Source organism: Bradyrhizobium sp. USDA 336 (assembly GCF_044908355.1).
Classification (GTDB): domain Bacteria; phylum Pseudomonadota; class Alphaproteobacteria; order Rhizobiales; family Xanthobacteraceae; genus Bradyrhizobium; species Bradyrhizobium yuanmingense.
Genome location: NZ_JBIYDC010000002.1, coordinates 4,288,995 through 4,403,043, shown reverse-complemented (window position 1 = coordinate 4,403,043; position 114,049 = coordinate 4,288,995). Strand labels below are relative to the sequence as shown.

Here is a 114,049-nt window from a genome sequence, read left to right as displayed (position 1 = left end):
TTCTCGAGATGCACTATTTCGATCCGGTGTGATCCGGATCGCTGCCGCGAACATCATTCGACCAGCACAGGGGGAAGAGAAGTCATGACGTCCAAAGGTATCTCTATCGTAGTTGCGCGTTGCCTGTCGTCACTTGAACGGCTCTTCAGGCTGGATCGCGGTGTGCCCCAAGGCAAGGTCCGATGGGTGGTGGACGGACTTGCCGGGGCGCTCGCGCTCGGTGTCGTCGCCGCCACGCCGGCCGCTGCGCAGGAGAAGCCGGGCGCGTTGGGGCTGGGTATTTTCACGTTCACATCGGGTCCTGCCGCAGCCTACGGCATGCCGGGCAAGAACGCGGCCGACCTCATGATCGATGAGATCAATGCAAAGGGCGGCATCGGTGGCGTGCCGGTCAGTGCGACCTACGTCGACGAGGCGCAGGGCGCGCAAGGCGTGATCGCAGAGTATCGGCGGCTCGCCGGAGACGCGAAGAACCAGGTCATGGTCGCCGCCCTGTCGAGCGCGAACTGCCTGGCGCTGGCGCCGCTCGCCGAACAGCTCGAGGTCCCCACTGTCGGCTGGAACTGCGATACCCATCAGCTGCTGATGGACGGCAAGAGCAAATTTCTGTTCCGGCCCAACGGCAATACCGTGCCCGAATTCATCGCCTACGCGATCTACCTGCTGGACCGCAAGCCCGACGTGAAGACGGTGGCGATCATCAACCCGGACTACGCGTTCGGCCATGATGCGGCAAAGATCTTCACCGCGGCGTTGAAGGCCCTGAAGCCTGACGTCGAGATCGTCGCCGAGCTCTATCCGAAACTCGGCTCGCCGAACTACCAGACCGAAATCTCGCGCCTTGCGACGGCGCGCCCGGACGTGGTCTTCTCAAATCTTTGGGGGGCCGACCTCGAGAACTTCGTTCGCCAGGCCGCGCCGCGTGGAATCTTCACCTCCAGTCAGGTCATCCTGGCGCTCGGCGAGACCGTGCTGCAACGCGTGCCGTTGCCGGACGGCGTGATCGTCGGTGTTCTCGGTGATGGCTGGTGGATGTCGCCGGACGCCAAGAAGAAGCCGGAGACGGTGAAGTTTGCCGAGGCCTACAAGGCGCGCTTCGGCGAGTATCCGGTGTTCCCGTCGATCAAGATGGCCAACGCGCTGATCTACGTGAAGGGAGCCTACGATGCGGCGATGCAGAAGAACGGCGGCAAATGGCCGACGCGTGCCGAGCTCGCCGCCGCCATGAAGGGCAGCAAGGTCGAGACCTTGACCGGCATGGCGCAGACGCGCGCCGACAATGACGGCCTCGTCGACCAGATCGTCGGCGTCACAGCCAAGACCCCGGCGCAGCAGTTTCCCGTCATCGGCGACATGGCCCGCTACAAGGGCGACAGCCTGATGCCGCAGGCCGGCCAGGATCCGCTCGCCTGGATTGCGACGCTCAAGCCCGAATTCGCAAAGAGCCTGCCGAAGCCCGGCAGTTACAAATAGACCGGGATGATGTTCACGTGAGGGCGTAGGCCGATGTTGAATGCAATAATCCCCCTGCTGCTGGACAGTCTGGCGAACGCCGCGTTGATCTTCTTCGCGGCGGTCGGCCTGACGCTGGTGTTCAGCGTGCTGCGCGTCCTCAACGTCGCCCATGGCAGCCTGTATTCGATTGGTGGCTATGTCGCGGCCTCGATCTGCCTGTTCATCGCGAGCCGGCAGCTCAACCCGTATTTGTCGTTCCTGGCGCTCCTGTTCAGCGCTGTGTGCGTGGCGGCGATATTCGGTCCGCTGATCGAACGCGGCTTGGTTCGCTGGACCTATGGCAAATCGGAAGCCGTGCAGATCCTGATCACGTTCGGACTGTTCCTCATCCTGGAGGACCTTCAGCGCGTGATCTTCGGCGTCCAGTCCTTCTATGAGGACGCGCCGATGCGATTGCTCGGCACCACAAGCATCGGTGGCGTCGTCTATCTCAACTACCAGATCCTCCTGATCGCCATGGCGCTCCTCGTCGTCATCGGCCTGCGGCTCCTGATCAATCACACCCGGCTGGGGCGTCTGATCACGGCTGTCGTCACCGACCGCGAGATGGCGCAGTCGATCGGCATCGACACCAACCGGATCTTCATCCTGGCGTTTTCGCTTGGCGTATTCCTCGCCGCATTGGGCGGCGCGCTGGCAACGCCGACGTCAGGGATCGCGCCAGGTCTCGGCGCCGACACCATGGTGCTCGCCTTTGCGGTCGCTGCGATTGGCGGTCTCGGGCAGATCGAGGGAGCCGCCTTGGCTTCGCTGATCGTCGGGCTGGCGCGCGTGCTCGCGATCTATCTGGTGCCGTCGCTGGATGCTGTCGCGCCCTATGCGGCCATGCTTGTCGTTCTTCTGATCCGCCCCTATGGCCTGTTCGGATCAGTGACGGCGCGGAGGATATGATGCCAACGATCATTGCCGCTGCGGCGGTCGTCGTCATTGCGCTTTTGCCCGTGGCCGCGCCCTGGCTTCAATTCGTCCTGACGCTTGCGATCGCCAAGGGCTTTGCGGCGCTCGGTGTCGCCGTGCTGCTCCGCGCCGGGCTGATCTCGATCGGCCATGCGATGTTCTTTGCCGCGAGTGCCTATGCAGTCGCGTTCCTGGCGCGTGCCGGGGTCAACGATCTTGGGCTGCTGCTGATCCTCTCGGTGCTGGGCGGGGCGCTCATCGGCGCCATCGCCGGATCGTTTCTCGTCCGCTATCGCGCGATCTTCTTCGCGATGTTGAATCTTGCGGTCGCCATGGTGTTCTACGCGCTCTGCGCCAAGCTCTATGGTGTCACCGGCGGGACCGACGGCATGCCGGTGCCGGTTCCGGCCGCGTTCGGCGTCGTGCTTGGCGAGCCGGCCTTCAAGAGCGTGCTGTTCTATCTCAGTCTCGGGCTGATGGTGCTCGTCGGCCTGGCCGTGCAGCGCTACCTGAACAGCCCGCTCGGTCACGCGCTCTCGGCCGTCCATACCAACGAGATCCGGCTCGAATATCTCGGCATCCCGGTCTGGGCGATCCTGCTGATCGCCTATGTCGTCTCGGCGGCGCTCGCCGGGCTTGGCGGTGCGATCGCCAGCTTTGCGATCGGTCGCGTGGTCCCGGATTTCGCGTTCTGGACCGCATCCGGCCACCTCGTGCTGATCGCCGTGCTCGGCGGCATCGGTGGCGTGCCGGGCGCGTTCATCGGTGCCCTGTTCCTGGAACTGCTGCACAGCGCCGCGGTCACTGTTACCGATTCCTGGAATTTGATCGTGGGCATGACACTGATCATCGTGATCATGTTCATGCCGCAAGGGGTCTATGGATTGTTCGCGCGCAAGGAGGCGACGAGCCTATGACGCCTCCCATCCTGGAAGCAAAAGGCCTCCACGTCGCATTCAACGGCGTCAAGGCCGCCGACGATGTCAGCATCGCGATCCATGACGGCGAGTTCCTCGCGATCATCGGTCCGAACGGGTCTGGCAAGACGACGCTGCTCAACATCTGCACGGGCTACATCCGCCCGAGGTCGGGCAGCGTGCTGCTCGACGGCGACGACATCACCCATCTGTCGCCGCGCGCCATCGCGCGCCGTGGTGTCGCCCGCTCATTCCAGATCCCGCAACTCTTCTCCGCACAGCGTGTGATCGACAACATGATGCTGGCGCTGGCGGCAACCGATGGTCTGTGGAGCGCGGTGCAGCCGCTCGAAACCGCGAGCCGGCGCCAGGAGGCGAGGGCCTTGCTCGACCTCGTCGGGCTCGCCGACGATGCCGACCGGGTCAGCAGCACGCTTCCCGAAGGGCATCGCAAGCTGCTGGATATCGCGGTTGCGCTGGCCCTGAAGCCTCGGTTGCTGCTGCTCGACGAGCCGACCAGCGGGGTGAGCGCCCTCGAACGCTTCCCGCTGATGGAGGCACTGATGGCGGCGCTGCGCCAGCGCCGCATCACGGCGTTGTTCGTGGAGCACGACATGGACGTGGTCGCGCGTTACGCGAGCCGAGTCCTGGTGTGGAACGCCGGCAACATCATGGCCGAGGGACGGCCCGACGAGGTGTTCAGCAACGCGCAAGTGCGCCAACGAGTCGTAGGGGTGGCCTGATGCTGAGGCTCGACAAGGTCAGCGTCTCGATCGAGGGCGTCCGCGTGCTGCGCGCCGTGAGTTGCGAAATCATCGCGCGCAAGTCGACGGTGTTGATCGGGCGCAACGGCGCCGGCAAAACCACGACCCTGCGCGCAATCATGGGCCTCATCGCGATGGACGAAGGCTCTGTTCGGCTCGATGCCGAAGATCTCGGCAACAGGCCTGCCCACACCCGCGCCCGCGCCGGGATTGGCTATGCGCCGGAGGACCGCCGTCTGATTCCGGAGCTGAGCGTGGAGGAGAACATCCGCCTCCCGGCCCTGGCGCTGAAGCTCGACCGTGCCGAGGTCGTGCGAAGGCTCGACGAGATCTATCAGCTGTTGCCCGAATTGCATGTGATGCGGTTCCGGCCGGCCGGCGGCGTGTCCGGAGGGCAGGGCAAGATGGTCGCGCTGGGGCGCGCACTGACGGTAGCACGCAAGGTTCTGCTGCTCGACGAGCCGTTTCAAGGTCTGGCGCCGGCCCTCGCACTCGACTATGCGCGGACGCTTGACGAATTGCGCAAGCATCGGCCGGAACTCGCCATGCTGATTACGGAATCGTCGCCTGCGCTGCTCGACCGGATCGCAGACAGGACGCTGCAGATCGAGCGCGGCGAAATCCTGACCACATCGATCAAGGATAGGGAATTCCATGTTGCTGCAATTTGAACGCCTCGCCAATGACCGGACCGACCGCATTGCCGTCGAGATCGGGTCCCTTGTCATCGCGGGCTGGGCGGGCAGGGATGCGGCGGCGATCGAACATCATGTCGAGGAGCTCGCCGCGCTCGGCATTCCGCGTCCCTCCACCACACCGCTCTACTATCGTGTCGCTGCGCAAACATTGACCCAGGACAGCCGCCTGACCGTCCTTGGGCCCGACAGTTCCGGCGAGGTCGAGCCTGTCGTTGTCGCCATGGCTGATGGGCTCTGGGTCGGCATCGGCTCCGACCATACCGACCGCAAGGCCGAAGCGTCCGGCATCGCCCTTTCGAAGCAGCTGTGCGGCAAGCCGGTCGGCTCACAGCTCTGGTCTTATGCAGATGTCGCGGGGCATTGGGATGAACTGGTCCTTCGCTCGTGGGCGACGATCGACCGGGAACGGGTGCTCTACCAGGACAGCCCGGTCTCCTCGCTCCGAACGCCGCGCGATCTGATTCGTCGCTACGCCGGCACGGACATACTACCAGCCGGCACGCTGATGTTCTGCGGAACGCCGGGCGCGATCGGCGGCATTCGGCCGGGGACGCGTTTTGAGATGGAGCTGAAGGACCCGGTCCTGAACCGGTCCCTGATCCATGGCTACGACATCGACGTCCTGCCGGTCGTCTCCTGATCTTTCTGCCCGGCGCGTGTCATGACAGCAACTAAGGATCCATCGCACCCTTCGGCCGTCGCACGGCTGGAGGCGGCACTTGCGCGGATCCATTCGCCGGAAGCGAACAACGTCTTCACGGCCGTGTTTGCGGATAGCGCCCGCTGGGAGGCCGAAGCTGCGGATCGTCGCGCCGCTGCCGGAGCGCTCCGTGGTCCGCTCGATGGTCGCATCGTTTCGATAAAAGCGCTGTTCGACGTCGCCGGCACCGTCACGAGCTCGGGCTCGGCTGTCCTGCGCGGCCGGCCACCGGCCGTCGAAGATGCCGAGGTCGTCAAGCGGTTGCGCGCTGCGGGTGCCATCGTCATCGGCAAGACGCAGATGACGGAGTTCGCTTTCTCCGCGTTGGGTACGAACCCACACGACGGGATGCCGGCCAATCCGCGGGACCGCACCCGCATTCCGGGAGGCTCCTCAGCGGGCGCTGTCGTGTCCGCAATTGGCGGCATGGCGGACATCGCCATCGGCAGCGATACCGGCGGTTCGATCCGAATCCCCGCCTCACTGTCGGGTGCGGTCGGATTCAAGCCGACCAGCGGTTTCGTGCCGACCGCCGGCGCGTTCTCGCTGTCGTCGAGTCTCGACACGATCGGTCCGGTCGCCGCGAACGTCGAGGACTGTTTCGTGGCCGATCAGGTGCTTTCAGGTGAAGTCGCGCCGTCGCGGCTGCGGCCAGCATCCTCCGGCACGTTCCGCCTTGTCGTTGCCCGCGGGCGCTTGTTCGATCGATGCGAACCCGAGGTGCTCGCCGCGTTCGAGAACGCCATGGAGCGGCTTCGATCAGGCGGCTTGCAGATCGGGGATGGATCCATTGAGGCTGCGCTCGATGACGTCGCCCAGATAGACAAGATCGGCACCTTCCCGTCGATCGAGGTCGGCGCGACGCTGCGCAGTTTGGGGCTCTCGGTGCTGGATGGGGTCGATCCTCGAACGCGCGTCCGCATTGAGGCTGGCGCTGGCATTCTCGCCACGGACTATGTGCGCATGGTGCGGCTGCGGCAGGATGCGATCCGATTCTTCGAACAGTCCTTCGGCAACAACGAGGCGTTCGTCCTGCCGACGACGCCCATCCGAGCGCCGCTTCTTGCGTCCGTCGCGGAGCATGCGGCATTCCATGAGCTCAATGGCCTCGTCCTGCGCAATCCGCGCGTCGCCAACCTGCTCGACTGCCCGTCGATTTCGCTGCCGTTGCCGCTCGAAGGTCTTCCCGTGGGTTTGATGTTGATTGGCCGCAGGAATGCCGACCGGCGGTTGCTGGAGATCGCAGCCAGTGTAGAAGCGCTGCTGCGAGGACATTTGCATGCTGCATAGCCCTTTCGCGCGAAAGGCCGCCAAATCCACGATCACGCGGAGAAGCTGTGGCGAGGCCGCCTGTGAAGCTGTAGCTTGCCGATTGCCAATGTATGTCCATGGGGACAGAAACGAGACGTTTCTGGTGCGGTGGACTGACGAACGACAACGGAAATCTGGCAATCCGCTGATTTTTTCTGGTGGGCCCGGCAGGACTCGAACCTGCAACCAGACCGTTATGAGCGGCCGGCTCTAACCATTGAGCTACAGGCCCCGCCGCGAGGCGGCCGCAGGTAGCGCGGCCGGCAACGGTGCGCGGTTCGTTTACAGGGCCTGAGGCGGGGGTGCAATGCTGGCGCTGGTGGATGGGAACGCCGGCACGGCATCATTGATAAATTTCGAATAACCGAAATTAGCGATGATGCCGGTATAAACCTGTTTTGCCCGACGAAGCAAACCGCGTTTTCGCAGGTTTTTTCGACGTGGGCGGTAACCCATTGAAATCACTGGCCTCGTCTACTGTGCATGGGGTTGTTTTTGCAATTTGTTTGAGGGGGCCTGTTGGCCCCCTCGAACATGGTGCGGCTGCGCTCTGCGGCACGGCCGCTGCCTAGTCCACCGAGACCCCGGCGAACTCGACCACCTTGCGCCACTTCTCGGTCTCGTCCGCGACCAGCTTGCCGAACTCGGCGGGCGCCATCGGCTTGGGCAGGCCGCCGACGTCCTTGAGCTTTGCCACTAGCTTCGGGTCCTTCAGCGCTTCGCCGACGGCCTTGTTGAGGATCTCGATCACTTCCGGCGGCGTGCCCTTCGGCGCGGAGATGCCGTAGAAGCCGACCGATTCGAAGCCCGGCACGGTCTCGGCGATCGCGGGCACGTCGGGCACGCTCGGCCAGCGCTGCGGCGAGGTCACGCCGAGCGCGCGGACATTGCCGCCCTTCACCTGCTCCATCGCCGAGGGCAAATTGTCGAAGATCAGCTGCACCTTGTTGGAGATGATGTCAGGGAACGCGACGGCCGAGCCGCGATAGGGCACGTGCACCATGTCGCACTTCGTCATCACCTTGAACAGCTCCGCCGACATGTGCACCGAGGTGCCGTTGCCGGAGGAGGCATAGGTGATCTTGCCGGGATTGGCCTTGCAATAGTCGATGAACTCCTGAACCGACTTCGGCGGAAACGCGTTGGAGACGACCAGCATGTTGGTGAGCTGCATGATGCTCGCGACCGGGGTGGTGTCGCGCAAAAAGTCGAACGGCAGCTTCTTGTAGAGCGAGGTCGAGATCGCGTTGTTGGGCGCGACGAACAGCAGCGTGTAGCCGTCCGGCGGGGCGTTGATCGCCGCGGCCGCGGCGATGTTGCCGCCGGAGCCGGTGCGGTTCTCGACGATGAATTGCTGGCCGAGCCGCTCCGACAGCCACTGCGCCATGATCCGCGCCACGATGTCGACTGGGCCGCCGGGGGAAAAGCCGATCAGCCAGTGTACGGGACGATCGGGATAGGCTGCGGCGGCGGGAGGGGTGGCGCTGAAAAGACCCAACAGGACTGCGAGTCCGAAAACACCGTGACGCAAAATTCGCAACATGACACCTCCCATTGTTCTATTGTCGTTGCGCGGCATGCTTTCATAAAAACCGGCGGCTGCCTACATCGCCGCAAGTCGGTGTTGACGCAGGCCCGTCAGGGACAACCATGAGATTCGCGATGATCCTTCTCGGTGCGGCGCTGCTCGCCAGCCCCGCCGCCGCCCAGACCGGAGGCACGGCCATTCCGACCGCGACGATCAGCCTGGGAACCGCGACATCCGGCGGCGGCTTCCCGCTCTATGGCAACGCCTTCGCGGAGCTGATGAACGCGGCCGATCCGCAAATCACGATCGTCCCGCGCAACACCAAGGGCAGCAGCGAGAACATCCCGCTTCTAGAGAAGGGTGAGCTCGATCTCGCGCTGGTCGCGGGCGAGCCGGCCTATGAAGCCTTCGCCGGCATCGGCCGTGCGAAGGTAGCGCTGAAGATCCTCACCGCGATCTATTCCAACCCCGGCATGTTCGTGGTGCGCGCCGACAGCCCGTACACGACCATCCGCGATCTCGTCGGTCAGCCCGTTGCGTTCGGTGCCAGGGGCTCCGGCCTGCCGATCCTGGCGCGCTATGTGCTCGATGGTCTCGGCCTGAAGCAGGACGAGGACTTCAAGGCTGTTTATCTCGACCGCGCCGGCGACGGCCCCGCGATGGTCGAGGACGGCCGCGTCGCAGCGCTCTGGGGCGCCGGCATCGGCTGGCCCGGCTTTGCCGCGGTCGCCGCGAGCGCGTCGGGCGCGCGCTTCATCGCGCCCAGCGCGGACGAGATCGCGCGCATCCGCGCCAAGCATGCGTTTCTCAAGCCGCTGACCGTGCCGGCCGGCTCCTACCCGAAGCAGACCGAGCCGATCCCCTCGCTCGGTTCCTGGAGCTTCATCCTCACGCGCGAGGATCTGCCTGACGACGTCGCCTACCGCCTCGCCAAGACGCTGCACGGTATCGAAGCGACGTTCTGCAGGAAGCTCGCCCAGGCCTGCGAGACCAAAGCCGCGAACACGGTCGCGGCCGCGCCGAGGCCGGAGCTGATTCATCCGGGCGTGCTGAAGTATTTCCGCGAGATCGGGGTGGTGAGATAGCGAGTGGCGAATTGCGAATAGCGAATGGAAGCTTCCATTCGCTACTCCCTATTCGCCACTCGCCAATCTCACTTCTTCACCAGCGGGCAGGCCGGGTCCGGCGGGCCGAACGCCTTGTCGCCGGAAATCGTCGTGAGGATCTTGTAATAGTCCCACGGATATTTGCTCTCCTCCGGCGTCTTCACCTGCACCAGCCAGAGGTCGTGCACCATCAGATTGTCTTCGCGAAGCTTGCCGTTGCGGGCGAAGAAATCCTCGATCGGCTTCTCGCGCATCTTGGCTGCCACTTTCAGCGGATCGTCGCTGCCGGTCTCCTGGATGGCGTTGAGATAGTGCATCACGCTGGAATAGACGCCGGCCTGCCACATCGACGGCATCCGGTTCATCTTGGCGAAATAGCGCTTCGACCATTCGCGCGTCTTGTCGTCCATGTCCCAGTAGAACGAGGTGGTCAGCAGCAGGCCTTGCGCCGCCTGCAGGCCGATGCCGTGGATGTCGGTGATCAGCGCCAGCAGCGCCGCCATCTGCTGGCCGCCCTTGAACACGCCGAACTCGGCGCCGGTCTTGATCTCGTTCATGTTGTTGGGGGGACCGGCGGCAATGCCGATGATCTTGGCCTTGGAGGCCTGCGCCTGCAGCACGAAGGAGGAGAGATCGGGTGTTGCCAGCGGCGGCCGCACCGAGCCCAGCACCTTGCCGCCATTGGCGGTGACGACGGCGGAAGCGTCGCGCTCCAGCGAATGGCCGAAGGCGTAATCGTCGGTGATGAAGAACCAGCTGTCGCCGCCGCGCTTGACCACCGCATCCGCAGTGCCGACCGCGAGCGCGCGGGTGTCGAACACCCATTGGATGGCGTAAGGCGAGCAGAACTTGCCGTGGAAGTCCGCGGTGCCGGTGGAGTGGGTGATGAACAGCCGCTTCTTCTCGTTGGCGATGGTCTGCACCGCGAGCCCGACCGCCGAGACGGGCACGTCCACGATCAGATCGACCTGCTCGACGTCGAACCAGCGCCGCGCCAGCGAAGCGCCGATGTCCGCCTTGAGCTGGTGGTCGCCGATCACGACGCTGATCGGCTTGCCGAGCACCTTGCCGCCGAAATCGTCGATCGCCATCTGCGCCGCGGTCACCGAGCCCTGGCCGGTCGGCGCCGAGGCCGGGCCGTTCATGTCGGTGAGCACGCCGATCTTGACGACGTCGTCGGAAACCTGCGCCGACGCCGCGCCGGACAGCAGGGTCGCCAGCAAGGCGGCCGCGACCGGCACTCCAAATCTGATTGGGTTCACGTTTCTCCTCCCTGATCCGGCTCATTGGCCGGTGTTGCTTGTCCGGGTATGGCCCGGTCGAATTGGTTTCTTTTGCAACTATTAGGGGGCTGGCGTCAATGTCAGGCTGCGAAGCGGATCTGTCCTGCGGGGGAGGGATCGTAGCCGGTCAGCTCCTCCGCGCGCTGGCGCAGCCGCCGCTCGTTCAGGAAGCGGAGCAAGGCCTGCATGGCGGGGCGGAAATAGCTGCGCTGCCGCATCGCGAGGTCGAGATTCTCCCAGACCAGCGGCACGAAATCGAGACCGGCCGAGCGCGCCGCGGAGCGCGTCGCGATGCCGCAATCGGCCTGGCCGGCGCGAACCAGCTCGGCCAGATCCGGGCCGGTCAGCGCCGGCGGCTCGATCCGGCGCAAGTCCCGCATCGAGGCGCCGGCGCGCCTGAGCAGCACGTCGAGCAGCATCTGCGCGCCCGTGCCCTGTTGCCGCATCGCCATCCGGGCCCCGGCTGCGAGCACGTCGGTCAGGCTGTGCAGGTGCTTGGGATTGCCGTGCGGCAGCAGGAGACCCTCTTCGCGGCGCACGAACGCGATCAGCACCGCATCATGCAGGTCTGGCGTGGTCCGCAGCGCTTCGATGCTGGCATCGCTGGCGACATTGTCGCCGGCGTCGAGCGCGTGGAAGTGCACCGCCGCAGCCATCACCTCATTGCGCTGCAAGCGCTCGAGCCCGCGCGCGCTGCCCTCGTTCATCGATCCGAGCCCCGAGCCGGACTCGCGCAGGCTCCAATCGAGCAGTTCGTCGTGGCTGCCGCCGACGACCGGCGGCGGCTCGGCGATCAACATGCCGGCCGGGCGCGCAAGGCCCGACAGGACCCAAAGGTCGAGCTCGTGCCGTGGGAACAGCCATTTTCCCGTCACCTTGCTGCAGGGGATCGCACCGGTGGTGACGAGTTCGTAAAGCTTGCGTTCGCCGAGCCGAAGGTAGTCGGCGGCTTCGCTGGTGGTCAGGAATTCCATCCTGCATTCCTATGCAAATTCTTGCTTCTTTTTGACGTCCGACGCAGGTGGAATTCTGCATTTCAGATATTTGTCGCGGGGAACCATGCCCGATCATCTCGCTGCTTTGCAACACGTCACGACGCGCGATCTCTGCTTTGGTGAACGATCCTAGAGAGATCGCGCGGGCGGTGCGCCGCGATGAAGTTGCCGAAATTTCCCGGCCGGCAGCGCAAAACGCGTCACGAGTGCGGCGCAATCGATCATCATCATGACGGCGTCAAACCTGAGGGAACCCGATCATGGGCCGCCTGTCCGTTGCACTTGCGCTTCTCTGCGGCCTTGCCGCAGGCGTTGCGGCGTCGGCCGCGGAGGAACGCAGCATCGTCCTCGCTTCGACGACGGCGACTCAGGAATCCGGGCTGCTCGACTATCTGCTATCGATCTTCCGCGACAAGACCGGCATCGACGTCACCGTGATCGCGCGGCGCGCCGACGAAGTGCTCGATGGTGCGCGGCGGGGCGAGGTCGACGTCGTGCTGATGCACGCGCGGCCTCAGGAGGAGAAGTTCGTCGCCGACGGCTTTGGCGTGAAGCGCTACGACGTGATGTACAGCGACTATGTGCTGATCGGGCCGAAGAGCGATCCCGCGGGCGTGAAGGGCAAGGACATCGCGACGGCGCTGAAGGCGATCGAAGCCAAGGGCGCGCCGTTCGTGACGCGTGGCGATCGGTCGGGCACTCATGCCGCGGAGCTCGCGCTTTGGATCGTCGCCGGCATCGACATTGCCGGCGCCAAGGGCGCCTGGTATCGCGAGGCCGGCCCCGGCATGGCCGCATCGCTCGGGGCCGCGCGCGCCGCCAATGCCTATGTGCTTGCGGATCGCGGCAGCTGGATCGCGTTCAGCGATCGCGGCGATCTCGACATCGTCGTCGAAGGCGACCGGCGGCTGCTCAACCAATATGGCGTGATGCTGGTGAATCCTGCGAAGTTCCCGAACGTGAAGAAGGACCTCGCGCAGACTTTCGTCGACTGGCTGACGTCGCCGGAGGGGCAGACGGCGATCGCCGGCTACAAGGTGGACGGACAGCAATTGTTCTTCCCCAATTCGGATAGGTCGGGCGGCTGAGGGTTGAGGCCGGCACCGCCGGCGGTTGCCAAACCGGACGATGCATGGTCCTCATGGCGCATGACCCAGCGCCTGCCGCCTTCGCTCACGCCGCTCGACACCGCGCTCGCCGCGCTGCTGCGGGGCGTTGATCCCGTCGCGCCGGTGGAGTTGCCGCTGGCGGACGCAATCGGCTGCATCGCGGCGGGTGCGCCGCTGCTTGCCGCCTATCCTTCGCGGGACGTTGCGGCCGTCGACGGTTGGGCGCTATCTGCCAACGATCTCGTCGGGGCGTCCGCTTACTCGCCTGTGCCGCTGGCAATGGCCCCCTTATGGGTCGAGGCGGGTGAGGCGATGCCGGCGGGATGCGACTGCGTGCTCGATGTCGACGCCGTGGAGACGTCGGGGCCGCTTGCCCAGGTGCTTGCGGAGGGCGCGCCGGGGCAGGGTGTCAGGCGTGCAGGCCGCGACATCGCCGCGCGCAGGGCCGTGGGGGACGCCGGCCATCCCATCCGTGCGGCGGACCTGTTGCTGGCGCGTGTGGCGGGCGTGGAGAAACTCGCCGTAAGGCGGCCGCGGCTGCGCATCGTCAATGTGCCGGGTGGAACGGTTACAGCGCAGACGATTGCCGGGATCGCGCACACAGCGGGATTGGATGTGGAAACGCATCAAGCGCATGCACGCGATAAAGCGTCGATCGCCGATGCGCTAGATGCGTCCTCCTGCGATGTCCTGCTGACCATCGGCGGTAGCGGCGTCGGCCGCCAGGACGCCGCCATCGCCGCCCTCGCCGGGCGCGGCGAGGTGATGGCGCACGGCCTTGCGCTGCAGCCGGGGCGCACCGCTGCGGTCGGACGGCTGGGGCGGGTTCCCGTCGTCGCCTTGCCCGGCTCGCCCGATCATGCGCTTGCAGCTTGGCTTGCACTCGTGCTGCCGCTCGTCGACGGTTTGTCGGCGCGCCGGCCGCGTCGAAAAGTGTCGCTGCCGCTTGCGCGAAAAATCGCCTCCAGCGTCGGCATCACCGAGATCGCTTTGCTGGCTGAGGAACATCGCGCCTGGATGCCGCTTGCCGTGGGCGAATGGTCGCTTCAGGCCATCGCCCGTGCGGACGCATGGCTGCTCATCTCCGCCAGCGACGAGGGATTTGCGGCAGGTACATCGATCGATGCGTATCTGATGCGGGCGTGATAAGGGGTCTGGCATGACGATGATCCCGAAATCACCGGACCGCAGCGCGCTCGAGCAGGAGCAGTTCCTCAAGATCCTCTCGCGCGAGGAGGCCTTGGCGCGCTTCGAGGCGGCCTTGTTCCCGCGCGCGCTTCGCACCGAAATGCGGAAGCTCGCAGCCGGGCTGGGCGCGGCCCTTGCCGAAGATGTCACGGCGCCGATCGACGTGCCGCCGTTCGACCGCTCCAATGTCGACGGCTTTGCCGTGCGCTCCGCCGACCTCGCGGCGGCCGGGGAGGGCGCGCCCGTGCGCCTCGCGCTGAATGGCGAGACCGTTCATTGCGGGACCGCGCCGACCCTGCAGGTGGCGGCTGGAACCGCAACGGCGATCGCCACCGGAGGTCCGTTGCCGCGCGGCGCCGATGCCGTGGTCATGGTCGAGCACACCCAGCCGGCCGGCCAGGATGCGATCGATGTCCGTCGCGCCGTGTCGCCGGGGCAATTTGTCTCGTATGCCGGGTCCGACATTGCGCGCGGCGAGGCGCTGCTGCGCGCCGGCACCATCATCGGCTCGCGCGAGATCGGCATGCTGGCGGCTTGCGGCATCGCCGAGGTGGGTGTCGCGCGCAGGCCGCGGGTTGCCGTGATCTCCACCGGCGATGAGCTGGTTCAGCCCGGCGAGGTGCTCGGGCCCGCCGAGATCTACGATACCAATGGCGCCATCGTCGCGGCCGCGATCGACGAAAACGGTGGCGAGGCCGTCTTCCTCGGCGCTGTTCCGGACGACGAAGCCAGGCTCGAAGCCGCCATGCGCAACGCGCTTGCGGAAGCCGACATGCTGGTGCTCTCGGGCGGCACGTCGAAAGGCGCGGGCGATCTCTCTCATCGCATTATCAGCCGGCTCGGCGCACCCGGCATCATCGCCCATGGCGTCGCGCTCAAGCCCGGCAAGCCGTTGTGTCTTGCGGTGTGCGACGGCAAGCCCGTCGTGATCCTGCCGGGCTTTCCGACCTCGGCGATGTTCACCTTCCACGACATGATCGTGCCGGTGCTGCGCAGGATGGCCGGATTGCCGCCGCGCTCCGATGCCAAGGTGATCGCAACGGTGCCGGTGCGCATCGCCTCCGAGCTCGGCCGCACCGAATTCGTCATGGTCTCGCTGGTTGAGGGCCGGGAGGGCCTCATCGCCTATCCCTCCGGCAAGGGGTCTGGTGCGATCACGTCCTTTGCTCAGGCGGACGGCTTTCTGCGCATCGACGCACTTGCCGACCAGATGCCGGCCGGCACCGAAACCGAGGTGACGCTGTTCACGCCGCATGTGCGCGTGCCGGATCTCGTCATCGTCGGCAGCCATTGCACCGGCCTCGATCTCGTCACGGCACAGCTGGCGCATGCCGGCCTGACCGTACGCTCGATCGCGGTCGGCAGCCTCGGAGGATTGGCGGCGGCAAAGCGTGGCGAATGCGATCTCGCGCCGATCCATCTGTTCGACGACCGCAGCGAGACCTACAACACGTCCTATCTCGTCGAGGGAGTCGAGCTGGTCGCCGGCTGGCGGCGAATGCAGGGCATCGTCTTCCGCAAGGACGACAGACGTTTCGAAGGTCTTGGTGCAAAGGACGCCGTTGCGGCGGCGCTCGCTGATCCCGCCTGCATCATGGTCAACCGCAACCAGGGCGCCGGCACCCGCATCCTGATCGACCGGCTGCTCGGCGGCGCGCGGCCGGAAGGCTACTGGAACCAGCCGCGTTCGCACAATGCGGTCGCGGCGGCCGTCGCGCAGCACCGGGCCGATTGGGGCATGACCATTGCGCCGGTCGCCCACGCCGTCGGCCTCGGTTTCATTCCGCTGGCCGAAGAGCACTACGATTTCGCGCTGGTGAGTGCGCGAAAGCAACGATCGGCAGTGCAGGCTTTTCTCGACGCACTCGGCTCGAACGAGGTACGCGCGTCGCTCGCGCGAGCGGGCTTCCGGCCCGCATAGACGAGGGACCACGACGCGGCGTTCGACCCAGGAGAGGTCTACGGCTACGATGCCTTGTCGGTACGGCTGGCCGCCTGAGCGGCCTGCTCTCGCTTGCGCTCACGATCCTCGGCCTCGGCAAGCGCGCGCCGCGCGGCGGGCGGCAGCGGCTTTGGATCCGGCGGCACCTCGACGATGTCAGGCTTGCTCAGCTGCCTCGTGCGATCGATCGTCTCGGAGAGATCGAAGACGAAATCGACGAATTCGAAGATCGTATTCAAGAGAGGGGCGGCCATGGCTTCGTCCGGGGAATGTCCAGACCTGTGGTCGCTCCCGTTTCAGGTCCGGTTCACGACGTCATGAACTTGGCGGGGCGCCGAAGCGACCAAGGAACATGAGCCAGGTCATGACTGCATCGACGCCCCTCAATTTCCGCAAGATCGCTGCTCTCGTCGCGGCGGCCGGCACGCTGTTCTGGCTCTACACCTTCCATTACATCGCGAATGTCCCGCCCGGGGACGGCAGCGGCTTTCAATGGCTCGCGGTGTTTCCGCTGGGCATGGTCTTCGGGGCGTTCTTCCTGCCGGCCTGGGTGCTGGTTGCGATCGGCCGTTTGCCGCGCTTCACCACTGCCGTCGGCATTTGCGGCCTGATCGCCTTCGCGATCATCTGGGCGCAGCTCCTCAACGAGTTTCCGAAATCATAGAGCCGCTAGGACGCGTCATCCAGCGCCGCCAGCCGCTCGGCCTCGGTAATGTCCTCGACCGTGTTGGCATTGAAGAACGGATCGAGCGGCTCGTTCGGCCAAGTCACCGTTGCGAGCGGATAGCGCGCGGTCCAGCGGTCGATCTTGCGGAGGTCTTCGTCCACAAGCGCGTGGCGCAGCTCCTCGCGCAAGGCGACGCGCCACAGGCCGATCACCGGATGCGACTGCTCGCCTGAGGCTGCGACCGCAAGCTGCGCATTCTCACGCGCGCGCGCCTCATGCAGCTGCGCGACGAGGTCGCGCGGCAGGAACGGGCAATCGCCGGCGGCGCTGAGCACCCATTCGATCTGCGGCCGGTTCGCCGCGGCCCAGTCGAGCGCCGCGAGGATGCCGGCCAGGGGACCGGGGAAGCCGGGCACGTCGTCGGCGACGACCTGCAGGCTGAACGCGGCAAAGCGGGCGGGATCGCCGTTGGCGTTGAGGATCAGTCCGCTGCACTGGGGCGCAAGGCGCGCGATCACGCGTTCCAGAATGGTGCGGCCGCCGATGGTGCGCATCGGCTTGTCGCCGCCGCCCATGCGCCGCGCGAGCCCACCGGCGAGCAGCACGCCGAGAGTCGGCGGAACACGCGCCGCGGAAATGTCAGTCGTCACCGCCTTCACCCTTGCGCTTGTGCTTGGCCGATTCCTCCTCGACATAAGCGAGGTTCTGGTCGTAGACGATACGCTCTTCGCCTGCGAGCACGATGAAGCGTTTGCCCCGGGTGCGTCCGACCAGCGTCAGGCCGACCTGCCTTGCGAGATCGACACCCCAGGCGGTGAAGCCGGAGCGCGACACCAGGATCGGAATGCCCATGCGCACCGTCTTGATCACCATCTCCGAGGTGAGGCGCCCCGTGGTGTAGAGGATCTTGTCGGACGCGTCGACGCCGTGGCGGTACATCCAGCCCGCGATCTTGTCGACGGCGTTGTGGCGGCCGACATCCTCGGTGTAGCAGAGCGGGGTGCCTTCCTTGCACAGCACACAGCCGTGGATCGCGCCGGCCTCCAGATAAAGCGAGGGCATGGTGTTGATGGTCTGCGTCATCTGGTAGAGCCAGGAGGTGCGCAGCTCCGCCTTGGGCAGCGCGACGCTCTCGACCGCCTCCAAGAGGTCGCCGAAGGCGGTGCCCTGCGCGCAGCCGGAGGTCTGCGTGCGCTTCTTCAGCTTGGCTTCGAAATTGGTGTGGTGTGAGGTGCGCACGACGACCACCTGGAGGTCGTCGTCGTACTCGACCTCGGTGACCACGTCGTTATATTTCAGCATGTTCTGGTTCAGCAGATAGCCGAGCGCCAGATATTCCGGATAGTCGCCGATCGTCATCATGGTGACGATCTCCTGCGCGTTCAGATAGAGCGTCAGCGGCCGCTCCATCGGCACCTTGATCTCGACCCTGGCGCCGGTCTGGTCGGTGCCGGTCACGCTCTGGGTCAGGCGCGGGTCGTCCGGATTGGGGACGATCAGGGGCACCGGGGCTTTGTCGATCTTCATCATGGCGGCGAGGTTAGCATGACATTCGGGTCAAGCCGATATAAGCATGGCGGGGAGAGAGCGAAATGCCGCCTTGTCGTCATTGCGAGCGCAGCGAAGCAATCCAGGATCTTTCCGCAGCGGCAGTCTGGATTGCTTCGCTCCGCTCGCAATGACGGGGAGGGGATGGTGGTTCCATCGGCGAGCGCTGGTTGCTGGAAAAGAGAGCTGGAATGAAAGTCATCGGCCTTGCAGGCTGGAGCGGTGCGGGCAAGACCACGCTGTTGACGCGGCTGATCCCGCATTTCCACGCGCAGGGCCTGCGCGTCTCCGTGATCAAGCATGCGCATCACCAGTTCGACGTCGACGTGCCCGGCAAGGATTCCTGGCGCCATCGCGAGGCCGGCGCGGCGGAGGTTCTGGTGGCCTCGTCGAAACGCTGGGCGCTGATGCATGAGCTGCGCGGGGCGGCGGAGCCGCGGCTGCCGGAGCTGCTCGACAAGCTCTCTGCGGTCGATCTCGTCGTGGTCGAGGGATTCAAGCGCGAGCCGCACCGCAAGATCGAGGTGCATCGTGCCGCCAACTGCAAGCCGCTGCTGTTTCCGGACGATGCCGGAATTGCCGGGATTGCGACCGACGTCGCGATTGACACGAGGCTCCCGACTGTCCATCTCGACGATATCGAAGGCGCCGCGGCATTGATGCTACGGGCGGCGATGCCGGTCGAGGAAGCGGTAGCAAGAAGCGCCGCGACACGCTGACGAGGCACCATGGCGCAACTGTCGGACGATTGCTTTGCCTTTGGCGGCCCGATGATGTCGGTCGACGAAGCCGTCGACCTCATCACGACGCGCGTCAACGCCATCGTCGATCTCGAGACGGTGGCGCTGGTCGATGCCGACGGGCGCGTGCTCGCGCGCGATGTGGCCGCGCCTTTGCCGCTGCCGCCGTTCACCAACTCCGCCGTTGACGGTTACGCCGTGCGCAATGCCGACCTACCGGCAAGCGCAGAGCAGGCCTTCCCGCTTGACGGCCGCATCCAGGCCGGCGGCCTTGCGCAAGCGCCGATCAAGCCCGGCCACACCGCGCGCATTTTCACCGGCGCCCCGATGCCGCCGGATGCGGAGACCGTCTTCATGCAGGAGGACGTCCGCATCGATGCTTCAGGCAGGATCGTGCTGCCGCCGGGGCTGAAGCCCGGCGCAAATGTGCGGCCTGCAGGCGAGGACATTCCCCAAGGTCAGGTCGCGCTGCGCGCCGGCCAGCGCCTGCGGCCGCAGCACGTCGCCCTTGCCGCCGCGTTCGGCCTGGCGAAGCTCGACGTCGTCAGGCGCATCCGTGTCGCCGTGTTTTCGACCGGCGACGAGCTCGCCTCGCCCGGCGAGCCGCGCGCCGCCTCGCAATTGTTCGATTCCAATCGCTTCATGCTGATGGCGATGCTGCGGCGGCTCGGCTGCGAGGTCAGCGATCTCGGCATTCTGCGCGATGAGCGAGCGTCGCTGGCGTGCGGCCTGAAGCAGGTCGCAGGCGACCATGACCTGATCCTCACCACTGGAGGCGTCTCGACCGGCGAGGAGGATCACGTCAAGGCGGCGGTGGAGAGCATCGGCTCGCTGGTGCTGTGGCGGATGGCGATCAAGCCCGGTCGTCCCGTGGCGATGGGCATCATCGACGGCACACCGCTGATCGGACTGCCCGGCAATCCCGTCGCGAGCTTCGTGACATTCGTCCACGTGGTGCGCCCGACGGTGTTGGCGCTGGCGGGCGCCTTGCCGGAGCCGCTCTTGGCGATCCCGCTGCGCGCGGCGTTCACCTACAAGAAGAAGTCCGGCCGGCGTGAATATGTGCGCGCCTCGCTGCGGCGCGCGCAGGACGGCGGGCTCGAGGCGATCAAGTTCCCGCGCGAAGGGGCAGGGCTCCTATCCTCGCTGGTCGAGACCGATGGCCTCGTCGAACTCGGCGAGGACATCACGAATGTCGAGCCGGGGCAGGACGTCGGCTTCCTGCCCTATGCCAGCCTTATCTGACGCCTCCTGCCGTTGACGCAGCCGCTCCGCCTCGCCATGGTGCGGCCATGACCAGGACGACACTCGATCTCACCGGGCTGAAATGCCCGTTGCCGGCCCTCAAGACGCGCAAGGCGCTCAAGCCGCTCAAGGCAGGCGACCAGCTCGAAGTTCACTGCACCGATCCACTCTCGGTGATCGATATTCCCAATCTAATCCGCGAGACCGGCGACAAGGTCGAGATCACCGAGCGCAACGAGGCGCGCATCGTGTTCCTGGTCGAAAAGAGCGACGCCCCGTAGAACGGGGAATGTTCACGGCGGCGGCCTTTGCGCTCCCGCCGCGCCTCAAGCGAAGTCGATAGGACTTCGCTATCGCAGCATGAGACGCCTTTATTGATCTCCCGGCCAATTCGGGCTTGGCTCGGCCTTGCTCAAGAACGCAGGGCCGTGCTGGGCTCCGTTGAGCCGTGCAGCGTAACCACTTCCGCCAGCGTGATAATTTTCTTGGCATCTGGCATGCCAAGGGATAGAAGTGGAGTCCTGATAAGGACGAGATCGAGACGAAGCGATGAGCCACGAGGACGTGCACAAGGTCCGCTCCTTCGAGCATCCCGGTGAGGGACGCCGACGCGCCAAGGCGACTCCCAAGGGGCGGCAGGTCGATCCCACGGCCGCGCACGAGATCGAGCTGTTGCTCGGCGACAGGCCGCGACGACGCGATCTGTTGATCGAATATCTGCACCTGATCCAGGACAAGTATCACCAGATCTCGGCGGCGCATCTGGCCGCGCTCGCCGACGAGATGAAGCTCGCCTTCGCCGAGGTGTTCGAGACGGCGACCTTCTACGCGCATTTCGACGTGGTGAAGGAAGGCGAGCCCGACATTCCCCCGCTGACGATCCGCGTCTGCGATTCGCTCACCTGCGCGATGCTTGGCGGCGAGAACCTGCTCGAAGATCTGCAGAGCGCGTCAGGTCCCGGCATCCGCGTCGTGCGCGCGCCCTGCGTTGGCCGCTGCGACACAGCGCCGGCCGCCGAGGTCGGGCACAATTTCGTCGACCATGCGACCCTCGCCGATGTGATGGCGGCGGCAAAGGCCGGCGATACTCATACGCATCTGCCCAAATATACCGAGTATGATGCCTACGTCGCCGGTGGCGGCTACAAGCTGCTCAATCGTCTGCGCTCCGGCGAATTGTCGAAGGACGATCTCCTGAAGGCGCTCGACGACGCTTCGCTGCGCGGCCTTGGCGGCGCCGGCTTCCCCACCGGGCGCAAATGGCGCGCCGTGCTCGGCGAGCCCGGACCGCGGCTGATGGCGATCAACGGCGACGAGGGTGAGCCCGGCACGTTCAAGGACCGCTATTACCTCGAAACCGATCCGCATCGCTTCATCGAGGGTATGTTGATCGGCGCCCACGTGGTGCAGGCGAGCGACGTCTACATCTATCTGCGCGACGAATATCCGGCCTCGCGCGAGATCCTCCAGCGCGAGATCGCAAAGCTTCCGCCGGGCGGCCCGACGCTGCACCTGCGCCGCGGCGCCGGCGCTTACATCTGCGGCGAGGAATCCTCGCTGCTGGAGAGCATCGAGGGCAAGCGCGGCCTGCCCCGGCACAAGCCGCCTTACCCGTTCCAGGTTGGCCTGTTCGGCCTGCCGACGCTGATCAACAATATCGAGACGCTGTGGTGGGTGCGCGACATCGTCGAGAAGGGCGCCGATTGGTGGAAGGGCCATGGCCGCCACGAGCGTCACGGCCTGCGCAGCTTCTCGGTCTCGGGCCGCGTCAAGAATCCCGGCATGAAGCTCGCGCCCGCGGGCATCACCGTGCGCGAGCTGATCGAGGAATATTGCGGCGGCATGGCCGACGGCCACCAGTTCTACGCCTATCTGCCGGGCGGTGCGTCTGGCGGCATTTTGCCTGCAGCGATGGACGACATCCCGCTCGATTTCGGCACGCTGGAGAAATACGGCTGCTTCATCGGCTCGGCTGCGATCGTGATCCTGTCGCACAAGGACAGCGTGCGGTCGGCCGCACTGAACCTGATGAAGTTCTTCGAGGACGAGAGCTGCGGCCAGTGCACGCCGTGCCGCGTCGGCACCCAGAAGGCGGCGCTGCTGATGCAAAGGCCGGTCTGGAACCGTGCCTTGCTGGAAGAATTGAGCCAGGCGATGCGCGATGCCTCGATCTGCGGGCTCGGACAGGCGGCATCGAATCCGCTGTCTTCCGTGATCAAATATTTCCCTGACGAGTTCAAGGAAGCGGCCGAATGACCAAGATTACGTTCGAACTCGATGGCAAGCAGGTCGAGGCCAAGCCCGGCGAGACGATCTGGCAGGTCGCAAAGCGGCAGGGCCGCGACATTCCGCACCTCTGCTATTCGCCGGCGCCGGACTATCGCCCCGACGGCAATTGCCGCGCCTGCATGGTCGAGATCGAGGGCGAGCGCGTGCTCGCCGCGTCCTGCAAGCGCACGCCGTCGGTCGGCATGAAGGTGAAGACCGAGAGCGCTCGCGCGACTGCTGCGCAGAAGATGGTGATGGAGCTGCTGGTCGCAGACCAGCCGGCGCGCGAAACCAGCCACGATCCGAAGTCGAAATTCTGGCACTGGGCCGAGACCACTGGCGTCACCGAGAGCCGCTTTCCCGCCGCCGAGCGCTGGGCCACTGATGCCAGCCATCCGGCGATGCGCGTCAATCTCGATGCCTGCATCCAGTGCGGCCTGTGCGTGCGCGCCTGCCGTGAGGTCCAGGTCAACGACGTCATCGGCATGGCCTATCGCAATGCCGGCGCCAAGATCGTGTTCGACTTCGACGACCCCATGGGCGAGTCGACCTGCGTTGCCTGCGGCGAATGCGTGCAGGCCTGCCCGACCGGCGCCTTGATGCCGGCCGTGATGCTCGACGCCAAGCAGACCCGCGTCACCTATGCCGACAAGAAAGTGGATTCGCTCTGCCCGTTCTGCGGCGTCGGCTGCCAGGTCACCTATGAGGTCAAGGACGAGAAGGTGATCTATGCGGAAGGCCGCGACGGCCCCGCCAATCACAATCGCCTCTGTGTGAAGGGGCGCTTCGGCTTCGACTACATCCACCATCCGCATCGCCTAACGAAGCCGCTGGTGCGGCTGCCGAACGCGAAGAAGGACGCCAACGACCAGGTCGATCCGGCGAATCCGTTCACGCATTTCCGCGAGGCGAGCTGGGAGGAAGCGCTCGACATCGCCGCCAAGGGCCTCGTCAAGATCCGCGACGAGAAGGGCGTGAAAGCGCTGGCCGGCTTCGGTTCGGCCAAGGGCTCGAACGAAGAGGCCTATCTGTTCCAGAAGCTGGTGCGCACCGGCTTCGGCTCCAACAACGTCGACCACTGCACGCGTCTTTGTCACGCTTCGTCGGTGGCGGCGCTGTTCGAAGGCCTCAGCTCGGGCGCGGTGTCGGCACCGTTCTCTGCTGCCATGGACGCCGAGGTCATCATCGTGATCGGCGCCAATCCGACGGTGAACCATCCGGTTGCGGCGACGTTCATCAAGAACGCGGTCAAGCAGAACGGCGCAAAACTGTTCGTGATGGATCCGCGCCGGCAGTCGCTGTCGCGGCATGCGACCAAGCATCTGCAGTTCAAGCCGGGGTCCGACGTCGCGATGCTGAACGCGATGATCAACACGATCATCACCGAAGGCCTGACCGACGACCAGTACATCGCCGGCTACACCGAGGGTTTTGAGGACCTCAAGGAGAAGATCAAGGAGTTCACGCCGGAGAAGATGGAGCCGATCTGCGGCGTCCCGGCGCAGATCTTGCGCGAGGTGGCGCGCACCTATGCGCGCGCGAAATCGTCGATCATCTTCTGGGGTATGGGCATCAGCCAGCACGTCCATGGCACCGACAATGCACGCTGCCTGATTGCGCTCGCGCTGATCACCGGTCAGGTCGGCCGTCCCGGCACCGGCCTGCATCCGCTGCGCGGCCAGAACAACGTGCAGGGCGCTTCCGATGCCGGCCTGATCCCGATGTTCCTGCCGGACTACCAGCCGGTGGGGCGCGATGATTTGCGCGGCAGCTTCGAAAAGCTCTGGCAGCAGGATCTCGATCCCGTCCGCGGCCTGACCGTGGTCGAGATCATGAACGCGATCCATGCGGGCGAGATCAAGGGCATGTATATCGAGGGCGAGAATCCCGCAATGTCCGATCCCGATTTGCAGCACGCGCGCCAGGCGCTTGCAATGCTAGATCATCTCGTGGTGCAGGACCTCTTCGTCACGGAGACTGCTTTCCATGCCGACGTGATCCTGCCGGCCTCGGCCTTCGCCGAGAAGGACGGCTCCTTCACCAACACCGATCGCCGCGTGCAGCTGGCGCGTCAGGTGATCAAGCCGCCCGGCGATGCGCGCCAGGATCTCTGGATCATCCAGGAGATCGGCAAGCGCATGGGCTTGCCGTGGAACTATGCCGGACCCGGCGACGTCTTCACCGAGATGGCAGAGCTGATGCCGTCGCTGAAGAACATCACCTGGGAGCGGCTGGTGCGCGAAGGCGCGGTGACCTATCCGGTCGACGATCCGAACAAGCCCGGCAACGAGATCATCTTCACCACGGGCTTCCCGACTGCGAGCGGCCGCGGCAAGATCGTGCCGGCCAAGGTCATCCCGCCGGACGAGATTCCCGACGACGAATATCCGATGGTGCTCTCGACCGGCCGCGTGCTGGAGCACTGGCACACCGGCTCGATGACGCGCCGCGCCCAGGTGCTCGACCAGATCGAGCCCGAGGCGGTCGCGTTCATGTCGCCAAAGGACATGCGCAACAAGAAGCTGGTGCCCGGCGATTTCATTCGCCTGGAGACCCGCCGCGGCGCCGTCGAGGTCAAGGTCCGCTCCGACCGCGACGTGCCGGAGAACATGGTGTTCATGCCGTTCTGCTACGCCGAGGCGGCGGCGAACCTGCTCACCAACCCGGCGCTGGACCCGTTCGGCAAGATCCCGGAGTTCAAGTTCTGCGCAGCGCGGGCCGAGCGCGCCGAGATGCGGGACGCCGCGGAATAAGGGGATGCCTCGTCATCGCGCACGAGGCTTGCCACAAAACGGGTGTCATTCCCCGCGACGGCGGGGAATCCAGTACACCGCGGCCTTTCGGTTCAATCGCAGACGTCGCGGAATACTGGATCGCCCGGTCAAGCCGGGCGATGACAGCTATTGCGGTGCTAGGTTGTCCCACACAGTCGATGCTTCGTTGCTTCGCTCCTCGCAATGACGGTGGTAAATACCGTCCATGTCCAAAGTCACCCCCGCCACACGCGCACTCGCGGCCGCCGGTGTTGCCTTCACCGTTCACACCTATGACTATGATCCCGACGCCGAGAGCATCGGGCTCCAGGCGGCGGCCGCGCTCGGCGAGGACCCGGCGCGCGTCCTGAAGACGCTGATGGCGCTGGTCGACGGCAAGCCGGTCTGCGTGGTCGTGCCGTCCGACCAGGAAGTCTCGATGAAGAAGCTGGCGGCGGCGGCGAGCGGCAAGTCGGCGCAGATGATGAAGCCGCCCGAGGCCGAGCGCGTCACCGGCTACAAGGTCGGCGGCATCAGCCCGTTCGGGCAGCGCAAGCCTGTGCGCACCGTGATCGAGCAGAGCGCGCTTGCGCATGATCTCGTCTATCTCAACGGTGGCCAGCGCGGCTTGCAGGTGCGGATGAAGCCCACCGGCGTGCGGGATGTTCTGAAGGCGGTCGTGGCGGATGTGCTGGCTTGAAGGCGATGGGGGCGCGATCATGAGGTGGCCACTGTTGCTGTGGCTTCAGGTCCTGCTCTGCCTGCCGGCCGAGGCGCATCAGATCAACCTCGTGACGGCGCGCGTGGCGCTGGCCGGCGATCGCACGGTGAGCGTCGAACTGGGACTGAAGGGCAGCGATGTCGATCGCCTGGTCGGTTCGCGGATCTATGATGCGCGCCAGGACGCGGTCGATCCCGCCGCAGTCGAAGCGGCCAGGGCCACGATCCTCGACTATCTCGACAAGCACCTGGTTGTGACGGGCGGCGGCACGGCTTGCCCGCGCCCCAACGCCGCGATCCTGCCCGATGGTGACGGGGTGATCTATCGCACCAGTTTCGCTTGCGCGAACGCGCCCGGCGACATCGTCTATCGTTCCACGGTGCTGACCGAGCGGGACAAGACCGCGCGCCAGGTGGCGCTGATCGCGCAAGGAAAGTCCGAGGCGCAGGCCTTGCTCGATGCCACCACGACGACGGTCACGCTCTCCACCGCGCCGCCGTCGCTGTGGACGACGATGCAGCGCTATGTCGTCACCGGAATCGAGCACATCTTCCTCGGCTACGATCACATCGCATTTCTGGTTGCAGTCGTTTTGTGGGCGCGCAGGCTCGTTCCCGTCATCAAGATCGTCACCGCCTTCACCATCGCCCATTCGTTGACGTTGTCGCTGGCGGCGTTGAACATCCTGGTCATCCCGAGCCGCATCGTGGAGCCCGCGATTGCGGCTTCGATCGTGTTCGTCGCGGTCGAGAACTTCTTTTCGCGCGACGTCGACCGGCGCTGGCGTGTGGCTTTTCTGTTCGGCCTGATCCACGGCTTCGGCTTCGCCGGCGTGCTTCGCGAGATCGGCCTGCCGTCCGATGCGATCGTTCCAGCGCTGGCCGCCTTCAATGTCGGCGTCGAGATCGGGCAGATCGCGATCGTCGCGCTGATGTTGCCGGCGCTCGGCTTGTTGGACAGGCTGACCGCGGTCGGCCGGGAGGAGCCGGCGCGGGCGGCGGGGCTGGTGTACGCCATGTCCGGCGGGATCGGTCTTCTCGGCGGATATTGGCTCCTGATACGTGTGTTCGAGGCGTGATCGCGTCGGCGATCGGCTTATTGCTTCTGCAACAATTTCAGCCGGCAGCGCAGCGCCTCGCGAATATGCGCGCGAGCGAGCTGCTCGGCCTTGTCGCCGTCGCGCGCGGCGATGGCTGCAATGATCGCCTGATGCTCGCCATGGCTCGTCCTGGGGCGGCCAGTGACCGTGAACGTGGTCGGGCCGAGCAGGGCGATCCAGTCCTGCAATTCCCGCGAGGCGTTGTCGAGATAGCGGTTGCGCGCCGCGCGGCAGATGGTCTCGTGGAAGCCACGGTTGAGCCTTGCCATTTCGGCGGCATCGTTCGCCTCGACGAAGGCCTGCTCGATATCGCGGAGCGCGTCGATCTCCGGCGGAGAAGCGTGCTCGGCGGCAAGGCGCGCGGCGGCGCCTTCCATGATCTCACGCATGGCGTAGAGCTCGAGCACCTCGGAGATGTCGAGATTGCGGACGATCAGCCCGCGGCCGCCGGCAGGCGCGACGAAGCCGCGCGCGGCGAGCCGGCCCAGCGCTTCCCGCACCGGCGTGCGACTGACCTTCAGCCGCCGGGCGACCTCTTCCTCACGCAGCCGGTCGCCGGCGCGGTAGCTGCCGGCCTGGAGCGCCTCGCACAGCGAGCGGAACACGGCTTCGCCGAGCGCAACGCCGCCGCCGCGTGCGATCGTTCCACTTGAGCCTGCCGGACGCCTGGCCATTATCCCTCGACGCGCATCCTGCCATGCAGAGACGCCGCTTGCACCATCAATGTATATCTTTGTATACAAAAGTGCGCAATGGCGGATTGAGGCCGATTGCGGGAAAAATGTCTCCAACTTCGCCGCACCGGGCAGACGGGATGAGCACCAAATACGACGTGCTGGTGATTGGCGGCGGCAATGCAGCCCTGTGCGCGGCGATCAGCGCGCGGCGCGGCGGAGCGTCAGTGCTGGTGCTCGAGGCCGCACCAAAATTCTACCGCGGCGGCAACACCCGCCACACCCGCAACATGCGCTGCGCCCATGACGCGGCGACCGAAATCCTCACCGGACCCTATACCGAGCAGGAGTTCTGGGAGGACCTGCTGCGCGTCACCGGCGGGCAAACCGACGAAGTGCTGGCGCGCCATATGATCCGCGAATCCAAGAACATTCTGAACTGGATCGTGGAGCAGGGCGTGCGTTGGCAGCCTTCGCTCGGCGGCACGCTCAGCCTCGGCCGCACCAATTCCTTTTTCCTCGGCGGCGGCCGGGCCATGCTGAACGCGCTGTATCTGACCGCCGAGCGGCTCGGCGTCGCCGTCGAATACGACGCCGAGGTGACCGATCTCGCGATCGAGAACGGCATGTTCCTCGCCGCGCGCCTGAAGCGGCCGATCGAGGGCGAGACCGAAATCCGTGCTACCTCGCTGGTTGCGGCGGCCGGCGGGTTCGAGGCCAACATCGAATGGCTGAAGCAATATTGGGGCGAGGCCGCCGACAACTTCCTGATCCGCGGCACGCCGTATAATCGCGGCTCCATCCTGAAGATGCTGCTCGACAAGGGCGTGCAGGAGGTCGGCGATCCCACCCAATGTCATGCGGTCGCGATCGATGCCCGCGCGCCGAAATTCGACGGCGGCATCATCACGCGACACGACTCCGTCGTGTTCGGCATCGTCGTCAACAAGCACGCCCAGCGCTTCTACGACGAGGGCGAGGACATCTGGCCGAAGCGCTACGCGATCTGGGGCCGGCTGGTCGCGGCGCAGCCCGACCAGATCGCCTACATCATCTTCGATTCCACCGTCGTGACCAGCTTCATGCCGACGCTGTTTCCGCCGATCGCGGGGCAGACGATTGCGGAGCTCGCCGGCAAGCTCGCGCTCGATCCGGTCGCGCTGGAAAAGACCATGACCGAGTTCAACGCCGCGGTGCGGCCCGGGACCTTCGACCACACCATTCTGGATGATTGCGTGACGGAGGGCATCACGCCGCCCAAAACGCATTGGGCGCGCCGGATCGAGACGCCGCCTTTTCTCGCCTATCCGGTGCGGCCCGGCATCACCTTCACCTATCTCGGCACGCGCGTGAACAAGGAGGCGCGAATGCTGATGAAGGACGGCAAGCCGTCCGCCAACATGTTCGCGGCCGGCGAGATCATGGCCGGCAATGTGCTCGGCAAGGGTTATGCGGCCGGCATGGGCATGACCATCGGCAGCGTTTTCGGGCGGATCGCAGGACGGGAAGCGGCGAAACATGCACGGAACTAGAATTTTGGACGAAGCCGACCGTCTGATGACGGTCTGCAATTCCTGCCGCTATTGCGAGGGCCTGTGCGCGGTGTTTCCGGCCATGGAGATGCGCCGCGCCTTCTCGGACGGCGATCTCAACTACCTCGCCAATCTCTGCCATTCCTGCGGCGCCTGCTATGTCGACTGCCAGTTCTCGCCGCCGCACGAATTCAACGTCAACGTCCCGAAGACGCTGGCGGTTGCGCGCGCGGAGTCCTATGCGGCCTATGCCTGGCCGCGGGCGCTCTCCGGCACATTTGCGCGCAACGGCCTCGTCATCAGCATCACCGCCGCGCTCAGCATGGCTGCCTTCATCCTCGGCTTTGTGGCCGTGAACGACCGCAGCGTGCTGTTCGGCGTGTATACCGGCCCCGGCGCCTTCTACAAGCTGATGCCGCATAATGTCATGGTAGCGGTGTTCGGCGCTGCCTTTCTCTATGCCATGCTCGCCCTCGTCATGAGCGTGCGCGCCTTCTGGCGCGACATCGGCACACCGATCGGCGGCCGCGCGGACCGCCGCTCGATCTTTCAGGCGATCCGCGACGCCGGCGAGCTGCGCTATCTCGATGGCGGCGGCGTCGGCTGCTACAACGAGGACGACAAGCCGACCGACCGGCGCAAGCTCTATCACCACCTGACCTTCTACGGCTTCCTGCTATGCTTCGCAGCGACCTCGGTCGCAACGCTCTATCATTATCTGCTCGGCCGCGAGGCGCCCTATCCGTGGTGGGACCTGCCGGTGGTGCTCGGCACGCTCGGCGGCATCGGCCTGATCGTCGGGCCGATCGGCCTGTTCGCCGCCAGGCTGCGGCGCGATCCCGCGCTGCTCGACGAGTTCAGCTACGGCATGGATGTCGGCTTCATCGCCATGCTGTTCCTGACCGGGCTCACCGGAATGCTGCTGTTGGTGCTGCGCGAGACGAGCGCGATGGGGCCGCTGCTCGCGCTGCATCTCGGTGCCGTGTTCGCATTGTTCATCACCATGCCCTACGGCAAGTTCGTGCACGGCCTTTATCGCTTCGCCGCGCTGGTGCGCTATGCGCAGGAGCGGCGGACGGCGGCGTGACCCGCGCGCCGCCCGTCTCGCAACCTCTCACGCCACCTCGCGCTCCGGCGGGGATCCCTGCTCGCGGGCCATCGTCGTGGCCGTGACATAGTCGGTCTTGCCGGTGCCGAGCAACGGCACCTTGTCGACCACCATGATCGCCGCGGGCACGGTCAGCTCGGAGGCGCCGATCGCCTTGGCCTGGGCCTGCATCGCACTGCGCTCGGCGTTCTTCTCGGTCGTCAGCAGCACGATGCGCTCGCCCTTGCGCTGGTCGGGGATCGACACGGCGACGGATGCCGCCTGCGGCCATAGCGACGCCGCGATGGCTTCGACTGCCGACAGCGAGACCATTTCGCCCGCGATCTTGGCAAAGCGCTTGGCGCGGCCCTTGATGGTGATGAAGCCGGCCGCGTCGATCGAGACGATATCGCCGGTGTCGTGCCAGCCGTCGGGGAGCGTTTCGAGCACGCCGGGATTTTCGGCCCTGAGGTAGCCGAGCATCACGTTCGGGCCGCGCACCGAGAGGCGTCCGCCTTCCTCGATGCCGGGGACCGGATCGAGGCGGCTTTCCATCAGCGGGGACAGGCGTCCGACGGTGCCGGGGCGGTTGGCCATCGGCGTGTTCATCGCCAGCACCGGCGCCGTCTCGGTGACGCCATAGCCTTCGAGGATGCGAATGCCGTAGCGCTCCATGAAGACCTGCCGCGTGCGGTCCTTGACCGCCTCGGCACCGGCGATGACGAGGCGCAGGGTGCGGAAGTCGTAAGCGTGCGCCGAGCGCGCATAGCCGGTCAGGAACGTATCCGTGCCGAACAGGATAGTAGCGCCGGTCTGGTAGATCAGCTCGGGCACGATCCGGTAGTGCAGCGGCGAGGGATACATGTAGATCGGAATGCCCGCCAGCATCGGCATCATCATTCCGCCCGTGAGTCCAAACGAGTGGAACACCGGCAGCACGTTGAACACCTTGTCATTGGCATTGGCGTCGACCCGCGCCAGCGCCTGCGCCGCGTTGGCGAGGATGTTGCGATGGGACAGCACCACGCCCTTCGGCGTGCCTTCCGAACCCGAGGTGAACAGCACGACGGCGGGATCGTTGGCCTGGCGGGGCACGCGCGGCATGGTGCCGGCGAGCAGGCCCTTGATCTTGTCGGCGAGGCCGATCGAGGCGCGGACGTCCTCGAGATAGACGACGCGCGCTTCCGCCGCGATCGCGGTCATCAGCTTGTCGAGCTTGCCTTTCTCGATGAAGGCCTTCGAGGTCAGCACGGTCCTGACCTGCGCGGCCTTCATCGCGGCGAGCACGTTGACCGGCCCGGCCGAGAAGTTGAGCATCGCCGGCACCCGGCCGCTGTTCTGCAGCGCCATGAAGACGACGGCAACGCCCGCGGAGTTCGGCAGCAGCACGCCGACATTCTCGCCGATTGCGGTGCCGTTCTCGAGCTTACGGCTCAGGACCTGCGCGCCGAGGATCAGCTTGCGATAGGTCAGCTTGGTGCCGAGCGCGTCCTCGATGATGACCTTGCCGGTGTCGCGGTCGCGATAGGCGTGTCCGAGTGCCTCGAACAGCGTGTGATCGAGCATGGCGTTCTTGACGAGGGCGTCGATCATGACGTCCTGCAGCGCGGCGCCGGCGGCGTTGCGGCGGGCCTTGCCCTTGAGCGTTTCGTCAACCGGAAGCTTGACCGGCGGCAGGATCGTCACGGTCACGCGCGGAAACCAGGACCGCTTGATCTGGCTGGAGTTGAGATAGCTGAGATAGGAGCGCTGCGCGCCTTCGATCCGGACCGGCACGACCACGGCGTCGGCCTTGTCCGCGATCATCGCGGTGCCGTCATACACCTTCATCAGCGAGCCGGAGACGGTGATGCGTCCCTCAGGGAAGATCACGACAGGCTCGCCCGCCGCCACCAGCTTGATCAGGTCGCGCGCAGCCAGCGGCTTGGTCGGGTCCATGGTGTAGTGCTTGACGGCGCGCAGGAACGGCTTGGCCCACCACGCCTTGGCGATGCCAGTGTCCACCGCAAAGCTCGCGTCGATCGGCAGCACGGCGTGCAACAGCGGGCCGTCGATCAGGCTGACATGGTTCGGCGCGATCAGCATGCGCGTGCCCGGAGGTGGCAGGTTTTCCAGCCCGCGCACCTCGGTCCGGAACAGGGCACGGAACAGAAGCCCGCCGGCATCGCGCACGCCTTCCTTGCCCCACTTGGTCAGCACGAACCACACCGCGCCGAAGCTGGCGAGCCCGAGGCCGAAGAAGATCCAGCCGATATGCAGACCTGCCGCCTGCAACAGCGCGACGAACAGCGAGCCGACCACCATGAAGGCAGCCTGCAGCACGTTGCCGGCGGCGATGATGCGGGCGCGCTCGGAAGGTTGCGACCAGGCCTGGACCGCGGCAAAGGACGGCACGACGAACAGGCCGCCGCCGAAGGCGAAGGCGACGAAGTCGGCCAGCATGCGCAGGCCACCGAACGAAGTCGCGAAGCCGAGCGCGGTGATGTCTTGCCCCTTGGTGGTCACGCCGATGGCGAAGGCGAGATCGAGCCCGGCAAAGCCCATGATGATGGCGCCGATCGGCACCAGCGCGAGGTTCGGGCGGACATGGCTGAGGCTGGCGGCAAACAGCGAGCCGATCGCGATGCCGATCGCGAAGATGGCAAGGCACAGCGTCACGACGCCCTCGGTGCCGCCGACCACCTCCTTGATCAGCGCCGGCAGCAGCGACAGCACGATGGCGCCGACTAGCCAGAACCAGGAAACGATCACGGTGCCGTCCCACAGGCGATGGTCGGCACGAAGCGTCCTGAGCAGGCTCACCGTCGAGGTCCAGGGATTGGCATCGACACGCAGGTCGGGAGCGGAGGGTGTTGTTTGCGGAATGCGGGCGGCGAAAGCCCAGGACAACAGCGCAAGCGCCACCACGGCGGAGGCGACCCAGCCCATATGTGCCGAGCCAGCCACGAACTGGCCGCCGGCGACCGTGCCGAGCAGGATCGCCATGAAGGTTGCGCCTTCGACCAGCGCGTTGCCGGTCGCGAGCTCGCCGAGCTCGAGCTGGTCCGGCAGCATCGCATATTTCACCGGGCCGAACAGCGCGGCGATGGTGCCGAACAGCGCGAGCGCTGCGAACAGCAGCGGCACCGAATGCAGAAAGAAGCCGGCAGCGGCGAAGCAAGCTGCAAAGATCTCGACGAATTTGAGCCGCCTTGCGACGACGGATTTGACGTACTTGTCGGCGAGCTGGCCGCCGAGCCCGGACAGGATGAAGTAGGGGAAGATGAAGACGGCGCCTGCCACCGTCACCAGGGCATCGCCGTGACTCGTCGCTGCGCTGTAAAGCAGGATGATGACGAGCGCGTTCTTGAGCACGTTGTCATTGAGCGCCGAGAAGAATTGCGCCCAGAACAGCGGCGCGAAGCGGCGTGACGACATCAATTCCCTGATCATGACTGGTCCTGTTTTGGCAAGGCAGACTGAGGTTGTTACGTTGTCTGTGAAACGTCACGACCGGAAGCATAGGGCGAACGATTGCGCGGCAACCAAGTTGCTGGCCTGCTCTGTCCCCTCGGTTCCTCCGATCCTGTTGGTCTCCAATCGGCATCGTTAGGTTCGCAAATATCCGGTCGAGGCCGGGCGGAGCGGCCTCGCTCGCCCGGATATGGCGCCGGGCGATGAAGGAAAGACTGACCCGCATCGTCGAAATCCGCCGGATCGGCCACGCCCGTCCGGACATGGTTAAGTCCATCCTTGCAGCCGGCGCTTGCATTCGAGCCGACCCGCGTGCACGTGCCTCAGGTGAGATGGGCGAGGTGGCGAAACGGCGAGAAGCGGCCGAGCAGGCTGAACCGGCGCTGCTCCTGACGCGCACGGGCACGATTGGTCCGCCACAGCCGGAAGGTCGCCCGGCGCTCGGCGAGCACACCTGCGACGTCGCAGGCATTGGCGATGCGATTGATCGGCGCCATGGCCAGCCGCAGCAGGGCCCGGCCAAAGCCGGCGACAAGGGCGGCGGCGTCATCGACGAAGGTGGTGGCGATCTCGACAGCAAGGGTTTGCATTTTCCAGGTCTCCAGGTTAAATTGAACAATGTTCACATGAGTAGCTTGAAAATGAACAATGTTCAAGAAGAATCGCGGCGCGATCAGAGAAAATTTCGCCGCCGGCTCCATATCGTCGAGATCGCCCGCGGCATCATCTCAGCTAAGGGGTTGAGATCATTGAAGGTTCGGGATGTTGCCGAGGCTGCCGGCTGCTCGGTCGGCAGCGTCTATAACGAGTTTGGCGACTTCGACGGGGTCATTCTGACGGTGAACCGGGAAACGGTTCAGGCGCTCACGGCCCGGCTCCGTGCTGTTCCTGCCGAGGATCCGGTCCGCCAGCTCTATGGGCTCGCCGAGACTTATCTCGACTTCTTCGCCGCGCACGCCAATTTGCTGCGCTCCCTGTTCGAGCATCGGATGGAGGACGATCGCCCCTATCCGGACGACATCCTCCAGATGGTGATGGATGCGTTCGCGCTGATGCATCCGCCCCTGGTGCGGCTATTGCCGGATGCGGACGACGTGAAGATCGCACTGCTGTCACGCACGCTGTTTTCCGCCGTGCATGGCATCATCTCGCTCGGCCTCGAGGAGCGCATGGTGGCCGTGCCGCCGCAGATGCTGCGCCAGCAGATCGAACAATTCGTCGACACCCATCTCGCAGGACTTGGAATTCTGCCCCTGAGGTGACGATGCCATCACCCTCGTGCAGCGACCGCTTCGCGCGGGCGTGGCGCAACGACGACAACGTCCGATCGCCCGTTCTCGACTTGAACGCGGTTGCGGCCCTTTTCCTTGGCGCGGTAACAGGCGGCATCCGCGCGCCGCATCGCATCCTCGAGCGTGATGTTGCCGTCTGCGATGCAGGCGACGCCGATGCTGGCGGTCACGGCAAAGCAACGGTCGTCCCAGGCGAAATTGAACAGCTCCAGCGACCGGCGCAGACGCTCGGCGATGTCGACGGCATCGAAGGGCGAGCATCGCGGCAGGATCAGGCCGAATTCGTCGCCGCCGAGCCGGGCCACCAGATCATGCGCATGCCGGTCCTGCTGCAGCAGGCGCGAGACCTGGCAGAGCAGGCGGTCGCCGGCGAGGTGGCCGCAACTGTCGTTGACGCTCTTGAATTGGTCGAGGTCGAGCAGGATGAGGGCGAGCGCACCCGCCGCGGCATTGTCCAGCTCGGCTTGCAGGCGCGCCTCGAAGGCGCGGCGGTTGGAGAGGCCGGTCAACCAATCATGCGATGCCTGCCAGGCCAGGCGCTCCTTCTCGGCATGCAAGGCGTCTTCGAAGGTCTGCCGTTGCCGCACCAGGCGCCGCGTATGCCAGATCAGGAGCAGGATCAGCGCCGCAGCCGTGATGATGTTGATGCCCGTCAGCGTCAGCTTGATCGCCCGGGATCCTTCGCCGAGGACGGTGGAGAATTGCTTGGCATGCACCGTGAACTGGGCATTGAGCTCCGATAGCCGCGACGACAGGAATTGCAGGCGGTCATCGTCCTGAATGGGACCTTTCTTCAGCTCGGATCGAATGACCTCGCCGAACACGCTGAGCTCCAGCAGCATGGGATCGGTGGCGGCCCATTCCCTGATTGCGTCCTGGAGGAAGCTGACGCGATTGAAATAGCGAAACAGCCAGATCAGTCCCGGGACGTCATCGGGATGGTTGCCGCCTTGCAGAAAGCCGACGCGGGCGGCCTCGACGTCGACCGGATCGCGTTCCAGCGCCCAGCGTGCGAACTCGTCGCCGATGGGGACGGCGAGTGAAGCCTGATATTGCGCGAACTGGCTCGGTTCGCCCGAATGCAGATAGAGATTGAGGAAGTAGACCGCGTTCTTCTGCGAGCGCGACCAGAGTGCTTCGCCGGCGACATAGGCGCGGACCGACGACATCACCTCGAGACTGAATCCGGCGATCGCCGCCTGCAGCACGACGACCATCACGAAAGGCGAGACGAGCTTGATGACGTGAAGGAGGTTGCCGCCCTCCGCCGACGCCGCTGTTCTGCGAAACACACCAGTCCCCAAGTCGATCGACGCGCCCTAGAGGGCGTTGCGCCTGCAACGCAAAGTAGACGAGATGGTTGCTTAACTCGACCTGAAACGCGCGAGGGATTGTGACGGAGGGTGAAGGTAATGTGACGTGGATGCGCGCAGATCGTTTCAAATGCCGCGAAATCGGAGCTGATGCGATATCGCGAACCAATGCCTCATCATTGCGAGCGCAGCGAAGCAGTCCAGCCTGCCTCCGCGGCATCATTCTGGATTGCTTCGTCGCAAGAGCTCCTCGCAATGACGACGTAGCGGCGGACGGGCGCTACGCACTCTCCGTGGACGTGTGTCCTACACCAGCACCGGCTTGCGCACGCGACCGGCGTCGCCGAACACGCGCAGATAACGCTCGATTTCCGAGGGCAGGCCGGTCGCCTTCTCCGGATTGTCGGAGAGCTTGACGGCCGGACGGCCGTCGACCGATGAGACCTTGCAGACCAGCGAGATCGGATCGAGGCTGATTGAGCCGTCCGGCGTGCAGCCGACGAAATCGTTGGTGAGGTTGGTGCCCCAGCCAAAGGAGAGCCGCACGCGCCCTGCGAAGTGGCGATAGGTGTCCTCGATCGAGCCGACGTCCATCGCGTCGGAGAAGACGAGCAGCTTGTCCTTGGGGTTGCGACCCTGCTTCTGCCACCAGGCGATGATCTCCTCGCCGGCCTGGATCGGTGGCGCGCTGTCGGGGCGGAAGCCGGTCCAATCGGCGACCCATTCCGGTGCATCGCGGAGGAAGGTCCTGGTACCGAAGGCGTCGGGCAGCGCGATCAGGAGGTTGCCGCCGTAAGTCTGACGCCACTGGTCGAGAATGCGGTAGGGCGCCCAGCGCAATTCCTCGTCGTCCCTGGCGAGCGCGGCGGCCACCATCGGCAGCTCATGCGCGTTGGTGCCGATGGCTTCGAGATCGTTGTCCATCGCGAGCAGCACGTTGGAGGTGCCGATGAAGGAGGGGCCGAGGCCTTCCTTCACCGCCTCGACGCACCAGCGCTGCCAGAGGAAGCCGTGGCGGCGACGCGTGCCGAAGTCGGAGAGCCGTAGGTTCTCGAGCCGGCGCAGCCGTTCGACCTTGGTCCACAACTTGGCCTTGGCGCGGGCGTAGAGCACGTCGAGCTCGAAGCGGCCGCGGCCCTTCATGGCCGCACGCGAACGCAGCTCGTTAAGGATCGCAAGTGCCGGAATCTCCCACATCGTGGTGTGGGTCCAGGGCCCGTGGAAATGCAGCTCGTACTGGCCCTCGACCTTGCGCAGCTCGTATTCGGGAAGGCGGAATTCCGCCAGCCAGCGGATGAAATCCGCCGAGAACATATGGGTCTTGCCGTAGAAGGTGTTGCCGGCCAGCCAGATCAGCTCTTTCTTGGTGAAGCGGATGGTGCGGGCATGGTCGAGCTGGGCGCGCAGCTCGCCCTCGTCGATGATCTCGGCAAGCCGCACATGGCGCGAGCGGTTGATGACCGAGAAGGTCACCTTCTGATCCGGGTAATCCTCCCGAATCATCTGCAACATCAATAGTTTGTAGAAGTCGGTATCGAGCAGGCTGCGGATGATGGGATCCAGCCGCCAGCTGTGATTGTAGGTCCGGTTCGCAATGTCAGTCACTGTCATGGGGGGATTTTAGCGCGGCTCCCCCTGCGCAACCAGTGGGTTTGGGAAGGGCAGTCTTGCGGAGCGCGGCGCCTGATATCAGGGCATGACAACGGCAGGTCAGAACGTGGCGGCCGTCGCCGCAACGGCCTCGAGCTGGCTTCTGACCCAGCGGTGGGCCGGGTCCTTCTGGTAGCGCTGGTGCCAGACCATGAACATCGGCAGCTCGGCCAGGGTCTTCGTGCGGGACGCCAGCGGGATCGGTGTTTGCGCAAAGCCGCGCATTACGTCGGACGCGAGCAGGCTCGGCATGCTCGCCAGCATCTGTGAGCCGCGCAGGAACGACGGCACGCCGGAGAAGCTCGGCACGGAGATCGCGATGTCGCGGTGGAGCCCGTTCGCTGCCAGCCGGCGGTCGAAGTCGAGCCGCTCATTGTCGGTATAGACCACGGTGATGTGACGCGCCGCGAGATAAGCGCTGCGGCTGGCAGGCGCGGCGCGCGCTTTGGGATCGTAGTAGCAGACGTAGTGATCCCTCAGCAGCCGCTTCTGCACGATGTCGACGCCGGACGGCGGCAGCGGCGTGATCAGGAGGTCGCAGCGGTTTTCGCGCAGCATCGCGGGCGAGGGCGATTGCGAGGGGATCACGCGCAAACTCAGGCTCTTCACTTGTGCGGCGACGTGATCGAAGAACCGCGGCAGCAGCAGGTCGCGCTGGAAGTCGTTGGCCGCGATCGTCAGCGACAGCTGGGCCTCCTCCGGCGCGAAGCTGACGCCGCCGGCAAAGCTGCGCATCTCGTCGATCAGCGCGCGTGCCTTGCCGGCCAGTGCCTGCGCATGGGCCGTCGCAACGATGCCACGGCCGGACTTGGCGAACAGCGGATCGCCGGCAATGCGTCGCAGCTTTTTCAGGGCGTGGCTGACGGCCGATTGCGTCAGGCCGAGCCGCGTCGCTGCCGCCGTCACCGAGCCTTCCTCCAGCACCGCCAGGAACAGCTCGAGGGCATGGCCGTCGAGGGCCAAATGATCGATTTCCTTCATGCAATTCATTATAATTCATCTATTTATCTTGAGAATAGGCTGGCTCATGCTCTCCCGATAAGCCGCCCGACCCCGGGCTCCCAGGGAGAGACAACGCCGATGAATGCCCAGGCGCCAGCCTTGCGGGATCCCCGCCTCAATCGTCCCGAGCCCTTGACGCCGCCGCTCGGCGACGGCGGCTTCTTCCAGCGCGACCGCGCGATCCATCCGCCGGCGCATGCGCCTGGCTACAAGTCCTCGGTGCTGCGCTCGCCGCGCCAGTCGCTGCTGTCCTTGGAGAACTCGATCTCGGAGATCACGGGGCCAGTGTTCGGCCACAACGATCTCGGCCCGCTCGACAATGATTTGATCCGCAACTACGCCAAGGACGGCGATCCCGTCGGCGAGCGCATCATCGTCCATGGCCGCGTGCTGGACGAGACCGGCCGGGGCATTCCGAACACGCTGGTCGAGTTCTGGCAGGCCAATGCCGGTGGCCGCTACCGGCACAAGAAAGACACCTATCTGGCGCCGATCGATCCGAATTTCGGCGGCTGCGGCCGCGCGCTCACCGACGACACCGGCTACTATTACTTCCGCACCGTGAAGCCCGGCCCCTATCCCTGGCGCAACTACGTCAACAGCTGGCGCCCCGCCCACATCCACTTCTCGGTGTTCGGCTCGGGCTTTGCGCAGCGGCTGATCACGCAGATGTATTTCGAAGGCGATCCGTTGATCCCGGTCTGCCCGATCCTGACGACGATCCCGGACAAGGACGCGCTCGACCGCCTCGTGGCGCCGCTCGACCTCAACGCCTCGACGCCGTTCGACTCGCTCGCCTACCGCTTCGACATCGTGCTGCGCGGCCAGCGCTCCACTTACTTCGAAAATCGCACCGCGGGGAACTAACGCCCATGCCGCAACCGCTCAACTATCTCAAGGAAACCGCCTCGCAGACCGCCGGGCCCTACGTCCATATCGGCCTGATCCCGGCCATGGCCGGCTTCGACATCTTCGAGACGAATTTTTCCAACGTGCTGGTGACGCCGAACACCAAAGGCGAGCGCATCACGCTGGAGGGCAAGGTGCTCGACGGCACCGGCACGCCGCTGCGCGACGTGCTGCTGGAGATCTGGCAGGCCAATGCGGCCGGCCGCTACAACCATCCTGCGGATCGCTCCGCCGGCGCGCTGGAGGACGAGTTTCGCGGCTGGGGCCGCGCCGGCTCCGACTTCGACAGCGGCCTCGTCACCTTCGAGACCATCAAGCCGGGCGCGATCACCGACAGGACGGGGCGCAAATGCGCGCCGCACGTCAACGTCTGGATCGTCGCGCGCGGCATCAATATCGGCCTCAACACGCGGCTCTATTTCTCGGACGAAGAGGCGGCCAACGCCGCCGATCCCGTGCTCAAGCTGATCGAGCAGCCGGCCCGGCGCGCGACGCTGATCGCAAAGCGCACCGAGCGCGCCGGCAAGGTCGTGTATTCCTTCACGATCAATCTGCAGGGGCCGGAGGAGACGGTGTTCTTCGACGTGTGAGGTGTCGGGCCGCCGTCCTTCGATCATTCCACCCGGTCGTCGCGCCTGATCGTTCCGCGCGCGAGGAATTGCGGTGGCTGCCGCATTTCGCGCGATACAGTTCGATCGGGTGGATCGCGCCCCACTTTTGGTTTCAACTCCACCAGATCGATGAATATGTCCGCCTGCCGGCGCAGGTCGTCGGCGATCATGGGCGGCTGAGTGGAGAGTGTGGAGACGACGGTCACGCGGACGCCGCGGCGTTGCAAGGCTTCGACCAGCGAACGGAAGTCCCCATCGCCCGAGCACAACACGATCTGATCGACGTGCTGGGCAAGCTCCATCGCGCTTACGGCAAGGTCCACATCCATGCTGCCCTTCACCTTGCGGCGGCCGGTAGCGGAGTCGACGAACTCCTTGGCGAGTTTGGTGACGACGGTGAAGCCGTTGTAGTCGAGCCAATCGATCAAGGGGCGGATCGACGAATATTCCTGATCCTCGATGATCGTCGTGTAGTAGAAGGCCCGTAACAGCGTAGCTCGGCTTTGAAATTCACTGAGCAGGCGTCTGTAGTCGATCTCGAAGCCGAGCGCCTTAGCGGTGGCATGGAAATTGGAGCCGTCGATAAAGAGCGCGCTCTTCCCAAGCGAAGACATTATGCACAACTCCCAGGTTCGGCACGAAAGCCGACCGTCCAGCCGAAATGGCGCGGCGTATCGGCGGGAAATACTTGAGCGCGCCGATGGCTTGCTGAAAAAGCGGCGCAGACGACCGGACAGGGTTGGCCGCCTTGCGCCGAGGTTAGGGAGGTTCCATGCCACCAGCGCCAGGGCGCCGAATGCTGTGACGCTAGGGCGAGGGCGTGCCCCGCTCAATTGTACGGAGGTAAGGCGCCTCTATCCAAAGGATGGGGCGCCATATACGAAGGTAAGTGGCAACGAGAGACATCGCGGTTCTGCGCGGCGCGTCGATCAGACATGCCCCGGTCCTTTGTCCGGTGCCTCAGCCTTCGCCGCCATGGAGCCGCGCGCGAAACGCGCGTGGCGATACCCCCGTGGCGGCGGCGTAGACTCGGCTGAAATAGGCGGGGTCCTCGAAGCCGAGGGCGTAGGCGATCGTCGAGACCGGCAGGTTGGTGTAGACGAGGTTGCGCCGCGCCTCCCGGATCAGTCGGTTGAGGATCAGATGCGAGGCGGTGTCGCCGGTCGCCGCCCGCGTGATCCGGTTGAGATGCGTCGGCGTCACCGACAGCGCCTCGGCATAGTCGGCGACGCTCCAGCGCTCCAGATGATGCTGCTCCAGCAGCGCCTCGAAGCGGCGGAACAACCCGCTTTCCGCGGTGCCGTTGCCGCCGCTCTCGCCCGTGAGCGCGCGGGCCACGAGCCCGATCATGGCCGACGATAAGGCGCGCAGCACATGCGCACGGCCGAAGTCGCGCGCGGCGTGCTCGGCGAAGATCTGCTTCATCGTGGCGCGGATCTGCGGCGTGCCGCGCACCACCGCCGACCGCGACAGCGCTCCGCGCAGGCCCTCGGCGGCGAGCAGCGCTTCATCGAGAATCTCCGCGGCGATGGTCAACACCCACCCTTGCGTATCGGGCACGAAGCGGAAGCCGTGGACGTGGCCGACCGGCACGTTGACGACCTGCATTGGCCTCAGCGGCACGACGCGCCCGTCGAGCGTCGCCTCGCCGCCGCCGCGCTCGATCAGCAGCACCTGGTGCAGCCGGGCATGGCGGTGCACGGCCAGCGTCCAGTCGTGCAGCACCGAACGCGAGGCGATCGTCTCGCAATGCACGACATCGGGCAGATCGCCGGACTCGCCGAACAGATTGTAGACCCGGATGGCCGGGGCGGGGGCCGCGCTTTTCATGTTCGAATAGTACAAGACAAAGGCGAAACCCTCCATCGGTCTGAGGCTTAACGTATGCAAAAAAATGCCGACGGAGGACGCAAAAATGAAAGTTCAGGTCTGTATCATCGGCGGGGGGCCGTCCGGGCTGTTGCTGTCCCAGCTCCTGCACCTCAAGGGCATCGACACCATCGTGCTGGAGAAATACAGCCGCGACCACGTGCTGGCCCGGATCCGCGCCGGCGTGCTCGAGCACGGCTTTGCGAAGCTGATGCGCGAGGCGCAATGCGGCAAGCGGATGGACCGCGAGGGCGAGATCCACAACGGGTTCGAGATCGCCCATGACGGCGTGCTCTCCCACATCGACCTGCACAAGCATTCCGGCGGCAATTCGGTCCTGGTCTACGGCCAGACCGAGCTGACGCGCGACCTCTACGAGGCGCGCGACCGGGTCGGCGGCAAGGTCGTGCACAATGCCGAGGACGTCACGCCGCACGATCTGACGTCGGATCGGCCCTATGTGACGTATCGCTCGAACGGGCAGACGCTCCGCGTCGATTGCGACTACATCGTCGGCGCCGACGGCTTCCACGGCGTCAGCCGCAAGTCGATCCCGAAGGACGTGCTGCGCGAATATGAGAAGGTCTATCCGTTCGGCTGGCTCGGCGTGCTGTCGCGCACGAAGCCGGTATCGCCCGAGCTGATCTACGTGAAGCACGAGCGCGGCTTTGCGCTGTGCTCGCTGCGCTCGCAGGTGCTGAGCCGCTACTACATCCAGGTGCCTTTGACCGACAAGGTGGAGGACTGGAGCGACGACGCGTTCTGGGCCGAGCTGAAGCGCCGCCTGCCGGACGAGGTCGCCGGCCGCCTGATCACGGGTCCGTCGATCGAAAAGAGCATCGCGCCCTTGCGCAGCTTCGTCGCCGAGCCGATGAGCTATGGCCGCCTGTTCCTCGCCGGCGATGCCGCGCACATCGTGCCGCCGACCGGCGCGCGCGGATTGAACAGCGCCGCATCGGACATCTACTATCTCTATCACGCGCTGCTCGCGCATTATCAGAGCGGCGACGATGCCGGTCTCAAGGGCTATTCCGCCAAGGCGCTCGCGCGAATCTGGAAGGCGCAACGCTTCTCCTGGTGGATGACGATGATGCTGCACCGCTTCCCCGACCGGATCGAATATGAGGATCGGCTGCAGCAGACGGAGCTCGACTACCTGCTCTCGTCCGAGACGGCGCAGCGGCTGCTCGCGGAGAATTATACGGGGCTGCCGTTTTAGGCGATCATCACTCTCACCCTCCCCTGGAGGGCCCCTCCAGGGGAGGGTAAGAGGTTGCTACTTTCCTTCCAGCGTATTGACCGGAATCCAGTCCGGCGGCGGCGGAGTCTGCGTCAGCACTTTCGCACGCTTGGCGAACCGGGCTGACGCAGGATCGATCTTCGCGACGCCCTCGAACGCATCGGCCGCCTTGGCAAACTCCCGTGCCCGCCAGCACGCCAGCCCTTCCGCATAGGCTGCGGCGACCTTCGCCTGCTCGGCGCTTTCCGCGCCGGTTTCCGCCAGCGGCTCGAACACCCTGATCGCCTCGCCGCGGCCCTGCACCCTGATCGCATCGAGCTCGCGCCAGGCGAAGCTATCGCCAGTCTGCGCCATCGTGGTTTCGGACACCATGATCGCGGTGCCGTAGTATTTGTTGGCGCCTTCGAGCCGCGAGGCGACGTTCACGGTGTCGCTCATCACGGTGTAGTTGAAGCGGCGGCGCGAGCCGATATTGCCGACCACGGCTTCGCCACTGTTGAGCCCGATACGGTGCGACAGGCCGTGACCGGCGAAGGCGGGATGGCCTTCATTGAGCTCGGCCAGCGTTTCGTGGCACTTCAGCGCAGCACGCACCGCATTGCGCGCATGGGCGGGATCGTCGGCCGGGGCACCGAACATGGCGACGATGGAATCGCCGATATATTTGTCGACGTAACCGCCATGGCCTTCGATGATGTCGGTCATGGCGGACAGATATTCGTTCATGAGCGTCACCAGCTCGACCGGCGTCATCGCCTCGGCGATCGACGAGAAACCGCTGAGGTCGGAGAAGAACATGGTGACATTGCGCATCTCGCCGCCGAGCGCCGGCATCTTGCCGGAGGCGACCATGGTCTCGATCACCTCGGGCGCGAGGTAAAAGGCAAAGCTCTTGCGCAGGAAGCGCTCGTCGCGGTCGGCCAGCACGAAGCGATAGCCGATCATGATCGCGAGCGCGGCAAGGCTGGCGAGCGCCGGCTCGGTCAGCGGCAGCGCCAAGGCATGGACGAATGCGCCGACGGCAACGACCACGTAGACGATGGTGAGCCCGAGCCAGGCGATCAGGGCGCCACTCGGCGCAAACACGCCGGCCGCGCAGGCGATGACGGCCGCGAACGCGATCGTGAGAAGGGTGCGCGAGGGAAAGCCGAGCTCGGTCACGGCATCGCGCTCGATCAGGTTTCGGACCGCAGCGGCGTGCACGAACACACCGGCGACGTCGCTGCGGGCCCTTTCCGCGGTGTCCGCAGCCGCGGGCAGGGCACATCGCGCCGACGGCGTTCCGTCATGGCCGCCGGACAGGCGCATCGAGGTGAGCTTGCGATCCTCGAAGTTGAGGACGGTCCCGAGCAGCACGACCTTGCCCTCGAAGGCGCGCCGGAAGAAATCGCGGTCGCCTTTCTCGACGCAGGCGCGCAGATCGCCAAAGGAGAAGGTCGGAACGTCGCGACTGAGGCCGCGGAAGTTGAGCGTCAGCGTGTTCGGTACAGTGCTCGGGATTGCGTAGCCGGACAGCCCAGCCGCGCCGGATGGCGCCATCTCGACCTTCTCGCCGAGCGCGCGGGCGGCGAGCTCGACCGCCATTGTGGGCACCGGCTTGCCGTCGATCGAGAAGCTGAGCGGCATCCGCCGGATGACATCGTCGGCGTCGGTGTGGACATTGAGCGCGCGGACGTTGTTTCGCACCGCCAGTCGCTGCGCACGGTAGGGCACTTCCGCAAGGTCGTTGCTCAGGATCTCGCCGAGCACCAGCTTGCCGTTGTCGGAGATCTGCCGCAGCGCGATCAGATAGTCCCGGTCAAATCCGCGCATCCGGGCACCGAGCGGCGCGTCACCAAAGGGAATCTCGGATTGCTCGATCGAGTTCTTGAAGATGACGTCGAAGCCGATCACCTTGGCGCCGCCGTCGCTGATACTGCCGAGCACCCGGCCGATCTCGCGCGTCCAGGTCTGCGTCGGCGATCCCTTGAAGGGCGGGGTCTCGTAGGTTTCGCCGTCGATCGCCACGACGACAACCGGCGACGTCGCGGGATCGCGACGCTCGCCGATGATCTTCCCGCGTAGCGCGGTGAGGATGTCGAGCGAGAGGCCTTGCAGCGCCTGTAGCGGCGGGGACGTGAAGACCGCGCCCGCAAGGAGCGCGATCAGGATTGCCGCAACGATGTCCCGTCCCCCGATCCGCCGCATCGCCCCGTCGCCAATTCCGCTTATTCGAGTCCGCCTATTCGAGCCGCAGCAGGCGGCCGATGATCGGGGTCGGCGAGGAGGTGGCGCTGGCGTCGATCTGGAAGGTGTAGCGTTTGGCACCGAGAATGGCGAGGTAGCTGCCGCCCGGGGTCAGTGTCTTTCCGGCCTTGGCAAAATCATAGAACTTGCCGCCGACCATGGCATCGCGCTTGAGCGGGACGCTGATCGTGGGCTCCTTGCCGTCGGTGCGTTCGATCACCAGCGTGCCGCCGACTTTGGCCTGCACCAGTGGCGAGACGCCGTAGAGCGTCGGCAGCTTGGCGGGCCCGCCCTTGGCGTCCGAGCGCATGGTGCGGAAGGTCGTCGCGGCGCTCTGGTTCGCTTCGCGCTCGGACAGTTTTGCCGCATTGGTGTCGCAGGGCACCTTTTCCCGCTTGACCTCGCCCAGCTGCACGGTGCTCTGCTCGGCGCCGACCAGGACGACACCTTCACTGATGGTCTCGCGCTGGCAGGATTTCAGGTAGCTGAGCGTGATGCTGGCCTTGGGCCCGAGTTTGATGATCTTGCCCGGCGCCACGTAGTCCATGAACGCGATGCCGTCGACCTTGCCCTGGACGTCCTCGACGATCGCAGCGGGAGTCTCCGCCCAAGTGGGGGCCGCAAGGCAGAATGCGCCGACACAGGCGCCGATCAGGCTTTTCATGGGAATTCTCATCCAATTCGACGATGCTCTGGTGCCCGTCCTGGTTCGATGCCTAGCAGCAGGGCGCCGGGGCAAGTGTGACCAGAATCACTCTCAGGTCTTGGTGCCACTTTAGCAGGAACAGGTTCAAACCGGCGACCGGAGAAAAATGGTGCCGCGGCAAGATGTTGGCGGATCGATCGGGTCAGGTTCATCGCGGAGATCGCAAAGCTGCGCAGTGGTGTCTCAAGACGAAGGACGAGATTTACGCGGTGGATGAGCACGCTCGACGACGGCTCCGCGGCGTTGCCCGCGGTCGCCGCGCGGCTTGAGACGGCGAGCGCGGGCGCCCAGAAGCCGCAGGCGCAGGACGAGGCGATGCTGGACGAGCTATTTGCGCGTTACACGATGGAGCGGGAGCGGGATGTCCATCGCCAGTTCCTGCAGACACTCGGGCTGAGCTCCGCCGCCACCACGCGCCGCGTCGAAGTGGTGGAGACGGCTGACGACGGCATCGAATTGTTTTGACGTCCCTGCCGCCGGGCGCGGCCGCAGAAATTTAACGGATGATTTTGCAGGGCATTAACCGTGGCGGAATGCTCGCCGTGTCGGTCATTGTCGCGCCTCAAGCTTCGTTGCAAATACACGTGGAAATTACGGGTGGATGTCTCCATGCTGAAAGAGGGCAAATACGCGGCGTGGTTCAGGACCGCGCACGCGCAAGGCACCGGTATCGTGCATCTGGCCCAAGGACGTATCTCGGGCAGCGACAGCTTCTTCAACTATGGCGGCTCCTATCAGTTCGACAACGACCGGCATTTCACGGCCGTCCTGACCACGCGGCGACATGCCGACGGGCCGCCGACCGTGTTCGGGCTCGACGAGGTCGAGGTCGAGCTCTCCGGCGTTTATAGCGGGGCGATGGCGACCTGTTCGGGAACGGCCCGGCAGGCGCCCGATGTGAGGTTCGAAGCGACTCTGATCTTCAGCCAGGAAGAGGCGCCGGCTCCCGACCCCCGGGGCGCGGTCGTGAAGCTCAAGGCCGACAAGCTGCCCAAGGGGCTCGACGGCCGTTCACGGCCGCGGCATCCGTTCACGACGGGCGCGCCCAAGTGACAGTGGATCGGCAACAAGCTGCGCCGGTCCACCCGGCTCGCGTCTGCGCCGCGCTTAGCATTGCGTTGACGTTGTTGGCTCGAATTCGCGCTGCAGCAACTCCGCCTTCAGAAGCGAGAGCTATCTAGTCTGCGATAGATCAAGCGTGGTGGAAGAACATGCCTCAAATCTGGATGACATATGACGAACTCGGCGCGCTCTGCGGCTGCGATGCTGTGGAGGCGAGGGACCGCGCCATCCATTTGTCGCTCGATCGTCGCAGGAGTCGCGACGGTGCAACGCGCGTCAAACTCGATCTGGCGCTGACGGCCAAGTTCTTTGCATCCGTCCGCGAGGCGGATTTCGATCTCGACTGCGCCATTGAAGCGCTGCACGACACCCACCGGAAGATGGCCGAGCTCCTGGTTCCCTCCGAGCGTCACACGAGGCGCGGGGCGGCTTGAGCGGCGCGTGTTTCGCTTGCGAAGGCTAATTCCTGCGAGCGTTGTCCCGAATCAGCATAAGCTCTGCGGTGGAATGTTCGGCAGTCCTCGGTGTTTTCATCGCGGGGACGAACGAAATCCGCAGGAGGAAGTGCATGAGCAAAGCCGTGTGTCGACGGTCCGTGGCACTGTTGGGGACATTGGCGCTGGTCGGAGGCGTCAGCGGGACGAGCGGAACGGCAGGTGCGGAGGTCGTGAAGCTGCGAGCGGAGCTCAAGGGAAGCAATGAAGTGCCGCCGAACAGCTCGACCGGGTCGGGCAAGGCGGAGGCGAGCTACGACACCGAAACGAAGGTCCTGACCTACGTCGTCACCTTCACCGGGCTGACGGGACCGGCGATAGGCGCGCATTTTCACGGCCCCGGCGAGGCCGGGAAGAATGCCGGCATTGCCTTGCCGTTCAAGACGGCGCAAAGCCCGATCGAAGGCAGTGCCACCCTCACCGAGGCGCAGGCGGCGGATCTGCTGGGCGGAAAATGGTACGCGAACATTCACACGGCCGCCAACCCAGGCGGTGAGTTGCGCGGTCAGATGATGAAGTAAGGACCGCGTCGCGCGGTCATTCCGCCGAGGCCGTGCTCGCCGTTTCAGGCAGGTGGTCTGGGCAGGAACGCCAGGATCATCTGGGCGAGCATGACGCCCACGGTGCCGCCCGCCGCCTTCTGCAGCACGTCGAGAAAGCCCGGATCGCGATCGGGTATGAACGCTTGCATCAGCTCCAGCCCCATGGCGACTGCGATGACGAGCGAGCAAGCCAGGCTAAACCGTCCGGGCAGCAGGAACGACAGCAGGAAGCCGAGCAGGCCATAGGCGCTGAAGCGCTCGATCACGACGATCCAATAGGCCTCGTGGTGACCCATGAGCGCAGGCCGGCCCGACAGCTTCGCCAGCGTGGCATAGGCGATCAGCGCCAGACAGATGCTTGCGGCTGCTATGAGGTGGTTCCTGCGCATGGCGCCAACATACAAGGTTGGTCGCCGCTCCGGTTCGAAAGCCGAAAACATCGTTAGAAAGTATCGTTAAAGCCTCTGTGGGCCGGCCAGTCAGGCCACCAAAGCCTTAGCACCGGATGTCGCCGCGCCCGGCTGCGCAACCTGACGCGACTCGATCAGCTCATGGAATTTGGCGGCGGGCAGGGGCGGCGCAACCAGATAGCCTTGGCCTTCCTCGACGCCGGAGGCGAGCAACGCGCGGAGCTGCTCCTCCGTCTCGATGCCTTCGGCGACCACGCTCATATTGAGGTCTTTCGCGAGCGCCACCAGCATCTCCACGATCGTGGTCGTCGATGCGTCCACCGTGATCGTGTCCACGAAGAACTTGTCGATCTTGATCGTATCGGCGCCGAGGCCCTTCAGCCGCGACAAACCGCTATGGCCGACGCCGACATCGTCGATGGCGACGCGGAAGCCGCGGTCCCGCAGCTCGGCCACGACCGAAGCGGCGCGCGCGAGATCATCCAATTCGTCGCGCTCGGTGATCTCGACCACGATCTGGCGCGCGGAGACGCGTGCCGTCAGAACCGTGCGCCGCAGTGTCTCGACGAAGCCGGCGCTCAGGAGGTGCTTGGGCACGACGTTCAGCGACAGCTTGAAATTCTTGTCGGCCCTGAGCAAGGGCCTGAGCTCGGTGAGCGCCGATCCCAGGATCTGCCAGGTCATTGCCTGGATGCGTCCGCTGGATTCGGCGAGCGGAATGAAATTCATCGGCGGGACCACCGAGCCGTCGCGGCGCAGCCAGCGCGCCAGAATCTCGCAGCCCTTGATCCGACCTGTCCGGAGGTCGAAGATCGGTTGGTAATATGGCTTGAATTCGCCGGCTGTCAGCGCCCGGTCGAGATCGGCCACTGGCCCCTCCATGCGGCGGTTCCGTGCCAGCAGGATGCCGAAGATCGCGCCAAGTCCGAGGGCCACTGCGAGCGTTGGCCAATAGGCCTCGTTGTTCCAGCTTGACAGCACCGCGTGCTCGAGCCGGATCGTGGCATGAAGCGGGAGCCGAGCGGACGCTCGCTCGAAGCCGATCGGCACCGGCAGAGACTTGCCGGCCTCGGTCTGGAATTCGCCGAGCTTCTCGCCATTGCTCAAGGCGAGGATCACCTGGCTGTGCGCGCGCAGCTCGGCCGGCATGATGTCGAACAGGCTGGCATTGACACCGACAATGGCGACCAGGGCGGAGTTGCCATTGACGTCCCTGAGCACGCCCAGGGCGTCGCCGCCGAACTGCTCCACGCGGAACAGGGAAAGCGTCTTGTCGCGCGAAGACAGCATGTCGCGGCGATCCACCCATCCCTTGTCGAATTCGAGCGTCTCGGAATAGGCCGAGCAGATCACCGAGCCGTCCGGCTTGACGAGGCGGACGTCCTTGATCGCCGAGCGCTGGTAGACATGCAGGCGGATGGCTTGCAGCGCCGCCGGCTCGCAGCTGGCGAAATTGCGCCGCGCGAGCTCGTCCAGGCTGCCTGCAGCGAAATCGACTGCAAGCTCCGATCGGCGCAGAACCACCTCGGTGAGCTCATTGAGCTGATGCGCCTGGTGCTGGCGAATGACGGCGCCAGCGGCGAAATGACCCGCCAAGGCGAACGCCATCGTGCTCGCAAGCACGAGTGCCACAAACGGGAGGTCTGGTCGCAGCACTCTCATCCGGCTCAGGCGAAAAACAGGGCGGGGTGGAAAATTCAAGCAAGGCGTGGAGATTGATCCTAGCCAGCCGGGGCTAAGATAGGGTTTAACGGAAAGACCGGCCCGAAGGGCCCCGCCCGAGCAGTGCCCGGCCAATGGTCTGGCGGCTCGAGGTCAGAAACGAGCATGGAAAGTTGAGCAGTATGATCAGGACGTTAAGCCTCGTGATGGCATTGGCAATCGGGAGCTCTGTGGCCTCGGCGCAGGGAACCAAAGACACGCCATCGGGCACGCAACCCACCTCCGCGACGCGCAGCGGCACGGGCACGAATTCCGGATCGGACACGATGGGCGGAGCCTTCAAAGGAACGGGGACGCCCAGCTACGGAACCAGCCCCGGGATGGGGTCCCAGAAGCGGACGCCCAATTAGGTTGGAACGGCTGGGCGGGCCGGCGCAGGCAACCCGCTCGATCAACCCTTATTGTCCGAGACGATGGCGGACGGGAATGACCCCGGGATAAGGGCGGCTGGCCCTGTCGATGCGGGGCGCCGCGGCATCCCGGGTGGCCCGCAGCCGGAGCACCACGAACGCGATGTTGAGCGCCAGCCAGACCAAAACTGCGGAAATGGCAAAGTGGAGCACTGCCAGACCTCGCTGAGAATCCGGGACCAACAGCCCAAGGTTGATTTGGTTCCGTTTCGCTTCGGCGATGCTGTGCCGCGCTCGCGCAATCAGCTTTTCTTGGCCGCCTTCGACTTCAGCGAAAGACCAAGCCGCAACGCCATGCGCTTGATCGCATCGGGCGAGCGCCCGAGAGCTTTCGCTGCCTGCTCCAGCGAGGTTGAAGACTTGGCCAGCTCGATGAGCCGGCGATCTTCCTTGAACGACCAGGGCCTGCGCGCCATAACCGAAATGATCCTCTCGTCGACACAACGACAAAGCCGCCAAGCGGACCCATGTTCGCTCGACGGCTTTGCTTGGGTGGGGCCGGGCTTGGGGGAGCCCGGTGCGAGATGGATAAGCAATCGCCGAAAGTTCGCAACAAACAACGCGGGTTAAGCTAACCTCTCAACCTTACCGCGATGAAGTTGGTGCATGACGCTCCGTAGAAGCACGGATTCTTCGTCAGAATTGCTGTCTGCGACGGCCGCCAGAAACGTTCGAGAAACATATCGGCTTCTCGTGCATATCGCAGCTGTGCCCGAAGGCAGCGCATCCGGCCGCTTCGTTCGAGGCTGCTGCCGCAGTGAACACGGGTTAACATCGCGGGCTGGATATCGCCCTCGAACGATGAGAGATTTCGTCATCCTCTGGGCTCGTGGTTCTCGCGACGGCCAAAATTCAAGCACCGCGTTGCACAAACTTCATCTTCCTCTGACAAAACTTTCAGCGCCGATGATCTTGAAGTCGTCAGAACATCGCGATGAAATGTACCGGGAGGAGCGTTCCGATCATTGGGAACATTCCAAATGTTTGCAATTCTGGTTCTGATTTCGATTTTTGCAGCTGGCTTTTGCTGCGGCTACGGCGTGCGGGCATGGCGCTCGCGCAGGCGATCGGCACGATATCGTCTCTATGCGCCCTACACGCCGGCAGCGATGGGCGCCAAGCAGAGTGAGCATCCATCGTAGGCGCACAGCCATGTGAGCGCACACTGATCCTGCCGTGCGACCGGGTCGGATAACCATGCGCAGTTAGGTTAACGTGGTGCGGCGCTTGAGAGCTTTGGAAAGGCAACCTAGAACGTAGCAATTCATGGTGAGAGTTTAGCCGCCTGGATTTTCGCGGCTCGCATAGGTGGGCGTGAATGGCGTATTTGATTGCTTTGCTGGGCGCGACTTGCGTCCTCGTTTTGATCGCGTTTGTTCGTGGCTTTGAGCGGCGGCTGAAGGATCGTCCGGGGCCTTGGATCATGAACGAGGGCCCTGCGAATGACTGATCAAAGGCACAACGCGCCGCGCAGATACGTCGTCGATGCCCAAGGGCATCGCGTTCTGATCGGCGTGTCTCCGGAAGAGACGGCGGAGTTCGAAGCGCTGGATCTTGCATCGAACGAGACAGGGCAATTTACATCCGAGGTCCGCGTGCGAAAAGGAGCCGCTGCCGACGGCGAGATCCGCTGGCACGAGCTCTATTCCAAGCACGCGGGAGCTTGGCGGGCATGGATTGCACAAAGCCAGACCGCACGGGCGCCGGATTCAGGATTTGTTAACTACGTCTGACCGATGGTACCCGCCTGGATCTCGTATGTGGGATGGCCCGGATGTTTCAGCTGTTCCTGAGAGCGCGCGCACACAATCTTCTCGGCTCCCGCCGCGAGGACAAAACCTTCAAGGCCCGCTCGGCCGAGCGTGACGCGGAGACCGACCGCGGGCGGATCGGTGCCGTTTTGGCCGCGATCGAAACCGCCTTGCAGGAGGCGGAGAGGGAGCAGGCCGGGCTCAACCGGCGTGTCGACGATGCGCTTGCCCGTGCCTCCGTCACCTTCGGAAACGGCACCGATGAGTATCTCGAGCGGGAGCCGCTCGACAATCATCATCAGGATCTCTTCGCGGCCGACATCTCGAACGGCCAGCGCCGGCTCAAGGAATTGGCGAGCAGCATCGCCCACTTGAAGTTCGTCAAGACGGCAATGCTCACGCGCTTTCCGGATTTCAAACCGCCGCAGCTGAACAGCTAGTCACGCGTCTGCGGCCATCCTTCGAGACGCCCGCTTTCAGCGTGCTCCTCAGGATGAGGAGGGAATGCGCGGCAGCAGCAATGTCAACGAGCACCGACGCCAAATGGCCTCATCCTGAGGAGGCGCGCAAGCGCCGTCTCGAAGGACGAGGCGTGAACATAGTCGCCGTCAGGAGGCGCCGCGGTAGCCCTCCCGGCACGTACGGCAGATCGCACGACACTTCACCGGTTTGCCGTTTTGGTGCTTCGATCCTTTTTGATATGATTACGAAAATCATTCATGGATTGAAGGAGCGTAAGAGGTGCCAGTCAAAAATTTGCGGACGTTGGTTGGATTGGCAGGTGCTTTGACATTGGCCGTGCCGGGGACGGCGTCGGCCATCACCGCCGAAGTGGCGCGGGCATGCGACGCCGCGGTGGCCAAGGCCTTTCCGCCCAGGCAGATCGGCAACCCCGCAGCGGGGAGTGCCAAGGGAACGGGCAAAGACCAGCGCGAGTACTTCCAGAAATGCGTCGCCAACAACGGCAAGGTCGACGACATGCCGGCGGATGCGCCAAAGGACAGCAAGCCGGCCAAATAGGAAACAAAGGCTGCGTTATCGCCGCGGCGGCGGGCAGGGCGAGTAGAACGCGCCGTTCGCCGCATTGATGCGCTCGACGCATTGGTTGGGATCGGTGATCGTCCCAGCGATGGTGAAGTCATAGCCCATGCCCCTGACCACCACGACGTAGCGGCCGGGCGCGAGCGTGAAGCCGTCTTGCTCCGGTTGCAGCAACAGCATTCTCGACTGGTCGTCGATCGGACCTACCTTGTAGGGGTAGGACATGCTGCGGATGACCCAGGAATCGCCGGCGCTGACCATGGCGGCCTTGCCGGTGGCATCGATGCCCATCGACCGGGACACTTTCGCGATCACCCGAACTTCGGTCCCGGCCGCATCGACACCCCCGTCGGGCCTGAACACGATGAATTTGACGTCGCCGTCCATCAAAGTGGTCGCGCTCGGCGTGTTGATGGCGGCCGAGATCGCGACGCGCCGGTCCGGAATCTTTCCCGGCACTGGCTTGAGCTCATGGAGCTGGCCCTCGCTCAAGGCGTAGACGCCGAACGTCGTCGGCAGGGGGCATCGAGGGGTGCGCCGCCGGCGCCGGCTCCTTTGCGCTCTCCGGGGTTCGTTCAGCGGTCTCGCTGGCCGAGGGAGTCGGAATCGCGGTCAGCTGAGGCTCCGGGCTCTTGGCCGAACGTTCGGGCTGCGCCATCTGCGACGATGCCGTCAGTTGTGCCTTCAGCCGCGGCCAATACACGACCGCGGTGCCGGCGCCCGCAATGAGCAGGAGGATCGCGGTCAATCGAACGAGAGACTTGAAAGCGCCGCTCCGTTTGGGTTGGTCGGGCGATCCTGGCGGTGCGGCAGGACGCCGCGCCGTCTCGGCAGCCATCGGAATGGCTGATGACGCCGAGGCAGCGAGCGTCGGAATGGGCGGGGGGACGGGGACGTTCGCCGGTGGAGAATTCGGCACGGGGACCGAGGCATCCCTGGTCGGTGCAGACTTCTCGCTTCGCTCAAAGGCGCGTTCGACCTCCCGAATGGCGCGTTCGAGGACTTGCTGGAGCTCTCGCGCTTCCCGCGCATCGGCGTGGGTGAATTGTTCCAGAAGCTTGACGCGAGCCAGCTCGTAGACGACATCCCGCATCTGCCTGGGGTCGCCGGAGACTTCGCGGATCCGCTCTGACAACAGGCGGACGAGCCCGGCCTTGATCTCTTGCGCCTGCGAGGCGTTGGCTGCGGTGTCGCCGGTCTCGGTCATCAAGAGCGATCAACTAGCCCGGATAGTGCCGTTTCGCTAGGTTTTTTCACCCCGGATCGCGTCGGTTGCGGTGAAACACGCTGATGCTCCGGCCGCAAAGGTCCTGCGCGTTCTTTTCGTAGCGCTTGCTTTTGGGCGGAAACCTGTGACATTTCGACCGGCTCCTTCTTCCGGTGTGTGACCATGCGCGGCATTTTGACAGCAATCATGTTTTTGGCCTTTCTGGTTCAGTCTGCTTCTGCACAAGGGACCAAGGATCAGGCCAACACGACGAGCTCCAGCATCGTGACGACGACCGACAAAAAGAAGCAGACCACCCAGGCTGCCTCGCGGCCCACGGCTGTCCGGAACGTGGGTAGCGGTTCTACCGGACAGGCGGCCCAAGGTGTCTGGAGGAATGGCAAGCTGATCGCCGTGCCGCGGTGAGGTCGCGCAACGAACCGTGATGCCGTCGTGAAGGAACGGTCTTCGCCTCCCTGACGTTCTTGCTCGGGAGATATCGCATGAAACGAATAGTCTTGATCACACTCGCCCTTGTGGTGCCTGCGGGCGCCTGGGCCCAGGGCGTCAGCGATCCGTCGACGCCCAACCGCAATGTGATCATCGTCAACCCGTCGCAGCCCGCGCGTCCCAACGCGACGCCGAATATCCCGAGCCGGATCGAGCCTCCCGTGACGACTTACGGACGGGCCCGGCCCTATCACGGGAATACAACCCGGGGCAGCGGGTCGAGCCGCCGCTATTAGAGCGTACTGCTCTGGAGCATGCTCCGCGTAATGGCGATTTTGTCCTGGTCTCATCGCGTTAGCCGCGCTGACCACCCTTCGAGGGGTTATTGCGGGTTGACTTCGACCTCCAGGGTCGATGTCCCCGCAGCATGACGGTTCTTGCCCGAGATCAGCAGTGTAAACTTGTCGCTGCCGCGCGCCCCGGCTTCTGCCGAATAGCGGAAGCCGGACCCGACCACCGCCAATTGTCCCCGTGATGGCCCGCTCACGACCGATACCTTGAAGATTTGCATGTACGACCATCGCAGTCCCTGGATGCAATCGGCTCCAGGCGCGATCGACATCGTCCATTTCACGGTGTCTTGCGACAACTCAAACGGCGTACGCTCCTTGACGCAGGCGGGACTGGCGTGAGCCAGCAAGCCAGGCATGGCGGACGCCGCAGCGGCAACACTTAACAGCAATGTCGGTCTTGCTCGCATTCTCGGCTACTCCATCAGCGAATGCCGAAACCGGCTGTGATGACCTGGTGCGAGAACGGAGCAGTTTGCCCCGTAAGGCGATCACGGACGTGGATCTCGGGTCCACCAATCATCCGGTCGGCCTGCCTCGGATCATGCCATCCTACCCCTGTTTTGCCCGACGGATCAAATCGAATTTCGGGAAATGCGTAAGCCATTGATTTGGCTGGTGACGGCTACTGTGCATGGGGTTGTTTTTCGCTTTTTGTTGGGACGGCCGCTGCGTTCCGAAAATGTTGCAATTGGCAGCCGTATCAGCTGAAGTTGCGGCCGCCGCTCGGCCCGCCATCGGAGTCATCGGAGTGCGACCCGTCCGCTGCAAGTCCCTGTCAGACCGCCGGAGACCGGCGCGCGCGCCGGTTCAGGCGGCCGTGGCGGCCGCTGTCGGATTGGCTCTCTACGCCTGCCCGCTCTCGTGCCGTGCTCAGACCGAGCCGGAGCCGTCCGTGAGCGACTATCTTCCGCCGAGCGAGCCGGAAGTCTCGCGCGACGAATGGCGGCAGCGCATCGAGGATGCGCGGCGCCGTGCCAAGGAGGCAGCGCGCGAGCGGCGCGAGCATCCGGCGCTCTACAAGCCAGCTCCCGAAGATCCGGATATCGTCGCGACCGAACGTCTGCTTCGCGACGACAGCCTGCAGCAAGGCGACATCGTCGCCACCAAGAAGGGCATGTTCGTCTACCAGGGGCGATCCGATCAGCCGCGCCGCGATCAGGACTTCGTGCCGGTGAACCCGAAATCGGTCCGCTGAGTTAGTACCGCCGCAAGATCTCGTTGAACCTGGGATCGGTCACTTTCGTCGTCTCCAGCAGCAGCGACTTGCCTTGCGGCGTTGCCTGCACATAGGCCGCGATCAGCAGCGGCTCGTAACGCGAGCGGTTGGCCAGCGCCGAGCGGATGTCGGATTGCGCCAGCAGCTTGATCTCGTCGTCGGTTGCCGCGGCGCTCGAGGTCACGGTGCGGACGCGTGAGAAGGCAACGTCGATCGGCACCGACCCGGTGAGGTACGACATCTTCACCGCAGGCGTGACCGCCTCGCCGGCCTGGGCCTGTAGCGTGCCGAGCGTGAGCCAGAGCGCCGGCCTGATCGGCGAGACTTTCAAGGCTGCCACGACAGCGGCTTGGGCCGTCTTGTTCTCGCTGGCCCTTCCGCCTGCCTCGGCCGACGGACGGTGCAGAACGTCGGCGGCCATCGCCGCCGCATGATTTGCCAGGAGGTCGCCATCCCACGAAACGGATGCCAGGCTGCCTGCCGCCGCCAGCTTGGCCTTGTCCGGCGGAATCTCGCCCGAGAACAAGTCGCTGGCGCGAAAGTTCGGCCGCATCAGATCGCCATAGAACGTCATGCCGGCGTGGAGCGCCAGCGCGATCGCGGTCAAGATTCCAATGGCGCGAAGCGTGATCACCGAAGTTGCGGCCTAAGCTTTCAAATTGCGAGGAGACTATCGCCTTGGATCGTCAATAGGGTCAAGTTGCCGGTCGCATACGCGCCGGTGTCGATGTTGATGCGGTTCGAGCGGATATCGGGCGCGCTGACCGGCGTATGGCCGTGCACGACATATTTGCCGAAGCGCTCCTCGGAGGCGAGGAATTCCTCGCGGATCCAGAGCAGGTCCTCATCCTTCTGGCGATCGAGCGGGACGCCCGGCTTGACGCCGGCATGGACGAAGAAGAAGTCGCCGCAGGTAAAGGACGAGGGCAATTGCTGGAGGAAGGCGAGGTGCTCCGATGGGAGCGCACGTCTCAGTCCCTCGATCAGTTCGACCTGCTGCTCGGCGGAAGGGTTCATCGTCGGCATGACGCCGTAGGAGACCAGCGTCAGCAGACCGCCATAGTGGCGCCACTCCTGCAGGCGGGCCGGGTCCTTGAGCACCTCGAGCAGGAAGACCTCGTGATTGCCCTTCAGACATACCGTCTCGTGCGACTTCGAGCGTTCGATCAAGAGATCAAGAACGGCGCGTGAGTCCGGGCCGCGATCGACATAGTCGCCGAGAAAGACCTGAATGGCGCGTTGAGGGGCCGAGCGGGCCAAGTCGGCGTCGATCACGGTTAACAGCGATTGAAGCAAATCGGCACGGCCATGCACGTCGCCGATCGCATAGACGCGGACGCCGTCGGGAAGCCGAGGCTTGGTCTTCTTTCGAAAGCGGGAGGAAAGGCCCATCAGGTCGGTCGAATCGCTTCCAGCGTCACGAGCGGAACGTCGTGAACCGCTCTTAGCAGAACAAGTCACACATCGGTATTCTTAATTGTCCCTGACCGACGCGCCCGCATTTTGATTAAAGCCTCGCGCGGCCTTTGAGCCGTATTTCAAGAGGTCTCGCGTAGCGTCTCCCCAACAAGAACGGGGAGCGCGACATGCGCAAAGTTGTGAAGTTCCTGGCGGCCGTCGCCGCCATCGTCGTTGCTGCGGGGGTGCAGCAGAAAGCGGAAGCCGCCTTCGTCGGGGCGCCCCTGGGGCTGCGCGGTGCCATCCACTACATCAAGTTCGACCAGCCGACGCTGCCGCCGATGGCGTTCACGCTCTTCTGCCTGAAGTACAAGGACGAGTGCAAACCGCGTCCGCAGCGGATCGTCTTCCGCGGCGGCCGTCTGAAGCTGACGGCCGAGCGCATGGCGCAGATGCAGGAGGTCAATCAGCGGGTCAATGCCGCGATCCGCCCCGAGGCCAATCTGGAAGGGCTGCGCGGCGAGAAGTGGCTGCTGCATCCGGCAAGCGGCGACTGCAACGACTATGCCGTGACAAAACGCCACGATCTGATCGCCAAGGGCTTTCCGGCGCGCTCGGTGCTGCTGAGCGAGGTCGTGACCAGCTGGGGCGAGCATCATCTCGTGGTCGTGGTGCGCACCTTCTCCGGCGATCTCGTGCTGGACAATCTCTCCGGCCACATCATGTCGTGGTCGAAGAAGCCCTATCGCTGGGTCCGCATTCAGTCGCCCAAGAATCCGAACTACTGGGCCTCGCTCGGCGACCGCGCGGTCTGATCACCCGCGCGCTATCGTGATCCGGATTGGCTGACGCTCTGCGACAGCCCCAGTCCCAAGATCACCGAAAGGCAAAGGATTGCTGCAGGGTGCAGCAATCCGGGACCGGCAAAGCTCTGAACCAGCGCAAACAGGACGCAGGCCGCAGCCGAAGCGGGAAAGAACGAGTCACGTCCGCGCTGCAGGGCGCCGACGAACAGGCGAACCAAAGCGAGCAGGCTCACCGCGATCATGGCGACCAAGCCGAGCCAACCCATCCCCGCGAACACGGATGTGGCCGCCGAGGGCGCCGTCAGGACGGCGCCGGCATCGCTCAGATAGATCCTGCCCACCGCAGCAAAAGTCCCGGCGCCGGCGCCGAACCAGCGGGTGTCGGCCAACATGCGCTCGAGCGCGGCCTTGGTCTCGGTCCCCATTTCCGGAACGAGCCGCAGCAGGATGGGTCCGGAATTCTTTTCGAACAGGAAGGTCAGCACGATCGCCGCGCCGATCAGGGCTGCCACCGACAACGCGCTCGCGGCCAATGGCGACAGATCCAGTCTGCGGATCACGAGGATCAGCAGGATCAACACGACGCCAAAGGCCGCTGCCATGGCGCTGTTGGTCCCGGACAGTCCAAAGATCGCGGCGGCACTGACCAAGGCTCCGACCAGACCGCAAAGCCCGATCACGACCGAGCGAACGATCGAATGATGCGTCTCCGCCCGTTCAGCGGCGAGCTGCATCACCGCCAGATTGAGCATGAGGCCGAGCCCGGCCAGGCTCGTCGTGAGGTCATGGGGGACGGATCCGGCAAGCGCCGGCGAGAGCCGATGCAGGTCCAACATCAAGGCGGAGATCGCGGTTACGCCGCTCAGCACGAACAGAACCAGCTCGGCACGGCCGCGGTTGCGGACCACCAGGATCGCGACGCCGAGCAATGAGATTGCAGCCAGCGCCAGCAGCAGCGCGTTCACCGTCAAGCCGATATCGGCCGTGATCGGCCCGAGCGACAGGCCACCGATCACCTCGTGGGCGCTGGCCCAGATCGGATGCGCAAAGCGCAGCGGAAGCGGAGCGAGCTGGGCCGCGATGCTCAGCGGAATGGCGAGCAGAATCCAGCGGCCCCAGGAGGTCGCACGAAGATAGTGCTCGTAGTCGGCCTTTCGCGAGCTCAAGGCGGCGGCCAGCAGGCCTAGTGCTGCGGCCATCGTCCCGAGCTGCGCCCCCAATGTGGCGCCGGCGATTTCGAGAGCGGAAGCGGAAACGATGGAGACGATGAGGGCAAAATAAGCGAGGGACAAACGGCGCGCTCGAAGCGAATCCTGAAACGGTCAGGTCACCATACAAGCGGGCGGTGCGTTTTCAAACAGAGGCTTGCGTTGCGATCAGCGGGTGGCCTTGACCGGTCGACCGAACACGCGGGTGGCGCTTGCGGCGGCAAGGGCAAAGCGCGCGCCCGAACCGAAGAGGTAACCGCCCTGGAGGGCGATGGCGGCGAACGCCGCAGCCTTCATGCCGTCAAGGAAGCCCAGGCTGGTCATCATGCTGACCGGCAGCATGGTGAGCACCAGCGCAAATGTGACCGGCAGGAGCACGAACACGCGAAAGCGTTGGCCCAGCACGGCACCTGTGAGAAAGCTGAAAATCAAAAAGGCGGTCATCCGAAACACTCTCCGTGCTCCGGACCCTAGGTTTCCCGCCTAAAAAGACCCTTAAGTTGTATGGCTAAATTTGGCCTATTGGCCGCAATTTGCCAGTAGCGAATGATAGGCCTCCCGCAGCCCGTTGAGCGCCACCATACCCTTGATCTCGCTGTCGCCTTCCCTGACCACCACGGACAGGGAGGCCGTCGTCTGCCACTTTCCGGCGGCAAAGGCCGAGACCTCGTCAGGGAGCAGCACGGCCGCTCCCGCGGCCGCCATGCTGCCCTCGAAGCTCAGGGTGCCGCCGCCGCTCGCCGCGATGGTCAGCTTGGGGCGGCTCCGGGGCGGGAAGGGCCGGATCAAGGCCACCAGCACATCGACCTTGCCCTTCGGGGCGCAGCGCACGATCAGGCCGGCGAAGTCCGGGTCCGATTGGGTGGTGTCGGCAGTCTTCATGATGGCCGCGAAGCTTTCGCCGTCCTTGGCCCCTTGGGTCCGGGTGAATTTCCAGACGGACGCGGACGCAGGGGCGGCCACCTCAACAACGGCCGCGCCGCGACACCACGCCCCGGCGCTGCCAGGGCAGGCGACGGCGGGGCCCCATGTGCGATCGGCGGCGCCAAAGAGGGAGCCCGCCAACAGCGGGATCAGAAGGAGGCCAGACACGGGAAGTTCCTATCCTTAACAGCCCAGACTTAGCAGACGGTGGCACGCCCAAGAAGCCTCGCGGTCGACACACTTGGCCCGCAACCGGGGCGATTTGCCGCCTAATCGGGCACACGAAATACAACAAATAGTCACAAAGACTTAAACCAAGCCCCAAACAGTGGCCCACACGCAACAGTGGTCGGCCGATCGCATCGTTAACCACTCGGGAACCCTTGTCGCACCGCCCCCTAGGCCGTACCAATCCAGAGCTAATTGGGGTCTCTTGGGGCGCGATTCATGCATTCCTTTGCCAAGTCATATCTTTTCAAGCCAGCTTTTCTGCTGGCCGCTCTAGCGCTCGGGGCCTGCTCGACCAATCCCGGATCGGGACCGCTCACCGACGACGTCAACAACAAGATCCAGACCGAAAACGCGCCGGCCTACGAGCTGGTGCCGCTCAATCCGGCGACCGTGAAGATCCTGCACACCCACGAGCCCAAGGGCCTTGCCGGCGTGTTCACCGACCGCCGTCCGCCCGCCAGCATCGTGTTCGGCATCGGCGACGTCGTCAGCGTCACCATCTTCGAAGCCGCGGCAGGCGGTCTGTTCATCCCGGCGGAAGCCGGTGTCCGCCCGGGTAACTATGTGACGATCCCGGATCAGTCGGTCGACAATGACGGCTTCATCACCGTGCCCTATGCCGGTCAGATCAAGGCCGCAGGCCTGACGGCGGTCCAAATCCAGCGCGCGATTGTCGAGAGGATCGGCAACCGCGCCATCGAGCCGCAAGCGGTCGTGGCGATGTCCTCGCAGCGCACCCAGCTGATCAGCGTGCTCGGCGAGGTCAATTCGCCGGCGCGTTATCCCGCGAGCGCGGCGGGTGCGAAGGATCGCGTGCTCGATGCGATCACCCGCGCCGGCGGCATCAAGGGCCAGGGCTTCGAGACCTGGGTCATGCTGGAGCGTGGCGGACGGCGGGCCACCGTGCCGTTCGAGAATCTCGTGATGGCGCCCGAGAACAACGTCTATGTGCGGCCCGACGACAGCATCTACGTCTATCGCGAGCAGCAGAAGTTCCTGGCGTTCGGCGCCAGCGGCCAGAGCGGCGAGTTCAACTTCGACGCCTGGCGCATCAATCTCGGCGAAGCGGTCGGCAAGGCTGGCGGTCTCCTGGATGGCCAGGCCGATCCGGCGGCCGTTTATCTCTATCGCCGCGAGCCGCGCGAGGTTGCGGCCCAGCTCGGCATCGACGTGAGCAAGTACACCTCGGAGACGATCCCGGTCATCTTCAACGTGAACTTCCGCGATCCCGGCGGCTTCTTCCTCGCCACCAAGGTCATGATGAAGAACGGCGACATCATCTACGTCTCGAACTCGCGCAACGTCGAAGTTGCCAAGTTCCTGAACTACCTGCGTGTGATCATGGCGACCGGCAGCGACAGCATCAATCTCGCCAACGACGCCCTGATCTTCCGCAACAACATCAAGCTGGCGCCGTAAGACGCCGACTTGATCGACCAAATCGATGGCACCGGGGCTTTGTCCCGGTGCCATTTTCGTTTAGCAATCGAGGCGGTTCTGCTGCGCCGACAAGCCCGGGATCTGGATCAAGGCGCCACTCGGCACGGGCGCGCCGGTCATCGGTCACCCCGCGGCTTTGCAAGGGGCTTCATGCGCTTTCGAACATTTTGCCGTCTTCTGGCTCTCGTCCCGCTTACCTTCGCGCTTGCACCGGTCGGGCCGGTGCTCGGCGCTGCCGCAGAGATGGGCGTCCGCCATCGCATCGATGTGATGGTTTCCGCCGAGCCGGATGCTCCCGTCCTGTCGCGCCTCAAGGGCGCCAGGGGCGAGCTGTCCTTCACGGTTCGCCTCTCGGCGAACTCCAGGGAGAGCAAGTTCTTCGGGATGCTGCGCCCGTCCTTCCCCGACATCGTCGTGCCGGATGGCCCGGGCAAGCCGCTGGTGCAGCAGACCAAGCTCTGGGAGGAGGATGTCTGCCATCAGCGCCGCGGCCTGCCGAAGGTCACCGTGACCCAACTCGGCGGGCATTTTGCGCAAGGCGAGGGGCGGATCGAGATTTCCGCCACCAACCGGCACATCGGCGTCCTGGTCCCGCCCGACGAACTGACCCCCGGAATAAAACTCGATCAGGGGAGTGATAGCTTTGGACTATTCTACGCGTTCCGGGCGCAGAGCCGGAACAGCCGCCTCAACGTGGATCTGAAGATCTATCCGATCGATTGCTTCCTCTAGGCACGAGCAAGGCTCGCAAGACATGACGATGCGCCTTTGGCTTCCCAAGATTCGCTGGTCATGGAGCTTGCCCGCGGCCTTCATCCTGTTCTTCGTGGCCGCCGGCGCGCCGTTTCCGTTCGGCTCGACCAATGATCTGTCGATCGCGTTCTGGTGCCTGTGTCTCGGCATCGCGGTGATTTTCGCGCCGACGCGCGATCTGCGCACGCCGCATCTCTGGCTACTCGCCGGCATCGGCGTGATCGTTGCCGCTTACGCCTTCGTGCTGCACGAGCAGCTGTCCGACCATCCCTTCATCGCGCCATTCCAGCCGATCTGGAAGCAGGCCTCCGATCTGCTCGGCGTGCCGATCGCCCCGTCGGCGTCGATCGTCAAGAACGAGGCGTTCTTCGCGCTCGGCGCGCCGCTCGCCAACATCCTCGCCATCGTGCTTGGCATCACCGTCGGCGCCGATCGGATGCGTGCGCGCCGCCTCGTCTGGGTGATCGCGATCTCCGGCGCGGCCTACGCGCTCTACGGCGTCGCCTCGTTCCTGATCGAGCCCACCATGATCCTGTGGCGGGACAAGACGGCGTATCTCGGCAGCGTCACCGGCACCTTCATCAACCGCAACACGGCGGCGGCCTATTTCGGCTCGGCCGCGGTGATCTGGATGCTCTTGATCCTGGAGGACGTCCGCCGCCGCCTGCCGGAGCGGCATATCGAATGGCGAAGGCTGTCGCTCGACCTGCGCACGATCCCGCCGAAAGAGATCCTGCCGCAGCTCGCCTGCCTGCTGATCTGCCTGATGGCGATGTTCATGACGACCTCGCGCGCCGGCGTCGGCCTGTCGCTGCTGGCGATGATCGTCGCCTTCACGCTGTTCCTGCGCAAGGACCTGCCGCCGCGCACCGGCATCTGGATCTCGCTCGGCGCAGGGCTCGCGGTCGCGCTCGGCCTGTTGCAGCTGCTCGGCGGCCGCGTCTCCAGCCGCTTCGACAGCCAGGGCCTGGTCGACGAGGGCCGCATCGAGGCCTGGAAATCCACGCTCAAAATCATCGCCGACAATCCCTGGTTCGGCACCGGCATGGGCACCTTCCAATGGGCCTTCCCGCCGTACCGCAGCCCCAACATCTCGATTCGCGGCATCTGGGATGCCGCGCATTCGACGCCGCTGGAGCTTGCCTCCGAGGTAGGCATCCCGATGGCGCTGCTGGTGGCGCTCGGCTGGGCGATCATGCTGCTGGTTCTGGCGCGGGGCGTGTTCACCCGCCGGCGCGACGTCATCATCCCGCTGTCCGCGGCGGCGACCGCAACGCTGTCGCTGCTGCATTCGTGCCTCGACTTCACGCTCCAGGTGCCCGGCTACAGCATTCCGTTCTTTGCGCTTTTCGGCGCGGGCCTGGCGCAGTCCTTCTCCAGCCGGGAAGCTCGCCCCGCGACGGATGCCGTCGCCACCGCACCGCGAGGCGAGGGCCGCATCGCAACCGCAGCAACAGCCCCGCGGGCGAAGGGCGAGCTTCACAAAACTGTCTAGATTTGAAGCAGTTGCGCCGTTTACGAAGTCTTTAGAATAAGTGGACAGCTCTTCCCTCTTCCGCTAGGTTCCGCACTGCACAGCCATTTGCCCGGGCCGAGGAATCGGGGCAGCTGATTTTTTGGAGGTTGATTTATGAGCGTTATCAAAATCGCGCTTCGCATGGCTGCTGCCGCGGCCTTCGTCGCGACGATCACGACGGCCGCCAGCGCCGCCGTTTACCCGCCGCAGCGCCAGCTGCCGGCCACCGTCATTTCCGACTTCAAGGCCGCTCCCAACAGCCTCTTGCAGCAATATCCGACCGGCGGCCCGCAGCTGATCTCGCGCGTGCGCGACCTCGGCGCCTCCGATCCCACCACGCTGACGGGGCTGATCGCGCTCCTGAAGGATCGCGCGACCACCCCGGATCAGATGCGCGCGATCGTCGCCGGCCTCGCCCAGGTCGCCCGCATGGCCGCGCAGTCCGACCAGGCCTACGCCAATGAGATCCAGGCCGCGATCGCCAACACCGGCAACGCCGACGTGATCGCCGCCTACCAGGCCGCGACCGGCGACGTCGCGATCGCCGCGACCGGCGGCGGCGCGGGCGGCGGCGGCAGCGGCGCAGGCGGCCCGACCGGCAACAACTTCCCCAACGGCGGCACTGGCGGCGCTGCTGTCAGGTTCGGCAACAACAACAACCCCAACAATCCGCCCGCGACCGTCGGTGGTGGCGTCGGCAGCACCAACAACAGCGTCAGCCCGCGCTGACTGGACCCGGCCCTTTCGGCCGGCCCATGACATTCATTGCAGCGGCGCCGGCGGGCGCCGCTTTGCTTTTGCGCCGTTAAGCTTCCTGTAAAAAGTCGCGTCAAGCGAGCGCTGCACTGCATCGTGCGCGTTCAATTGCAGGCAGGCCTGTGCTAGTGTTGCGCGCAGGGCGGGTTTGGCATCCGGTTTGCTCCGGATAGCCAGCAGGCGTTTTGGCCAGCATTGATCCCAAGAACACACATCGATCCATTTTCAGGAATTGCTAGATGTTGCAGGTGAACAAGCCGACCTCGGAGATCAACCGTGATTTCGCCGAGGCCGACGGCTCCCCGTCGCAGACGCTGACCTCCTATCTCGACATTATCCGCCGCCAGTTCCCGACCATGATCGCAATCGTCTCGGCCTGCGTGATCCTGGCGCTGCTCTACCTCTTCACCGCCGCGCCGCAGTTCACCTCCAAAGCCACCATGGTGATCGACACCCGCAAGGTGCAGTTGTTCCAGCAGCAATCCGTGCTCGGTGACATCGCGGTCGATTCCGCGACGGTGGAAACCCAGGTCGAGATTTTGAAATCTGAGAATATCAGCCTCGCGGTTATCCGCGATCTTCACCTGATCGATGATCCGGAGTTCACTGGGGCCGGCGGCGGCTTACTCGGCGTGGTCGTCGATGTTGTCGCTAATCTGTTCTCCGACGGCCAAGTGGCGTCCGAATTCGAGCGGACCCGGAAGGCATTGGAGCGCTTCGAGAAGAGCCGCGCCATCAAGCGTCTCGGACTCACCTACGTCATGGAGATCGGCTTCACCTCGAAGGACCCCCAGAAAGCAGCAAAGATCGCAAATGCGATTGCGGACGCTTACATCGTAGACCAGCTTGAGGCCAAGTACCAAGCGACGCGCCGCGCCAGTGTATGGCTACAGGACCGCATCAAGGAGCTCCGCACTCAGGCGTCCGCGGCACAGAAGGCCGTAGTTGATTTCAAGACCGCCAACAACATCGTCGACACAGGCGGCCGGCTCATGAACGAACAGCAACTCGCCGAGGTGAACAGCCAGCTCGTCATGGCGCACGCAGCCACCGCCGAAGCCAAGGCGCGGCTCGATCGCATGAACGACATCCAGAAGCAGGAGGTTCCCGACGCCAACGTTGCGGATGCGCTGAAGAACGACACTATCGTCAAGTTGCGCGGTCAATATGTCGACATGGCTTCCAAGGAATCGATCTGGGCGATGAAATACGGCTCGGATCACTTGGCCGCGGTCAACCTCCGCCGTCAGATGGCCGAGATCAAGAAGAACATCATCGACGAGCTGAAGCGTATCCAGGAATCCTACAAGAGCGATTACGACATCGCGATGACCCGCGAGGAAGCGATCAAGTCGAGCCTCGCCAACGTCGTCTCGGAATCGCAACTCACCAACCAGGCCCAGGTGCAGCTCCGCGAGCTCGAGAGCAACGCACAGAGCTACCAGGCGATGTATGACAACTTCCTGCAGCGCTACATGGAGAGCGTGCAGCAGCAGTCGTTTCCGATCACCGAGGCTCGCGTCATCAGCGCTGCTACGACGCCGTTAAAGAAGAGTTACCCCAAGACACTGCTTATACTTGCAGGTGCAATATTCGGTGGGTTCTTATTGAGTTTCGGTGTAGCCATCGCCCGAGAATTCGCGGATAAAGTTTTCAGGACCACGGGTCAGGTCGAGGAGGTTTTGGGCGCAAATTGCATCTCGATCTTGCCGGCGCTCGCAGGAGCTGCGAGCGCTGCAAGTGTCGGGACGCAGTTGGCTAGAAAGAAGAACAATCCCGAGCCGGATTTATTGCGCTATGTGGTCGACAATCCTTTGTCACGCTTCGCGGAAGCGGTGCGCTCGCTGAAAGTAGCGGTCGACCTCAATTCAATTGTGCGCGAGAATCGCGTCTTGGCAGTTACCTCCACTCTGCCCAATGAAGGGAAGAGCACGCTCTCGACCAATCTCGCGCAGCTAATGGCGCATAGCGGTGCGAGGGTGATCTTGGTTGACGCCGATTTGCGCAATCCATCACTATCTCGCGCACTGGTGGCCGATGCCAAAAACGGCCTGGTCGATGTTGTCGCGCAAAAAATGCAATTGGAAGAGGTGCTGATCGTCGATCCCGAGACCAAACTATCGATTCTCCCAGCGGGTACTACCTCGAAGCTGCTGCACACAAACGAGATCCTGGCCTCAAAAGCGATGCACGCGCTCGTCACGTTGCTGCGGTCAAAATATGACTATGTCATTCTGGACATGCCGCCGATGGCGCCGGTGGTCGACGTGCGCGTCACTTCATCCTTTGTCGATTCTTACGTCTTCGTTGTCGAGTGGGGCAAGACAAAGATAGACGTCGTTAGGCACAACTTGCGCGGCTCTCCGGAAATCCAGGATAAGCTGCTTGGCGTTGTCCTAAACAAAGCTGACACGAAAGCGCTAGCGCGCTACGAGTCCTATCACGGACGGTACTACTACCAGAAGCACTATTCCCGCTACGGGTATGTGGAATAGCGTTCGCCTGCGTTCCATGTTGCGTGCGCTGCTATTCTTGCTCGGTCTTCTCGGTGCCTTCTGGTCGCTGGCGGCGCTTCCCTCGTTTTGGCGAACAATTCTTGCCCGCGACGCGACCACACGCATAATTGCCGACGAACGCTTAAAGGTCGGCGCCCTCAACGACATAATGACTCGGATTCAAACTGATCCGGTACCTTCAATTCAGCAACCCGAGCTTCCGCTTGCCGAGGCGCTCATAAGCCTCCGAATTGCTGGAGAAGCGATGGACCAGAAGAACCCGGACAAAGCCGATCGAGATATGCAGACGGCACAACATCATCTAATTTCCGCACTTAGAACGAGTCCTCTGCATTCATATCTTTGGCTGATGCTTTATTCGGTCGATACTATGCGCAACGGCTTCGATCTGAAGGCGGTGAGCTATCTCGATAAGTCTTATCTAACCGGTCCTCACGAGGGTTGGGTCGCCCTTCGGCGCAATCGGCTTGCTCTTGCTATTTTTCCAATGCTCGGAGATCGGAGACAGGAAGCGGTCGTATCTGAATTCGCGGAGATGGTTGATGCGGATCTCACCGAAGAAGCGGCAATGAATCTGAAGGGGATTGGGTGGGCTCAAAGGGACCGGCTATTGGCCGCATTAGGCGAAGTTGATGTGTCTTCTAAGAACAGCCTCTTGAAACGTCTTCAGGCCGATGGGATCAACGTCAAAATTCCCGGACTAGAGTACAGTGAAAGGCCATGGCGCTAATGCCTTGTTTAAAACTTTTAACTGGGATTCTATTGATGGGCAGCATTACAGCTGCTCATGCACAGTCCGGGCCTCCGAAGACGAGACTGACCATCCAAGGTCCGGCTGACCAAGCAAACGGCGGCATCGTAAAAGATGCGCTTGGACGTCCCTGTGTTGATATAGAAGCTGCGGCAAGACCGGAAACGGTGAACCCAGACATGCAGGATCATGTCGTTAGCCTGAAGAATAACTGTCCGAAATTGATCAGAGCGAAGGTTTGCTATTACAACACCGATCGTTGCAGAGATGTCGTTGTGGAGCCATACAAGCGAGTAGATTCAATTCTGGGCACAATGAGAGGCATCAAATTCTTCAGATACTCCGTGATCACGAAATAGGATGCTGATGTCCCCTCAGCAAATTATCGAAATAGTGGATGGTTGACTGCAGTCCTTGCTCGAGTTGTACGGTCGGTTCCCATTCAAGAATCTTTTTTGCGACATTGATATTCGGCTGCCGCTGTTTGGGATCGTCCTGAGGCAGCGGTCTATGTACTATCTTCGACTTCGAGTCGGTTAGCGCCAGAATTCGCTCGGCCAGTTGCCGCATTGTGAACTCCACCGGATTACCCAGGTTGATAGGTCCGGTAACCTCTGAAGGGGTTGCCATCATTTTTACAAGACCGCTCGCAAGGTCATCGACGTAGCAGAAGGATCTAGTCTGCAGGCCATCGCCGTAGAGCGTAATGTCCTCGCCTCGCAACGCTTGAACAATGAAGTTCGAGACTACCCGTCCATCTTGCGGATGCATTCGTGGGCCGTAGGTGTTGAATATCCTGATGACCTTGATTTCCAGCTTGTGCTGGCGGTGATAATCAAAAAAAAGAGTCTCGGCGCAGCGTTTGCCCTCATCGTAGCAGGACCTGGGGCCTATCGGGTTAACGTTACCCCAATAAGATTCTACCTGGGGGTGCACTGTTGGGTCCCCATAGACCTCCGAAGTCGAGGCTTGCAGAATGGGCTTCCTGAGACGTTTTGCGAGGCCGAGCATATTGATCGCCCCCATCACACTGGTCTTCGTCGTTTGAACCGGGTCGAACTGGTAATGCACCGGAGACGCTGGGCAGGCCAAATTGTAAATTTGGTCCACTTCGACATAAAGCGGAAAAGTTACGTCGTGGCGAAGGAGCTCAAATCGCTTCTCGTCTAGAAGATGGGCGATGTTTTGACGTCGGCCGGTGAAGAAATTGTCGACGCAAAGGACCTCATGGCCGTCTTTAAGAAGGCGCTCGCAGAGATGCGATCCAATGAATCCGGCGCCACCCGTGATGAGAATACGCTTGCTAGCAATCAAATTCGACACTTCTATTTCTCCGTACCAGCAGAATTGGTGTGCAGCTTTTCAAAGATTTTTGCGTCCACGAGAAAGCGAAACCAGAATGCTTGCAGAGAGTGGAAGATCAAGCCTTCGCGTCCGTCCAAGAATCCAAGCCGGAGAAAGTACCTGTAGAAGAAGTAGGCAAACGCCCTCCAGAACAGTGGAAACTCGTAGTAACGAGCCTTTGCGTAGCGCTTTCTCTCAATCACGTTTCCCAAGCTTTTCGCTTGGATTTGTCCTTCTTGTGCAATGCCGGTGCCCTGGAGGATGTCATGTGCCTCCATATCGCTCCAGCGGTTGTGGCGCACAGTCCATTCTGACAATGACTGCTCTTGATGGTCGAGCATGAAGGCTCGCAATTGCTTCAATCGACCTTTGCAAACGAAGTGCTGATCGTAGAGGCGGTCCTCACAACGACCGTATCCGACACGGAACAGACGGCAATGCCAAGTTAAAGCGAGGGGGCCGTACTTCAGTGTCCGCCCCATGAAGACCATTCTTCGACCTAGAATGTACCCGTCGAACTCCGAACGGGTCAGATCGAGTTCTCGGATAATGCGGGCCGACTCCGGTTCGAGTTCCTCGTCCGCATCCACATGCATTTGCCACGGGTGCTTCAAGGGAAGATTGTCGATCGCCCAATTGCGCTGGTCGGCATAGTTCTTGAACGGGCGTTGGACGACTTGACAATTATAACGAGAACAAATGGCCAGCGTGTCGTCTGTGCTGAACGAATCCACAATGTGAATGTCGTCTGACAGGATGACCAGCGATTTCAATGTTCGCTCAATCGATGAAGATGAGTTGTAGGTAAGGATAACGATAGAAAGCATATTCATCCTATTCCAGCGAGATCGACAGATCGCCGGACAGCCCCGGTAGTTGTTGCAATTTTCACGCCAGTTGTGCAAATAAGGACAAGAGCTGGGTGAAATGCGAACAGCCGATCGTCCAGATGAGAACCTCTCACCAAGGTGTATATTTCGTATGTAGCGTGCCCCTGTCGTGACTCCGAGTGGGCGGCAAATTCGTAATCCTTCGTTTCTTAGTATAACACTCTGGGACGATGTAAAATCTCTGGCGTTGACATCCAGAAAACATGACTAACGGTGTATCGGCAACCTCGTATATTCATAGGATGGCAGCGTGAGGCTAAGTTCTCGCCTTTCGATGGCTGGTGTTGGCCTCCCAAAGAATGCCCAAAGCTCAAGCAAGCCTGTCGTGAAGTCAACAGCTGCATTTCGTGCGCTGGATCGACGAGCAGGGGTAATCTTCGTGCTCGCTTGGCTGTTCCTAAATGCCGTGGGCATCCTTATTCCGTATGTCTACATCGTCGCCGGCAATCCGGTGTTTCTCGCGAATCGGCTTGGGGTTCAATCGTACGTCGATGAAGCTCTCTTCTACCTTCTGGCTGGAAACGCCTCATTCTTGTTTGGATACTGGGCTTGTTCCGTTACTCACGCCGCAGGAAGCTTTCACCAGGATGATAGTAAGGCGTACGGCAGGGTCTTTCCCTACCTTCTACTTTGGATCTTCTTTTTTATTGCTACTTCGATGCTTCTTGTTGTTGGAGGTAATCTTACTCAAAACATTCTCGCTCTCCTGCAAAAAACCAGAGGAGCAGTCGAAGGCCAAAGCTTTATCTATTTGCTTCTTTCGTTTCTCACGTTTCAGTCTGTTCTGATAAGCCTTTCCAGTATTCGATCCGGTCAAAACAAATGGACGGCGCTCATCATCGCGATGTTGACGCTGATTCTGAGCTTTCTCTGTGGGAGTAGAGTTCGCGCAGCGCTATGTCTGGCCATACCGGCCCTTTACCACGCAGTACATAAGGGGATTCGCCTAAAGTATTTGATGTTAGGCGGCACTCTCATCATCGGGATATTGGCGGCGGGAGCGGTGCTCCGAAGCTCGCTTCACACTGTCCAAAGCTCTGGCGAGCTCGATGAGCAGTTGTTCTCGTCGATGTCGCTACTCGATCCGACAGCGCTGGCCGCAGCAATGGCAGAACGGTTGTCACCTGATCCGTTGGACTCGCTCAAAACTCTAATCCTATGGAACGTCCCAAAGACATTGGTGGGTGAGAAGGAGCTGATCGCTCCTGTTCTTGCTCGATATATGTACTTTGGTGATGTTGACGGCGGCATCACGTTCAGCCTGTATGGCGAGTTTCTCTACTATTTTGGTCCGTTAGTGCTGGTTATAGCGTGCTTCGCAGGCGGCTTTTGCAGTCGGCTCTTAGTTCAGGCATCGAACTCTGATACCTTCCGTGGCCGGTTGTCTTTCGTGGTCGTATCGTACTTCGCGCTCTCGTCGTTACGGAATGGTCTTTTCATCGACCTGTTGGCGTATCTGACGATTGGGGTGCTTGCTGCCGCCAATGTAGCTGCAATTGAGCTTTCGCGGAGAAGGCGATGATTCAAAGCCCTTCTTTCTCGCGCCGGCACCTGCTTGGGGTAGTCGGAACGACAGCGTCACTCGCCTCAACGAGCAGCCTCGCGGCTGAAGAAATGTCGCGCCAGGATGCCTTTTTGAATGTTCAGACTAACTATGGCGCCGTCGGCGATGGCATTCATGACGACACTGCAGCGTTGCAGAGAGCGATTGATGACATCTCTTTGGGACGTAGCAGAGGAGTTCTTTTTCTTCCAGCCGGCACATATCGAGTAACGAACACTCTGCATTTTCCCATCGGCGCTGGGGGCGGCATAATCTCGGGGACCGGCTGTTATCCAGGCGATCCGAGAACGAAGAAGCGCACCGGGCCTCATACGGTCGTTGTTTGGGATGGTGAACCGGGCGGAACTATGTTGTCGGCCGAAGGTAACTTGGGTTGGCAGATAAGCAACGTAACGTTCGTGGGAGCTATGTCTAAAAGAGACCGCCGCGCGGGCGTGATCTATCACTGCAAATATAACAGAGAGTTTGGGAGCGGGTGGGGGCTGTTCCAAGCTTGCTGGTTTGTCGACGCTGACATTGCGCTGAAGATGGGCGACCGCCCGCGTGATTTTGGGTGTGCCGACTATGTTTTTATCCAGATATGCTTCATGTTCTGTGGTGTGGGGGTGCACGTCGGCAACAACCAAGGTGTGAACTATAATTTTCTGTACTTGGGGGCGAATTGGTGCAACTCGGCCATTGTAGCTGAGGAGGGGGGGCACTTTTACATTCAGAATGCCCAAATTGTGGGATGCGGCGATCCGACCACGCACGCATGGACATTTGATTTTAGGAATCTAAATGACAACGCGAGCGTAGTTTCGATCAACGGTCTGCGTGTTGAACAGCATACCAAAACGGTTTTGCGAGCATCCGGTGTAGGTCGCGTTACCATCGTTGGTTATGAGGAAGCGCAGGGCAATCAGGCAACAACGATGATCGAGCTTTCCGGAGTGAGCGCCACGATTGCGCACTCTCGAGCGGTAACGCATAGCCCGGGATTGCCTCACATCAAGCTAATCGACGGAACGCAGCGAGCGAGGTTCGTCGGTACAGATATGTTCTTCGATAGCGAGACCTGGGAAGTCTCGGAATGGTTAAGCTATGCACCTAATTCGAGCGCTGCGCTCGAACGATGCTTCTTCTCAAACCGCGGAAAAAGCATCCCGGCTTGGACCAACGATCCGCTCATTGGTCCAGTAATTCTCATGGCGCGAACCGCCAAAGAGGGCGAGGTCGAACTAACTTTGGCGGGTAGGTCTGGGCTGGATGTGTCGGGTGCGGGCGATAAGATCCTCGTGATCAACACCATCATAACGAACTCTGCATCTGGTGAGGTGATTTCGTTTGCAGATGAGTTCCTCCTGAGCGCGGCCAACGTAATGCGGATCACGCCACGCAATTCTCCAAAAGGAGAGGGGGGAGATTCCTTGAGCCTCCGATTCTCCGATGACAAGCGTAGAGTGCGTCTTTTTGCTAGACTTAAATCCGCTTGTGTTTGCCGATCTCTGGTCGAATTGAGAGGTATCTAGCAGAGCAGCGGAGCTGCATAGAACTCGCCTGTTTCTTTCGACCCGCGGTCACGCAACGGTCATCCGGGTGTCTGGTCCTTTTGTATTGTAGTAAGCTGTGCGGAAGCAGTTGGTTACTAGTAGACCACACGTCGCCTCGAAGCAGAGGAGGGTGCACGCGATCCCATTCAGATCGAATAGCTTCGCCATGATCGCGCTGGGGATAAGGGCTGCGGCAGCAACGATTGCGAGCTGAAGTGAAATCTTGGTATGCTGGTTGGATGCCAATAGCAAATTCAAGGTGAAGTACCAGTAACCGTGAATCGGAAGTGCTAGCGCCATCAGGAAAATGAAGTTCGCGCTCGGTTGAATTGCGCCATGCGTCCAAACATCAACGATAGACTTGCCGAAGAATGCGAAGATCGCAGAAGCTGGTAGCAGAACTATTGCTAACGAGCCGAGGTTCACTGCGACCATGCGTTTGAAGAGATCTGTATGCTTGAGAGCCCACGCGGCTGCCAACTCGGGCATCGTCGCGCGATTGACAACCGCTACAGCCTGGATCGCGGACCTCGTAACGGTGCGAACGGCTGCTAAGGTCGCCGCCGCAGTGGGCGAAATGGCTAACCCGGCAACTAGCAAGGTGCCTTGGAGATTTAGTGATAAGGCGATGGGAATGGCAAGTGCGCCAAATGCGGGAGGAGCCAGTTGTCTTACCTCCGCGAAGGATGCCGCTTGAACACCAAGCGTAAGCCAACGCAATCGGCGACGAAGCAGGAACCCCATAATTAGAGAGCTGATGATTCGCATGCCAAGCATGGTTGCGGCCGCGGAGACGAGATCGCCACCCACGTAAACAGCGACCAAGCTGGCCAGCATCTCAATGGGAAGCCAAGCATCATAAAGTAGGGTGCCAGTCGCATAATTGTGTGTTGCCCGAAAAGCTCCCAGCCAAACCCGAGTATTCATGACAAGTGCGGAGTAGATCAGTAGGTAGAAAAGCACTGCCCGCTCTCGATAGAAGAGTGGAAAATGTGGAAGCAGCACGAAGATTGCAATTGTCGCGAGCGCAATCACAACGACGGACAAGAAGCCGTTGAGGAGCCACACGCTCTGAAAAGTACACTTGAGTTGTTGTAATTCACCTCTAGCGAACTGCCCTGACATCTTGCTTGTGGCAGCAGAAGAAAAGCCAAGATCTGAAAGCGCGAGGTAGCTGGGGATAGTACTCAGCATGACCCACACCCCGTATCGCTCGAGTCCCCAGGAGTAAGTTAGGATGGGAACAGACGCGATTTGGGCAATAGCTAGTAGAATAACGCTACCAGCGCTGACTGCCGTTCCAGAGACGACTCGTCGCAGCGGTGTCATTTAATCGTCGGCTGTTGCGTATCCAAGATAAGTTCAAGCAGACGCGATTGGTTTTTTCGCAAGTCGAAGCGGTTGAGAAAGAGTTGGCGGGCGGCTTTTCCGATTTGCTCGCGGCGCTCGGGCCGGAGTTTCGAGAAATCCTTAAGGAGTTTAGTGATACCCTCCTCCGTATCGTTGGCAACTAGGCCAGCGCCATCCTGTTCGATCTCGCGCCAGATGTTGATCTTGTTCGTGATGAGAACGGGCTTCCCACAGGCGAGCGCTTCAGCAACGACAATACCGAAGTTCTCTGAGTGGGAGGGAAGGACGAATGCCTCGCAGGCATGGAAGGCTCCCCACTTCTCGTCGCCTTTCAACATTCCGGTCCAATGCACGCGATCGGCAATTCCAAGTTGTGCTGCGCGAGTCGCCAAATTGGCCTTCATGCCGATCTGATCGGGACCTGCCATAACTAGCTGTAATTCGGGGTCATGAGTTGCGAGTTTTGCGAACGCCTCAATGAGAATGTCGCATCCCTTCTTCGGGTGAATTCGACTGAGAAAGAGCATAAAGGGGCGATCTGCTAGCTCTGGCAGAGTACTTCGAAAGGCGCGGCTTTGCGCCGCGGCGTCACCGGTCGGATCGTTTGTCCCATATCCGACAACAAACTCATTGATGCGGTATGGCCAAAAAGCCCCTCTTGCCGATCTTCGTTCTTCCTCACTCGTAAAGATTACTCCTCGCGCGTGTCTCAGTAGGGGCCCTTCGCTAACTAGCCAAGATAACTGCTTAACTAGGTGCTTGAGCGGGTAAGCTCTTCGAAACCATGGGTCCAGCATTCCGTGAGTAAATACGAAATAAGGAACCCCCGCGCGTGGGAGGACCTTCCGGCAGGCGAATGCGCAATAGTTCCACAACCCACTCACTATGATGACATCGTAGTCTCTCGCATGCTCTCGCAGCCAAAGCCCAAGATGCCGGCTGTACCGGTATCGTCGTAAAATCGGCAAAATCCAACGCGGCCATTTGGTGTGGCCCGTAGCAATGACGGGATAGGGAAAATCGATGACCCAAGGGTCATTTGGCGAGTCGAGCGTTACGGCCGTGCAGTGGTGTCCCATCTCCTGAAGGGTTCGAGCCGATTGAAGGAAGCCTTCGATTGGGCCACCGTCCCGGGGATCTGTGCTCGCGATAACCCGAAGTATTCTAAGCGATTGCGACGAGTTCGCAGCTGGTGGGCGTTCGATGGTTTGGCAACATTCAATCAACTTTGGTCTCCCCTATACGGGAAAATAGGAAGTCGGCCTGCACCGGACCCCGCTTTCTGTCAACATGTTGATTAAAGACACCTCTGAGATGAAATCCCTGGTGAAAGAAGAAATCGATAATTGCCGGTACTAACGCCTGGCCCTTGTACAATTCAACAAACGAAGCTTCGACGTAAGCGTCATCAAAAAGAGAAAGCATTGATTGGCAGCCCTTCAGTGCTTCCAGCTCGTAGCCTTGAACGTCTATTTTCAATAATGCTGGTCTCGTGATCTCTTGCGGCGTGAGTACTCGCTCGAGAGTGGAGATGGTAATTTCCTGCTTCTCTGCGACGTGTGTCTGGAAAATTGCACGCTGCATTTCACCGGGCTGCAACAGCGACGATGAATCGTTTTGCACAGTGATGAACATTGATGATTTGGAGTTTTGTGGTCCGATTGCTGTTTGGTGTATGCGCGCACCAGAATCCCCGTCGAAAATCTCGAGATAGACGCTACAGCAAGCGGGAATCGGCTCGAAACTCTCTATTCGTATGCCAGGAAACATCCCTCTAGCAAACAAAGCGAACTGCCCCTTGTTGGCGCCAAGATCAACGAGTGTGGCATACCGCTTCCCTCTAAAAGCCTCTTCATGTTCGACGCTAGGTCCCACACCTAGTTGCAGTGCTCGACGCCCAGGCCTTGAACGCAAGGAATGCAACACCTTGCGAGCACGTATCAGAAACAAATTCATGGCGTGGGAGGATCTCGTGTCTGTCAAACAGTAAGGAATGGTAACCGATAGAGTCAGTAGGCTGTCGGGCGGCCGAATGCGACGACCAGCGTAAGGACCATGATCCTCACATCCAACCACAAGCTCCAATTATTGATGTACCACAGGTCATACTCCACGCGCTTCTGCATCAGGTCGAGCGTGCGGGTTTCTCCGCGATAACCATTAACCTGGGCCCAGCCGGTGATGCCGGGCTTGACGTGGTGGCGGAAGGCGTAGTTGCCGATGATCTGCTCATATTCGTCGTTGTGGGCGGCCGCGTGCGGGCGGGGGCCGACCAGCGACATGTCGCCCTTGAGCACGTTGAAGAGCTGCGGCAGCTCGTCGATCGAGGTCTTGCGCAGCCATCTGCCGATGGGCGTGACGCGCGGGTCGTTCTTCTGCGCCTGCACGATCGTCGGGCCGTCCTCGAGCACGCGCATGGTGCGGAACTTGAAGATCCTGAACGCGCGCCCGCCGAAGCCGTGGCGGGTCTGGCGGAAGAACACCGGGCCCTTCGAGCTCAGCTTGATCAGGATCGCGGTCACCAGCATCACCGGCGCGAACACGAGCAGCGCAAGGCTGGCGCCGGAAAGGTCCAGCGTGCGCTTGAGCGCGCGCTCCTTCCAGGACAGCGGCGCGCGGCGCAGCTCGGCGGTGAAGGTGTTGCCGGTGCCGACCAGCGGATAGCGCAGGAAACGGGCCGTGTTGGGGTCCGGCACCAGGTGCACCGGCAGGGGGAGGATCTTCAGCGCGTCCAGGATGCTGTCGATCGCATGCCGCCGGCTCCAGTTGATCAGGAGGAAGACGTGCTCGATGCGCTCTTCGCGCGCGTAATTGATCAGCTCCTCGAAGCGCGGCGCCAGCGAGGACAGCAGCAGCGGCGAGGCCAGCTCCTTGGCCGGAATCTCCATCACCCGCATCAGGCGGTAGCCGTGCTGGCCGAGGTCCTCGACCGCGTTGGACGAGGTGGCAAGGCCGAACTCGGCGATCAGCAGCGCCCGCCCGTTGGCGAAGGCGCCGGTGCGCAAGGCATGCGCGGTCCAGCGCGCCGCGATCGTCTTCCAGGCGAGCAGCGCGGCAAGGCCGACCAGGTAGAAGGAGATGGTGGTGCCGCGGGAAAACTCGTCGCTGACCTTCATCGTGAAGGCGATCGCCAGCAGCGCGCCGAACAGGAAGGTCCAGGTCGTCAGCGTCGTCCGGAACGTGCGGGGCAGGTTGGTGACCGTCTTGAGGCGATAGCCCTGCTGCACGAGGGTCAGCAGCACGAAGTTGATGGCCACCAGCACGCTCGCCGCCGCATAGACGTCCGCCTTGCCGAGCGTGCCCGCGGTAGCGAGGTGATACCCGACCGCGCATCCGATGCCGCTGACCACGATCAGCGCCGCATCCACCACCGCCAGCAGCCGTTCGACAACCACAGGTCGTAGCCAGCTCAGCGCAAAGCCTCCAGATGCGGGCGCGACTGACTCGACAACCCGGATTTCCGCAGCAGAATCAGCGACGGGCACCGGCCTTGTGGAAAGAATTGTCATCCTGCCAAATCCATTGACGTCAAAATTCACTAGCCCGAACAAGCCGTGCTATCGGGCAAAATCGCTGTTAAAACAAGGCGAAGGAAAAATTAACCTTACCCCACAAGCGTGCATTGTAGCTCATCCCGCCTCGACTGATATGTTAAATTTCACAACCCGTTAGGAAGTCCTCGTTGCCTCGCACCCAGACCCGGCGGCGAACCCGGCCGAGCGGGAAGCGCTACCTCGCCATTGGCCTTGCGGCCGTCGCTTTGGTGGGACTTGTGCTTCTGCTTCTGCGTCCCGATGCGGCGCCCCTCCGAGCTCCAACAGCGTCCAGGCCCGTCGCCATCAAGCTCCTCCTCGATGGGCCGTATGGCGCGCGGTTTGCCGGGGAGCTCGCCGCATCCAGGCAGGGATATTTCTCCTCCCGCATCGAGGTGTCGGCGCAGCCCGGTCCCGACTTCGTCCAAACCATTGCACGCCAACATGCCATCGGCGTGACGAGCGGCCAGAACTTCCTGCTGGCGAGCTGGCGCGGCGTCCCCGTGACTGCGTTTGCCGCAAGCTTCCTCGACACCTCTGTCGCGATCTTCACGCTCGAAAGCTCCGGCTTGCGGCGGCCGGCCGATCTGGTCGGAAAGCGGGTCGGATACCGCAGGGCGAGTGAGGGAGACGTCGTCTTCGATGCCATGATGGCGCAGCTCGGGCTGCCCCGAAGCCAGATCACCAAGGTGCCAGACCGCGACAGCTTCGAAGCCCTGCGGTCCGGGGAGGTGGATGCGATCATCGCCGCCATCGACGGGCAACCGGATCCCACCAGCTCGACCTTCGTGAAGCTGAACGTCATCAAACCGCAAGATTACGGTATCCATGTTCCTGGCCTAGTCTACTTCGCGAGCAATACTCTCGTCCATGAACAGCCATCCATGATTGCCGATGTCCTTCAGGGCCTCATTCGAGGATGGCAATTCACCTACGCGGACTATGCACGGAGCGTGCCCGTTCTTACGGGTACCGGACCGGCTGGCCTGAACCCTGAGCGGCTGAAGTTCGAGCTGCAGCAGCAGCGCCCGCTGGTGCTGCCGACGGGCGGCCGCATCGGCGATTACGACGAAAGCCGCTGGCGGACGCTTCGGGATATCCTTCTCTTCGCCAAGCTGGGCGAGGAAGACGTGTCTTTGGCTCAAACGGTCAGCTACCAGTTCTTGCGGGATGTGTACCGCCGTTCACCCGACCTCGCGGCTCCAGGCGCGTGGAGCCAGGACAAATAGGACCAAAAAATAGGACCAAGAAGCCACACTTGCGCGCTATATCGTCCCAAAAGGCCCTCGGCCGCCCCAGCATCGGTTGCATTTCCGTCGGTGGCCTTGGTAAAGTTCGGTTCACTATTTGGGCTAGTTGCGGAGTGGCTTTACGGACCGTGACGTTGGTCGGCTGGGGTCTGGCAAGCGCGGGTCGGGGTTCAAATCCGCAGGGGCGAGGAGCTTTTTAGATGTTCAAGACGTTGATGCGAGCAGGTCTTTTGACTGCAACCCTTACCTTCTGCGCAGCGAGCGGAGCGAGCGCCGCAATGCAGATGCCCGCGCCGGCCGCCCTGCTCACAGGCGGGAGCCAGGTAACGCCCGTTACGTTCTGGGCGCAGCCGTATCCCTACCGGTATGTGCCGCGGCGCCATTGTCCGTTGGTGCGGGTCGAGACACCCTATGGCTGGTACATGGATCGCGTTTGCGCGCCGGTCGGTCCGGTCCTGCGTCGGGCGTACTGAGATCGAAGTAAACCGAGCGGCGGCTGCCGCCTGTCACCGATCGTTTTCAAGGCAGTCGCGCAATTGATGCGGCTGCCTTGCTCGTTTTTGTTTCATTGTGTGCTGATCATTTGTGCGCGCAGCGCAGGTTCACCATGAATATCTTTGTCGGGCCGGGACAGGCTGTCGCATGGTGAAGATTGTGTTAGCAGTTCGGCGGGGCTGCATCGGCAGCGTGATTGCGTAAAGCGGCTGGTCGCCGGATCTCGCCATGTGGTGCGATCCAGGCAGCCGGATGCTGATAGAGGATACGATGACAGGGGCATCAACCTACGATCTCACGGGCAAACGTGTCTTCGTCGCGGGTCACCGCGGCATGGTTGGATCAGCTGTCGTCCGCCGGCTTGCATCGGAGAATTGCACCGTGCTCACGGCTGATCGGCGCGAGCTGGATCTGACGAAGGAAGAACCCACGCTCAAATGGCTCGAGGCCAATCGCCCGGACGTCGTGATTCATGCCGCTGCAAAGGTCGGCGGTATCGCAGCCAACAACAATTTCCCCGTCGACTTTCTCTGCGACAACCTTGCGCTGGAATTGAGCGTGATCCGCGCAAGTCACGCGGTTGGTGTGCGGCGCCTGCTGTTCCTCGGCTCGTCCTGCATCTATCCCAAGCACGCCAAGCAGCCGATCGCTGAAAGCGAATTGTTGACAGGACCGCTCGAACCGACCAACGAGTGGTATGCGATCGCCAAGATTGCCGGCCTCAAGATGTGCCAGGCGTATCGTCGGCAATATGGCGACGATTTCATCTCCGTGATGCCGACCAATCTCTACGGCCGCGGCGACAATTATCATCCGGACCATAGTCATGTGCCGGCCGCATTGATCCGACGTTTCCACGAAGCCAAGCTCGCCAATGCACCCAGCGTTTCCGTGTGGGGCACCGGCACGCCGCTCCGCGAATTCCTCAACGTCGATGATTTTGCGGATGCCTGCGTTTTCCTTCTGAAGAACTATTCGAGTGACCTGCCGATCAATGTCGGCACTGGCGACGAATTGTCGATTGCCGAGTTCGCGGCAGCGGTCGCGGAGGTCGTGGGCTACGGGGGCAAGCTCGCGTTCGATACATCCAAGCCTGACGGGACACCACGCAAGCTGCTGGATAGCTCGAGAATCCGAGCACTTGGTTGGCAGCCGAAAGTTGCCTTGCGGACCGGCCTTGCAGCCGCCTACGCAGATTATCTTCATGGCTACGGGCGTCATCTGGAAGTCGGCGCAACGCGCTGAGTAGACTAGTTAGATTGCTAGAGTTTTTTTATTCTGAAGTTTGAATTGGGGCGGGCTTTATGCGTGTTCTCTTGGTCGGCATCAATTATGCCCCCGATCTGATCGGTGTGGCGAAATACAACGCCGAGCTCTGCGAAAGTCTGGTCGCCGAAGGCCATGAAGTCAGAGTGATTACGGCGCCTCCCTATTACCCCGCCTGGAAAATCCCTCCTGCATTCAATTCCTCGTACTTCAGATCGAGAGATGTTGACGGAGTTCGAGTAACGCGTACGCCGATTTATGTGCCCGGACATCCCTCTGGCGTCAAACGGCTAGTCCATCACGCTTCATTCGCGCTCACGAGCTCGGCCCCGGTTCTTCTTGAGGCGCTATCCTGGCGGCCCGACGTCATGATCGCTGTCGCACCTTCGCTGATGTCGGCAGCCTTCGTCTCGTTCGTCGCTCGTCGCGTCGGCGCCAAATCATGGCTTCACGTGCAGGATTTGGAGGTGGATGCGGCGTTCGATCTTGGTTTGCTGCGCAATCCTTCTCTGCGGAAGTGGATGCTTCGAGTCGAAGCGGCGATCCTTAAGTCATTCGATAACGTTTCAACCATCTCTCATGCGATGGTGGAGCGATTGAGGATCAAGGGATTGCGGCCCGACAAAACCGCGGAAGTGAGAAACTGGATCGACACGACTGCGATCTGCCCGGGGCCTCGAGCGACCAAATACCGTCAACAACTGAACCTGGCTGAGAGCGATATCGTTGGACTTTATTCCGGCACGATGTCCAACAAGCAGGGTCTTGAACTCGTGATCGAGGCCGCGATTGGCCTGGAGCGAAGTCATCCGCATATCCACTTCATCCTTGCAGGCGAAGGGCCTCACAAGATGAGGCTCGAGCAGCTTGCAGCCGGACATCGCAATATCCACTTTCTCGGGCTTCAGCCCAATGACAGCTTCAATCAATTGATGGCCACGGCCGATTTCCATCTGATTCCGCAGAAGGCCGAGGCCGCCGATCTCGTGTTGCCCTCGAAGCTCGGCGCGATCTTCGCATCTGCTCGGCCGGTCATTGCGATGGCTGAAGAAGGTACCGGCCTCGCGGCGGAAGTCACGAATGCAGGCCTCGTGATTCCACCGGGAGATTCGTCGGCTCTCGAGCTTGCAATCTGCCAGCTCAGCGACGCGCCCGCCCTGCGTGAGCATTACGGCGAAGAAGGGAGAAGGCGAGCCCTTGATCGCTGGGATCGACGCACGATCGTGCGCCGGTGGTCGGACGCCATGACAGGGCAGGGCAATGCGACAGGGCGGACGAATGCCAGCCCGACGGGCTCTGCCAACGATATTGGGCTTCCGGTGGAGGATGCCGTTCGATTGCCATGAGGCATTCGACAGCAGGATACGGCCCGAAAAGAATGAGCGCCGCAATGGGCGCTCATTTGCTTGCTTGAGTTGCTTGATAGCCGATCTATGAGAACTACTCGTGGCGCGGATAATATCTAAACCCGTGCTGCTTGATGAGCTCGTCGCGCTTTGCGGACCCGAGATCTTCCTTCATCATTTCTCGAACCAGGCTTTCGAACGACGTCTTGGGCTCCCAGCCAAGTTTCTGCTTGGCCTTTGACGGGTCACCAAGAAGTGTCGCGACCTCCGTGGGGCGGAAATAGCGAGGATCGACCGAAACGACGCACTTGCCGGTCTTGGCGTCATATCCCTTTTCTTCGACGCCGCTTCCATCCCAACGGATCGTCATACCGACTTCGTTGGCAGCGACATCGACAAAATCTCGGACCGAATGTTGCACGCCAGTAGCGATCACGAAATCCTCGGGCTTGTCCTGCTGCAGCATCAGCCATTGCATTTCGACGTAGTCGCGCGCGTGTCCCCAATCGCGCAAGGCATCCAGATTACCCAGATAAAGCCTTTCCTGCAGTCCCAAATGGATGCGCGCCAAAGCACGCGTGATCTTTCTAGTCACGAAGGTCTCGCCGCGGACCGGAGATTCATGGTTGAAGAGGATGCCGTTGCAGGCATACATCCCATAGGCTTCGCGGTAGTTGACCGTAATCCAGTAGGCATACAGCTTGGCGACCGCGTATGGTGAACGCGGATAGAACGGCGTGGTCTCCTTCTGCGGGATCTCCTGGACCAATCCGTAAAGCTCGGATGTTGACGCTTGATAGAAGCGCGCCTTCCTATCCAAGCCGGTAATACGCATGGCCTCGAGGATGCGCAGGGTGCCGAGACCGTCGGAGTTCGCCGTGTATTCCGGCTCTTCGAACGAAACGGCAACGTGGCTCTGCGCCGCAAGATTATAGATTTCGTCTGGCTGCACTTGGCCAACGATGCGGATCAGGCTCGAAGAATCGGTGAGATCGCCATAGTGAAGCCGGAAGGGCGGGTCGGGCTCGTGCGGGTCGAGATAAAGATGATCAATGCGGTCCGTATTGAAGAGGGAGGTCCGGCGCTTGATGCCGTGAACCTCGTATCCCTTCTGCAGAAGAAGTTCGGCCAAATAAGCGCCGTCCTGCCCGGTGACGCCGGTAATAAGTGCTCGTTTCTTTGTCATATCAATCCCAAAATGGAAATTTGTGCTTACACGAAACTGACCTGGTTAGGGAGGGTGAACCGGGGCGAAAATCAAGCTTAGATTAACGGCGTTTGACTCAGGCGCTGGGGCCGACGACCTCCCAACCGAGATGCAGCAGACTTCAGTGGTGGCGTTCGTTCCGCACTTGGCCGTAGCCAGGCTGAAGTGTCCGTGTCCGAGCTACGCGAAAAAGCGGATCGGACGATAACTTTCCAGGCATGAGCCGGTTGTCGTCAGAGCGCTACTTAGAAGACTACAACGTCCCGCGTCCACCGCTGTGGATCCGTACCTGACTCCGCCCGCACGATAGTGAACCGGTCCAACGCGTCGACCAGCGGCGTGACGACCGGACTTAGATTGTCGAGCACGAGGACCGCTCTTCCCTCGCGCACAAGCAGCACGAGGTGGTGTTCTCCGGTTGCTCGGATGACGACCTCTGCGAGAAGGAGTGCTGAACTGGGCCAACCGGACCGTAGCAGCAGATGCCGCTTGGTGACGGCATAGTCACCGCAATTGCCTTCGTATGGGAATATCTGCCACTCCGCGTCACGCCGGCTTGCGGGCGGATCCTTCGGCGCTATGCCGAAATTGACCGTTGAATTGATCTGAGCGAGTTCTCGCCAACGTTGAATTGAGGAGCGGAAGTCTCGGATCCTGCGATCATCGTGGCGCCGGCAGTCCTCGGGATATTGAATGCAGAACTGTGAGAATGACAGCGGGTGGCGACACCGCTTGGGATGCGTAGTTTGAATGGGCGGGCTGGCTGCAAACGCAATACATCATGGCCAGCATGCATGCCGCATGTCTGATCATCGAAAGTTCGCCTGACATCCTTGATTGTTAGGCGAAGTATATTGCGGTGCAATGGAATGGCTATGACAATTGTGAGGCAATCGCTGCACAATCGTGGTGCAGCTTGCGCGATCTCGTCGGCTGAAGGCGACTATAGTCGTCCTTGGCCTTGAATTTCTGCAGGATCTATCTCGTAACGACATTGGAGTCGGCGGCTCCTGCTTCACATCCTGTTGCCTCTATAGAGGCCGATAACCGAATGAAGTTAAGGTCCATGCAGAGGTTCTTGATCCTGTTCGTGTCGCGACCGTACCCTGTCGTGGGCTCATGATGTGAGCTCATGCTTCCCGAACTGCTGGTGGCCCGAACCGTGTCGTCAGCTCGGTGGTTCTCAGGGGTTCACTAAAAAACCGCCGCAGCGCGTTCAGCGTTGCGGCGGCGATTGCTAGTGGTGCGCGGTTCTCAGTGGCTTAGCTGACCGGGCTCCCGAACTTACCGCACGTACCAATATCCCCACCAGCGCTGGGACACCGGCCGTGCCTGCGCCTTCATCGCTGCGACTTCTTCGGCCGGGCGAAGCTGCGGGCCATAGACCGCCGGCGGGTAGACGTCGTCCCAGAACACAAGCCCGCCCTGGACGGCGGCTGCCCGCTGTGACGGGGCAAGCGCGAGCTCGGCGGCTGATGTCGCGGATGCTGCCAAAGTGAGGCCGAGAGCGGCCAGGGCAATGGTTGGAATAAGGGCGCGGAAGTTCATTGGATTGAATCCCTCATGAAATGCGATGGGTGATAATGCGACGGGTTCCGGATGGTTGCAAGGGTACGGGCAGGCCGGCTGACGCCGAATTTCCGGTTGCAGGAGCGCATGGTCTCGCCGAGGCGCGTCGGATCGACCGCGACGAGCCTTGATGCATTGGGCTGCGAGAACGTCTCTTAGATATGTGGTCGTCATATATAGAGAGTGTTCGATGATCACCTCCGGCCGTGACGAGGTCAGACAGAGGTCGGCAGCTTTGCCACGCGCGCGGCATGCATGGAAGCGATCGAACCTTGAACATTTTTTCGGCGCTCGTGAATCCTCGAGAACCATGATGTCGACACACTGCTCACTCTTGATAGGACGCGCACGATCCAGGACGGCTCCCAGGACGACTCTCATGACTACTGCGTTTGTCTCTGCTTCCATTTTCGGCGCTGGTCTCATTCTCGGATACGCGCTACGCGCCTGGCGCGTCCAACGAAGAGCCGTGAGCTCATCCAGCAGCGCCTTGCGCCGGGCCTCGCGGCCCGCTCCGACCTCGACGTTCGGCCACGCTCGGCGAGCCTTCTAGGCATCGTCCCATTCGATGACGGTATCCAGCTTCACACTGAACCCGATGGGACATGACGACATGAGTGAGCCCAAGAAGGATGCGCCGCGACGCTACATCGTGGACGGCGCCGGACAGCGCGTGCTTGTCGGTCTGACGATCTCGGAAACGATCGAGTTCGAAGCGCTGGACAAGCCGGACACCCGTCCCGGCGCCGAGCTGCTCGGGGAGGCGGCGCGCGTCCGAGAGGCCAGGCTTGGCGAACGTTGGGTGGAGCTCTACGTCAAGCACGAGCGAGCCTGGAGCGACTGGATGGCCCAGACGCGTGCGCGGCCGGCGCAGCCGCAATTGCTCAACTAGATATCGCGAACGTCCATCCCCTCCCTGAGACGGTCTCGGGCATCGGTGGCAGGAGGCTGAAGCTCATCACACCGCGAGCATACGGCTTCCCTGGATGCTCATCAGGGTGAGGTTGCCGGTCGCATAGGCGCCGGTGTCGATATTGGCGCGGTTGGCCAGTAGTTCGGCGCTGCGGACCGGCGTATGGCCGTGGACGATATATTTGCCGAACTGCTCCTCGCTCTGCAGGAATTCCTCGCGAATCCAGAGCAGATCGCGCTCGGTCTGCTCGGCGAGCGGCACGCCCGGGCGAACGCCGGCGTGGACGAAGAAGAAGTCTCCGCAACTGAAGCTCAGCCGCAGATTGTCCAGGAATTCCAGATGCTCGGTCGGCATGGCGCGAATCAAGTCGCGCAGGATCGATGCCGGCTCGTCGCGCCTGAGATCGGGCGGAGCAAGCCCGTAGGACATCAATGTCTGGGTCCCGCCGAAGGCGATCCAGTCCTCGAACAATGAAGGGTCTTCGAACACCCTCACCAGAAAGGCCTCGTGGTTGCCCTTGAGGAAGACCGCATTTCCCCGGCGGCTCCGCTCGACCAGGATGTCGAGGGTGGACCGCGTATCCGGGCCGCGATCGATGTAGTCACCCATGAAGACTTCGACGGCATAGCGCGGCCGGCTGCGCGCAACGTCGGCGTCGATCACCCGCAGCATGGGCTCGAGCAGATGCGCGCAGCCGTGAATATCAGAGATCGCGTAAATGCGGACGCCGTCCGGCAATTGCGGTTTGGGAAGCGACGGGTGGGATCGCGCAAAAGATTTCATGGCGCTCATCGATCGGGTGGTCGGAAAAATATCCCCAAGTCACCGGCACCGGAGAGCGTCCATCCAACGCGAACAACGCGAGTTCCGTGGGGCCGCAGCTCGTTGTCGGTGCCGATCACGCCAAAAGAAGGGCACGGCATTTTTTGCCGACTTGTTTGATGGACTTCGGGAACGAGAGGGGGCCGTAGGAATTGCATCGCTGCCTCGGCGTGTGCGGCAAGTCTGCATGACTCGTCGCAAATTCTCGCATACACCCGCAGATAGAAATCTCTGGAAATTCTCGCAAGTGATCCGATGTTTGCGTTCGTCGGCAGCAAGCAGCGCCTCAAACTTGAGCGAACAGCGGCCCGTGCAACGATAGCGTCGCATCGGATGCGGAACTTGATTCAAAATAGGGCAGTTCGTTCGCTCGTATGTCAGCACTGTGACGACATTTTCAGCGCATCGAATTTCGCCGCGCATCTCAACGCGACACATCGTCCGTGCGCCGCAAAAGTTTCGCGTGCAGCGCCACAATGTCGCTGCGATCGACCAACACTTTCCGTGCGGGGAATTGACGAGTCTTCAGCATCACGATGAGCGTCAGGCACTCTCTATACGCAGAGGTTCGAATGGCTGTTGCAACTTACGGTTCTGAAAGCGCTCATGCGCTGTCATCTGCGCGCGGCAGTGCGCTTCAGAGGCCCTTTCAGGTCGTCGTCATCGCTGCTGACTTTCTGTTGATCCTGCTGAGCTACGCGGCGGGAGCTTCGCTGTATGGCGTGGTGGTCGCATCGCCGCCCGACGGTGCATCGGTGGGAGCCGGATTGTTTGTCGGCGTGGTGTTCGTCGGGATCGCCTATTTCCGGGACGTCTATTCCACGCACCGCCTGCTCAATCTGGTTTGGCAGCTTCGAATGGCGGCCTTTATCTGGCTGACGTCGCTCACGATCCTCGCCGTTGCGGCCTTCCTGCTGAAATCGACCGACAATCTGTCGCGCGGCACCGTCATCGTCTTCGCCGTGATCGGCGGGCTCGGTCTGATCAGCCTGCGCTTCGTCTGGCAGGCCGTGTTCGGCACGAGCTTTGCGAGAAGCCGCCTGGTCGACCGCAAGGTGATCCTGCTCAGCCTGAAGCCGCTCGACTTTACCTCGAGCCGCTTCAAGGATTTGCGCAGGAACGGCTTCGACGTCATGCGCCATTTCGTGCTCGGAGAGGACCGGGATGACGGCCAATGGGAGCGGCAGATTCGCGACGTCATCCGTCAGTCGCGCGCGGCCAACGTCGACGAATATCTGCTCGCGATCGACTGGAACGAATTGCCGATGCTGCGCAAGCTCGGGCCGTATTTGCGCGCCGTTCCGCAGCCCATTCGCCTGCTGCCGGACGATTCCGTTGCCGACCTCGTGACCCGTCCGTTCCTGCCGGTCAGCGGAACCGTCGCGGTCGAGATTCAGCGGCCGCCGCTGACCATTCTCGAGCGGCTGCAGAAGCGCTGTCTCGACGTCGGCGTCGCTCTGTTCGCGCTCGTGCTGCTGACGCCGCTGCTGCTGACCGTAGCCGTGCTGATCAAGCTGGATTCGCCGGGAAGCGTCATATTCCGGCAGTCGCGCCGCGGCTTCAACGGCAAGCCGTTCGAGATCTGGAAGTTCCGCACCATGACGGTTGCCGAAAATGGCGACACGGTGACCCAGGCGACCAAGGGGGATGCTCGGGTCACCAAGATCGGGCGCTTCCTGCGCATGACCAGCATCGACGAGCTGCCGCAGCTCTGGAACGTGCTACGGGGGGACATGTCGCTGGTGGGACCGCGTCCGCACGCGCTCGCTCATGACAATTACTACGACGAGCTGATCAGCAAGTATGTCTACCGCCATCACATGAAGCCGGGCCTGACGGGCTGGGCTCAGGTGAACGGATTCCGGGGCGAAACGCCCACGATCGATCTGATGGAAAAGCGGGTCGAGTACGACGTCTGGTACGTCAGCAATTGGAGCATCTGGCTCGACCTGAAGATCATGGCCCGCACCGCGTCCGCAGTGATGTTCCAGGAAGCCTATTAGCCGCTCGATCTCTCAATCGCCGGAAACCTCCGTCCCGGGGCCTCAGGTTCCATTTCGCGGCGGCCTGCGGAAGAGGCGCATGATCGCGTCGCGCAGCGCGAGCAGCGGCGGCACGAGCACGAAGAAGGCTCCCATCGCGACGGAGACGATGACATGGCGGATCGAGAAAGGCTCGTCCTGCTCGATCTGGCGCCGGCTCGGGTCGATGGGCGCGGGTGAGAGCGTCGTCGCCATGGGGCGGCGGAGCGGCTTGCGTGGAGGGACCACGATCAACACGAACAGAATGTTGAGCAGGACCCAAATAGTCAAAATCGTCAGGACGATCAGCATCCGAGCCTACCGGAAAAATAACTGCGAGTAATGAGCCGAGATTAGCCCCGGGGAACCGAGAAAGAAAGATGCCTAAAGTTTCGGCATTTTCAGGCATCCAGGCTCGGATCGTCTTATTGACAGCTGATGGCACCGGCACAATTTTCCCGGCGACCACCGTATCCGTCAATCCTCGCTTTTGGCTAGAGCAATAACTGTAAGTTGTGGATTCCGGACGAATACGGAGCCCGCGAGCAGGTCCGGAGCGCTTGCCGCATCTCCGGTCCGTGCGCGAGGGCGCAGGGGATGCCCATCCAAGCGACCGCCAAGCACGAATAAGGCCCACTGCCAATTGGCAACGGGCCCGAGCTCATTCCAGTTCTTCAGTGGGAGGGCGCCTCGCCTCCGCCTAGGCGTGCTCGACGTAGTAGCTGTTGTGGTGCTTGCCCTTGTAGGCCTCGATGCGCTTGAGCATCTTCGGGTTCGCACGGTTGAGCACGGCGCCGATCAGCTTCTTCTGGAGGACTTCCGAACCCGAAACCGACTCCTGCAGAGCGGTTCGCGTGGTCTGGCCCCATTCGATGACGTAGACCATGGCGTCGATCAGGAAGCTGACGGCCTTGGAATCGGCCACCGGCATCACCGGGGCGAGATCGATCACGATGTACTCGTAGTGCTCCTTCAGCACCTTGAGCAGCTCGGCCATTGCCTTGGATCCGATGACGTCGGCCGAATTGACCATGCGCGAGGCCACTACGGAGGGCAGGAAATCCAGTCCCGTCTCCTTGCTTCGCTGCACGTGGTAGCCGAGGTTCGCGGGATCGTTGAGAGCCTCCACGAGGCCGGTCTTGGCGTTGGGCGCGAGCTCCCGCGTCAGCGAGCGCGTGTGCAGATCGCCGTCGATCAGAACCGTGCGATGCCCGGTGAGGGCGATCAGCTGCGCGAAATTGGCGGCCACCGTCGTCTTGCCCTCCTTTGGAAGCGAGGAGACGATTCCGATCACCTTGATCTCGCGGGTCAGACGCGCGACGTCGATCGAAACCTTGATGTTGCGCAAGGTCTCGGCAAAGCGTGAGAACGGATGATCGACGACGTAGCGGGAGAGATCGGGAGGGCCGGTCTTCGCTGACGTCGGGAGCAACGCGCCGGCCTTCGTCGGCGGACGTATGTCCGGCAGCACGCCGAGGCATTTCACGCCGAGCTCATCCTCGACCTCGCCGGGGGTCCGCAGCACGTCGCTCAGCAGTTCACGCGCAAATGCCGCGCCGAAGCCGAGGCAGAGGCCGCCGACCAGGCCGCCCACGAGGGCGAGGACCGTTCGGGGCGAGCTCTTGCGGTCCGGCTTGGTGGCGGTGCTGATGAGGCGGGCCTCGCTGAGGGGAAAGCTCTGGTTCTGCGTCGCGCTTTGCAGCTTTTCCAGGAAGTTGTTGTAGAGATTGCGGTAGGTGTCGGCGGCACTTTCGAGATCGCGCAGCTTGACCTCGGCCTGGCCCTTGTTGCCGGCCTGGGCGACGAGGTCCTTTACGTTCTTCTCGAGCGAGGCCTCCCGGCTCTTCGCGATCTCGTAGTCGCTGCGATAGGCGTCTGCGATCCGACGCACCTCGTCGGCGATGTTCTTGCGCAGCTCGTCCATCTTGTTGGCCAGATTGACCGCCGCAAGGTGGGTCTTGCCGTAGCGCCTGGACCAGTCGGAATATTGGGCCTGGAGGTCGAGATATTGAGCGCGCAGACGGGTGATCACCGAGTTGTTGAGGGCATCCGTCACGGTTGATTGCGCAACATCCTGATCGGAGATCGTGTCGATCCGGTCAAGCCGGGCCTTGGCTTCGGCGGTCGCAGCCCGCGCCTGAACTAGCTGCGTGTTGAGGTCGGACAATTGCTGCTCGGACATCAGGCCGCGGCTGGTTCCGACGATGTTGTTCTCGGCCTTGAAGGTCTGGACGGCGCGATCGCTGGCCGATGCCTGCTCGCTCAGCTCGAGGCTGCGCTGCTGCAGCCATTCGGTGGCCCGCTTGGTGGACTGATATTTGGCCTCCAGGGCGCCGACGAGATAGGCACTGGCGATCGCGTTGGCGATCTTGGCGGCTTTGTCGGGGCTCCGCGCTTTATAGCTCAGCGACAGGACATATGTCGTCAGCACGCGCTCCGTACGCAGATTCTTCTGAACCTGCTGGACGACCGCATGTTCGATTCGCTCCTGGCTTGCTGGTTCGCCGGAGCCGAATAGCGATGTCAGCTTGCCGATGATGATAGAGAGCAGGCCGGGATTGGAGCCGTTGAACTCCGGGTCTTCTGTCAGCTTCAGGCGGCGGACGACGGACAGAATGAGGTCGTCCGAGTTGATGATCTCCACCTGGCTGTCGACGTAGCCCGTGTCGATCAGGGCGCTGCTGGCGTTGCTGTCCTTGTCCAGAACTTGCGTCTGCCGCGTATCCATCATGATGCGGGCATTTGCCGTATACATGGGCTGCGCCATGGCCAGGTAGACGATCACCAGGGCCAGCGAAGCTCCCGTACAGACCGCGATGATCGGCCATTGGCGGCGAAGGACGTCGGCCACGCGCTCGAAGCTGAGGACCGCCCCGCCGAATTCGATGCCGAATCGGTGCCCCGACTGGAAATGTTCCCTAGGCTGGTACATGTGCTAATTCGCTGCCTTTGACGATCATGGATCAATTCGGAAGGGGGACGGGCTTGAACGGATTGGCCAGCTTGGTCCTCCACTCGCCCTCGAGCAGGGCGCCGCCGCGGCCCGGCTGCGGCGAGGTCTTGATTTGCGATTGGGCCTGGGCGCCGGAGCTGTCCTCTCCGGCGCCGGAATAACCGGCCTGCACGTTGAGATCGCCGATCCGCTGCACGAAATCCCTGATCTTGCGCGCGGCGTCCGGCTTGGTCGACGTGCAACGTGCTTCGGCAAGGCGCAGCGCAGCGCCGATGGACGAGCGATCGGCTGAAGCCGACGCCGAGATGAGCGTCTGGACGGACGGCAGGACCGACGGATTCGTCGCGACGTAGCGCGCGAGCCAATACCGCAACTTCTCCTTGTCATTGCGCAACCGCTCGAGGAGCGAGGACGGCGACTTCACGAAGGTGTCGAGTTCGAGTTGCGAGGCGCGGTCCGAGAATTCGACGCACTGCGCGCGGCAAGCACCGGCGCTCGACACGATCAGCGCAGAACCAATCAAGACAATCGCTAGCCATCGCGGCTGCGCATGACGACGTGTTAGTCCGCGGCCCATCCGTGTTCCTTGCTTCTGTTGCAATAGGAGAACAGGTGAAACTTGACAGGTAACTGTGTCATCTTTTTGTGCGACGCAAAAGCTGGTGCAAAGCTGGCGACAAAACAAGCCCGAGCCCGCTTGTTCGCCGGTTGCAAAAACAAGCTCTACAATGCCTGCGAGATCGGCAAATCACGCCCATGAATGTTGCAACCTGAAAACATATCGGGCACTCGGCGCAGTCGCTCGTCGCAAAGCCGACACAAGTCACGACGCGCGTTTATTGTTCCCCGTTGGCGAAAGAATTTTTCGTGCGACATTGGCACGCAGCAATCAATGTGCTGCAAGGGCCTCGATCGCAACAGTGCCGAATTTCGTGCACACTTTGCGCGCAAATACCCGCAATCATCCCATGCCGATTGGCTTGCGCGCCGAAGCAGGCGCACGTCGGATGAAAAGTGGCATGAACTTGGCGCTCGCATGTCCGAATGATCTGCAAGCTTTGAAATTATTGTCGGTCGTCATGCATCGAATGCGGCTCCGTGATTGCAGAGATTGATCACGCGTTGAGACCTGATACACACTGCTGCGGTGCAACAGCTACGGAATGTTGATGTGACGGAGTTGGTTCATCGTGAGAAGGCGCACGTCCTGCCGCTCGACAGCATCCGGGGGATCGCCGCGACTTCCGTGGTGATCCACCATCTGCTGCTGATGCCAACCTTTCTCGCGGCATTCCCGCACAACGCCTGGATCAACTGCTCCTTCTTCAGGAGTGCATGGCTGCTGGTCGATCTGTTCTTTGTTCTCAGCGGAATGGTCATGGCGCTCAGCTATGTCGAGAACGACTTCACGCGCTTCTCGCTGCGCGAATTTATGGTACGGCGCCTGGCGCGAGTCTACCCGCTGCATATCGTCATGCTGCTGGCAAACCTCGTCTTTCGCCTGCTGCGCATCGGCCTGGTCATGGCGGGGGTGGTCGTCGCCGCGCCTGCGGCGTTCGAAGTGAACAATGCCTATTCCTTCGGCCTCAACGTCCTGCTTCTCCACTCGATGGGGTTCATCGACTATCTCAGCTGGAATGCGCCGAGCTGGAGCATCAGCGTTGAGTTCTACACCTACCTGGTGTTTGGTCTGATCGTTCTCATTGCCCTGCGCATGCGCTCGCTGGCGTGGTTCTATGTCCTCTCCGGGCTGCTCGCGGTCGGAAGTCTCGTCTTCATCATCTTCGTGCTCGAAAAGAAGAGCATCGAGCTTCAGACGGATTTCGGCTTGCTACGCTGCTTCGTCGGCTTTTTCCTGGGCGTCTTGATGGTGAGGATCGTCGATCGCCTGCCGGCCAAGCCGGGGCCTGCCGTGCAGGGCGCATTGCAATTCGTCGCCATGATCGCGAGCATCGTCCTGGTGTCCCTGGCGGAGGCCAATCCTGCCGCGACCTTCCTCGCGCCAGTGATGTTCGCGATCTTCCTCGGCAGCCTGCTGGCCTTTCCGGATGCGCTGCTGGTGCCGCGGATCCTGGTGGCCAAGCCGCTGATCTGGTTGGGGCGTCGTTCGTACTCGATCTATATGGTGCACGCGCTCGTGGTGCTGCTGGCTGAATACTTCGTGCGGGGCGTGGGGGCGGGGCGAATCGCCGCCCTGGATTCGATCTGGGCAGGCCTGCCGGCGACGCTGAATCTCGTCGTTTCACTGGCCGCCGTGCTCGCGGTTTCGCACCTCACCTATCTCTATGTCGAAATTCCCGGCGGCAGGCTCCTGCGAAATGCATTCGGAAGCCCCCCGGATTTTGCGCCATCCCCCGCCCAATCGGCGCGGCTGAGCAACTGAGCCGCGCATGAGCACCTTCTCGCTGCAACCCCGCAGGATGATGCTGATCAGCCTCAATATCGAGGCGATCGCGCTCGCAGCCTATCTGGTCCGGGATGCCTTCGGCGGTATGATGCGGTACTACACCAGCATCATGCATTTGGACGCGCTTTGGTTCGTGCCGGATGGCATTGCGCTTCTGTGCCTGGTCCAGTTCGTCGTGCATTGCATCTTGCGCAATCGCAGTATCATGGCTGCAGTTGTCCTCGTGCAGATCATGCTGTCGCTGGTGCTCGGCTACTTCATGCTGGGGACGGTCAACGCGGCGATGTCGTCGTTTAAGATGATGCTCCCGGTGTTCGTCGGATTTTGTTTCTGCGACACCAGTCTGGGCTCCTACAAGAAGTTGCTGTCGGTCATCGCCGCGACGTTCTACCTCTCGCTGATCGGCGTGCTGCTGACGAAATTCTACTTCATGCCCTGGGTCGGATACAAATATGAGTCCTTCGGCGCCGTTCGTGAGGCGGGTCGCTTATGGTGGGCCTATGGCGGTGACGATCAGCGTCTCACGGGCTTTGCTGCCGAAAGTACCATGGCGGCCTTCTTCATACTCGTGTCCTTCGCAATTACGTCGATCCGTAAGAGCACGATTTGGTGCCTTCTGTACGGCTCTCTTGCGGTCTACATCATCCGTCTGACGACCAGCAAGACGACCATGATCGTCCTCGTGCTCTACTTGATTCTGCTGGTGTTCGTGCGGATGCTCCCGGAGAAGTCGCGCTTCTCCGCGATACGAAACATTGCATTGTGGTCGTTTGCCGCGATCCTGGTGCCGTTCTTCATGATCGTGCTCGCTTCGGGTACCGCCGCGGTGCCGCACACGACCCTGTTCAGCATCGTCGACCGCATCAACAACAGCTGGCAACTGCCGTTCGTCTACCTGAGCCAGCTCATGCCCGTTGGTCTCGTGACTGGCTGCGGCGTGGGCTGCTTCAACTATCCGCAGAAGCTGTTCTCGCCGCTCGCCCCCTTCTGGGTTCCCGTCGACAATTTCTACATCGGCACGTATCTGATGTTCGGACTCCCGTTCGTCGCATTCATGGTGATGGTATTCCGGGCGACGTTCGGCACGACCGACGTCTACAAGCTGACGCTGATCTTCGTCGTCAACTTGTTCACGATCACCGTTCTGAATTACGGCCCGGCGTCCGGCCTGCTGATCATCGCGTTGAGCTTCAGCGAAGTGTTCTCGCGGCGCGCCGCCACGGCGCGGGCGGGCGACGCCGTGCCAATCATCGTACGGCCACCGATGCCGTCATTAGAAGGCTTCCGCCCGGATGTACCGGCGGCGAGCGGAAGCAGGTGAGAACGAACTATGCATAAACGGCTCGCATTCATCGACACGCTGCGCGGCATTGCCGTGCTGGCCGTCCTGGTCCAGCACGTGTTCGAGGTCATCCTGGAAAAGCACCCGACGGGTGTTTATTACGGGCCCCTCCACGACATATTCGGCTACTACATGAACTTTGGCCGGTTCGGCGTCGTGTTGTTCTTCTTCGTGAGCGGCTTCGTCATTCCGTTCAGCTTCCCGGACAGCGCCACGCCTGTGCGGGATTTTACGATCAGCCGCTTCTTCCGGCTCTATCCGGCTTATTGGACTTCGATCGTTGTCGGGCTCGTGTCGGTGCAGCTGCTGGATTCGAAGAGTTTTCCGCTGGGGCAGATCGCCGCTAACGTGACGATGTTGCAGACTTTCGTGAACGTCCCGAATCTCTGGGTATTCTATTGGACGCTGGCGATCGAACTTTTGTTTTACGTCGGATGCACCATTCTCTTTGCGATGGGGCTGCTCAACCGGCGCTTCACGGCGGTGACCATCGTCGTTGCCGCCGCGCTGGTGGGAACCACAGCTGCACTTTTCGTTGAGAGTAGGGCAGTCTCCTCGGTGATGGAGGTCGGCTTGAACCTATCGGCGATGTTCCTGGGCAAGATCATCCGCGACACCGTCATTGGCGGCAAGCTGCGGTGGACGCATGTGACCGTCTGCACGCTTCTGTATGCGGTCTTCGCCGCCACCCTGTCCGACCGCCGGTTCGGCGGCGTGTATCAGGAGAATTTCTTCTACAGTTATTCGATCGGATCGGCCTATATCTGCGCGGCGGTTGTCTTCATCGGCTTTGCCGTGTTCGGCGAACGGATGGCCTGGCGCCCGATGGCATTCGTCGGCGTGATCAGCTATTCGGTCTATCTGATGTCGCCGTTCGCGATTGTCTACGTCCATCGCCTGGCATGGTTCGGCGACGGACCCCTCGGATGGTCGATCTTCCTGGTCGTCATCCTGGCATTGTCGATCCTCGTCAGTTGGATGACATACACGTTCATCGAGAAGCCCAGCATTTCCTTCGGGCAAAGATTCCGCTCCGCGCGAAGAAAGCCTGTCGTCCTCGAGCCAGTGCTCAGCACCCAGGGTGCCGCAGAGTGATCAAGGCACCTCACCAGCCGGGCGCCGCCTATGATGGATCGTTCCTTCCTTCGGTCCAGGGCCTTCGTGCCATCGCGGCGCTGAGCGTGCTGATGGATCATTTCTACGACATGCCGAAGGCAGGCATGTACGACATCCCCAATCCCGGTTTTCTGCCGCCGCTCTGGCCCTGGCTGCAGTCGGTGATCAATGTCGGCGGGCACGGTGTCGAGCTGTTCTTCATGATCAGCGGCTTCCTGATCCCGGCCAGTCTGATACGCCACGGTTCGCTGTCGCGGTTCTTCTTCGACCGCGTCCTGCGCATCATGCCAGTGTTCGTCGTGCTGCATCTTGCGCTGTTCGCGATCGGGCCGATCGTGGCCTACAAATTCTTCCGCGGCATCGATCTCACCAGCTATCTCGGGATCTTTGCGGCCAACCTGTTCTTCGTGCAGGACGCGCTCGGCCTGCCCATTGCCCAGCAGAATGCCTGGACGCTGACCTATGAGTGGGCGTTCTACATCTGGTTTGCGCTGACATTCTCGATGTGGCGCGCCGGCGGTAGGCTGCTGGCTGCGCCTCTGATCCTGCTGGGCGTGGCCTGCCTGATGCGCTGGCCTATCACCGCGTTCTTCTGCATCGGGATGCTGTTCAGCGCGACGGGATTTCGCATTTCCATTCCCGGACGGCTCGGTCTGGTCGCAGGGCTCGTCTGCGGGGCCGCGCTGTATGCGAGCCTGGTGCTGTTTCATCCGTTCGTGGGCCTCATTCCCGGATTTCTGCTGTTCGCCATGGTGCTCGCCCCGGAATCTGGCCTCGGGAAGGCCCTGAGCACGCCGGCGCTCCAATATATCGGCAAGATCAGCTACAGCCTCTATCTCGTGCACCCCTTCGTGCTCTTCCCCTTGCAAGTGGTTGGCCTGAAGCTGGTTGCCGCCGGCGTCGACCGCTGGCTGCTATGGGCGGCTTTCATCGGACTTGGGCTGGTGATGTCATTGGCTGCAAGTGCGATCAGCTATGAACTGATCGAGGTCCGGCTGAGGCGCTTGCTGGACGGCGCGTTCCGCAGCACGTTCTTTCGACCGCTGAAAGTGGGGCAATCGGCTTGAGAGAGCGCGTGTCGCGCTCACTTCACGGTACGACCGGCGAGCCTGTGATAGGATCCAAGCAACCGTTCGGCAATGTGGTCCCAGTTCAGAGGGCCGGCCGCGGTCTGCCGCGCGCCGTCAGCCAACGTTGCGGCGAGTGAATTCGACGTCAGCACGCGCTCGAGTGCATCGGCGAGCGCAGTGGCATCGCCGGGAGGAACCAGGAGACCATTGACGCCGTCCGTCACGACGTCGGGAATGCCACCGGTGGCGCTGGCGACGACGGGACGCGCATTCCCATAGGCGGATGCGAGCACCCCGCTTTGTGATGCATCCTTGTAGGGCAAGGCAACCACCGTAGCAGATTGAAATAGACGTCCGGTATCCGCAGGCGAAATGTAGGCATTGATGGTCTTGACCGTCGGCATTGCCTCCATCCGGGCGCCGAGCCGTGTCATCTCGGGGCCGCGCCCGGCGACGATCGCTTCATGCGTGACGCCGCGCTGGGCCAACATGTCGATCGCGTCGATGAAGACGTCGAGGCCCTTGTAAGCCCACATCCGTCCAAAAAACAGGATGCGTCCGGATTCGGGCTCGGTGAACGAGCTTTTGTCCGGCGGAACCATCAGCACGCCGTGCATGCTGGAAACCGTCTCGCCCTTGAAGTCGGGCGAGGCGCGATGAAAATCGGCAATGCAGCTCTCGCCGTGCGTCGTGACGATCGAGGCGGCCGCACGCATGCGCCCGCGCCAGGCATCTTCACGGGGCGAGGTGCCGGAGCCGCCCTCCGAGTGCGGGATAGCATCGTGAACGGTCAGTACCAAGGGAATGCCGAGCGGACGCAGGAGCTGAATCAGCTTGGACGTGTAGATCTCGGGAACTTCGTGACAATGGATCACGTCCGGGCGGAAGGAAATTATGTCGATGAACGAGGCAGGGATGCCGATTGCGCCGCCGCGCCGCAGACTGAGGTCGCGAATCCGTGTCTCGAACGGCGCCGTCACGGCGATATCGGCAAGCTCCCATTGCTGGTTCGCGTCTTTGCGGTTGAGCACAAGCCGAACGTCGCAATGATGCGCCAATCCCGATGCGAGGCGGTAGGAATATTCCGCAAAATGCGGCGCGTAGATGGCCACGCGGAGGCGCTTGGCCATGTTAGTTCTTTCCGCTCCAGAGGTCGATCGGGAATGCACTCATCAAGGCACGATGATCAAAGTTGAGGCGCGCAGCTCCCCCCATCTCGCGACCTTCGTCAATACTCGTCGCAAACTCGACGGCGAACCGGCCGGTGCCCTCATAATAGTCATGATACTTGAACTCGGCCTCTCCGCTGCTCAGCCGTACGTATCGAGCCGGTATCCCGAATGCCTCGGCGACGATGATGCCGTGGAGCGAGCTGGCCAGAACCAGTTCAGCTTCGAGAATGGCGTCAATTCGCCGGTTCCAGGATCCCAGCGGTGAGACCACCGTATCGGCGCCAGGGTCGACGAGACTCAAATCGTGCAAATTCGGAACAAACACCCACGGCTTCTTGGCAGTAGGGCGAAAACGATTTGGAAACAGCTGAGGAAGTAGCAACGCCGGATCTCCGAACACTTCGGGAACCGCGATGCCCCGGCGCTGCAGAACTTCCCGGGTACGGGGGCCGCGCACCGCTCGCACGTCCAAATTCTGCACGCGGTGGTTGAGGTCACCTTGGCCGGGGCGTCCGTTTACGCCGCTTCCCCAGATCACATCGCCATTTCGCGCGTAGTGGAGCACGGAGCCGATCGCGAACAAGCGCGCTTGCCGCGGCACCTCATCGGCGAGCGTATAGCCGAATTGCCGCAAGAGATGGTCAACGACAACGATCGAAAGATGATCACCGAAATTGATCGTTCCGTCGTCGGGACGCCAGAAGAACAAGTCCACGTGCGGATAGGGCAGTTGATGAATAAAGTCGCAGCCGACCTCGTTGATCAGCCGTCGTAGATTGCCTCGAAAATTCATGCTGCCTCGGATGTAGCTGCTTTCTTGCCGTAGTGTCCTCGTAAACAAGGCGACTATTGGACCATAGCAGCCAATGGCTCATCGACGGTTGTCGACCTAACCCCGAATTGTGACAGGCTTCCAATTGCGCCACGAGATTATCAAGCCGCGCTCGATCGTTTCGGGCGTCATTTGGTCGGCGCTCGATTCCGCGGTCGGGCAGGCGCTCACGCTCGCAATCTACATGATCATGGCGCGGCTGCTGTCGCCGCAGATTCTCGGCATCGTGGCAACGGGAGCGCTGGCGCTCGAGTTCTGCAGGGCAGTCCTGATCGAGAGCATTGCGATTGCCGTCCAGGCGCGTCCCGATCCGAAGGATGAGGATTACACTGCCTCGTTTTGGCTCATCGCGGGCCTCTCCTTGTTTGCAGCACTCGCACTGTTCGCCTCGAGCGGCGCCATCGAACGATTCTCGGGTCTTTCGGATATTGCCATCGTTCTCAAGGGATTTTGCATCGTGGTGGCTGTGCAAGGCCTGTCACGGACGCACGAAGCCTGGCTGACGCGCAATCAACTCTTTCGATCCCTCGCCATCCGTTCGCTTTCTTCAATCTCGGTTGGCGGAGCCGTAGGGATCGCGCTGGCGATACAGGGGTACGGGGTCCTTGCGCTGGTCGGACAGCTCGTCTCGACTTCGTTGATCTCGCTGGCCAGCCTTTGGATCCTGACGCCCTGGCGCCCTCGGCTCCGGGTCAGCCGGCAGGCTGTTATCGATCTCCTGAGCTATGCGCGCTACGTGGCGCTGACGGGAATCACGAACTTTGCCAATGCCAATTCCGATCTGATTTTCGTCACCTGGTATACCGGCGCCGCCGGCGCGGGCTTCTACAGCCTTGCCAAGCGCCTGGTCAACGCTGTGAGTACCGTGATCGGGAATGCGTTGAACCGCGTGTTCTTTTCGACCATCGCTGGCCTCCAGCATGACCGGGAAGCATCGCGTTCGACGCTGGTCGACTTCGTCAAGTACACGTCACTGCTGACGGCCCCGCTTTTCGCGGGCATAGCTGCTCTGGCGCCGGATCTCATCGCCGGTTTCTTCGGATCCAAGTGGGGCGAGGCCGCCCCTCTGCTCGCGATCATGTCGATCACCGGGTTCTTGACCACAATCGGCCTCTACAATCACTCTGTGATTCTGGCATTCGGCAAACCGCACTGGCAGACTTGGCTGACGCTGATCTACGCGGTTTCGAACATAACGATCTTCATCCTCGCTGCGCCATTTGGCCTTATCGCCATCGCTGTCGGCTACGTCGTTCGCGCCTTGTTGCTGTATCCACTGTCCGCCGGAGCCTCGATGCGGATCTTGGCGCTCGGCATCAGGCCCTATGCCGCGGCGCTGATGCCCGCACTTGCGGGCTCCGCGGTGATGGCATGCGCAGTCGTTGCTGCCTCCGTAACCATGCCGGCCGCGTCGCCATGGCTGCGTCTCGCCGCGCTCGTGCTGCTTGGTTCTTCGGTCTATCTTGCCGTTGTCATGGCGGTCGCCCGGCCGGCCGTGGTGCGGATATGCCAGGAAGTCTGGGGTCGTGTGCGGCGATCGTCTAAGACCTAGCCAGAATTCGGCTTGCACGCACCAGCTAGCTTGCGTTGGCCGCCTGTCTGGCCTCGGCAAGACCGAGCGGCTCGGGCTTCGGGACGCGGGCTGATCTTGCCCCGCCAGGCGCAAGCCGGTTGATCAATCTTCGAGCGGGATCTTCGACGTAGCGATATGTCACGTCGGCAACGACGGTCAGAACGATGCAGCAGACCAATGCAAACACCGGAAACATGCTTGGCTGAAGTCCGAAATAGTGCCAGGCCGGCTTGAAGAGCAGGATCAACAGCACTTCGTGCACCATGTAGATGGCATATGACGTGTTGCCGAGGCGGCCGAGCCAATCGGAGCCGGGAAACCGCGCGAAGGCGCTTTCTCCAATGGCTGTGACGAGGATTGCGAGAGAGAACAGTATGATTGCAAGGTCGGGCTTCGCAAAGAAGTTGAGGACCAGAACCGAGACGGCAAACAGCGCTATTCCGGCGAATGCGACCGGCTTCTTGCGATAGTCGCTCGAGAGCCTGAACAGGACAGTCAGGAGAATCCCGTTCAGGAAGCTCGGAAGCGCCCGTAAAATCCCGAAATCGAAAGTTGCCCCGTACATCTGCGAGCGCTCCTGCCAGATCGGCAGGTGAGCATGGGCAAGGATGCCGTAAGAGAGCGCGACGATGATCGCGAGCATCAGCGGCGAGATCTTCCCGGCCAGCAGCATGAACAATGGGAATAATAGGTAACAGAACAGCTCGGCGCTGATGGACCAAGCCGGCGAGTTGAAGCTGAGATGATCTGTGATACCCCACGCCTGCACGAGGAAGAGGTTTTGAATGAAATCCGTCCAGCTCGCGTGCGAGGTCGGACCGGATATGCCGATGAGAGCAAGCACGGCGAATATCAACAAGGTGAGCAGATGCAAGGGGTAGATTCGCGCGATCCGCCTGACGAGAAAGCGCGCATAGGAGCGCAGGCCTGTCGAGCTTGAAGGATAGGAGTAGGAGATCACGAACCCGGACAGGATGAAGAACATGTCCACGAACAGGCCATAGGACCCGTTCCAGGCCGGTGAGATGCCCTTGTCGATCAGCTTCAGGTGGAAGATGAAGACCCCGAGCGCGGCGACGAAGCGGTAGAAGTCGAGAACGACAAAACGTCTTGCTTCAGTGGCTTCCATCGGGCCTCGGAGTCCTTGCGCGGTTCGTTTCCCTTCTAGAGTCGAATTGTGACGCAAGTTCGCAAGCGCGGCGGCCCGCCCGAATTCATGGGGCCTATCCAATTGCGAATGGGAGTCAGCTCTGCTCATCGATGAGGCAGGCGACAAACGAACAGAGCCGGGACCCTGCACGGTCCCGGCTCCCTTAGCGCTGTTGGCGCCCGTTTGGGCAGATTTCGCCGTGCTTAGACGAACACGAAGTCGTGGCTGGTCAGGCTGGAGACGTAGACGTTCTTCAGCAGAATCGAGTCGGTGGCCGAGAACGTGATGAGCGCGTTCGTGCCGGACTGCGTGATCTGGAGGTGGCTGTAGTCCTCCGCCAGCAGTTTCGAGATCGCGATGGTGTCGTGTGTCGTCCCGCTGCCGGCCTGGAAGTTGAGGATCTGGTCCTGGCCGTGGTCGTACGCGATGGTCGTCGAGTTCGGCGCCGCCGAGAACACGTCATTGCCGGCCCCGCCCTGGATCGTCACGCCGCTGGCGACGGCCGTGACGTTGTGGGTGCCATCGGACTTGGTCTGATCGATGAACTCGAGCGCCTTGGCGGTGTTGTAGCTCTCGTGCTGCGTGACGCCGGCCTGTCCGTTGAAGTTGAACAGGAAGACGTCCCTCGAGCCGTCGGCGTGGCTGGCGATCTCCTGGGTCTTGATGCCGGCGCTGTTATAGATGTCGGTCAGCTTGCTGCCGTCATTGTTGATGACTTGCGTATAGTCCAGAGTGCCGTCGGCGTGGGTCCTTGTGATCTCGACGATCTTGCCCGAGGCATCGAGGTGCTGGTGCTGCGTCGTGTAGGACTGGCCTGTGATGTTGTAGTTCCAGTTGTCCGACGTGCCGTCGGCGTTCTTGATATAGGCAGCGGTCTTGATACCGCCGGTGTAGACCGTGGTGGAACTGTAGCCGTCGCTCTTGGTCGTCACCTCGCTGGCGATAATTCCTTTGGCGTCATACCAGCCCGAGGTCTTGGTGCCGTCGGCGCTCTGCACAAGGGTGAATGCCAGGCTGTCGTCGGCGTGGGTCCGCACGATGTGCGTAAGGAAACCGGTGGTATCGTAGGTATCGTGCTCTTTCGTGTAGTTCTGACCGACGACGTTGAAGAGATAGACATCCCTCGAGCCGTCGGAGTGATAGTCGGTTTGTGTCTTCTTGAGGCCTGAAGCGTCGTAATTGGTCACGACGCTGCCACCGTCGCTGCCGACGACCTGGGTATAGTCGAGCGTGCCGTCGGCGTGCCAGCGGGTCACCTCCGTCGTCTTGCCGGTCGGATCGAGATGCTGGTGCTGCGTGGCATAGCTCTGGCCGGTGATGTTGTAGGTGTAATTGTCTTGGCTCAGGTCGGCATTGGTGATGTAGGCCGCAGTTTTCAGGCCGTTGGTATAGACCGTTGTCGAGCTGTAACCGTCGGCCTTCGTGATCACCTCGCTGGTGAGGACCCCCTTGGCATCGTACCAGTCCGTCGTCTTGGTCCCGTCCTTGCTCTGCACCAGCTTGAACGCCATGCTGCCGTCCGCGTGCTTCCGGATCAGCGTCGTGAGGAAGCCGGTTGCATCGTAGACATTGTGTTCGGTCGTGTAGTTCTGGCCGGTGATGTTGTAGAGGAAGACGTCCTTGCTGCCATCAGCGTGGTACTCGGATTGCTTCGTCCGTACTCCCGTCGAGTCATAGATGGTGACGACGCTGCTCCCGTCGTTGTTGACGACCTGGGTATAGTCGAGCGTGCCATCCGCGTGCTTGCGGGTGACGGACGTGACCTTGCCGGACGGATCGATGTGCTGGATCAGCGTGGTGTAGCTCTGGCCGGTGATGCCGAAGGCATAGTTGTCCAGGCTGCCGTCGGCGTTCTTGATATAGGCTTTAGTCTTGACGCCGTTGCTGTAGAGGGTTGTCGAGGTGAAGCCGTCGGCCTTTTGGACCACCTCGCTGGTGAGGCTGCCGGCGGCATTGTACCAGTTGGTCGTCTTGGTGCCGTCGGCGGTCTGCATCAGCTCGAAGGCCAGGCTGCCGTCGGCATGCAGGCGCGTCAGGGTCGTGAGGAATCCGGTCGAATCGTAAACGTCGTGCTGGGTCGTATAGTTCTGGCCCTTGATGTTGTACGTCCAGACATCCTTGCTGCGATCGGCATGGTAGGCGGTCTCGATCAGTTTCACTCCCGTAGCGCTGTACAGCGTGATCACGCTGCTGCCGTCGCTATTGTAGACCTGGGTCGAGTCCAGCGTGCCGTCGGCGTGGCTGCGGATCACCGAGGTGACCTTCCCGGAGGCGTCGAGGTGCTGCACCTGGGTGGTGAAGCTCTTGCCCGTGATGTTGTAGGTATAGTTGTCCTGCGAGCGGTCCGCGTTCTTGACATAGGCGGCTGTCTTCACGCCGTTCGTGTAGAGCGTGGTGGAGTAATAGCCGTCGGACTTCTGGACGACTTCGCTCAGCAGGGTGCCGGCCGTGTTGTAGGTGTCGGTTGTCCGGGTTGCGTCGGTTCCGACATGAACGAATTTCGTCTGCACGCCGCCGGTGTAGCTGATCACGTCTTTGGAGCCGTCGCTGTGGACGATGGTGGTCGAGGTCGGCTGTCCGCTTGAATTGAGGCCGGTGTCGGATTTCGAGAGCAGCTTGCCGCTCGAATCGTAAGTCTTCGTGCTGGTCCAGGTCGCCGCCGAGTTCGTTACCGAGAACGTATATCCGCCCTGGATCTTGGACAGCGCGTTGCCGTAATGGGCGATCATGTAGTCCATGGTCGCTTTCGAGGCGACCTGCAGGACGTGGGAGTCGGTCAGGGTGATTGTCTGCAGCGCCGTCGAGTCGCTCAGATCGGACAGTTGCGGCACGATCTCCGCAGCCGTTCCGGTGACGCTGGTCCTTGTGTCCGGGGCGGGCGGCGTAGTCGGGGGCGCGTCGATCTCGATGATCACCGGGTGATCGCTGACCGGAATGGTGATGGTGCTGACGTCGGTGTAGCTGGCGATCGCTGTGGTGCCGGTCAGCGTGTCGTACACCTTCACGGTATGATGGACGGCGCCGAGGTTCACCGTCACCGTCTGGGCCGCATTGGACAGCTCGGTATCGGTGGCATCGTTCCAGAGCTTCGGCTCGGCCCAGACGACGAGTTCGTAGGCGCCATTGCTCTTGCCGAGCACCATGCTGTTGCCGGTGGCCGGCATGTTGCTCAGCGTGTAGTTCAATGGGTCAGTCGGCTGCAGGCCGCCCTTGCCGTCGTCGGCCAGAATGGTCGTCAGGTTGTGAATCGCCGTCGCGGCGAGCTTGGGCGTGCCGTCGGAGTTGAACAGGCCGAAATTGGCTTCGGGATTGGTGTTGGCGGCAGACGAGTCGCGGTCGAACAGCTCGTAGAGGTAAGTCGCGCTCGCGCCGGCCTTGTAGGCGACGACCAGCGTGTTCAGGATCGATTTGGCCTGCACCGTCTCGTTGACGCCGAGATACTGGGTATTGTTTTGCGTGGTATAACCGGTTTCCGTGATGACGACGGGCTTTCCCGGTGCCGCGCCCATGACGGCGCTCAGCGTCGCCGCAATGGAGTTGCTCGGATTGAGGCCGGTGCTGACATAGGCGTGGGCGTTGGCATAGTCGACCGAGCCCGACATGTTGCCGAGCTGGCTGTAGCCTTGCGGATCGTTGTAGGCCAATGACAGATTGTAGACGGGGATGCTGGCGAGCGCCGCGTTGGAATTGACGGCCTGATAGAGCGCGCTCTGGAACTGAGCCGCGGCCGAGAGGCTGGAGCTGCCATTGTAGCTGAAGGGCTGGTGATTGGCCTCGTTGAGACCCTCGATGGCGATGATGCTGCCCGCGTGGGTCGCCGCGAACTTCTCGAGCGAGGCGATGTACTTCTGAAGTCCGGCCGTCCCCGTCTGCGGCAGGGCGGAGGAGACCAAGAAGTCGAACTTGTAACCGGCCGCGGCGAGGCCCTCGACCACCGGTTGCGCAGCGGGGCTCGTCCCCATCGCGTCGCGGAGATGGGTGACGCCGATATATTCGAGGCTGTCGGCCATCAGCGCGAGGTTGTTGTAGCCGGTCCATCCGAAACCGGCGTGCGTATTGACGCCGATGGAGTTGATGAAGCCGCTGGCGGACAGGATGGTTTGATCAGACATTGCAAACTCGAGTTTGAGCGCGAACGAAATTGCTCGCAGGGATTTGCGTCGAAGCTTCTCTGTCGAGTGTGAATTTCAGATAAAAATCGAAGCTACAAATCGCGAGTGAAATGCGGTTCCTTGCGCAGGAACAGCTCGACTCGTGTTGCAGCAGAATGCTGATGCGATGCCCGTGCAGGATGGCGTGAGAAAGGCGCTTTCAAGATTTCCACGATTCACGCTGCTAAATATATGCGCAGGCGGTGCGAGTTCGATCCAATGCTTCGGCTTGAGAGCGTGTCATACGAACGCGGCGCTGGGGTGCGACTCTTCGTCTGCGTCATCGGATTGCACAGGGAGTCGGCAGATGCCATTTTCACGGGCGAGTAATTTGACAGATTCTATCGCGTTGGTTGCGTCCGTATTTTCCCGGATACTGCCATTTGGTTGGACCGGGGAGGCGCAATGGTTCCGTCCAGGAACTGAATCAGCGCGGTGGCCCAACGGCTCAGTTGCTCGCACGCTGCGTTCCGATCCATGCCGGTGCGGCGAATTAGTCGCGGCGGGCCAACATCAGAAAATCTCCGCGCCAACCGATAACGGCTGTCGCGATTCCGGCGATCAAGATCTTGCCGGCAAGCCATGTCGCGGGCTCGGTCGGCATCGCGCCGAGTGATCCGATCAGGACGGCGGCCACCACCGCCTGCGCGACCAGTGACCAGCGCGGGAATGCCTCGAACCGCAGGGTCGGACCGAGCGCAACCACGATCGTCGCGAGCGTGGCGAGGCAAGCGCAGCCGACCGCCTGTTGCGGCGACAGGCCGGCCCATGCCGCGGCCAGCGCAACGGCAGCGACGATCGCGAGCTGGCCGGCCGCGACGATCACGAGCCTCGTTGCGAGCTTCTCCAGGTGCGGAACGACCGCGACGGTCGCCTGGAGATGCGTGTGCAGGAAATAGAAGACGGCCACAACAGGTGCCGTCGTCAGGAAGCCATCAAGGCTCTCCCGCGGCACCAGGATACGGGCTGCATCCGGAATGAAGCCGACGAGACCGCCGAGCAGCACGAGGGTCGTGCAGACCATGAACTCGAACATCCGCCGCGTCGATTGCACCGACTTCATGACGGTTCCGTGCTCGAAATCCTTCACGACATCGGGATAGCTCACGGTGTGGATCGCTGCATTGAGGACCCAGAACGGGCGTTGCAGCAGGTCGAGCGCGATCGAAAATCCGGCGCCGGCGCCCGTCGCGCCCAGCCGGCCGATGATGATGAAGCGGAGCAGCACCGGCACCGAGAGATGGATGACGGACGCACCCGCCGCCAGCATGCCGTAGCGGGAGAAATCCTTCCAGTCGGCCAGCATCGTCCGCAGCGGAACGCGCTCCAGGGGGGTGCGATAGGCCACCAGCCCCGCGAGCAGGCCCAGGGCGTGGCCCGCACTGACGCCGAGCAGCGCCGCTTCCGCCGTTCCCCAAATCGCCGCACCCGCGGCGGCTCCGGTCAGAAGGGCGGTAGCGCGAAACGCCAGGAGAGAGGAGGCGACACCCAGCCGGTCGGACAGGCGGACCGACAGCAAATAGAGGTCGGTCAGGCCCTGAAGCACGGAGATGCCGAGGCCCAGCGCGATGATCCCGGCCGGGAGCACGCTGGCCAGAGATGCGCAGGCGCCGACCACGACGAGCGCGCCCGCGCTCGACAGGCCCGCGGCAAAGAGCGACCACCTCAGCCGCGCCGCCTCGTTCTCCCCGGCTGCTGCCAGGAAACGCAATCCGGCGAGCTGCAGCCACTCGAACATCAGGACGCAGAGCAATTGGCTCGAGGCCAGTGCCAGCGAGAAATTGGTGTAGTCGGCGGCGGGCAACAGATGACTGATCGCGAAGATCAGGATGATCGCCGCGGCGCTCTGATAGAGGTAGCCCGCCATCGCGAAGAGGCGTGTCATCTCGGAATGAGGCGCTCCTTGCCGACGGCCCGCGGCGCTTCAGTCGTTGCTGCGCGCACGCGCGACATTCGCTGCTCGCGCAATTGTTCATACAGATTCTTGTATGACGACAGCACGTCGGCAAATATCCATTTGTTGGTATCCGCAATGAGGCGCCGGCTGATCTCGTCGATCTTGTGCGGATCGGAGGCGACTGCGAGCATGCTGTCGGCCAGGGATCGAGGATCGGCTTCAGTCAGCCAGCCGGTCACGCCATGCTCGATCACTTCGGGCATGCCGCCAAAGCGCGTTCCGAGCAGCGGCCTGCCGGCCGCCTTGGCGTCGGCGACGACGAGCGGACCAGGGTCGTGCCAGATCGAGGGGGCAATCACCACGTCGACCTGCTTGTAGAAATCGTCCGGCACCACGAATCCCATGAACTCGATACGCGCATCCGGCGCGAGCGCCCTGAGGCGCCGTTGTTCCTCGTCGCTGACGCGACCGGCGATCAGCATCCGGATGCGATCCCGGGGCAGCATAGCAAGTGCCCGCATCAGATTGTCGATGCCCTTCTCCTCAGTGAGCCGGCCGATGAACCCGAACGTCACTTCCGTGGTGCAGACCGGGCGAGGGTAGGGCTCGCGCGGCGGCTCGGTCGAGGCGTTGCGGATCACGGTGCGGATCGGCGTCTCCGCGAACATGCCCATGTCGGTATGAATAGACAGCACGCGCTCGCTCACGCCGACCACGGCGCTGAGCCAATGCGTCGCCCGCTTGCGATGGAAGGTCAGGATGCTGCAGCTCGTGCAGGTGTGCTCGCAGGAGCGTCGCTTGTCGAAGCGCGAGCAGCGCGGACAGGTCAGATAATAGTCGTGAAGCGTGTGCAGCACCGGCACGCCGAGCTGGGCGGCAACGCGCCAGATCGCGGTGGTCAGACCGGACAGATTGTTAGAGTGCAGCACGTCCGGCTTGAAGGCCCGGATGCGTTCCGCGATCAGCGGCGCCTGCATCTGCCAGTCGTCGACCGCATGCCAGATGCTGCGCAAGACGGCGTTCTTCTGCTCCGTGAAGGGCCGGTAGATGTTCTGGACCGGCGCGGAATAGACGTTGATGCCGTTGCAGCTTTCGCGCTCCTGCCCAGGAGACGATGCGGCCCGGATCACCTCGACCTCGTCTCCGCGTTGCACCAGGCCTTCGGCGAAGCGCCGTGCGAAGATCTCTGCACCGCCGACGATCTTAGGGGCCTGAGGCGTCGGATAAAGCGTGGACGTCAAAAGAACTTTCATCACTGAACCTCATGTTTTGCAAAATCGCGCTTACCGCGCCGGCCTTATCTCCAAAGCGGGCATGGCACCGTTGCTCGCTGCAATGAGGACCGGCGTGGTCGAAACCGGAATCCAGGCACCGGACGCAGGTCTTGCGGCCGAGTCGCACGGCATCGCAAAGGTTGCGCCGTCCTGATCGCCCTTGATCCGGACCTCGTAACGCCGCTCGGGAGTCTCGGACCACACCGCAACTCTGGCGCCGGACGTCGTCGTTGCATTGATCGACACGACGCCGGTGGCGAGCTCGCGCTTCTCGGCGCTCAGGCTGGAGCGGATGAAAGCCCAGGCGCCCTGAACCGCGCAGGCGACGGGCTTCGGCGAATTGTCGAAACGGTAGAGCCCGAAATTGTGCTCCAGGTCCGATGCGTCCTTTCCACTGTCCTTGAGTTCGTAGAACCACATTCCTTTGAGCCAGCGCGCCGCGGTCGATGCCCACAAGATGAGCTGTGCCGTATTGTCGGACTGGGCTTGTTCGCTGACGCCGCATTTATTGGTGGCAGCCGTGGTCCACCCGGTCTCGGTGACATAGATCGGAAAATCGGGGTTTCCGCTGGCCTGGCCGACCAGGCGGTGAAACGCCGTGAGCCGCTCTATGATTTCGGCCGAGGTGCGTTTGCTCGGGCCCATGCAGAAATTGTAGAGATGGATCGATGCGCCGTCGGCATACTGCAGAATGCCCGTCCGCAGCATCCTCTCGGTCCATGTCCAGCCCAGATCGTCGCCGAGCGCGCCGACCAAAAACGGCGCATTTGGCGCCACCCGCTTGACAACCGGCCGCGTGACCTCGGCAAGCGCCCGATAGTTTTCCGGCGAGAACGCAGGATCTTTCTTCGCCGCCAGGTTCCATTCGTTCCAGAGCTCGAACAGCGGATGCTGCGCCACCACCGATTGCGCCGCCGCCGCCGCATAATCGGCGAATCGCTGCCGCGCCTCGTCGGTCGTCGGTGGCGAGGAATTCGGAACGAGATGATGGCCGAAGGCGAGGATCAGGAGAGGGCGCGCGACGCCGGCCTTGACCTGCGCTTCGAGCCTGCCCAGTCGGGGTGTGAAGCCCATCCGGCGTCCCCCAACCTCGAACTCGGACCAGGGAAAATCATCGCGAAAGGAATTGAGACCGAGTTGCTTGATCTGGGCGACGTTTTCCGAAGGCACGTATCCGCGCGCGCTCACCGGGCCGCCCAGCCCCTGATGCGTGCCGACCCCGAGCAGGAATCGGGCATCGAGCGGTTGCGCCTGCTGTGCGCAGACCGAGACCGGAAGGAGAATGGATGCGATGAGGCTCGCGAGGCGGAGACTGTCGCGAACCAAGGTGCGTGGGAGCGGTGCAGCCATCAGAAATTCTTGGAGAGATCCGACTGCAGCGCCGCCTTCGCTTCGACGGGCGTCTGGTCGTCCTGAAGCAGCTCGACATAGACCTGCTGCAATTGCGCATGCGTCTTCTCGACGTCATAGAGCTGCTTGAACCGGTCGTAGCCGCGCTGCCCCAGCACCTTGAGATCGAGATCGAGTGCGCGCCGGAAACCATCCACGAGCGGCTGGACCGCGACGGGTTCGCAAAGCACGCCGGTCACGCCATCGACGACGATCTCGGGCAAAGCTCCGCTACGGAACGCAAGGATGGGCTTGGCCGCCCGCATCGCTTCGAGCGCAACGAGGCCAAAGGCTTCCCAACGTGACGGAATCACGACGAGGTCGGCGGCCTCGAGCTGGGTCTCGATGGTCGGGCGGTCGAGCCAGCCCAACAGGGACACGTTGGACGGGACGGTCGGACCTTCGTACTTGTTGACCACGGAGGCGCCGATCATGCGGACGTCCAGCACATCCTCGAGCGCGCGTGCCGCTTCGATCAGCAGATCGAACCCCTTCTGCCGGTCCAGGCGTCCGATGAACAGCACCTTGACCTTCTTCGAGGTCCAGTCAGCCGCGACGGGCTGCGGCGTGCGGCTCTTCGAGATGCCGTTGTGGACCACGGTGAGGCGGTCGGCAGGAATTCCCGCGCGCACCGCCTCGCTATACTCGTCGCCGGAGATGCAGATGATTCGGTCCGAGGTGCGCGCAAGCAGGTTCTCCGCGGTCTTCGTCAGCTTATGACTGAAGCGGCCGGTGTCGCGCGAAAATGCCCAGCCGTGCGGACAATAGACGACGCGCGGTCCGCCCGAGCGGGCTGCGAGCGCGGGCCGGAGCACGAGCCCTGCAAAGGAAGAATGCAGGTGCACCACGTCCGGTCTGAAGGCATCCAGCGCTTGCATGCTGGCACGCAGCATCTGGAATAGGCCGGCGACGCTGCGGCCGGATCGTTCGAATGTTGTAATCTGGTTGTCATCGATCGCACCGAGGTCGCCCCGATGATCCGACGGTACAACATAGTGCACGTTCTCGGCACCGAAGCTGGCCTGCTGCTGAGGATGCAACTCGTTCAGATAGCTCGCGATCCCGCCACGGATTGTTTCGGCGATGTGCAGCACTTTCATCGTTTG

At 62.5% G+C, this 114,049-nt stretch carries 102 protein-coding genes and 1 tRNA gene (1 of these 103 running past the window's edge); 55 read left to right on the top strand and 48 right to left on the bottom strand.

Going from position 1 to position 114,049, the window contains the following annotated elements; translation table 11 throughout:
- The 8 genes in view from ABIA45_RS21485 to ABIA45_RS21450 are tightly spaced (at most 52 nt apart) and all read left to right on the top strand, a layout consistent with a single transcriptional unit that may run on beyond the window.
- Window positions 1-32 carry the final stretch of a cupin gene (locus ABIA45_RS21485; protein WP_404543619.1) on the top strand. 349 nt of this gene lie to the left of the window's left edge, so 32 of the gene's 381 nt are visible here — the last part of the coding sequence; the start codon falls outside the window, past its left edge; it ends in the stop codon at window positions 30-32.
- Window positions 33-84: 52 nt separating this feature from the next.
- Window positions 85-1,473, top strand: a complete 1,389-nt coding sequence (locus ABIA45_RS21480) for an ABC transporter substrate-binding protein (RefSeq protein WP_404543617.1) — start codon at window positions 85-87, stop codon at window positions 1,471-1,473.
- A gap of 33 nt (window positions 1,474-1,506) precedes the next feature.
- The gene (locus ABIA45_RS21475) at window positions 1,507-2,406 is read left to right on the top strand and encodes a branched-chain amino acid ABC transporter permease (protein WP_404543615.1); all 900 of its coding nucleotides are present in this window, start codon (window positions 1,507-1,509) and stop codon (window positions 2,404-2,406) included.
- Window positions 2,406-3,329, top strand: coding sequence for a branched-chain amino acid ABC transporter permease (locus ABIA45_RS21470; protein WP_404653542.1), 924 nt, complete (start codon window positions 2,406-2,408; stop codon window positions 3,327-3,329). The genes ABIA45_RS21475 and ABIA45_RS21470 overlap by 1 nt, the downstream gene beginning before the upstream one ends.
- A complete protein-coding gene (locus ABIA45_RS21465; RefSeq protein WP_404543612.1) occupies window positions 3,326-4,072 on the top strand; it encodes an ABC transporter ATP-binding protein in 747 nt (248 codons plus the stop codon). The genes ABIA45_RS21470 and ABIA45_RS21465 overlap by 4 nt, the downstream gene beginning before the upstream one ends.
- Window positions 4,072-4,764 carry an ABC transporter ATP-binding protein gene (locus tag ABIA45_RS21460; RefSeq protein ID WP_404543611.1) on the top strand — a complete coding sequence of 231 codons (693 nt, stop codon included), beginning with the start codon at window positions 4,072-4,074 and terminating at the stop codon, window positions 4,762-4,764. The genes ABIA45_RS21465 and ABIA45_RS21460 overlap by 1 nt, the downstream gene beginning before the upstream one ends.
- A complete protein-coding gene (locus tag ABIA45_RS21455; protein WP_404653540.1) occupies window positions 4,748-5,431 on the top strand; it encodes a DUF2848 domain-containing protein in 684 nt (227 codons plus the stop codon). Before ABIA45_RS21460 ends, ABIA45_RS21455 begins: the two co-directional genes overlap by 17 nt.
- 21 nt (window positions 5,432-5,452) lie before the next feature.
- Window positions 5,453-6,781, top strand: a complete 1,329-nt coding sequence (locus ABIA45_RS21450; RefSeq protein ID WP_404653539.1) for an amidase family protein — start codon at window positions 5,453-5,455, stop codon at window positions 6,779-6,781.
- A gap of 177 nt (window positions 6,782-6,958) precedes the next feature.
- Here ABIA45_RS21450 and ABIA45_RS21445 read toward each other — a convergent pair.
- Window positions 6,959-7,034, bottom strand: a tRNA-Ile gene (locus tag ABIA45_RS21445).
- A gap of 336 nt (window positions 7,035-7,370) precedes the next feature.
- Entirely contained in the window at window positions 7,371-8,345 is a 975-nt protein-coding gene (locus ABIA45_RS21440) for a Bug family tripartite tricarboxylate transporter substrate binding protein (protein WP_404653538.1), read from the bottom strand.
- Between the two features lie 107 nt (window positions 8,346-8,452).
- Between ABIA45_RS21440 and ABIA45_RS21435 the strand changes: the two genes are divergently transcribed.
- The gene (locus tag ABIA45_RS21435) at window positions 8,453-9,415 is read left to right on the top strand and encodes a TAXI family TRAP transporter solute-binding subunit (RefSeq protein ID WP_404653537.1); all 963 of its coding nucleotides are present in this window, start codon (window positions 8,453-8,455) and stop codon (window positions 9,413-9,415) included.
- A 68-nt stretch (window positions 9,416-9,483) separates the two neighbouring features.
- Here ABIA45_RS21435 and ABIA45_RS21430 read toward each other — a convergent pair whose 3' ends face one another.
- Together ABIA45_RS21430 and ABIA45_RS21425 are read right to left on the bottom strand one after the other, a co-directional pair.
- Window positions 9,484-10,698 (bottom strand): ABC transporter substrate-binding protein, encoded by a 1,215-nt coding sequence (locus ABIA45_RS21430; RefSeq protein WP_036026621.1) that lies wholly within the window; start codon window positions 10,696-10,698, stop codon window positions 9,484-9,486.
- Between the two features lie 101 nt (window positions 10,699-10,799).
- Entirely contained in the window at window positions 10,800-11,693 is an 894-nt protein-coding gene (locus ABIA45_RS21425) for a helix-turn-helix transcriptional regulator (protein WP_271538656.1), read from the bottom strand.
- Between the two features lie 281 nt (window positions 11,694-11,974).
- On the opposite strand from ABIA45_RS21425, the gene ABIA45_RS21420 reads away from it, so the two are divergent.
- Genes ABIA45_RS21420 through ABIA45_RS21410 form a run of 3 tightly spaced genes read left to right on the top strand, consistent with a single transcriptional unit; the run spans window position 11,975 to window position 15,932 of the window.
- Window positions 11,975-12,802 carry a substrate-binding domain-containing protein gene (locus ABIA45_RS21420; protein WP_404653535.1) on the top strand — a complete coding sequence of 276 codons (828 nt, stop codon included), beginning with the start codon at window positions 11,975-11,977 and terminating at the stop codon, window positions 12,800-12,802.
- A 60-nt stretch (window positions 12,803-12,862) separates the two neighbouring features.
- Complete coding sequence (locus ABIA45_RS21415) at window positions 12,863-13,969, top strand: molybdopterin-binding protein (RefSeq protein WP_404653533.1); 1,107 nt, start codon at window positions 12,863-12,865, stop codon at window positions 13,967-13,969.
- Between the two features lie 13 nt (window positions 13,970-13,982).
- The gene (locus ABIA45_RS21410; RefSeq protein WP_404653532.1) at window positions 13,983-15,932 is read left to right on the top strand and encodes a molybdopterin biosynthesis protein; all 1,950 of its coding nucleotides are present in this window, start codon (window positions 13,983-13,985) and stop codon (window positions 15,930-15,932) included.
- Window positions 15,933-15,976: 44 nt separating this feature from the next.
- Here the strand turns inward: ABIA45_RS21410 and ABIA45_RS21405 are convergent, their stop codons facing one another.
- On the bottom strand, window positions 15,977-16,207 hold the full coding sequence (locus tag ABIA45_RS21405) for a hypothetical protein (protein WP_404653530.1): 231 nt from the start codon (window positions 16,205-16,207) through the stop codon (window positions 15,977-15,979).
- A gap of 110 nt (window positions 16,208-16,317) precedes the next feature.
- Here ABIA45_RS21405 and ABIA45_RS21400 point away from each other — a divergent pair, with 110 nt between their 5' ends.
- On the top strand, window positions 16,318-16,617 hold the full coding sequence (locus tag ABIA45_RS21400) for a hypothetical protein (RefSeq protein WP_109145958.1): 300 nt from the start codon (window positions 16,318-16,320) through the stop codon (window positions 16,615-16,617).
- Between the two features lie 5 nt (window positions 16,618-16,622).
- On the opposite strand, the gene mobA is transcribed toward ABIA45_RS21400, so the two are convergent.
- Complete coding sequence (mobA, locus tag ABIA45_RS21395; RefSeq protein ID WP_404653528.1) at window positions 16,623-17,279, bottom strand: molybdenum cofactor guanylyltransferase MobA; 657 nt, start codon at window positions 17,277-17,279, stop codon at window positions 16,623-16,625.
- Entirely contained in the window at window positions 17,260-18,150 is an 891-nt protein-coding gene (fdhD, locus tag ABIA45_RS21390; protein ID WP_036026616.1) for a formate dehydrogenase accessory sulfurtransferase FdhD, read from the bottom strand. Before fdhD ends, mobA begins: the two co-directional genes overlap by 20 nt.
- Window positions 18,151-18,359: 209 nt before the next feature.
- On the opposite strand from fdhD, the gene mobB reads away from it, so the two are divergent.
- From mobB to ABIA45_RS21355, 7 genes are all read left to right on the top strand, one after another.
- Window positions 18,360-18,887 carry a molybdopterin-guanine dinucleotide biosynthesis protein B gene (mobB, locus tag ABIA45_RS21385; protein WP_404653527.1) on the top strand — a complete coding sequence of 176 codons (528 nt, stop codon included), beginning with the start codon at window positions 18,360-18,362 and terminating at the stop codon, window positions 18,885-18,887.
- Between the two features lie 9 nt (window positions 18,888-18,896).
- Window positions 18,897-20,153, top strand: a complete 1,257-nt coding sequence (glp, locus tag ABIA45_RS21380) for a gephyrin-like molybdotransferase Glp (protein WP_271538638.1) — start codon at window positions 18,897-18,899, stop codon at window positions 20,151-20,153.
- Window positions 20,154-20,200: 47 nt separating this feature from the next.
- Window positions 20,201-20,434 (top strand): sulfurtransferase TusA family protein, encoded by a 234-nt coding sequence (locus tag ABIA45_RS21375; protein WP_036011410.1) that lies wholly within the window; start codon window positions 20,201-20,203, stop codon window positions 20,432-20,434.
- A 268-nt stretch (window positions 20,435-20,702) separates the two neighbouring features.
- Window positions 20,703-22,409, top strand: a complete 1,707-nt coding sequence (locus ABIA45_RS21370; protein ID WP_404653526.1) for an NADH-ubiquinone oxidoreductase-F iron-sulfur binding region domain-containing protein — start codon at window positions 20,703-20,705, stop codon at window positions 22,407-22,409.
- Window positions 22,406-25,174 (top strand): formate dehydrogenase subunit alpha, encoded by a 2,769-nt coding sequence (fdhF, locus tag ABIA45_RS21365; RefSeq protein ID WP_404653525.1) that lies wholly within the window; start codon window positions 22,406-22,408, stop codon window positions 25,172-25,174. The genes ABIA45_RS21370 and fdhF overlap by 4 nt, the downstream gene beginning before the upstream one ends.
- Before the next feature lie 226 nt (window positions 25,175-25,400).
- The gene (gene ybaK / locus ABIA45_RS21360; protein WP_157285465.1) at window positions 25,401-25,874 is read left to right on the top strand and encodes a Cys-tRNA(Pro) deacylase; all 474 of its coding nucleotides are present in this window, start codon (window positions 25,401-25,403) and stop codon (window positions 25,872-25,874) included.
- 19 nt (window positions 25,875-25,893) lie between these two features.
- Entirely contained in the window at window positions 25,894-26,973 is a 1,080-nt protein-coding gene (locus tag ABIA45_RS21355; RefSeq protein ID WP_271538630.1) for a HupE/UreJ family protein, read from the top strand.
- Between the two features lie 17 nt (window positions 26,974-26,990).
- Here ABIA45_RS21355 and ABIA45_RS21350 read toward each other — a convergent pair whose 3' ends face one another.
- The gene (locus ABIA45_RS21350) at window positions 26,991-27,668 is read right to left on the bottom strand and encodes a GntR family transcriptional regulator (RefSeq protein WP_404653523.1); all 678 of its coding nucleotides are present in this window, start codon (window positions 27,666-27,668) and stop codon (window positions 26,991-26,993) included.
- A gap of 140 nt (window positions 27,669-27,808) precedes the next feature.
- Between ABIA45_RS21350 and tcuA the strand changes: the two genes are divergently transcribed.
- Both tcuA and tcuB read left to right on the top strand, forming a co-directional pair.
- Window positions 27,809-29,200, top strand: a complete 1,392-nt coding sequence (gene tcuA, locus ABIA45_RS21345) for an FAD-dependent tricarballylate dehydrogenase TcuA (protein WP_404653521.1) — start codon at window positions 27,809-27,811, stop codon at window positions 29,198-29,200.
- Window positions 29,187-30,287, top strand: a complete 1,101-nt coding sequence (tcuB, locus tag ABIA45_RS21340) for a tricarballylate utilization 4Fe-4S protein TcuB (protein ID WP_404653520.1) — start codon at window positions 29,187-29,189, stop codon at window positions 30,285-30,287. The genes tcuA and tcuB overlap by 14 nt, the downstream gene beginning before the upstream one ends.
- Window positions 30,288-30,314: 27 nt before the next feature.
- On the opposite strand, the gene ABIA45_RS21335 is transcribed toward tcuB, so the two are convergent.
- Window positions 30,315-33,719 carry an acyl-[ACP]--phospholipid O-acyltransferase gene (locus tag ABIA45_RS21335; RefSeq protein ID WP_404653518.1) on the bottom strand — a complete coding sequence of 1,135 codons (3,405 nt, stop codon included), beginning with the start codon at window positions 33,717-33,719 and terminating at the stop codon, window positions 30,315-30,317.
- A gap of 662 nt (window positions 33,720-34,381) precedes the next feature.
- On the opposite strand from ABIA45_RS21335, the gene ABIA45_RS21330 reads away from it, so the two are divergent.
- Window positions 34,382-35,002: a TetR/AcrR family transcriptional regulator gene (locus ABIA45_RS21330; RefSeq protein WP_404655724.1), complete on the top strand. Its 621-nt coding sequence runs from the start codon at window positions 34,382-34,384 to the stop codon at window positions 35,000-35,002.
- A gap of 8 nt (window positions 35,003-35,010) precedes the next feature.
- Here the strand turns inward: ABIA45_RS21330 and ABIA45_RS21325 are convergent, their stop codons facing one another.
- The 3 genes from ABIA45_RS21325 to ABIA45_RS21315 all read right to left on the bottom strand — a co-directional run bounded on the left by ABIA45_RS21325 (window position 35,011) and on the right by ABIA45_RS21315 (window position 38,985).
- Window positions 35,011-36,324 (bottom strand): GGDEF domain-containing protein, encoded by a 1,314-nt coding sequence (locus ABIA45_RS21325; RefSeq protein WP_225139044.1) that lies wholly within the window; start codon window positions 36,322-36,324, stop codon window positions 35,011-35,013.
- Between the two features lie 327 nt (window positions 36,325-36,651).
- Window positions 36,652-37,956, bottom strand: coding sequence for a nicotinate phosphoribosyltransferase (pncB, locus tag ABIA45_RS21320; RefSeq protein WP_404653516.1), 1,305 nt, complete (start codon window positions 37,954-37,956; stop codon window positions 36,652-36,654).
- 99 nt (window positions 37,957-38,055) lie between these two features.
- Window positions 38,056-38,985, bottom strand: coding sequence for a LysR family transcriptional regulator (locus ABIA45_RS21315; RefSeq protein WP_404653514.1), 930 nt, complete (start codon window positions 38,983-38,985; stop codon window positions 38,056-38,058).
- A gap of 90 nt (window positions 38,986-39,075) precedes the next feature.
- Here ABIA45_RS21315 and pcaH point away from each other — a divergent pair, with 90 nt between their 5' ends.
- Window positions 39,076-39,864, top strand: coding sequence for a protocatechuate 3,4-dioxygenase subunit beta (gene pcaH, locus ABIA45_RS21310; protein WP_404653512.1), 789 nt, complete (start codon window positions 39,076-39,078; stop codon window positions 39,862-39,864).
- Window positions 39,865-39,869: 5 nt separating this feature from the next.
- On the top strand, window positions 39,870-40,496 hold the full coding sequence (gene pcaG / locus ABIA45_RS21305) for a protocatechuate 3,4-dioxygenase subunit alpha (RefSeq protein WP_404653511.1): 627 nt from the start codon (window positions 39,870-39,872) through the stop codon (window positions 40,494-40,496).
- A 23-nt stretch (window positions 40,497-40,519) separates the two neighbouring features.
- Here the strand turns inward: pcaG and ABIA45_RS21300 are convergent, their stop codons facing one another.
- Complete coding sequence (locus ABIA45_RS21300; protein ID WP_157285476.1) at window positions 40,520-41,131, bottom strand: NYN domain-containing protein; 612 nt, start codon at window positions 41,129-41,131, stop codon at window positions 40,520-40,522.
- Between the two features lie 346 nt (window positions 41,132-41,477).
- Window positions 41,478-42,383: a helix-turn-helix domain-containing protein gene (locus ABIA45_RS21295; RefSeq protein ID WP_157285477.1), complete on the bottom strand. Its 906-nt coding sequence runs from the start codon at window positions 42,381-42,383 to the stop codon at window positions 41,478-41,480.
- A gap of 49 nt (window positions 42,384-42,432) precedes the next feature.
- On the opposite strand from ABIA45_RS21295, the gene pobA reads away from it, so the two are divergent.
- Complete coding sequence (pobA, locus tag ABIA45_RS21290; RefSeq protein WP_404653510.1) at window positions 42,433-43,605, top strand: 4-hydroxybenzoate 3-monooxygenase; 1,173 nt, start codon at window positions 42,433-42,435, stop codon at window positions 43,603-43,605.
- A gap of 57 nt (window positions 43,606-43,662) precedes the next feature.
- On the opposite strand, the gene ABIA45_RS21285 is transcribed toward pobA, so the two are convergent.
- Both ABIA45_RS21285 and ABIA45_RS21280 read right to left on the bottom strand, forming a co-directional pair.
- On the bottom strand, window positions 43,663-45,813 hold the full coding sequence (locus ABIA45_RS21285; RefSeq protein WP_404653509.1) for a CHASE2 domain-containing protein: 2,151 nt from the start codon (window positions 45,811-45,813) through the stop codon (window positions 43,663-43,665).
- A gap of 34 nt (window positions 45,814-45,847) precedes the next feature.
- Complete coding sequence (locus tag ABIA45_RS21280) at window positions 45,848-46,516, bottom strand: hypothetical protein (protein ID WP_404653507.1); 669 nt, start codon at window positions 46,514-46,516, stop codon at window positions 45,848-45,850.
- Window positions 46,517-46,771: 255 nt separating this feature from the next.
- On the opposite strand from ABIA45_RS21280, the gene ABIA45_RS21275 reads away from it, so the two are divergent.
- From ABIA45_RS21275 to ABIA45_RS21260, 4 genes are all read left to right on the top strand, one after another.
- Window positions 46,772-47,023 (top strand): hypothetical protein, encoded by a 252-nt coding sequence (locus tag ABIA45_RS21275; RefSeq protein ID WP_271538602.1) that lies wholly within the window; start codon window positions 46,772-46,774, stop codon window positions 47,021-47,023.
- Window positions 47,024-47,167: 144 nt separating this feature from the next.
- Window positions 47,168-47,611 (top strand): hypothetical protein, encoded by a 444-nt coding sequence (locus ABIA45_RS21270; protein ID WP_404653505.1) that lies wholly within the window; start codon window positions 47,168-47,170, stop codon window positions 47,609-47,611.
- Between the two features lie 158 nt (window positions 47,612-47,769).
- Window positions 47,770-48,054, top strand: a complete 285-nt coding sequence (locus ABIA45_RS21265; RefSeq protein WP_036011293.1) for a hypothetical protein — start codon at window positions 47,770-47,772, stop codon at window positions 48,052-48,054.
- Between the two features lie 134 nt (window positions 48,055-48,188).
- Window positions 48,189-48,635 (top strand): CHRD domain-containing protein, encoded by a 447-nt coding sequence (locus tag ABIA45_RS21260; protein WP_404653503.1) that lies wholly within the window; start codon window positions 48,189-48,191, stop codon window positions 48,633-48,635.
- A gap of 44 nt (window positions 48,636-48,679) precedes the next feature.
- On the opposite strand, the gene ABIA45_RS21255 is transcribed toward ABIA45_RS21260, so the two are convergent.
- The 3 genes from ABIA45_RS21255 to ABIA45_RS21245 form a co-directional block, all read right to left on the bottom strand.
- Complete coding sequence (locus tag ABIA45_RS21255; protein WP_036035545.1) at window positions 48,680-49,045, bottom strand: VanZ family protein; 366 nt, start codon at window positions 49,043-49,045, stop codon at window positions 48,680-48,682.
- 90 nt (window positions 49,046-49,135) lie between these two features.
- Window positions 49,136-50,674, bottom strand: coding sequence for an EAL domain-containing protein (locus tag ABIA45_RS21250; protein ID WP_404653502.1), 1,539 nt, complete (start codon window positions 50,672-50,674; stop codon window positions 49,136-49,138).
- 766 nt (window positions 50,675-51,440) lie between these two features.
- Window positions 51,441-51,614, bottom strand: coding sequence for a hypothetical protein (locus ABIA45_RS21245; RefSeq protein WP_404653501.1), 174 nt, complete (start codon window positions 51,612-51,614; stop codon window positions 51,441-51,443).
- A gap of 1,026 nt (window positions 51,615-52,640) precedes the next feature.
- Between ABIA45_RS21245 and ABIA45_RS21240 the strand changes: the two genes are divergently transcribed.
- The 3 genes from ABIA45_RS21240 to ABIA45_RS21230 all read left to right on the top strand — a co-directional run bounded on the left by ABIA45_RS21240 (window position 52,641) and on the right by ABIA45_RS21230 (window position 53,969).
- Window positions 52,641-52,931, top strand: a complete 291-nt coding sequence (locus tag ABIA45_RS21240) for a hypothetical protein (protein ID WP_404653499.1) — start codon at window positions 52,641-52,643, stop codon at window positions 52,929-52,931.
- Window positions 52,932-52,972: 41 nt separating this feature from the next.
- The gene (locus tag ABIA45_RS21235; RefSeq protein ID WP_036011274.1) at window positions 52,973-53,389 is read left to right on the top strand and encodes a hypothetical protein; all 417 of its coding nucleotides are present in this window, start codon (window positions 52,973-52,975) and stop codon (window positions 53,387-53,389) included.
- 358 nt (window positions 53,390-53,747) lie between these two features.
- On the top strand, window positions 53,748-53,969 hold the full coding sequence (locus tag ABIA45_RS21230) for a hypothetical protein (protein WP_404655723.1): 222 nt from the start codon (window positions 53,748-53,750) through the stop codon (window positions 53,967-53,969).
- Window positions 53,970-53,984: 15 nt separating this feature from the next.
- Here the strand turns inward: ABIA45_RS21230 and ABIA45_RS21225 are convergent, their stop codons facing one another.
- Entirely contained in the window at window positions 53,985-54,449 is a 465-nt protein-coding gene (locus ABIA45_RS21225) for a hypothetical protein (RefSeq protein ID WP_404653498.1), read from the bottom strand.
- Between the two features lie 10 nt (window positions 54,450-54,459).
- Entirely contained in the window at window positions 54,460-55,197 is a 738-nt protein-coding gene (locus ABIA45_RS21220) for a hypothetical protein (protein ID WP_404653497.1), read from the bottom strand.
- A gap of 183 nt (window positions 55,198-55,380) precedes the next feature.
- On the opposite strand from ABIA45_RS21220, the gene ABIA45_RS21215 reads away from it, so the two are divergent.
- Window positions 55,381-55,623, top strand: a complete 243-nt coding sequence (locus tag ABIA45_RS21215) for a hypothetical protein (protein ID WP_036035522.1) — start codon at window positions 55,381-55,383, stop codon at window positions 55,621-55,623.
- 77 nt (window positions 55,624-55,700) lie between these two features.
- Complete coding sequence (locus ABIA45_RS21210; RefSeq protein WP_128262894.1) at window positions 55,701-55,943, top strand: hypothetical protein; 243 nt, start codon at window positions 55,701-55,703, stop codon at window positions 55,941-55,943.
- An 86-nt stretch (window positions 55,944-56,029) separates the two neighbouring features.
- Here the strand turns inward: ABIA45_RS21210 and ABIA45_RS21205 are convergent, their stop codons facing one another.
- Entirely contained in the window at window positions 56,030-56,356 is a 327-nt protein-coding gene (locus ABIA45_RS21205) for an Ig-like domain-containing protein (protein ID WP_244941382.1), read from the bottom strand.
- 536 nt (window positions 56,357-56,892) lie between these two features.
- On the opposite strand from ABIA45_RS21205, the gene ABIA45_RS21200 reads away from it, so the two are divergent.
- Complete coding sequence (locus ABIA45_RS21200; protein WP_404653495.1) at window positions 56,893-57,195, top strand: hypothetical protein; 303 nt, start codon at window positions 56,893-56,895, stop codon at window positions 57,193-57,195.
- 1 nt (window position 57,196) lies between these two features.
- Here ABIA45_RS21200 and ABIA45_RS21195 read toward each other — a convergent pair whose 3' ends face one another.
- Window positions 57,197-57,850: a hypothetical protein gene (locus ABIA45_RS21195; protein WP_404653493.1), complete on the bottom strand. Its 654-nt coding sequence runs from the start codon at window positions 57,848-57,850 to the stop codon at window positions 57,197-57,199.
- 20 nt (window positions 57,851-57,870) lie between these two features.
- Window positions 57,871-58,608 carry a metallophosphoesterase family protein gene (locus ABIA45_RS21190; protein ID WP_404653491.1) on the bottom strand — a complete coding sequence of 246 codons (738 nt, stop codon included), beginning with the start codon at window positions 58,606-58,608 and terminating at the stop codon, window positions 57,871-57,873.
- Window positions 58,609-58,802: 194 nt separating this feature from the next.
- Here ABIA45_RS21190 and ABIA45_RS21185 point away from each other — a divergent pair, with 194 nt between their 5' ends.
- The gene (locus ABIA45_RS21185; protein ID WP_225188405.1) at window positions 58,803-59,429 is read left to right on the top strand and encodes a transglutaminase-like cysteine peptidase; all 627 of its coding nucleotides are present in this window, start codon (window positions 58,803-58,805) and stop codon (window positions 59,427-59,429) included.
- An 11-nt stretch (window positions 59,430-59,440) separates the two neighbouring features.
- On the opposite strand, the gene ABIA45_RS21180 is transcribed toward ABIA45_RS21185, so the two are convergent.
- The 3 genes from ABIA45_RS21180 to ABIA45_RS21170 form a co-directional block, all read right to left on the bottom strand.
- Window positions 59,441-60,712: a hypothetical protein gene (locus ABIA45_RS21180; RefSeq protein WP_404653489.1), complete on the bottom strand. Its 1,272-nt coding sequence runs from the start codon at window positions 60,710-60,712 to the stop codon at window positions 59,441-59,443.
- Between the two features lie 84 nt (window positions 60,713-60,796).
- The gene (locus ABIA45_RS21175; RefSeq protein WP_404653488.1) at window positions 60,797-61,072 is read right to left on the bottom strand and encodes a hypothetical protein; all 276 of its coding nucleotides are present in this window, start codon (window positions 61,070-61,072) and stop codon (window positions 60,797-60,799) included.
- A 75-nt stretch (window positions 61,073-61,147) separates the two neighbouring features.
- Entirely contained in the window at window positions 61,148-61,720 is a 573-nt protein-coding gene (locus ABIA45_RS21170) for a hypothetical protein (protein WP_404653487.1), read from the bottom strand.
- Window positions 61,721-61,999: 279 nt separating this feature from the next.
- Between ABIA45_RS21170 and ABIA45_RS21165 the strand changes: the two genes are divergently transcribed.
- From ABIA45_RS21165 to ABIA45_RS21140, 6 genes are all read left to right on the top strand, one after another.
- On the top strand, window positions 62,000-63,202 hold the full coding sequence (locus tag ABIA45_RS21165) for a polysaccharide biosynthesis/export family protein (protein WP_404543556.1): 1,203 nt from the start codon (window positions 62,000-62,002) through the stop codon (window positions 63,200-63,202).
- 9 nt (window positions 63,203-63,211) lie between these two features.
- Entirely contained in the window at window positions 63,212-63,955 is a 744-nt protein-coding gene (locus ABIA45_RS21160; protein WP_404653484.1) for a hypothetical protein, read from the top strand.
- A 22-nt stretch (window positions 63,956-63,977) separates the two neighbouring features.
- Window positions 63,978-65,471 (top strand): O-antigen ligase family protein, encoded by a 1,494-nt coding sequence (locus tag ABIA45_RS21155; protein ID WP_404653483.1) that lies wholly within the window; start codon window positions 63,978-63,980, stop codon window positions 65,469-65,471.
- Window positions 65,472-65,606: 135 nt separating this feature from the next.
- Complete coding sequence (locus tag ABIA45_RS21150) at window positions 65,607-66,221, top strand: hypothetical protein (protein ID WP_404653482.1); 615 nt, start codon at window positions 65,607-65,609, stop codon at window positions 66,219-66,221.
- A 266-nt stretch (window positions 66,222-66,487) separates the two neighbouring features.
- Entirely contained in the window at window positions 66,488-68,743 is a 2,256-nt protein-coding gene (locus ABIA45_RS21145) for a polysaccharide biosynthesis tyrosine autokinase (protein WP_404653480.1), read from the top strand.
- Between the two features lie 16 nt (window positions 68,744-68,759).
- Window positions 68,760-69,494, top strand: coding sequence for a hypothetical protein (locus ABIA45_RS21140; protein WP_404653479.1), 735 nt, complete (start codon window positions 68,760-68,762; stop codon window positions 69,492-69,494).
- A 369-nt stretch (window positions 69,495-69,863) separates the two neighbouring features.
- On the opposite strand, the gene ABIA45_RS21135 is transcribed toward ABIA45_RS21140, so the two are convergent.
- Together ABIA45_RS21135 and ABIA45_RS21130 are read right to left on the bottom strand one after the other, a co-directional pair.
- A complete protein-coding gene (locus ABIA45_RS21135; RefSeq protein ID WP_404655721.1) occupies window positions 69,864-70,829 on the bottom strand; it encodes a UDP-glucuronic acid decarboxylase family protein in 966 nt (321 codons plus the stop codon).
- An 11-nt stretch (window positions 70,830-70,840) separates the two neighbouring features.
- Window positions 70,841-71,686 (bottom strand): glycosyltransferase family 2 protein, encoded by an 846-nt coding sequence (locus ABIA45_RS21130; RefSeq protein ID WP_404655720.1) that lies wholly within the window; start codon window positions 71,684-71,686, stop codon window positions 70,841-70,843.
- A gap of 388 nt (window positions 71,687-72,074) precedes the next feature.
- Between ABIA45_RS21130 and ABIA45_RS21125 the strand changes: the two genes are divergently transcribed.
- Window positions 72,075-73,271 carry an O-antigen polymerase gene (locus ABIA45_RS21125; RefSeq protein ID WP_404653477.1) on the top strand — a complete coding sequence of 399 codons (1,197 nt, stop codon included), beginning with the start codon at window positions 72,075-72,077 and terminating at the stop codon, window positions 73,269-73,271.
- The gene (locus tag ABIA45_RS21120; RefSeq protein WP_404653476.1) at window positions 73,268-74,824 is read left to right on the top strand and encodes a glycosyl hydrolase family 28-related protein; all 1,557 of its coding nucleotides are present in this window, start codon (window positions 73,268-73,270) and stop codon (window positions 74,822-74,824) included. Before ABIA45_RS21125 ends, ABIA45_RS21120 begins: the two co-directional genes overlap by 4 nt.
- Window positions 74,825-74,872: 48 nt before the next feature.
- On the opposite strand, the gene ABIA45_RS21115 is transcribed toward ABIA45_RS21120, so the two are convergent.
- From ABIA45_RS21115 to ABIA45_RS21100, 4 genes are all read right to left on the bottom strand, one after another.
- Window positions 74,873-76,039, bottom strand: a complete 1,167-nt coding sequence (locus tag ABIA45_RS21115) for a hypothetical protein (protein ID WP_404653475.1) — start codon at window positions 76,037-76,039, stop codon at window positions 74,873-74,875.
- A gap of 131 nt (window positions 76,040-76,170) precedes the next feature.
- Window positions 76,171-77,421, bottom strand: a complete 1,251-nt coding sequence (locus ABIA45_RS21110; RefSeq protein ID WP_404653473.1) for a glycosyltransferase — start codon at window positions 77,419-77,421, stop codon at window positions 76,171-76,173.
- Complete coding sequence (locus ABIA45_RS21105; protein WP_404653472.1) at window positions 77,414-78,151, bottom strand: FkbM family methyltransferase; 738 nt, start codon at window positions 78,149-78,151, stop codon at window positions 77,414-77,416. The genes ABIA45_RS21110 and ABIA45_RS21105 overlap by 8 nt, the downstream gene beginning before the upstream one ends.
- A 53-nt stretch (window positions 78,152-78,204) precedes the next feature.
- Window positions 78,205-79,704 (bottom strand): undecaprenyl-phosphate glucose phosphotransferase, encoded by a 1,500-nt coding sequence (locus ABIA45_RS21100; RefSeq protein WP_404653471.1) that lies wholly within the window; start codon window positions 79,702-79,704, stop codon window positions 78,205-78,207.
- 173 nt (window positions 79,705-79,877) lie between these two features.
- On the opposite strand from ABIA45_RS21100, the gene ABIA45_RS21095 reads away from it, so the two are divergent.
- From ABIA45_RS21095 to ABIA45_RS21085, 3 genes are all read left to right on the top strand, one after another.
- Complete coding sequence (locus tag ABIA45_RS21095) at window positions 79,878-80,957, top strand: ABC transporter substrate-binding protein (RefSeq protein ID WP_404653469.1); 1,080 nt, start codon at window positions 79,878-79,880, stop codon at window positions 80,955-80,957.
- Window positions 80,958-81,743: 786 nt separating this feature from the next.
- Window positions 81,744-82,718, top strand: a complete 975-nt coding sequence (locus ABIA45_RS21090; protein WP_404653468.1) for a GDP-L-fucose synthase family protein — start codon at window positions 81,744-81,746, stop codon at window positions 82,716-82,718.
- Between the two features lie 59 nt (window positions 82,719-82,777).
- Entirely contained in the window at window positions 82,778-84,085 is a 1,308-nt protein-coding gene (locus ABIA45_RS21085) for a WcaI family glycosyltransferase (RefSeq protein WP_404653466.1), read from the top strand.
- Window positions 84,086-84,179: 94 nt separating this feature from the next.
- Here ABIA45_RS21085 and gmd read toward each other — a convergent pair whose 3' ends face one another.
- The 3 genes from gmd to ABIA45_RS21070 form a co-directional block, all read right to left on the bottom strand.
- Window positions 84,180-85,271: a GDP-mannose 4,6-dehydratase gene (gene gmd, locus ABIA45_RS21080; protein WP_271538516.1), complete on the bottom strand. Its 1,092-nt coding sequence runs from the start codon at window positions 85,269-85,271 to the stop codon at window positions 84,180-84,182.
- A 266-nt stretch (window positions 85,272-85,537) separates the two neighbouring features.
- Window positions 85,538-85,987, bottom strand: coding sequence for a transglutaminase-like cysteine peptidase (locus ABIA45_RS21075; protein ID WP_404655719.1), 450 nt, complete (start codon window positions 85,985-85,987; stop codon window positions 85,538-85,540).
- Window positions 85,988-86,576: 589 nt separating this feature from the next.
- Complete coding sequence (locus tag ABIA45_RS21070; protein ID WP_271538512.1) at window positions 86,577-86,840, bottom strand: hypothetical protein; 264 nt, start codon at window positions 86,838-86,840, stop codon at window positions 86,577-86,579.
- 634 nt (window positions 86,841-87,474) lie between these two features.
- Between ABIA45_RS21070 and ABIA45_RS21065 the strand changes: the two genes are divergently transcribed.
- Window positions 87,475-87,753 (top strand): hypothetical protein, encoded by a 279-nt coding sequence (locus ABIA45_RS21065; protein ID WP_404543485.1) that lies wholly within the window; start codon window positions 87,475-87,477, stop codon window positions 87,751-87,753.
- Window positions 87,754-87,819: 66 nt separating this feature from the next.
- Here the strand turns inward: ABIA45_RS21065 and ABIA45_RS21060 are convergent, their stop codons facing one another.
- The gene (locus ABIA45_RS21060; protein WP_081492935.1) at window positions 87,820-88,557 is read right to left on the bottom strand and encodes a metallophosphoesterase; all 738 of its coding nucleotides are present in this window, start codon (window positions 88,555-88,557) and stop codon (window positions 87,820-87,822) included.
- Between the two features lie 611 nt (window positions 88,558-89,168).
- Here ABIA45_RS21060 and ABIA45_RS21055 point away from each other — a divergent pair.
- Window positions 89,169-90,599, top strand: a complete 1,431-nt coding sequence (locus ABIA45_RS21055) for an undecaprenyl-phosphate glucose phosphotransferase (protein ID WP_370129450.1) — start codon at window positions 89,169-89,171, stop codon at window positions 90,597-90,599.
- Between the two features lie 42 nt (window positions 90,600-90,641).
- Here the strand turns inward: ABIA45_RS21055 and ABIA45_RS21050 are convergent, their stop codons facing one another.
- The 3 genes from ABIA45_RS21050 to ABIA45_RS21040 all read right to left on the bottom strand — a co-directional run bounded on the left by ABIA45_RS21050 (window position 90,642) and on the right by ABIA45_RS21040 (window position 94,171).
- Window positions 90,642-90,929, bottom strand: coding sequence for a hypothetical protein (locus ABIA45_RS21050; protein WP_404653465.1), 288 nt, complete (start codon window positions 90,927-90,929; stop codon window positions 90,642-90,644).
- 388 nt (window positions 90,930-91,317) lie between these two features.
- Window positions 91,318-93,549, bottom strand: coding sequence for a Wzz/FepE/Etk N-terminal domain-containing protein (locus ABIA45_RS21045; protein WP_157286761.1), 2,232 nt, complete (start codon window positions 93,547-93,549; stop codon window positions 91,318-91,320).
- Between the two features lie 31 nt (window positions 93,550-93,580).
- On the bottom strand, window positions 93,581-94,171 hold the full coding sequence (locus tag ABIA45_RS21040) for a hypothetical protein (protein ID WP_404653463.1): 591 nt from the start codon (window positions 94,169-94,171) through the stop codon (window positions 93,581-93,583).
- Window positions 94,172-94,741: 570 nt separating this feature from the next.
- Between ABIA45_RS21040 and ABIA45_RS21035 the strand changes: the two genes are divergently transcribed.
- Genes ABIA45_RS21035 through ABIA45_RS21020 form a run of 4 tightly spaced genes read left to right on the top strand, consistent with a single transcriptional unit; the run spans window position 94,742 to window position 99,502 of the window.
- Complete coding sequence (locus tag ABIA45_RS21035; RefSeq protein WP_404653461.1) at window positions 94,742-95,953, top strand: acyltransferase family protein; 1,212 nt, start codon at window positions 94,742-94,744, stop codon at window positions 95,951-95,953.
- 7 nt (window positions 95,954-95,960) lie between these two features.
- Window positions 95,961-97,298, top strand: coding sequence for a hypothetical protein (locus tag ABIA45_RS21030; protein ID WP_404653459.1), 1,338 nt, complete (start codon window positions 95,961-95,963; stop codon window positions 97,296-97,298).
- Window positions 97,299-97,307: 9 nt separating this feature from the next.
- A complete protein-coding gene (locus tag ABIA45_RS21025; protein ID WP_404653458.1) occupies window positions 97,308-98,414 on the top strand; it encodes an acyltransferase family protein in 1,107 nt (368 codons plus the stop codon).
- Complete coding sequence (locus tag ABIA45_RS21020) at window positions 98,411-99,502, top strand: acyltransferase (protein ID WP_225151646.1); 1,092 nt, start codon at window positions 98,411-98,413, stop codon at window positions 99,500-99,502. The genes ABIA45_RS21025 and ABIA45_RS21020 overlap by 4 nt, the downstream gene beginning before the upstream one ends.
- Window positions 99,503-99,519: 17 nt before the next feature.
- Here ABIA45_RS21020 and ABIA45_RS21015 read toward each other — a convergent pair whose 3' ends face one another.
- On the bottom strand, window positions 99,520-100,635 hold the full coding sequence (locus tag ABIA45_RS21015) for a glycosyltransferase family 4 protein (protein WP_157286758.1): 1,116 nt from the start codon (window positions 100,633-100,635) through the stop codon (window positions 99,520-99,522).
- A gap of 1 nt (window position 100,636) precedes the next feature.
- A complete protein-coding gene (locus ABIA45_RS21010) occupies window positions 100,637-101,470 on the bottom strand; it encodes a polysaccharide pyruvyl transferase family protein (RefSeq protein WP_271538494.1) in 834 nt (277 codons plus the stop codon).
- Between the two features lie 124 nt (window positions 101,471-101,594).
- Between ABIA45_RS21010 and ABIA45_RS21005 the strand changes: the two genes are divergently transcribed.
- Window positions 101,595-103,061, top strand: coding sequence for a lipopolysaccharide biosynthesis protein (locus ABIA45_RS21005; protein WP_404653455.1), 1,467 nt, complete (start codon window positions 101,595-101,597; stop codon window positions 103,059-103,061).
- A gap of 25 nt (window positions 103,062-103,086) precedes the next feature.
- Here ABIA45_RS21005 and ABIA45_RS21000 read toward each other — a convergent pair whose 3' ends face one another.
- The 6 genes from ABIA45_RS21000 to ABIA45_RS20975 form a co-directional block, all read right to left on the bottom strand.
- Window positions 103,087-104,211, bottom strand: coding sequence for an acyltransferase family protein (locus tag ABIA45_RS21000; RefSeq protein WP_404653454.1), 1,125 nt, complete (start codon window positions 104,209-104,211; stop codon window positions 103,087-103,089).
- 224 nt (window positions 104,212-104,435) lie between these two features.
- On the bottom strand, window positions 104,436-108,344 hold the full coding sequence (locus ABIA45_RS20995; RefSeq protein ID WP_404653452.1) for an RHS repeat protein: 3,909 nt from the start codon (window positions 108,342-108,344) through the stop codon (window positions 104,436-104,438).
- A gap of 532 nt (window positions 108,345-108,876) precedes the next feature.
- On the bottom strand, window positions 108,877-110,268 hold the full coding sequence (locus tag ABIA45_RS20990) for a hypothetical protein (RefSeq protein WP_404543478.1): 1,392 nt from the start codon (window positions 110,266-110,268) through the stop codon (window positions 108,877-108,879).
- A complete protein-coding gene (locus tag ABIA45_RS20985; protein WP_404653451.1) occupies window positions 110,265-111,533 on the bottom strand; it encodes a glycosyltransferase family 4 protein in 1,269 nt (422 codons plus the stop codon). The genes ABIA45_RS20990 and ABIA45_RS20985 overlap by 4 nt, the downstream gene beginning before the upstream one ends.
- A gap of 30 nt (window positions 111,534-111,563) precedes the next feature.
- The gene (locus ABIA45_RS20980; RefSeq protein ID WP_404653450.1) at window positions 111,564-112,904 is read right to left on the bottom strand and encodes a hypothetical protein; all 1,341 of its coding nucleotides are present in this window, start codon (window positions 112,902-112,904) and stop codon (window positions 111,564-111,566) included.
- The gene (locus ABIA45_RS20975; protein ID WP_128262957.1) at window positions 112,904-114,043 is read right to left on the bottom strand and encodes a glycosyltransferase; all 1,140 of its coding nucleotides are present in this window, start codon (window positions 114,041-114,043) and stop codon (window positions 112,904-112,906) included. The genes ABIA45_RS20980 and ABIA45_RS20975 overlap by 1 nt, the downstream gene beginning before the upstream one ends.
- Window positions 114,044-114,049 lie beyond the last annotated feature (6 nt).

Bases quoted from the DNA above. Each gene is read 5' to 3' on its own strand.
- ABIA45_RS21245 (WP_404653501.1), bottom strand. From the start codon at position 51,614: ATGGCGCGCAGGCCCTGGTCGTTCAAGGAAGATCGCCGGCTCATCGAG.
- ABIA45_RS21215 (WP_036035522.1), top strand. From the start codon at position 55,381: ATGCGCGGCATTTTGACAGCAATCATGTTTTTGGCCTTTCTGGTTCAG.
- mobB (WP_404653527.1), top strand. From the start codon at position 18,360: ATGAAAGTCATCGGCCTTGCAGGCTGGAGCGGTGCGGGCAAGACCACG.
- ABIA45_RS21405 (WP_404653530.1), bottom strand. From the start codon at position 16,207: ATGGCCGCCCCTCTCTTGAATACGATCTTCGAATTCGTCGATTTCGTC.
- ABIA45_RS21210 (WP_128262894.1), top strand. From the start codon at position 55,701: ATGAAACGAATAGTCTTGATCACACTCGCCCTTGTGGTGCCTGCGGGC.
- ABIA45_RS21460 (WP_404543611.1), top strand. From the start codon at position 4,072: ATGCTGAGGCTCGACAAGGTCAGCGTCTCGATCGAGGGCGTCCGCGTG.
- ABIA45_RS20985 (WP_404653451.1), bottom strand. From the start codon at position 111,533: ATGAAAGTTCTTTTGACGTCCACGCTTTATCCGACGCCTCAGGCCCCT.
- ABIA45_RS21450 (WP_404653539.1), top strand. From the start codon at position 5,453: ATGACAGCAACTAAGGATCCATCGCACCCTTCGGCCGTCGCACGGCTG.
- ABIA45_RS21285 (WP_404653509.1), bottom strand. From the start codon at position 45,813: ATGCGGCGGATCGGGGGACGGGACATCGTTGCGGCAATCCTGATCGCG.
- ABIA45_RS21190 (WP_404653491.1), bottom strand. From the start codon at position 58,608: ATGGGCCTTTCCTCCCGCTTTCGAAAGAAGACCAAGCCTCGGCTTCCC.
- ABIA45_RS21415 (WP_404653533.1), top strand. From the start codon at position 12,863: ATGACCCAGCGCCTGCCGCCTTCGCTCACGCCGCTCGACACCGCGCTC.
- ABIA45_RS21410 (WP_404653532.1), top strand. From the start codon at position 13,983: ATGACGATGATCCCGAAATCACCGGACCGCAGCGCGCTCGAGCAGGAG.
- ABIA45_RS21435 (WP_404653537.1), top strand. From the start codon at position 8,453: ATGAGATTCGCGATGATCCTTCTCGGTGCGGCGCTGCTCGCCAGCCCC.
- ABIA45_RS21030 (WP_404653459.1), top strand. From the start codon at position 95,961: ATGAGCACCTTCTCGCTGCAACCCCGCAGGATGATGCTGATCAGCCTC.
- ABIA45_RS21440 (WP_404653538.1), bottom strand. From the start codon at position 8,345: ATGTTGCGAATTTTGCGTCACGGTGTTTTCGGACTCGCAGTCCTGTTG.
- pcaG (WP_404653511.1), top strand. From the start codon at position 39,870: ATGCCGCAACCGCTCAACTATCTCAAGGAAACCGCCTCGCAGACCGCC.
- ABIA45_RS21045 (WP_157286761.1), bottom strand. From the start codon at position 93,549: ATGTACCAGCCTAGGGAACATTTCCAGTCGGGGCACCGATTCGGCATC.
- ABIA45_RS21130 (WP_404655720.1), bottom strand. From the start codon at position 71,686: ATGCTTTCTATCGTTATCCTTACCTACAACTCATCTTCATCGATTGAG.
- ABIA45_RS21175 (WP_404653488.1), bottom strand. From the start codon at position 61,072: ATGACCGCCTTTTTGATTTTCAGCTTTCTCACAGGTGCCGTGCTGGGC.
- ABIA45_RS21400 (WP_109145958.1), top strand. From the start codon at position 16,318: ATGACTGCATCGACGCCCCTCAATTTCCGCAAGATCGCTGCTCTCGTC.
- pobA (WP_404653510.1), top strand. From the start codon at position 42,433: ATGAAAGTTCAGGTCTGTATCATCGGCGGGGGGCCGTCCGGGCTGTTG.
- ABIA45_RS21470 (WP_404653542.1), top strand. From the start codon at position 2,406: ATGCCAACGATCATTGCCGCTGCGGCGGTCGTCGTCATTGCGCTTTTG.
- ABIA45_RS21010 (WP_271538494.1), bottom strand. From the start codon at position 101,470: ATGAATTTTCGAGGCAATCTACGACGGCTGATCAACGAGGTCGGCTGC.
- ABIA45_RS21250 (WP_404653502.1), bottom strand. From the start codon at position 50,674: ATGGCGTTCGCCTTGGCGGGTCATTTCGCCGCTGGCGCCGTCATTCGC.
- ABIA45_RS20990 (WP_404543478.1), bottom strand. From the start codon at position 110,268: ATGACACGCCTCTTCGCGATGGCGGGCTACCTCTATCAGAGCGCCGCG.
- ABIA45_RS21085 (WP_404653466.1), top strand. From the start codon at position 82,778: ATGCGTGTTCTCTTGGTCGGCATCAATTATGCCCCCGATCTGATCGGT.
- ABIA45_RS21115 (WP_404653475.1), bottom strand. From the start codon at position 76,039: ATGCTGAGTACTATCCCCAGCTACCTCGCGCTTTCAGATCTTGGCTTT.
- ABIA45_RS21235 (WP_036011274.1), top strand. From the start codon at position 52,973: ATGTTTCAGCTGTTCCTGAGAGCGCGCGCACACAATCTTCTCGGCTCC.
- ABIA45_RS21155 (WP_404653483.1), top strand. From the start codon at position 63,978: ATGACGATGCGCCTTTGGCTTCCCAAGATTCGCTGGTCATGGAGCTTG.
- ABIA45_RS21055 (WP_370129450.1), top strand. From the start codon at position 89,169: ATGGCTGTTGCAACTTACGGTTCTGAAAGCGCTCATGCGCTGTCATCT.
- ABIA45_RS20995 (WP_404653452.1), bottom strand. From the start codon at position 108,344: ATGTCTGATCAAACCATCCTGTCCGCCAGCGGCTTCATCAACTCCATC.
- ABIA45_RS21220 (WP_404653497.1), bottom strand. From the start codon at position 55,197: ATGACCGAGACCGGCGACACCGCAGCCAACGCCTCGCAGGCGCAAGAG.
- ABIA45_RS21280 (WP_404653507.1), bottom strand. From the start codon at position 46,516: ATGAAAAGCCTGATCGGCGCCTGTGTCGGCGCATTCTGCCTTGCGGCC.
- ABIA45_RS21265 (WP_036011293.1), top strand. From the start codon at position 47,770: ATGCCTCAAATCTGGATGACATATGACGAACTCGGCGCGCTCTGCGGC.
- ABIA45_RS21300 (WP_157285476.1), bottom strand. From the start codon at position 41,131: ATGTCTTCGCTTGGGAAGAGCGCGCTCTTTATCGACGGCTCCAATTTC.
- ABIA45_RS21145 (WP_404653480.1), top strand. From the start codon at position 66,488: ATGTTGCAGGTGAACAAGCCGACCTCGGAGATCAACCGTGATTTCGCC.
- ABIA45_RS21370 (WP_404653526.1), top strand. From the start codon at position 20,703: ATGAGCCACGAGGACGTGCACAAGGTCCGCTCCTTCGAGCATCCCGGT.
- ABIA45_RS21150 (WP_404653482.1), top strand. From the start codon at position 65,607: ATGAGCGTTATCAAAATCGCGCTTCGCATGGCTGCTGCCGCGGCCTTC.
- gmd (WP_271538516.1), bottom strand. From the start codon at position 85,271: ATGACAAAGAAACGAGCACTTATTACCGGCGTCACCGGGCAGGACGGC.
- ABIA45_RS21090 (WP_404653468.1), top strand. From the start codon at position 81,744: ATGACAGGGGCATCAACCTACGATCTCACGGGCAAACGTGTCTTCGTC.
- tcuB (WP_404653520.1), top strand. From the start codon at position 29,187: ATGCACGGAACTAGAATTTTGGACGAAGCCGACCGTCTGATGACGGTC.
- ABIA45_RS21455 (WP_404653540.1), top strand. From the start codon at position 4,748: ATGTTGCTGCAATTTGAACGCCTCGCCAATGACCGGACCGACCGCATT.
- tcuA (WP_404653521.1), top strand. From the start codon at position 27,809: ATGAGCACCAAATACGACGTGCTGGTGATTGGCGGCGGCAATGCAGCC.
- ABIA45_RS21275 (WP_271538602.1), top strand. From the start codon at position 46,772: ATGAGCACGCTCGACGACGGCTCCGCGGCGTTGCCCGCGGTCGCCGCG.
- ABIA45_RS21255 (WP_036035545.1), bottom strand. From the start codon at position 49,045: ATGCGCAGGAACCACCTCATAGCAGCCGCAAGCATCTGTCTGGCGCTG.
- ABIA45_RS21100 (WP_404653471.1), bottom strand. From the start codon at position 79,704: ATGACAATTCTTTCCACAAGGCCGGTGCCCGTCGCTGATTCTGCTGCG.
- ABIA45_RS21335 (WP_404653518.1), bottom strand. From the start codon at position 33,719: ATGATCAGGGAATTGATGTCGTCACGCCGCTTCGCGCCGCTGTTCTGG.
- ABIA45_RS21330 (WP_404655724.1), top strand. From the start codon at position 34,382: ATGAACAATGTTCAAGAAGAATCGCGGCGCGATCAGAGAAAATTTCGC.
- ybaK (WP_157285465.1), top strand. From the start codon at position 25,401: ATGTCCAAAGTCACCCCCGCCACACGCGCACTCGCGGCCGCCGGTGTT.
- ABIA45_RS20980 (WP_404653450.1), bottom strand. From the start codon at position 112,904: ATGGCTGCACCGCTCCCACGCACCTTGGTTCGCGACAGTCTCCGCCTC.
- ABIA45_RS21315 (WP_404653514.1), bottom strand. From the start codon at position 38,985: ATGAATTGCATGAAGGAAATCGATCATTTGGCCCTCGACGGCCATGCC.
- ABIA45_RS21480 (WP_404543617.1), top strand. From the start codon at position 85: ATGACGTCCAAAGGTATCTCTATCGTAGTTGCGCGTTGCCTGTCGTCA.
- ABIA45_RS21185 (WP_225188405.1), top strand. From the start codon at position 58,803: ATGCGCAAAGTTGTGAAGTTCCTGGCGGCCGTCGCCGCCATCGTCGTT.
- fdhF (WP_404653525.1), top strand. From the start codon at position 22,406: ATGACCAAGATTACGTTCGAACTCGATGGCAAGCAGGTCGAGGCCAAG.
- ABIA45_RS20975 (WP_128262957.1), bottom strand. From the start codon at position 114,043: ATGAAAGTGCTGCACATCGCCGAAACAATCCGTGGCGGGATCGCGAGC.
- ABIA45_RS21420 (WP_404653535.1), top strand. From the start codon at position 11,975: ATGGGCCGCCTGTCCGTTGCACTTGCGCTTCTCTGCGGCCTTGCCGCA.
- ABIA45_RS21270 (WP_404653505.1), top strand. From the start codon at position 47,168: ATGCTGAAAGAGGGCAAATACGCGGCGTGGTTCAGGACCGCGCACGCG.
- ABIA45_RS21050 (WP_404653465.1), bottom strand. From the start codon at position 90,929: ATGCTGATCGTCCTGACGATTTTGACTATTTGGGTCCTGCTCAACATT.
- ABIA45_RS21070 (WP_271538512.1), bottom strand. From the start codon at position 86,840: ATGAACTTCCGCGCCCTTATTCCAACCATTGCCCTGGCCGCTCTCGGC.
- ABIA45_RS21295 (WP_157285477.1), bottom strand. From the start codon at position 42,383: ATGGAGGGTTTCGCCTTTGTCTTGTACTATTCGAACATGAAAAGCGCG.
- ABIA45_RS21465 (WP_404543612.1), top strand. From the start codon at position 3,326: ATGACGCCTCCCATCCTGGAAGCAAAAGGCCTCCACGTCGCATTCAAC.
- pncB (WP_404653516.1), bottom strand. From the start codon at position 37,956: ATGACAGTGACTGACATTGCGAACCGGACCTACAATCACAGCTGGCGG.
- ABIA45_RS21065 (WP_404543485.1), top strand. From the start codon at position 87,475: ATGAGTGAGCCCAAGAAGGATGCGCCGCGACGCTACATCGTGGACGGC.
- ABIA45_RS21120 (WP_404653476.1), top strand. From the start codon at position 73,268: ATGATTCAAAGCCCTTCTTTCTCGCGCCGGCACCTGCTTGGGGTAGTC.
- ABIA45_RS21475 (WP_404543615.1), top strand. From the start codon at position 1,507: ATGTTGAATGCAATAATCCCCCTGCTGCTGGACAGTCTGGCGAACGCC.
- ABIA45_RS21205 (WP_244941382.1), bottom strand. From the start codon at position 56,356: ATGCCTGGCTTGCTGGCTCACGCCAGTCCCGCCTGCGTCAAGGAGCGT.
- ABIA45_RS21025 (WP_404653458.1), top strand. From the start codon at position 97,308: ATGCATAAACGGCTCGCATTCATCGACACGCTGCGCGGCATTGCCGTG.
- ABIA45_RS21140 (WP_404653479.1), top strand. From the start codon at position 68,760: ATGTTGCGTGCGCTGCTATTCTTGCTCGGTCTTCTCGGTGCCTTCTGG.
- ABIA45_RS21240 (WP_404653499.1), top strand. From the start codon at position 52,641: ATGACTGATCAAAGGCACAACGCGCCGCGCAGATACGTCGTCGATGCC.
- ABIA45_RS21375 (WP_036011410.1), top strand. From the start codon at position 20,201: ATGACCAGGACGACACTCGATCTCACCGGGCTGAAATGCCCGTTGCCG.
- ABIA45_RS21105 (WP_404653472.1), bottom strand. From the start codon at position 78,151: ATGAATTTGTTTCTGATACGTGCTCGCAAGGTGTTGCATTCCTTGCGT.
- pcaH (WP_404653512.1), top strand. From the start codon at position 39,076: ATGAATGCCCAGGCGCCAGCCTTGCGGGATCCCCGCCTCAATCGTCCC.
- ABIA45_RS21425 (WP_271538656.1), bottom strand. From the start codon at position 11,693: ATGGAATTCCTGACCACCAGCGAAGCCGCCGACTACCTTCGGCTCGGC.
- ABIA45_RS21015 (WP_157286758.1), bottom strand. From the start codon at position 100,635: ATGGCCAAGCGCCTCCGCGTGGCCATCTACGCGCCGCATTTTGCGGAA.
- ABIA45_RS21260 (WP_404653503.1), top strand. From the start codon at position 48,189: ATGAGCAAAGCCGTGTGTCGACGGTCCGTGGCACTGTTGGGGACATTG.
- fdhD (WP_036026616.1), bottom strand. From the start codon at position 18,150: ATGATGAAGATCGACAAAGCCCCGGTGCCCCTGATCGTCCCCAATCCG.
- ABIA45_RS21350 (WP_404653523.1), bottom strand. From the start codon at position 27,668: ATGGCCAGGCGTCCGGCAGGCTCAAGTGGAACGATCGCACGCGGCGGC.
- glp (WP_271538638.1), top strand. From the start codon at position 18,897: ATGGCGCAACTGTCGGACGATTGCTTTGCCTTTGGCGGCCCGATGATG.
- ABIA45_RS21000 (WP_404653454.1), bottom strand. From the start codon at position 104,211: ATGGAAGCCACTGAAGCAAGACGTTTTGTCGTTCTCGACTTCTACCGC.
- ABIA45_RS21165 (WP_404543556.1), top strand. From the start codon at position 62,000: ATGCATTCCTTTGCCAAGTCATATCTTTTCAAGCCAGCTTTTCTGCTG.
- ABIA45_RS21060 (WP_081492935.1), bottom strand. From the start codon at position 88,557: ATGAAATCTTTTGCGCGATCCCACCCGTCGCTTCCCAAACCGCAATTG.
- ABIA45_RS21355 (WP_271538630.1), top strand. From the start codon at position 25,894: ATGAGGTGGCCACTGTTGCTGTGGCTTCAGGTCCTGCTCTGCCTGCCG.